General features: G+C 60.8%; 88 protein-coding genes (1 of these 88 running past the window's edge). 32 read left to right on the top strand and 56 right to left on the bottom strand.

The window, feature by feature from the left end:
- The 4 genes in view from PQQ52_RS11390 to PQQ52_RS11375 are tightly spaced (at most 43 nt apart) and all read right to left on the bottom strand, a layout consistent with a single transcriptional unit that may run on beyond the window.
- Positions 1-543, bottom strand: the 5' portion of a protein-coding gene (locus PQQ52_RS11390; protein ID WP_408210577.1) for an oxidoreductase. Its footprint begins 1,521 nt before the window's first position; the window shows 543 of its 2,064 coding nt (coding positions 1-543); it begins with the start codon at positions 541-543; its stop codon lies off the left edge, out of view.
- A gap of 37 nt (positions 544-580) precedes the next feature.
- The gene (locus tag PQQ52_RS11385; protein WP_408210574.1) at positions 581-1,117 is read right to left on the bottom strand and encodes a DUF5943 domain-containing protein; all 537 of its coding nucleotides are present in this window, start codon (positions 1,115-1,117) and stop codon (positions 581-583) included.
- A gap of 43 nt (positions 1,118-1,160) precedes the next feature.
- Positions 1,161-2,132 (bottom strand): dipeptidase, encoded by a 972-nt coding sequence (locus PQQ52_RS11380; RefSeq protein WP_408210571.1) that lies wholly within the window; start codon positions 2,130-2,132, stop codon positions 1,161-1,163.
- 18 nt (positions 2,133-2,150) lie between these two features.
- A complete protein-coding gene (locus PQQ52_RS11375) occupies positions 2,151-3,425 on the bottom strand; it encodes a serine hydroxymethyltransferase (protein ID WP_408210568.1) in 1,275 nt (424 codons plus the stop codon).
- Positions 3,426-3,870: 445 nt separating this feature from the next.
- On the opposite strand from PQQ52_RS11375, the gene PQQ52_RS11370 reads away from it, so the two are divergent.
- Complete coding sequence (locus PQQ52_RS11370; RefSeq protein ID WP_408210565.1) at positions 3,871-4,866, top strand: GlxA family transcriptional regulator; 996 nt, start codon at positions 3,871-3,873, stop codon at positions 4,864-4,866.
- 167 nt (positions 4,867-5,033) lie between these two features.
- Here the strand turns inward: PQQ52_RS11370 and fdhA are convergent, their stop codons facing one another.
- From fdhA to PQQ52_RS11355, 3 genes are all read right to left on the bottom strand, one after another.
- On the bottom strand, positions 5,034-6,233 hold the full coding sequence (gene fdhA / locus PQQ52_RS11365; protein ID WP_408210562.1) for a formaldehyde dehydrogenase, glutathione-independent: 1,200 nt from the start codon (positions 6,231-6,233) through the stop codon (positions 5,034-5,036).
- Positions 6,234-6,423: 190 nt separating this feature from the next.
- Complete coding sequence (locus PQQ52_RS11360) at positions 6,424-7,392, bottom strand: oxidoreductase (RefSeq protein ID WP_408210560.1); 969 nt, start codon at positions 7,390-7,392, stop codon at positions 6,424-6,426.
- A 73-nt stretch (positions 7,393-7,465) separates the two neighbouring features.
- Positions 7,466-8,542: a zinc-binding dehydrogenase gene (locus PQQ52_RS11355; protein WP_408210558.1), complete on the bottom strand. Its 1,077-nt coding sequence runs from the start codon at positions 8,540-8,542 to the stop codon at positions 7,466-7,468.
- Between the two features lie 117 nt (positions 8,543-8,659).
- On the opposite strand from PQQ52_RS11355, the gene PQQ52_RS11350 reads away from it, so the two are divergent.
- From PQQ52_RS11350 to betA, 4 genes are all read left to right on the top strand, one after another.
- Positions 8,660-9,595, top strand: coding sequence for an AraC family transcriptional regulator (locus PQQ52_RS11350; RefSeq protein ID WP_408210555.1), 936 nt, complete (start codon positions 8,660-8,662; stop codon positions 9,593-9,595).
- Positions 9,596-9,756: 161 nt separating this feature from the next.
- Entirely contained in the window at positions 9,757-10,344 is a 588-nt protein-coding gene (gene betI / locus PQQ52_RS11345; RefSeq protein ID WP_408210552.1) for a transcriptional regulator BetI, read from the top strand.
- 31 nt (positions 10,345-10,375) lie between these two features.
- Positions 10,376-11,845 (top strand): betaine-aldehyde dehydrogenase, encoded by a 1,470-nt coding sequence (betB, locus tag PQQ52_RS11340; RefSeq protein ID WP_408210549.1) that lies wholly within the window; start codon positions 10,376-10,378, stop codon positions 11,843-11,845.
- 12 nt (positions 11,846-11,857) lie between these two features.
- A complete protein-coding gene (betA, locus tag PQQ52_RS11335; protein ID WP_408210547.1) occupies positions 11,858-13,543 on the top strand; it encodes a choline dehydrogenase in 1,686 nt (561 codons plus the stop codon).
- Between the two features lie 76 nt (positions 13,544-13,619).
- Here the strand turns inward: betA and PQQ52_RS11330 are convergent, their stop codons facing one another.
- The 7 genes from PQQ52_RS11330 to PQQ52_RS11300 all read right to left on the bottom strand — a co-directional run bounded on the left by PQQ52_RS11330 (position 13,620) and on the right by PQQ52_RS11300 (position 22,236).
- On the bottom strand, positions 13,620-15,038 hold the full coding sequence (locus tag PQQ52_RS11330; RefSeq protein WP_408210544.1) for an MFS transporter: 1,419 nt from the start codon (positions 15,036-15,038) through the stop codon (positions 13,620-13,622).
- A gap of 140 nt (positions 15,039-15,178) precedes the next feature.
- Positions 15,179-15,442 carry a hypothetical protein gene (locus tag PQQ52_RS11325; RefSeq protein ID WP_325043549.1) on the bottom strand — a complete coding sequence of 88 codons (264 nt, stop codon included), beginning with the start codon at positions 15,440-15,442 and terminating at the stop codon, positions 15,179-15,181.
- A gap of 59 nt (positions 15,443-15,501) precedes the next feature.
- Positions 15,502-16,158 (bottom strand): sarcosine oxidase subunit gamma, encoded by a 657-nt coding sequence (locus tag PQQ52_RS11320; protein ID WP_408210541.1) that lies wholly within the window; start codon positions 16,156-16,158, stop codon positions 15,502-15,504.
- Positions 16,148-19,150: a sarcosine oxidase subunit alpha family protein gene (locus PQQ52_RS11315; protein WP_408210538.1), complete on the bottom strand. Its 3,003-nt coding sequence runs from the start codon at positions 19,148-19,150 to the stop codon at positions 16,148-16,150. The genes PQQ52_RS11320 and PQQ52_RS11315 overlap by 11 nt, the downstream gene beginning before the upstream one ends.
- Positions 19,147-19,473: a sarcosine oxidase subunit delta gene (locus PQQ52_RS11310; RefSeq protein ID WP_408210535.1), complete on the bottom strand. Its 327-nt coding sequence runs from the start codon at positions 19,471-19,473 to the stop codon at positions 19,147-19,149. The genes PQQ52_RS11315 and PQQ52_RS11310 overlap by 4 nt, the downstream gene beginning before the upstream one ends.
- Before the next feature lie 77 nt (positions 19,474-19,550).
- Positions 19,551-20,795 (bottom strand): sarcosine oxidase subunit beta family protein, encoded by a 1,245-nt coding sequence (locus PQQ52_RS11305; protein WP_408210533.1) that lies wholly within the window; start codon positions 20,793-20,795, stop codon positions 19,551-19,553.
- A 46-nt stretch (positions 20,796-20,841) separates the two neighbouring features.
- Entirely contained in the window at positions 20,842-22,236 is a 1,395-nt protein-coding gene (locus tag PQQ52_RS11300) for an L-serine ammonia-lyase (RefSeq protein ID WP_408210530.1), read from the bottom strand.
- 330 nt (positions 22,237-22,566) lie between these two features.
- Between PQQ52_RS11300 and PQQ52_RS11295 the strand changes: the two genes are divergently transcribed.
- Positions 22,567-23,649 (top strand): GlxA family transcriptional regulator, encoded by a 1,083-nt coding sequence (locus PQQ52_RS11295; protein WP_408210527.1) that lies wholly within the window; start codon positions 22,567-22,569, stop codon positions 23,647-23,649.
- Between the two features lie 96 nt (positions 23,650-23,745).
- Here PQQ52_RS11295 and PQQ52_RS11290 read toward each other — a convergent pair whose 3' ends face one another.
- From PQQ52_RS11290 to PQQ52_RS11255, 8 genes are all read right to left on the bottom strand, one after another.
- Positions 23,746-25,491 carry a T6SS phospholipase effector Tle1-like catalytic domain-containing protein gene (locus PQQ52_RS11290; protein WP_408210525.1) on the bottom strand — a complete coding sequence of 582 codons (1,746 nt, stop codon included), beginning with the start codon at positions 25,489-25,491 and terminating at the stop codon, positions 23,746-23,748.
- 23 nt (positions 25,492-25,514) lie between these two features.
- The gene (locus tag PQQ52_RS11285) at positions 25,515-26,060 is read right to left on the bottom strand and encodes a DUF3304 domain-containing protein (RefSeq protein WP_408210523.1); all 546 of its coding nucleotides are present in this window, start codon (positions 26,058-26,060) and stop codon (positions 25,515-25,517) included.
- A gap of 159 nt (positions 26,061-26,219) precedes the next feature.
- A complete protein-coding gene (locus PQQ52_RS11280) occupies positions 26,220-26,609 on the bottom strand; it encodes a DUF3304 domain-containing protein (RefSeq protein WP_408210520.1) in 390 nt (129 codons plus the stop codon).
- Between the two features lie 192 nt (positions 26,610-26,801).
- Positions 26,802-27,518 (bottom strand): DUF4123 domain-containing protein, encoded by a 717-nt coding sequence (locus tag PQQ52_RS11275; protein WP_408210517.1) that lies wholly within the window; start codon positions 27,516-27,518, stop codon positions 26,802-26,804.
- A gap of 512 nt (positions 27,519-28,030) precedes the next feature.
- Entirely contained in the window at positions 28,031-28,966 is a 936-nt protein-coding gene (locus PQQ52_RS11270) for a choline ABC transporter substrate-binding protein (protein ID WP_408210515.1), read from the bottom strand.
- Between the two features lie 107 nt (positions 28,967-29,073).
- Positions 29,074-30,072 (bottom strand): GlxA family transcriptional regulator, encoded by a 999-nt coding sequence (locus PQQ52_RS11265; RefSeq protein ID WP_408210512.1) that lies wholly within the window; start codon positions 30,070-30,072, stop codon positions 29,074-29,076.
- Positions 30,073-30,079: 7 nt separating this feature from the next.
- On the bottom strand, positions 30,080-30,982 hold the full coding sequence (choW, locus tag PQQ52_RS11260; protein WP_408210509.1) for a choline ABC transporter permease subunit: 903 nt from the start codon (positions 30,980-30,982) through the stop codon (positions 30,080-30,082).
- Entirely contained in the window at positions 30,975-32,153 is a 1,179-nt protein-coding gene (locus PQQ52_RS11255; RefSeq protein WP_408210506.1) for a quaternary amine ABC transporter ATP-binding protein, read from the bottom strand. The genes choW and PQQ52_RS11255 overlap by 8 nt, the downstream gene beginning before the upstream one ends.
- 878 nt (positions 32,154-33,031) lie before the next feature.
- Here PQQ52_RS11255 and PQQ52_RS11250 point away from each other — a divergent pair.
- Together PQQ52_RS11250 and PQQ52_RS11245 are read left to right on the top strand one after the other, a co-directional pair.
- Positions 33,032-33,352 carry a hypothetical protein gene (locus PQQ52_RS11250; RefSeq protein ID WP_408210504.1) on the top strand — a complete coding sequence of 107 codons (321 nt, stop codon included), beginning with the start codon at positions 33,032-33,034 and terminating at the stop codon, positions 33,350-33,352.
- A gap of 191 nt (positions 33,353-33,543) precedes the next feature.
- Positions 33,544-33,825 carry a hypothetical protein gene (locus PQQ52_RS11245; RefSeq protein WP_408210502.1) on the top strand — a complete coding sequence of 94 codons (282 nt, stop codon included), beginning with the start codon at positions 33,544-33,546 and terminating at the stop codon, positions 33,823-33,825.
- 121 nt (positions 33,826-33,946) lie between these two features.
- Here the strand turns inward: PQQ52_RS11245 and PQQ52_RS11240 are convergent, their stop codons facing one another.
- Positions 33,947-35,242 (bottom strand): MFS transporter, encoded by a 1,296-nt coding sequence (locus PQQ52_RS11240; protein WP_408210499.1) that lies wholly within the window; start codon positions 35,240-35,242, stop codon positions 33,947-33,949.
- Between the two features lie 118 nt (positions 35,243-35,360).
- Complete coding sequence (locus PQQ52_RS11235) at positions 35,361-36,455, bottom strand: tartrate dehydrogenase (RefSeq protein WP_408210496.1); 1,095 nt, start codon at positions 36,453-36,455, stop codon at positions 35,361-35,363.
- Between the two features lie 137 nt (positions 36,456-36,592).
- On the opposite strand from PQQ52_RS11235, the gene PQQ52_RS11230 reads away from it, so the two are divergent.
- Both PQQ52_RS11230 and PQQ52_RS11225 read left to right on the top strand, forming a co-directional pair.
- Positions 36,593-37,504, top strand: a complete 912-nt coding sequence (locus PQQ52_RS11230; RefSeq protein ID WP_408210493.1) for a LysR family transcriptional regulator — start codon at positions 36,593-36,595, stop codon at positions 37,502-37,504.
- A 473-nt stretch (positions 37,505-37,977) separates the two neighbouring features.
- Positions 37,978-39,069 carry a porin gene (locus PQQ52_RS11225; protein ID WP_408210490.1) on the top strand — a complete coding sequence of 364 codons (1,092 nt, stop codon included), beginning with the start codon at positions 37,978-37,980 and terminating at the stop codon, positions 39,067-39,069.
- A 140-nt stretch (positions 39,070-39,209) separates the two neighbouring features.
- Here PQQ52_RS11225 and PQQ52_RS11220 read toward each other — a convergent pair whose 3' ends face one another.
- On the bottom strand, positions 39,210-39,977 hold the full coding sequence (locus PQQ52_RS11220; protein WP_408210488.1) for a class II aldolase/adducin family protein: 768 nt from the start codon (positions 39,975-39,977) through the stop codon (positions 39,210-39,212).
- Positions 39,978-40,538: 561 nt separating this feature from the next.
- On the opposite strand from PQQ52_RS11220, the gene PQQ52_RS11215 reads away from it, so the two are divergent.
- The 5 genes from PQQ52_RS11215 to PQQ52_RS11195 all read left to right on the top strand — a co-directional run bounded on the left by PQQ52_RS11215 (position 40,539) and on the right by PQQ52_RS11195 (position 45,135).
- The gene (locus tag PQQ52_RS11215) at positions 40,539-41,408 is read left to right on the top strand and encodes a branched-chain amino acid ABC transporter permease (RefSeq protein WP_408210485.1); all 870 of its coding nucleotides are present in this window, start codon (positions 40,539-40,541) and stop codon (positions 41,406-41,408) included.
- A gap of 8 nt (positions 41,409-41,416) precedes the next feature.
- Positions 41,417-42,427 carry a branched-chain amino acid ABC transporter permease gene (locus tag PQQ52_RS11210; RefSeq protein WP_408210482.1) on the top strand — a complete coding sequence of 337 codons (1,011 nt, stop codon included), beginning with the start codon at positions 41,417-41,419 and terminating at the stop codon, positions 42,425-42,427.
- The gene (locus tag PQQ52_RS11205; protein ID WP_408210479.1) at positions 42,420-43,184 is read left to right on the top strand and encodes an ABC transporter ATP-binding protein; all 765 of its coding nucleotides are present in this window, start codon (positions 42,420-42,422) and stop codon (positions 43,182-43,184) included. The genes PQQ52_RS11210 and PQQ52_RS11205 overlap by 8 nt, the downstream gene beginning before the upstream one ends.
- Positions 43,171-43,878 (top strand): ABC transporter ATP-binding protein, encoded by a 708-nt coding sequence (locus PQQ52_RS11200; protein WP_408210476.1) that lies wholly within the window; start codon positions 43,171-43,173, stop codon positions 43,876-43,878. Before PQQ52_RS11205 ends, PQQ52_RS11200 begins: the two co-directional genes overlap by 14 nt.
- Before the next feature lie 72 nt (positions 43,879-43,950).
- Positions 43,951-45,135, top strand: coding sequence for an ABC transporter substrate-binding protein (locus PQQ52_RS11195; protein ID WP_408210473.1), 1,185 nt, complete (start codon positions 43,951-43,953; stop codon positions 45,133-45,135).
- 141 nt (positions 45,136-45,276) lie between these two features.
- Here PQQ52_RS11195 and PQQ52_RS11190 read toward each other — a convergent pair whose 3' ends face one another.
- The 5 genes from PQQ52_RS11190 to PQQ52_RS11170 all read right to left on the bottom strand — a co-directional run bounded on the left by PQQ52_RS11190 (position 45,277) and on the right by PQQ52_RS11170 (position 51,796).
- Positions 45,277-46,182: an SDR family oxidoreductase gene (locus PQQ52_RS11190; protein ID WP_408210470.1), complete on the bottom strand. Its 906-nt coding sequence runs from the start codon at positions 46,180-46,182 to the stop codon at positions 45,277-45,279.
- 57 nt (positions 46,183-46,239) lie between these two features.
- On the bottom strand, positions 46,240-47,796 hold the full coding sequence (locus PQQ52_RS11185) for a class I adenylate-forming enzyme family protein (RefSeq protein WP_408210468.1): 1,557 nt from the start codon (positions 47,794-47,796) through the stop codon (positions 46,240-46,242).
- Positions 47,797-47,801: 5 nt separating this feature from the next.
- The gene (locus PQQ52_RS11180) at positions 47,802-49,511 is read right to left on the bottom strand and encodes a long-chain fatty acid--CoA ligase (RefSeq protein ID WP_408210465.1); all 1,710 of its coding nucleotides are present in this window, start codon (positions 49,509-49,511) and stop codon (positions 47,802-47,804) included.
- 119 nt (positions 49,512-49,630) lie between these two features.
- A complete protein-coding gene (locus tag PQQ52_RS11175; RefSeq protein ID WP_408210463.1) occupies positions 49,631-50,854 on the bottom strand; it encodes an acyl-CoA dehydrogenase family protein in 1,224 nt (407 codons plus the stop codon).
- A 168-nt stretch (positions 50,855-51,022) separates the two neighbouring features.
- A complete protein-coding gene (locus PQQ52_RS11170; protein ID WP_408210460.1) occupies positions 51,023-51,796 on the bottom strand; it encodes an SDR family oxidoreductase in 774 nt (257 codons plus the stop codon).
- Between the two features lie 265 nt (positions 51,797-52,061).
- Here PQQ52_RS11170 and PQQ52_RS11165 point away from each other — a divergent pair, with 265 nt between their 5' ends.
- On the top strand, positions 52,062-53,867 hold the full coding sequence (locus PQQ52_RS11165) for an acyl-CoA dehydrogenase (protein WP_408210457.1): 1,806 nt from the start codon (positions 52,062-52,064) through the stop codon (positions 53,865-53,867).
- 60 nt (positions 53,868-53,927) lie between these two features.
- Here PQQ52_RS11165 and PQQ52_RS11160 read toward each other — a convergent pair whose 3' ends face one another.
- Both PQQ52_RS11160 and PQQ52_RS11155 read right to left on the bottom strand, forming a co-directional pair.
- A complete protein-coding gene (locus tag PQQ52_RS11160; RefSeq protein WP_408210455.1) occupies positions 53,928-54,821 on the bottom strand; it encodes an IclR family transcriptional regulator in 894 nt (297 codons plus the stop codon).
- 208 nt (positions 54,822-55,029) lie between these two features.
- Positions 55,030-56,322, bottom strand: coding sequence for an MFS transporter (locus PQQ52_RS11155; protein WP_408210453.1), 1,293 nt, complete (start codon positions 56,320-56,322; stop codon positions 55,030-55,032).
- Between the two features lie 204 nt (positions 56,323-56,526).
- Here PQQ52_RS11155 and PQQ52_RS11150 point away from each other — a divergent pair, with 204 nt between their 5' ends.
- A complete protein-coding gene (locus tag PQQ52_RS11150; RefSeq protein ID WP_408210451.1) occupies positions 56,527-56,892 on the top strand; it encodes a BON domain-containing protein in 366 nt (121 codons plus the stop codon).
- Positions 56,893-57,096: 204 nt separating this feature from the next.
- Here the strand turns inward: PQQ52_RS11150 and PQQ52_RS11145 are convergent, their stop codons facing one another.
- The 6 genes from PQQ52_RS11145 to PQQ52_RS11120 form a co-directional block, all read right to left on the bottom strand.
- Positions 57,097-57,312 carry a YXWGXW repeat-containing protein gene (locus PQQ52_RS11145; protein WP_408210448.1) on the bottom strand — a complete coding sequence of 72 codons (216 nt, stop codon included), beginning with the start codon at positions 57,310-57,312 and terminating at the stop codon, positions 57,097-57,099.
- Positions 57,313-57,336: 24 nt separating this feature from the next.
- Positions 57,337-58,485, bottom strand: coding sequence for a DUF1501 domain-containing protein (locus PQQ52_RS11140; protein WP_408210445.1), 1,149 nt, complete (start codon positions 58,483-58,485; stop codon positions 57,337-57,339).
- 5 nt (positions 58,486-58,490) lie between these two features.
- Positions 58,491-60,059 (bottom strand): DUF1800 domain-containing protein, encoded by a 1,569-nt coding sequence (locus PQQ52_RS11135; protein WP_408210442.1) that lies wholly within the window; start codon positions 60,057-60,059, stop codon positions 58,491-58,493.
- A gap of 74 nt (positions 60,060-60,133) precedes the next feature.
- The gene (locus PQQ52_RS11130; RefSeq protein WP_408210439.1) at positions 60,134-60,667 is read right to left on the bottom strand and encodes a periplasmic heavy metal sensor; all 534 of its coding nucleotides are present in this window, start codon (positions 60,665-60,667) and stop codon (positions 60,134-60,136) included.
- Complete coding sequence (locus tag PQQ52_RS11125) at positions 60,664-61,083, bottom strand: hypothetical protein (RefSeq protein WP_408210438.1); 420 nt, start codon at positions 61,081-61,083, stop codon at positions 60,664-60,666. The genes PQQ52_RS11130 and PQQ52_RS11125 overlap by 4 nt, the downstream gene beginning before the upstream one ends.
- Positions 61,080-61,640, bottom strand: coding sequence for an RNA polymerase sigma factor (locus tag PQQ52_RS11120; RefSeq protein WP_408210435.1), 561 nt, complete (start codon positions 61,638-61,640; stop codon positions 61,080-61,082). The genes PQQ52_RS11125 and PQQ52_RS11120 overlap by 4 nt, the downstream gene beginning before the upstream one ends.
- Positions 61,641-62,029: 389 nt before the next feature.
- Here PQQ52_RS11120 and PQQ52_RS11115 point away from each other — a divergent pair, with 389 nt between their 5' ends.
- From PQQ52_RS11115 to PQQ52_RS11105, 3 genes are all read left to right on the top strand, one after another.
- The gene (locus PQQ52_RS11115; protein ID WP_408210432.1) at positions 62,030-63,826 is read left to right on the top strand and encodes a phospholipase C; all 1,797 of its coding nucleotides are present in this window, start codon (positions 62,030-62,032) and stop codon (positions 63,824-63,826) included.
- Positions 63,827-64,028: 202 nt separating this feature from the next.
- The gene (locus PQQ52_RS11110) at positions 64,029-65,480 is read left to right on the top strand and encodes a cytochrome-c peroxidase (protein WP_408210430.1); all 1,452 of its coding nucleotides are present in this window, start codon (positions 64,029-64,031) and stop codon (positions 65,478-65,480) included.
- Between the two features lie 97 nt (positions 65,481-65,577).
- Entirely contained in the window at positions 65,578-66,270 is a 693-nt protein-coding gene (locus tag PQQ52_RS11105) for an HAD family hydrolase (RefSeq protein ID WP_408210427.1), read from the top strand.
- Positions 66,271-66,282: 12 nt separating this feature from the next.
- Here PQQ52_RS11105 and PQQ52_RS11100 read toward each other — a convergent pair whose 3' ends face one another.
- From PQQ52_RS11100 to PQQ52_RS11055, 10 genes are all read right to left on the bottom strand, one after another.
- A complete protein-coding gene (locus PQQ52_RS11100) occupies positions 66,283-66,675 on the bottom strand; it encodes a carboxymuconolactone decarboxylase family protein (protein WP_408210424.1) in 393 nt (130 codons plus the stop codon).
- Positions 66,676-66,777: 102 nt separating this feature from the next.
- Positions 66,778-68,160, bottom strand: a complete 1,383-nt coding sequence (gene cysS, locus PQQ52_RS11095; RefSeq protein WP_408210421.1) for a cysteine--tRNA ligase — start codon at positions 68,158-68,160, stop codon at positions 66,778-66,780.
- Between the two features lie 307 nt (positions 68,161-68,467).
- Complete coding sequence (locus PQQ52_RS11090; protein WP_408210419.1) at positions 68,468-69,898, bottom strand: mannose-1-phosphate guanylyltransferase/mannose-6-phosphate isomerase; 1,431 nt, start codon at positions 69,896-69,898, stop codon at positions 68,468-68,470.
- Between the two features lie 59 nt (positions 69,899-69,957).
- On the bottom strand, positions 69,958-70,641 hold the full coding sequence (locus tag PQQ52_RS11085; protein WP_408210416.1) for a GNAT family N-acetyltransferase: 684 nt from the start codon (positions 70,639-70,641) through the stop codon (positions 69,958-69,960).
- A 15-nt stretch (positions 70,642-70,656) separates the two neighbouring features.
- Positions 70,657-71,994 (bottom strand): aminotransferase class I/II-fold pyridoxal phosphate-dependent enzyme, encoded by a 1,338-nt coding sequence (locus tag PQQ52_RS11080; protein ID WP_408210413.1) that lies wholly within the window; start codon positions 71,992-71,994, stop codon positions 70,657-70,659.
- Positions 71,995-72,036: 42 nt separating this feature from the next.
- Entirely contained in the window at positions 72,037-72,951 is a 915-nt protein-coding gene (locus tag PQQ52_RS11075) for a UDP-3-O-acyl N-acetylglycosamine deacetylase (protein ID WP_408210410.1), read from the bottom strand.
- Complete coding sequence (locus PQQ52_RS11070) at positions 72,951-80,597, bottom strand: SDR family NAD(P)-dependent oxidoreductase (RefSeq protein ID WP_408210407.1); 7,647 nt, start codon at positions 80,595-80,597, stop codon at positions 72,951-72,953. Before PQQ52_RS11070 ends, PQQ52_RS11075 begins: the two co-directional genes overlap by 1 nt.
- The gene (locus PQQ52_RS11065) at positions 80,594-82,129 is read right to left on the bottom strand and encodes an LTA synthase family protein (RefSeq protein ID WP_408210404.1); all 1,536 of its coding nucleotides are present in this window, start codon (positions 82,127-82,129) and stop codon (positions 80,594-80,596) included. The genes PQQ52_RS11070 and PQQ52_RS11065 overlap by 4 nt, the downstream gene beginning before the upstream one ends.
- On the bottom strand, positions 82,130-82,915 hold the full coding sequence (locus PQQ52_RS11060) for an SDR family NAD(P)-dependent oxidoreductase (protein WP_408210401.1): 786 nt from the start codon (positions 82,913-82,915) through the stop codon (positions 82,130-82,132).
- Positions 82,908-84,116: a capsule polysaccharide biogenesis protein gene (locus PQQ52_RS11055; protein WP_408210398.1), complete on the bottom strand. Its 1,209-nt coding sequence runs from the start codon at positions 84,114-84,116 to the stop codon at positions 82,908-82,910. The genes PQQ52_RS11060 and PQQ52_RS11055 overlap by 8 nt, the downstream gene beginning before the upstream one ends.
- Before the next feature lie 497 nt (positions 84,117-84,613).
- Here PQQ52_RS11055 and PQQ52_RS11050 point away from each other — a divergent pair, with 497 nt between their 5' ends.
- The 7 genes from PQQ52_RS11050 (at position 84,614) to PQQ52_RS11020 (ending at position 96,522) form a co-directional block, all read left to right on the top strand.
- Positions 84,614-85,729: a KpsE/RkpR family capsule polysaccharide export protein gene (locus PQQ52_RS11050; RefSeq protein ID WP_408211030.1), complete on the top strand. Its 1,116-nt coding sequence runs from the start codon at positions 84,614-84,616 to the stop codon at positions 85,727-85,729.
- 11 nt (positions 85,730-85,740) lie between these two features.
- On the top strand, positions 85,741-86,535 hold the full coding sequence (locus PQQ52_RS11045) for an ABC transporter permease (RefSeq protein ID WP_408210395.1): 795 nt from the start codon (positions 85,741-85,743) through the stop codon (positions 86,533-86,535).
- Entirely contained in the window at positions 86,532-87,185 is a 654-nt protein-coding gene (locus tag PQQ52_RS11040; RefSeq protein ID WP_408210392.1) for an ABC transporter ATP-binding protein, read from the top strand. The genes PQQ52_RS11045 and PQQ52_RS11040 overlap by 4 nt, the downstream gene beginning before the upstream one ends.
- A gap of 142 nt (positions 87,186-87,327) precedes the next feature.
- Positions 87,328-88,578 carry a glycosyltransferase family 4 protein gene (locus PQQ52_RS11035; protein WP_408210389.1) on the top strand — a complete coding sequence of 417 codons (1,251 nt, stop codon included), beginning with the start codon at positions 87,328-87,330 and terminating at the stop codon, positions 88,576-88,578.
- A 1-nt stretch (position 88,579) separates the two neighbouring features.
- Positions 88,580-91,387 carry an FkbM family methyltransferase gene (locus PQQ52_RS11030; RefSeq protein WP_408210386.1) on the top strand — a complete coding sequence of 936 codons (2,808 nt, stop codon included), beginning with the start codon at positions 88,580-88,582 and terminating at the stop codon, positions 91,385-91,387.
- 4 nt (positions 91,388-91,391) lie between these two features.
- A complete protein-coding gene (locus PQQ52_RS11025) occupies positions 91,392-94,706 on the top strand; it encodes a glycosyltransferase family 4 protein (RefSeq protein ID WP_408210383.1) in 3,315 nt (1,104 codons plus the stop codon).
- Between the two features lie 214 nt (positions 94,707-94,920).
- Positions 94,921-96,522 carry a Wzt carbohydrate-binding domain-containing protein gene (locus PQQ52_RS11020; protein WP_408210380.1) on the top strand — a complete coding sequence of 534 codons (1,602 nt, stop codon included), beginning with the start codon at positions 94,921-94,923 and terminating at the stop codon, positions 96,520-96,522.
- Positions 96,523-96,691: 169 nt separating this feature from the next.
- On the opposite strand, the gene gmd is transcribed toward PQQ52_RS11020, so the two are convergent.
- The 3 genes from gmd to cysC form a co-directional block, all read right to left on the bottom strand.
- Positions 96,692-97,726 carry a GDP-mannose 4,6-dehydratase gene (gene gmd, locus PQQ52_RS11015; RefSeq protein WP_408210377.1) on the bottom strand — a complete coding sequence of 345 codons (1,035 nt, stop codon included), beginning with the start codon at positions 97,724-97,726 and terminating at the stop codon, positions 96,692-96,694.
- A 358-nt stretch (positions 97,727-98,084) separates the two neighbouring features.
- Positions 98,085-99,251: a polysaccharide biosynthesis/export family protein gene (locus tag PQQ52_RS11010; protein WP_408210374.1), complete on the bottom strand. Its 1,167-nt coding sequence runs from the start codon at positions 99,249-99,251 to the stop codon at positions 98,085-98,087.
- Between the two features lie 562 nt (positions 99,252-99,813).
- The gene (gene cysC / locus PQQ52_RS11005) at positions 99,814-100,452 is read right to left on the bottom strand and encodes an adenylyl-sulfate kinase (RefSeq protein WP_408210371.1); all 639 of its coding nucleotides are present in this window, start codon (positions 100,450-100,452) and stop codon (positions 99,814-99,816) included.
- A 470-nt stretch (positions 100,453-100,922) separates the two neighbouring features.
- Here cysC and PQQ52_RS11000 point away from each other — a divergent pair, with 470 nt between their 5' ends.
- Together PQQ52_RS11000 and PQQ52_RS10995 are read left to right on the top strand one after the other, a co-directional pair.
- Positions 100,923-102,071, top strand: a complete 1,149-nt coding sequence (locus PQQ52_RS11000) for a glycosyltransferase family 4 protein (protein WP_408210368.1) — start codon at positions 100,923-100,925, stop codon at positions 102,069-102,071.
- Complete coding sequence (locus PQQ52_RS10995) at positions 102,072-104,132, top strand: capsule polysaccharide biogenesis protein (protein WP_408210365.1); 2,061 nt, start codon at positions 102,072-102,074, stop codon at positions 104,130-104,132.
- Positions 104,133-104,210: 78 nt separating this feature from the next.
- On the opposite strand, the gene cyoD is transcribed toward PQQ52_RS10995, so the two are convergent.
- From cyoD to PQQ52_RS10970, 5 genes are all read right to left on the bottom strand, one after another.
- A complete protein-coding gene (gene cyoD / locus PQQ52_RS10990) occupies positions 104,211-104,567 on the bottom strand; it encodes a cytochrome o ubiquinol oxidase subunit IV (protein ID WP_408210362.1) in 357 nt (118 codons plus the stop codon).
- Complete coding sequence (cyoC, locus tag PQQ52_RS10985; protein WP_408210359.1) at positions 104,568-105,173, bottom strand: cytochrome o ubiquinol oxidase subunit III; 606 nt, start codon at positions 105,171-105,173, stop codon at positions 104,568-104,570.
- Positions 105,173-107,161 (bottom strand): cytochrome o ubiquinol oxidase subunit I, encoded by a 1,989-nt coding sequence (cyoB, locus tag PQQ52_RS10980; protein ID WP_408210358.1) that lies wholly within the window; start codon positions 107,159-107,161, stop codon positions 105,173-105,175. Before cyoB ends, cyoC begins: the two co-directional genes overlap by 1 nt.
- 3 nt (positions 107,162-107,164) lie before the next feature.
- Positions 107,165-108,064: a ubiquinol oxidase subunit II gene (gene cyoA / locus PQQ52_RS10975; RefSeq protein WP_408210355.1), complete on the bottom strand. Its 900-nt coding sequence runs from the start codon at positions 108,062-108,064 to the stop codon at positions 107,165-107,167.
- A gap of 373 nt (positions 108,065-108,437) precedes the next feature.
- Positions 108,438-109,991, bottom strand: a complete 1,554-nt coding sequence (locus tag PQQ52_RS10970; protein ID WP_408210353.1) for an NADH-quinone oxidoreductase subunit M — start codon at positions 109,989-109,991, stop codon at positions 108,438-108,440.
- Positions 109,992-110,676: 685 nt separating this feature from the next.
- Here PQQ52_RS10970 and PQQ52_RS10965 point away from each other — a divergent pair.
- The 3 genes from PQQ52_RS10965 (at position 110,677) to PQQ52_RS10955 (ending at position 115,341) form a co-directional block, all read left to right on the top strand.
- Positions 110,677-111,426, top strand: a complete 750-nt coding sequence (locus tag PQQ52_RS10965; protein WP_408210350.1) for an ABC transporter ATP-binding protein — start codon at positions 110,677-110,679, stop codon at positions 111,424-111,426.
- A complete protein-coding gene (locus PQQ52_RS10960; RefSeq protein ID WP_408210347.1) occupies positions 111,413-113,986 on the top strand; it encodes an FtsX-like permease family protein in 2,574 nt (857 codons plus the stop codon). The genes PQQ52_RS10965 and PQQ52_RS10960 overlap by 14 nt, the downstream gene beginning before the upstream one ends.
- Positions 113,987-114,264: 278 nt before the next feature.
- Complete coding sequence (locus PQQ52_RS10955; RefSeq protein ID WP_408210345.1) at positions 114,265-115,341, top strand: lipocalin-like domain-containing protein; 1,077 nt, start codon at positions 114,265-114,267, stop codon at positions 115,339-115,341.
- Positions 115,342-115,343 lie beyond the last annotated feature (2 nt).

Raw genomic sequence — 115,343 nt, 5'->3', positions numbered from 1 at the left:
CCAGAATTGATCGATCAGATGCTGGTGCGCCGCTGAGATTTCAACGCCGTCCATACCGGCATCCTTCACACGCTTCGCGGCCGCTGCAAAGTCCGAAATGATCCGGCGAATCTCTTCTACTTCGATGATCTTCGCGTTGCCGCGGTGCACCGGCTCACGCACGCCTGACGGCGACATCAGATGCGGCCAGTGCTCGCCATGAAACGCCGAACGGCGGCCCATGTGCGTCGCCTGAATCATGATCTTCGCGCCGTGCTGATGCATCGCTTCGGCGAGCCGCGCGAGCGGATCGATGATCTTGTCGGTCGACAGATTCACCGACTTCCACCAGCCTTGCGGACTGTCGATCGACACCGGGCTCGAGCCGCCGCACACGGCAAGGCCGACGCCGCCCTTGGCCTTCTCTTCGTAGTAACGGATATAACGGTCGCCGGGCAAACCGCCCGGTTCCGCATACACCTCCGCGTGCGCGGTACTGACAATGCGGTTGCGCAAAGTCAGTTTGTTCAGCGTGAGAGGCTTGAAAAGGTTCGGGTAACGCATCGCGATCGACCTCGGAATGAATAGGCTTTGTGCGTTTTTACGACGCGAGCGGCGAGACTTCGAACACGCAATGATCGTGGCCTTCAGCCGCGCATTGCGCTTCCTTCGAATGGGACGGCGGACCCTTGCGCGTGGAATCCGGGGCGGTGTCGTTGACCCAGTCCATCGCGCCCGCGAACCAGCCGGCGAACATGTAGCAAAGCTTGCCTTCCTTGCCCGGCTGCGCAAGCACGAACGACGAGTGGTGCAATTCAATACGGGCACGCGAGCTGGACGGATCGGCTTCCGTGATCGTGAAGATGCCCCAGCCGCGTTGCGACAGACGGTTCAGGTAATGCTCGAACACCGCCATGCCGGCAATGCCGTGCTGTTTCGCTTCCTTGTCGCACCAGAAATACGCGGACTTGTAGCCGGCCTTATAGAGAATCTCGGCATACGTATCGAGGCCGAGTGCTTCCTCGACGGCGGTGTGATTGTTCGTGAAGAAATGACGCGGCACGTAAAGCATCGGCAGCGCGTCGGTCGTCCAGACGCCGGTATTCGGATCGACGTCGATAGGCAGTTGGGGTTGCATGTGGGGCTCCGTTTTTATAGATTCAGGTTCGGTGAATAGGAAATCAGACCTTCCACACTTCGCCGAATACCCGTACCCAGTTCTCACCCATGATCTTCTTGATACGTGTCTCGCTCCAGCCGGCGCGCTCCATCGCGGCCGTCAGGTTCGGAAACTCGCCGATCGTGCGAATGCCCTCGGGATTCACCACCTTGCCGAAGTTCGTCAGCTGGCGATAACGGCCCTTGTCGTGCGTGATCCAGTCGAAGAACTCGGTGCTATAGCCTTGCGTGAAGTCCGTGCCGATACCGACCTGATCTTCACCGATCAGATTCACCACGTATTCGATGGCTTCGATATAGTCTTCGACGGTCGCGTCCGGGCCACGCTTGAGGAACGGCGCGAACATCGTCACGCCGACGAAACCGCCTGCATCCGCAATCTCTTCCAGTTGTTCATCGCTCTTGTTGCGCGGGTGCTCTTTCAGACCCGACGGGCAGCAATGCGAGTAGCACACCGGCTTGTTCGACGCGGCAATCGCTTCGGACGACGTCTTGCCGCCCACATGCGAGAGGTCCACCATGATGCCGACGCGGTTCATCTCCTGAATCACTTCCCGGCCATAGCCCGACAGACCGCCGTCGCGCTCATAGCAGCCCGTGCCGACCAGGTTCTGCGTGTTGTAGCAAAGCTGGACCACGTTCACGCCGAGATCCTTGAAGGCCTCGATATAACCAAGGTTGTCTTCGAACGCATGCGCGTTCTGGAAGCCGAAAATGATGCCGGTCTTGTTTTCTTTCTTCGCGCGGAAGATGTCGTCGGTGGTGCGCACGAGCGTCAGCATCTCGCCGTACTCGCGGATCTGCTGCTTCATTTCCGCGATGTTGTCGACGGTCTTCTGGAAGCTTTCCCAGACCGACACCGTGCAGTTCACCGCGGTCACGCCGCCCTTGCGCATATCTTCGAACACCGAGCGCTCAAACTTCGAGATGTTCAGGCCGTCGATGATGATGCTGTTGTCGTGCAGAGTGCTCATCGTTTGCTCCAGGCGTGCTTAGTAGATGGGAAAGCGTTCGCACAGCGCGAAAATCTCGCGGCGCACGCGTTGTTCGGTTGCGGCATGACCTTCCGGGGAATCCCGCAGCGCGTCGAGCACTTCGACGATCAACCGCCCGACGTCGCGAAATTCGCTGACGCCGAAGCCGCGTGTCGTGCCCGCCGGCGTGCCGAGGCGAACGCCGGACGTGACCGTCGGCTTCTCGGTGTCGAAAGGAATGCCGTTCTTATTGCAGGTGATGCCGGCGCGTTCCAGCGCCTGCTCGACCTGATTGCCTTTGAGACCCTTAGGCCGCAGATCGACCAGCAGCAGATGGTTGTCGGTGCCGCCCGTGACCAGATCGACGCCACCCGCTTTCAACACGTCGCCCAGCGCCTGCGCATTGGCCAGCACGTTGTCGATGTAGGTCTTGAAGCCCGGCTGCAATGCCTCGCCGAATGCCACCGCCTTGCCGGCGATCACATGCATCAGCGGGCCGCCTTGCAGGCCCGGGAACACGGCCGAGTTGATTTTCTTGGCAATGTCTTCGTCATTCGTCAGAACAAAGCCGCCGCGCGGACCGCGCAAAGTCTTGTGTGTAGTCGACGTGACGACATGCGCATGCTCGACCGGATTCTGGTGACGCCCCGCCGCGATCACGCCGGCAATGTGCGCCATGTCCACCATTAGTTTCGCGCCCACCCCATCGGCGATCTTGCGCAGCCGCGCGAAGTCCAGTGCGCGCGGGTACGCCGAGAAGCCGGCGATCAGCAGCGCCGGCTTGTGCTGCTGCGCGAGTTCCTCGATCTGCTCGTAATCGATCAGCATCGTGTCGCGATTGACGCCGTATTGCACCGCGTTGAACCACTTGCCCGACATTGCCGGCTTGGCGCCGTGGGTCAGGTGACCGCCCGCGTCGAGCGACATGCCGAGTACCGTGTCGCCCGGCTTCACCAGGGCGAGCATCACCGCGCCGTTCGCTTGCGCGCCGGAATGCGGCTGCACGTTGGCAAATTTCGCGTTGAAGAGCTGCTTGATGCGATCGAGCGCCAACGTTTCGATCACGTCGACGTATTCGCAACCGCCGTAATAGCGCTTGCCTGGATACCCTTCCGCATACTTGTTCGTCAGCACCGAGCCTTGAGCCTCGAGCACCGCGCGCGACACGATGTTTTCCGACGCGATCAATTCGACTTGCGATTGCTGACGTTCAAGTTCTTTCAAAACGGCGCCGCGCACCGCCGCATCACGCGTGGCGAGCGATTCTTCGAAGAAAGGATTCGGGTTCGACATGGAAGGTCCGTGGGGTGGTTGGCGGTGGGCCGGAAGCTGCTGTGAAGCGGGCTTTGAAGCGGGCTTTGAACCCCTGCCGCTACCGGTCTGCATTGCGTCTATTCTTGACGTTCGCCCTGCGCGTCAATTTACGAATTCAGACGTGTTCTTTGCCTTTTCCGCCATCCGCGTCCTTTTTCGACAAGTCGGTGAGGGTGAATGTCGAACGGTCGTTCGCGCGTTCGCGTCTTTGCTGCACTGCAGCTGATCGTCGTGCGCAGTTCAGGTGCGTGTACGAACACCGGCGGCGCCGTTCTGGTGCCGTTTGTTTAGCTATCCAACTTTATTAATGCGTAACCGAGGGTTTAGCCTGATGGCACGGTAGTTGCGCTAGTCCTCAAAATTGCAGGAGTCGCCGCTCCCCACGGCGACGCGACATTACAGATTCGAAGGAATCATTCCTCCCATGTCCACCGATCGCACGGCGTCGCTGTCGCATTTCGCATTCATGCCGGTTCCGAACTTCACGATGATTGCTTTCAGCAACGCGATCGAAGTTCTCCGCATGGCGAACTACCTGACAGGACAAACGCTTTACCGCTGGTCGATCGTGAGCCCCGAAGGCGGCCCGGTAACGGCGAGCAACGGTCTCTCGGTCGATACCGGGCCAGTTGAATGCGTCGGTCAGCCGGATATCGTGTTCGTGGTCGGCGGCATCGATGTGCAGCGCGCCACTACCCCCGCCCATCTCGTCGCCTTGCGCCGCTTCGCTCGCATGGGCAGCGTACTCGGCAGCCTATGCACCGGCACCTATGCGCTGGCGCGTGCCGGCTTACTCGCCGGTTACGCGTGCGCAATTCACTGGGAGAACATGTCGGCGCTCAAAGAAGAGTTTCCCGACACGCGGTTTCTGAAAGAACTGTTCGTGATCGATCGCGATCGCGTCACGTGCACGGGCGGCGTCGCGCCGCTCGATATGATGCTCAACCTGATCGCGCCGCGTGTCGGCACGGCACGGGTCACGCAGATCGCGGAGCAGTTCATCGTCGAACATGTGCGCGATACGAGCGCACAACAGAAAATGCCGCTGGTGGCGCGGCTCGGTTCGGCCAACAAGTCGCTCTTCGAAGTGATCTCGCTGATGGAGAACAACATCGAAGAGCCGCTTTCACGCGAAGAACTCGCGCGCCTCGCCGGTATGTCGCAACGGCAGCTGCAGCGTCTGTTCCGCGAGCATCTGGGTATGACGCCGACGCACTACTATCTGACGCTGCGCTTGCGACGCGCGCGTGAATTGCTGCTGCAGACTGACATGTCGATCATGCACATCACGATGGCTTGCGGCTTCCAGTCGGCTTGTCACTTCTCGAAGAGCTATCGCGACGCATTCGGCACCGCGCCGACGCGCGAACGGCGCAAGCAGGCGCCCTCGCTGGCCGCTGTGCCGGTCATGGCGGCTTGATCCGCTCGCCTCGCCGGCACCTTTGCCGCCCGAAAACATAACGCGTTGAACGGGAAACCGTTCAACGCGTTTGTTTTTGGCCACGCTGTTCAGACATACCGGCCAGTCTCGGGCGAGATCGCGAAGCGGTCGCGCCCTTGCCGAGGCGTGCGCTGCTGTGCCGTGTATCAGGCCGCTTTCAACAGCCCGTGCGGATCGATCACAAACTTCTTCGGCGCACCGCCATCGAACTGCCGGTAGCCGTCCGGCGCCTGGTCAAGCGACACGACGGTCACGTTCACGATGTCCGCAATCGGCAACCGGTCCCACAGAATCGCCTGCATCAGATTGTGGTTGTATTTCATCACCGGCGTTTGCCCGGTATGGAACGAATGCGACTTGGCCCAGCCGAGCCCGAAGCGGATGCTCAGGCTGCCTTTGCGTGCGGCGGCATCGGAGGCGCCCGGATCATCCGTCACGTACAGGCCGGGAATGCCGATCGCGCCAGCGGCCCGGGTGATTTCCATCAACGAATTGAGCACCGTGGCCGGCGCTTCCTCATGCGAGCCGCTGCTGCCGTGGCCGTGCGCCTCGAAGCCGACGCAGTCCACCGCGCAATCCACCTCGGGCGAGCCGAGAATCTGTTCGATCTGCTCGCCGAGCGTAGCGTCCTTCGACAGGTCGACGGTCTGGAATCCCATCTTGCGAGCATGCGCAAGACGCTCCTCGTTCATATCGCCGACGATCGTGCAGGCTGCGCCCAGCAAGCGTGCGGAAGCGGCCGCCGCCATTCCCACCGGCCCCGCGCCTGCAATATAGACCGTGGCGCCAGGCTTCACGCCAGCCATCACAGCGCCGTGATAACCGGTCGGCAGAATATCGGACAGGCACGTGAGGTCGCGGATTTTCGACATCGCCTGAGCGCGGTCGGGGAATTTCAGCAGATTGAAGTCGGCGTACGGCACCAGCACGTACTCGGCCTGGCCGCCGATCCAGCCGCCCATATCGACGTAGCCATAAGCGCCGCCGGCGCGCGACGGATTCACGTTCAGGCACACGCCGGTGTGCTGCGCCTTGCAGGTCGGGCAGCGTCCGCAGGCCACGTTGAACGGTACGGACACCAGGTCGCCGATCTTGAGCGTTTCAACGTCACGCCCTATTTCGATCACCTCGCCGGTGATCTCGTGGCCGAGCACAAGGCCGACTTCGGCGGTTGTGCGGCCACGCACCATGTGCTGATCGGAGCCGCAAATATTCGTGCTGATCACCTTCAGGATCACGCCGTGGCCGATCGACCGGCCACGCGGATCGACCATCTTCGGATAGTCGATCGACTGCACTTCCACCTTGCCCTGCCCTAGATACACGACGCCGCGATTGCTGCTCATTTGTCTGTCTCCATGTCTCGTGAGCGGCGCGCCTGTCTCTACGTGACGCGCCGTTCAACGAGCGTAGCGCCCGTTGAAACAAGGACATGTACCGAACACGACACCGGTTTGGCTGGAACCGACACGCGAGGCGCAACCGTATGGACGGTGACTTCTTTCGCCAATTTCGAGCCAAACCGTACTACGGCCGCTACAAACGCGCCCCGCTCAGGTTCTCGCTCAATGCCCACAGGCGCTCCGCGGCATCTGCGTCAACGGCCCACGGCAACACGCCGTTCAACGGCTTGTGATCTGCCGGTACGGCTTCTGCGATATCGACATCCTCGCAATACACGCCGCCCATATGCTCGAGCGCCGGGTTGGTGGCACACCATACTGTCGTTGCCGCGCCCTGTCCGACCGTCTTGTATAACGACCGTTGATCCTCGGGAATCTGCCCCGCCGCGTCGCGAAAACCCATCGCCTGGAGCTCTTCCATCGTGATGGATCGTTGCAGCGCCGTCTCGATCCGGCCTGGATGCACCGCGAATGCGCGAATGCCGTGCGGCGAGCCCCGCCTGTCGAGCGCTATCGTGAACAACACACCAGCCGTTTTGGATTGACCATAGGAGATCCATTTATCGTAGGGACGACGTTCGAAGTGAGGATCGTCGAAATCGAACGCGGCGTACCGGTGCGCACCGGACGACAGCGTGACGACCCGCGCGAAACCGGCGCGCTTCAGTGCGGGCCAGAGCCTGGCCGTGAGCTGGAAATGCCCCAGATGATTTGCGGCGAATTGCGCCTCATACCCACGGGCATCGCGCGTGAAAGGCACAGCCATGATGCCCGCGTTATTGATCAGGAGATGCAACGCGCGACCGCTCGACAGAAATGTATCCGCGAAAGCATCGATCGAGGCGGGATCGAGCAAGTCGAGTATTGCCACTTCGGTGCGCGGAATGCGGTGGAGTGCCTCATAGGCCTTGTCCGGCGTTCTCGCGGGAACGATCACCGTTGCTCCGGCTTCGGCCAGCACGCGTGTCGTCTCGAGGCCGATGCCGGAATAGCCACCGGTAACGATCGCCACTTTGCCGCGCAGATCGACGCCGGCGATCACGTCGGCCGCCGTGCTACGCGAACCGAATCCGGAATGAAGCGGAGTTTGTAGACTTATCATGGATTTTCCTTGAAATGAAGTGCTGCCTGCGCGCGCCTTTGCTGAAGGCCTTTTTGAGTACTTGCATGAGTCCCTATTCCTCGTGATCGATGACAACGCATTCAAAGGCGCTCGCTGTCGCCGCGGCCTCCATGGCTTTCGGTAGTTCAGCGAGCGGATAAACGCGCGCATGCAGCGCGGCGATGTGAAGTTGTTCGCTGCGAACGAGATCGAGCAGACGCCGGTACGCGTCGCGTGGATACATGAACTGGCCAAGAATCTCCCAGCCGTTCAGCATGACTTCGGTATAGGGAATCGGCAGCGGGACAGTCATGCTGCCCATCAGCACAAGCCTGCCGCCCTGAGCAAGGCCGCGTAGCGCGGCAAGCGTCAGATTGGGGTCGCGCGCGTTGCCGACCATATCGAACGCCATGTGCGCGCCACCACCTGCCGCCGCGCGTATCGCTTCGGCGTCGGCAGCTACATCGCCGGTCGCCACAGTCGTGACCACACGCCCGCGTCCGAGCGCCGCAACAGACTCGAGTACTTGCGTATTTCTTCCGACCGCGACGACTCGGCTCGCCCCCATCGCCAATGCGACGAGCACAGCGGCACTGCCATACGCGCCTGTCGCGCCTGACACGATCAGCGTTTCTCCCGCTGCGAGACGTCCGCGCAGCAAGCCACCGAACGGCACGATGCAGCGTGTCGTCAAAGCGAGCTGTACGGCGCTGAGTTGCGACAGATCGTCGACCGGCGTCACCGCGCTCGCAGGAAAGGATGCATATTCAGCGAGCGTGCCGTCCGGCCAGTCGGTCTGCACGCGTCGGGCCACGGATCCGTTCGCTGTCACGCCGATCAGGATCTGCGCCGGCTCCCGCACGTTTTCCTGCGCGACAAAATGCGATTGCAGTACAACACGTTGCCCAGGCTGCAGATGCCACACGTCACGGCCTACCGCATGGACGACACCCACACCGTTTCCGCCGGGAATAAACGGTTGCGGCGGCGCGTGATAGATCGGCAGTTCGCCGCCGACATACGCCTTCATGTACGACATCAACGACGACGCTTCGATGCGAACCACGACACTGCCCGCGCGTGGTTCAGGAACGGGAATATCGGTCAGGCTCAGCGTGCCGCCAAGCCGCTCGAGTTGCCAGGCTTTCATGGATAGGTGCTCCGTCCGTCAAGCGGTGTATTCGATGCAAGGTTGACGCTATGATCCTGCTAACGAACATTCGTGCCTATAATAGAAACGCCCCAATTCCTATTAGATCGTACATTTATGGACGCACTTTCCGACGTGCTTTCGATGCTGCGGGTAAGCAGCGTGTTGTCGTCCCGATTCGAAGGACGTGGCGCGTGGGCCTTCCGATTTCCCGCATACCAGGGCGTCAAGTTCGGCGGCGTGCTATCCGGGCGTTTTCATCTGTGGATCGCCGGCAGCAAAGCGCCTTTGATGCTCGAAAAGGGCGATTTCTATATGCTCACGGACGGCCAGCAGTTCTGTTCGGCGAGCGACCCCGAGCGTGTGCCGCTCGATGGACCGGCGGCTTATCGCAGCATTCGCGGTGCGGACGGCGTGGTTCGCTATCAGGGCGACGATGGCGCTGGCGATCACGAACAGGTGAGCATCGCGAGCGGCCGCTTCACGTTCGAAAACGACGTCACGGAGATTCTGCTCAGGCATCTGCCGCCGCTGATTCATCTTCGTGCTGCGGATCTGGGGTCGCACGCGCTTTCGCGTCTCCTCGACCTGCTTGAATGGGAAACGAGCGGCCTGCAAGCCGGCGCAGATGTCGCGAGCAGCAGTCTCGCCGCGTTAGTTCTCGTTCACGTGCTACGCACTTATCTGGCGTCAACGCCGCAACCCGAGGGCTGGCTGGGCGCCCTGGCCGATCCGAAGATCGGCGGCGCCCTGTCGATGATGCATGCGCAACCCGGCGAACGTTGGACCGTCGATAGCCTCGCGTCCTCGGTGGGCATGTCGCGCACCGCGTTTGCGACGCGCTTTCGTCGGCAAGTGGGCTGCGCGCCGGTCGAATACCTCGCTCAATGGCGCATGACGATTGCGCGCTCCGCGCTCAAACACTCGGAGGAACCGTTGACGGACATCGCGTCGCGAATCGGCTACCTGTCGGACACGGCATTCAGCATCGCGTTCAAGCGCTCAACCGGACAGAGTCCCGGCCGATTCCGTGTGCTCAGTCGCGAGGCGTGAGGCTGAAACGTCTGTGCCTCGACGCGGCGTTGATTCCGGGGTAATGCTTATATGCGCGCTGATGAAACCCGGTTTTTATTGATTGACCGTTCAATATAAAAAAACTAATATAGTCCATCGAACACTTGGGCGGCCTGCCTGTGCCTGCCGCCCCGAGCACCATGCCCAAACTTGGAATGCGCGAAATCCGCCGCGCACAGCTGATCGACGCCACGCTGCTGACCATCGACCAGGCCGGTCTCGCCGGCGCAACGCTCGCGTCGGTCGCGCAGCGCGCGAGCATTTCCACCGGTATCGTCAGTCACTATTTCGGCGACAAGGACGGTTTGCTCGAAGCCACCATGCGCCACGTGCTGCGCGATCTGTGGCAAGCCACGTCACGCAGGCGCCGTGCGGCGAAGGCGGATCCGCGCTCGAAACTTCGCGCCGTCGTCGCGGCGAATTTCGACGCAGCGCAAACCAGCGGCCCAGTGATGAAAACGTGGCTCGCGTTCTGGTCCGAGAGCATGCACAAGCCGCAATTACGGCGGCTTCAGTATGTCAACACGCGCCGGTTGAACTCGAACCTGTGCGCGGATTTCTCGAAAGCGCTGCCACGGTCGGCGGCGCGCCGTGCGGCTGGCGGTCTCGCGGCGCTGATCGACGGTCTATGGTTGCGCGGCGCCTTGTCCGGCGAGCCCTTCGATACGAAGGCCGCCCTGCGCGTGGCGAACGAATACATCGATCTGGTCCTGGAAGCACGCAACTAGCCCGGCGACATCTTTAAGAAAGGAGCAAGTCATGGCGGTATTCGCAACGCAACGTCTCTATATAGGCGGCGCTTACGTCGACGCAACCGGCGGCGAGACTTTCGACACGCTCGACCCCGCCACCGGCGAAACGCTCGCGACGGTGCAACAGGCCTCCGCGGCCGATGTCGATCGCGCAGTGCAATCCGCACGCGAGGGTCAACGCGAGTGGGCCGCGCTCACGGCGATGCAGCGCTCACGCATCCTTCGCCGCGCAGTCGATATCTTGCGAGAACGCAACAACGAACTCGCCGCGCTCGAAACGCGCGACACCGGCAAGCCGATCGCGGAGACCCAGGCGGTCGATATCGTCACCGGCGCGGATGTGATCGAGTACTACGCGGGGCTCGCCACCGCTATCGAGGGGCAGCAGATTCCGTTGCGGCCGTCGTCGTTCGTTTATACGCGGCGTGAACCGCTGGGCGTGTGCGCAGGTATCGGCGCGTGGAATTACCCTATTCAGATCGCGTGCTGGAAGTCGGCTCCCGCGTTGGCGGCCGGCAATGCGATGATCTTCAAGCCGAGCGAAATCACCCCGCTGTCCGCGTTGAAACTCGCAGAGATTTATACCGAAGCCGGTGTACCGGCCGGCGTATTCAATGTCGTGCAAGGCGACGGACGCGTGGGTGCGATGCTTGCCGCTCATCCGGACATCGAGAAAATTTCGTTCACGGGCGGTGTGGAAACCGGCAAGAAGGTGATGTCGCTTGCCGGAGCATCCTCGTTGAAAGAAGTGACGATGGAGTTGGGTGGCAAATCCCCTCTGCTCGTCTTCGACGACGCCAATCTCGAACGTGCCGCCGACATCGCGATGAGCGCCAACTTCTTCAGCTCCGGTCAGGTCTGCACGAACGGCACGCGCGTATTCGTGCAGCGTAGCGTGCTCGAACGGTTCGAATCGCTGGTGCTGGAACGTGTCAAACGAATTCGTGTCGGCGCGCCAACTGACGCCGACACCAACTTCGGCCCGCTGGTTAGCGCAGCGCAATTGCGGAAAGTGCTCGGTTACATCGAAAGCGGCGTGCAGGAAGGCGCGCGCCTAATTGCCGGCGGCAACCGGGTAACGGAAGGCCACTTCGGCAACGGCCAATACGTCGAGCCGACGGTTTTCACCGGTTGCCATGACGACATGCGTATCGTGCGCGAAGAAATCTTCGGCCCGGTAATGAGCATCCTCGTGTTCGACGACGAAGACGAAGCGATCTCGCGTGCAAATAACACCGCCTATGGTCTCGCTGCGGGTGTCGTGACTGAAAATCTGGCGCGTGCGCATCGCGTGATTCATCGTCTCGAAGCGGGTATCTGCTGGATCAATACATGGGGCGAGTCTCCCGCGGAAATGCCGGTGGGCGGCTACAAGCAATCGGGCGTCGGCCGCGAGAACGGCATCACCACGCTCGAACACTACACGCGCATCAAGTCCGTGCAGGTCGAGCTCGGTCCGTATCAACCGGTGTTCTAAGGAGAGGCGGCGATGGCTTCGAACGAATACGATTACATCATCGTCGGCGCGGGTTCAGCAGGCAACGTGCTCGCGTCGCGCCTGACCGAAGACGCGAACGTGACCGTGCTGCTCCTCGAAGCAGGCGGCCCCGACTACCGTTTCGATTTCCGCACGCAGATGCCCGCGGCCCTCGCCTATCCGTTGCAGGGGCGGCGCTACAACTGGGCGTACGAAACCGACCCCGAGCCGCATATGAACAACCGCCGCATGGAGTGCGGGCGGGGCAAGGGACTCGGTGGTTCATCGCTGATCAACGGCATGTGTTACATCCGCGGCAATGCGCTCGATTACGACGGCTGGGCCGGGCGCCCAGGGCTCGAAAACTGGACCTATCTGGATTGCCTGCCGTACTTCCGCAAGGCCGAAACGCGCGATGTCGGTGCGAACGCGTATCACGGTGGCGATGGACCGGTTCACGTGACGACGAGCAAGCCCGGCAACAATCCCCTGTTCGCGGCGATGGTCGAGGCCGGCGTGCAGGCGGGTTTTCCGCGTACCGACGATCTGAACGGCTATCAGCAGGAAGGCTTTGGTCCGATGGATCGCACGGTCACGGCGAACGGCCGACGCGCCAGCACCGCGCGCGGCTATCTGGATCGTGCGAAAGCGCGCCCGAATCTGACCATCGTCACGCATGCCGTGACCGATCGCGTACTGTTCTCGGGCAAGCGCGCGATTGGCGTCGCGTATCTGCACCATGGCAACGCAGTGACCGCGCATGCACGCCGCGAAGTACTGGTGTGCAGCGGCGCGATCGCCTCGCCGCAATTGCTGCAACGCTCAGGCGTCGGCCGCTCAACATGGCTGCGCGAACTCGACGTGCCGCTCGTGCACGATCTGCCAGGCGTCGGCGAAAACCTGCAGGACCATCTGGAGATGTATATCCAGTATGAATGCAAAGAACCGGTCTCGCTGTATCCGGCGTTGCAATGGTGGAATCAACCTGCAATCGGACTTGAATGGATGCTTAACGGCACGGGTATCGGCGCGAGCAATCAGTTCGAAGCGGGCGGCTTCATCCGTACCCGCGACGATGATCTGTGGCCGAACATGCAGTATCACTTCCTGCCCGTCGCGATCAACTACAACGGGTCTAACGCGATCAAAATGCACGGCTTTCAGGCGCATGTCGGTTCGATGCGTTCGCCGAGCCGTGGCCGTGTGAAACTCACGTCGCGCGATCCTGGCGCGCATCCGAGCATTCTGTTCAATTACATGGCCGATCCGCTCGACTGGCGCGAATTCCGTGACGGCATCCGCATCACGCGCGAGATCATGCACCAACCGGCGCTCGATCGTTATCGCGGCCGCGAGTTGAATCCGGGCGCGGAGTTGACCACGGACGAGCAACTCGACACCTTCGTGCGTAACCGTGCAGAAACGGCATTTCATCCATCGTGCTCGTGCAAGATGGGTTATGACGATATGGCTGTCGTCGACAACGAGGGGCGCGTGCATGGCATGGAAGCATTGCGCGTGGTCGACGCTTCGATCATGCCGCTGATCACAACGGGCAATCTGAACGCGCCGACGATCATGATCGCGGAGAAGATCGCGGATCGGATTCGTGGGCGGGAGACGCTGGCGCGGGTGGAAACGCCCTACTTTGTGGCGAACGGCGTGGCGTCGAGGAAGCGTGAGGTGGCGACGGTTTAGTTCGCGTCGAAACAAACTGTCGAGCCGGGATTTAAACAATAAGGCCGCGAAAATATTCGCGGCCTTATTGCTTTGTTCACTCCCGCGCAGGACTCAACACCCCATGCGTGTCCGATTCAACTGCTTCAGACACCAAGGTCTCCAGCGCCAGTCCACGCGTCTCGATCCCCATGATCCACACTGCCGCAGCGGCGATCACAAAACACATCGCACCGAGCGAGAACACGCCACCCTGGCCGAACACCGGCAGCACGACACCCACCACGTAAGGGCCGATCAACGAACCCACACGGCCGATCGCTGAGGCAAACCCCGACCCGGTAGCCCGTGCACCGGTGCCATAAAGCTCGGGCGTATACGTGTAAAGCACCGCCCACATCGCAAACAGAAAGAACTGCATGGCGAGCCCGGCACAGATCAACAGCGTCGGCGCTTGCGCGTGCAACGCGGTTTGTCCGTAGACGTAGGCCATCACCGCGCTGCCGGCCAGCGACGCGATACAGGTCGGCTTACGTCCCCAACGTTCGACGAGCCACGCCGCGCAGATAAAGCCCGGAATCCCGCCGAGCGAAATCAGCACCGTGTACAGCACCGATTTCGTCACTGCAAAGCCCGCTTGTTGCATCAACGCGCCGAGCCACGACGTCAGCCCGTAAAAACCGAGCAAGGCGAAGAACCAAAGCGTCCACACCATGATCGTGCGACGGCGATAGGCCATGCTCCAGATCTCGCGGAACGCACCCGTACCCTTCGCGGCAGGCGGTTCCTGCAGCATCACCGGCGCACGCAACTGGCTCAGGCCGGCCGCTTTCATCACCTTCACTTCGACTTCGGCGAGAATCTTGTCCGCTTCGGCGAGGCGTCCACGATGCTCCAGCCAGCGCGGCGACTCCGGTACGACGCGGCGCACAATCAGCACGAACACGGCAGGAATGGCCAGCAGCGCGAACTCCGTGCGCCACCCGAACGTCGGCAACACGAAATACGACACCACGCCCGCCGTGATGAAACCAAGCGGCCAGAAACCATCCATCAGGGCAATCAACCGTCCGCGTGACGCTGCGGGCACGAATTCGGACAGGAGGGTCTGTGCAATGGGGAACTCCATGCCCATTCCGAAGCCAAGCAGTATGCGATAGAAAATCAGCGCTTCGACGCTCTGCGCGGTCGAGCACAGATACGATGCCAGCCCCCACAGCACCATGCTCCACTGAAACACGGGGCGCCGTCCGAAGCGATCAGCCAGCAATCCGGCGACCGCCGCGCCAATCACCATGCCGAAGAAGCTCGCGCTCGCGACCAGCCCCGCCGTCGCGGTCGACAAATGGAATTCGGTCTTGATCGAGCCGAGCACGAAGGTCATCGTGCCGAGATCGACCGAGTCGAAAAAGAATGCGATCGCGATGATGAGGAAGATGGTCCGGTGATATCCGGAGAACGGCAGTCGCTCGAGTCTGGCGGCTGCGCTCGCGCGAGGCTGAAAAGCGGTAGACATGTCACTCCCTCGTTGATGCGGCGGCTGCCGCGTGGACGTTCCGATCAGTGCGATTCAGTAGACGCCGACATAAATCGGCCACATAGAAGAAATGCGTCATCGGAATGGAACGGGAGCGCCGTTCCGGCCGTTCAGGACCCTTACGGTCGAAGCCGTGCACGCGCAGCGCCGGCAATGCGCGCAAGCGCATCCGCGCTCAAACGGGCCGCAATCTTCTCAACGTATTCGTGATGCCGCGGTTGAAGCGGTGCGCCGAGTTGCTGCGCAAGGAGATAGCGGATCAGCGCGATGCGACGGTGCCGCAATACGATGCTCTGATCAAGCAGCGCAAGCGCGGCGTGAGCATCGCCCTGATGGCACGCGCGTTCAGTGAGGCGCGAGGTAGCTAGACGTGTCGACGTCATGTCAGTCGGCGGCGCGAGAGCCGCGAGCGGTGCCTCAGCAAGACGCCGCTCGCCGCGCTTCACGACATCAGCGGCTCGGCCGCATCGAGCATCATCTTGACGAAGTAGTCCGCAAAACTGCGGCGCACGACGATATCGAAACACGCCGCGCCGGTGGGCAACAGCGTCATCGACGCCTTGAAGTAGTGACTCTGTGCGCACTGCCCCTCACCGAACAATTTCGGGTGCAGATCGAGCGGGCAACCGCGCGCCAGCACTTCACGCGTGCGCGTGCCGCTGATTTCGAGCACCGTGTACCCGCTGCCGATATCCACCGCCGACGCGAACACGCCCGCAAATGCCGCGCCGAACTTCGCCTGCAACGGCGCGGTACGCGTTGCGTCGTGCGCCATTGCCGAGCGCACCAGCCACTCGTCCGGACCGAGCCACAGCATGTCGTAGCCGTTGCCTCGGGCGATGGTGTTCGCTTTCTCGGGCGGCCGGCAGCCGATCACACTCTCCACGGCCTTCATGAACACTGCATCGCGCGTATCGCCGCGCACGTTCACGAGTTCCAGAAACGGCCGCTCGCTCAACCGGAACGCCGCCGAAGCCGTCGCCTGATGCTTCTTCAGCAGCGCATCCGTCCCCACCAGCGGCGACTCCTGCCACACGCCCGTTTGCTGGCCGACAGCGCGATCCACCGCCGACACCGTTCCTCTAGTTTCATTCCACATGTTGACGTGCTCCTTCGCTGTCGTAGAACACCGAGCTGGTGACCTTGGCCGCAATCTGCTTGCCGCTCGCGAGCGGAATCGTGACCTTTTCGCCGATCTTGTCGAGACCGCCCTTCACCACCGCCATTGCAATCGAGCGTTTCAGGATCGGGCTGTAATAGCTCGACGTGACGTGTCCGAGCATCGGCGCGGTATCGCCCTGGAAAGGACCCGCAACGATCTGCGAGCCTTCGGGAATCACGAACGACGGGTCGTCCGAGAGCAGCCCGACCAGTTGCTTGCGCCCCGTCTTCGCCGTGTCCGTTCGCGTCAATGAACGTTTGCCGAGAAAGTCTTTCGACTTCGCGACCAGCCCGCCCATGCCGAGGTCGTACGGTGTCATCGAGCCGTCCGTATCCTGACCGACGATGATGTAGCCCTTCTCCGCACGCAGTACGTGCATGGTTTCCGTGCCATACGGCGTGATGTCGAATTCCGCGCCAGCGGCCATCAGCGCCTCCCACACCGCGCGTCCTACGTTTGCGGGCACGTTCACTTCATAGGCGAGTTCGCCCGAGAAGCTGATCCGCATTACGCGCGACGCCGCGCCTGCCACCGTGCCTTCGCGATAGCTCATGAACGGGAACGCCGCGTTTGCAAAGTCGATGTCGTGGCACACCTTCTGCAAAACCTTGCGGCTGTTCGGACCGACCACGGCGAAGGTTGCCCAGTGATCCGTCACGGAGGCGAGCCGCACGCGCATGTCCGGCCACTCGGTTTGTAGCCAGCGTTCGAGCCACGTGAGCACGCGTGCCGCACCGCCCGTCGTGGTGGTCATCATGTAGTGCTGCTCGGCGAGACGCACGGTCACGCCGTCGTCGAAGATCATGCCGTTTTCGTCGAGCATCAGGCCATAGCGGCATTTGCCGATTTCCAGCTTGCTCCACGGATTGGTGTAGACCCAGTTCAGCAGCTTCGCCGAATCAGGGCCCTGAATGTCGATCTTGCCGAGCGTCGAGGCATCGAGGATGCCGACGCTCGTGCGCACCGCCAGCGATTCGCGCGCGACAGCGGCGTGCATGTCCTCGCCCGCCTTCGCGAAGTACCACGGACGCTTCCAGTTGCCGACGTCCTCGAACGCCGCACCGTTTTCCACATGCCATTCGTGCACTGCTGTTTTGCGCACCGGATCGAGAAACTCACCGAGTTCGCGGCCGGCAAACGTGCCGAATGTCACCGGCGTGTAGTTCGGACGGAACGTCGTCGTGCCGGTTTCGGGAATCGTCTTGCCGAGTGCCTGCGCGAGAATCGCCATACCGTTGATGTTGCCGAGCTTGCCCTGATCAGTGCCGAAGCCCATCGCCGTATAGCGCTTCACGTGTTCAACGGATTCGAAGCCTTCGCGCGCCGCGAGGAAAATATCGGCCGCCGAGACGTCGTTCTGGAAGTCGACGAACTGCTTCGGCCCACGCGTTGAGAGTTCGCGGCCGCCGACCAACCACAGCGGTTGCATCTTCGTTTCGCTAATCTCAGTCACCTGCACCGGGTTCGGCCGTGCAACGATGTGACCCGCCGCACGCGCCGCCTCGACGCCGGCATCGACCGCGAAACGAATGCCCTGTCCCAGCGTGAAGTCGCCGGCACACGCGCCAATGCTCGTCTCCGCCTGCATTGCTTTGCCCGGCACGAAGCAGGCCTTGTCGTCATGCCAATGGGCCTTGCCGCCCGATTGCGCGAACAGGTGCAGCACCGGGCTCCAGCCGCCGGACATCGCGAGCAGATCGCAGGGCAACGCGCCCTGCTTCGCACCGACCTGTCCGTTCGAATACGACGCTATATCGACAGACGACACGCGAAGCTTGCCGTGCGCGGCCGTAATGGCCACACCGTTCATCACCTTGACGCCATACCGCCGGGCGAGCGCGGGCAGCGTGCCCTTCGATTCACCCGCGCGCGGATCGACGACCGTCACCTGGGCGCCTGCCGCCTTCAGATCGAGCGCGCATTGATAACCGTCGTCGTTGTTCGTGAACACCACGGCATTGCGTCCCGGCAGCACCGCATAACGATGCAGATACGTCGACACCGCCGACGCCAGCATCACGCCCGGCAAGTCGTTGTTGCCGAACACGATTGGCCGCTCATGCGCACCCGTTGCGAGAATCACGCGTTTGGCGCGGATCTTCCACATCAGCTCGCGCGTGCCCTTTCTCTGCGACACCGGCAGATGCTCAGTGAGCCGCTGCGCGACGGTAATGAGGTTATGGTCCTGGTAACCGAATGCCGTGCTGCGGCACAGGATCTTCACATCGGGCATCTGCCGAAGTTCGTCCTCGATCTTGTGGACCCATTGCAGCGCGGGTTTGCCGTCGATCTCCGCGCGGCACGACAGCAAGGAGCCGCCGAGTTCCGGCTGGTCGTCGATCAGCGTCACGCGTGCGCCTGACAAGGCCGCCGCATGCGCCGCCGCCAGCCCCGTCGGGCCACCGCCGACCACCAGCACGTCGCAGTGCGCAAAGCACTTGTCGTAGCGGTCCGCATCGGTTTGCTCGGGCGCCTTGCCGAGGCCGGCCGCATCGCGGATCACTTCCTCATACTTCGGCCAGAACTTGCGCGGCCACATGAAGGTCTTGTAGTAGAAGCCCGCCGGAATGAAGCGCGCGAACTTCTGGTTGATTGCCATCCGATCTTTCTCGATGCTCGGCTTCGCGTTCACGCTGGTCGCGACGAGGCCCTGATACAACTCCACTTCAGTCGCACGCGCGTTCGGCACCGTATATGCGCCGGTTTCGAGTTGCACGATCGCATTCGGCTCTTCCACACCCGCCGTCACGATGCCGCGCGGCCGGTGGTACTTCCAGCTGCGCGCCACAAAGTGCTCACCGTTCGCGAGCAGCGCGGACGCGAGCGTGTCGCCCTGAAAGCCCTGATACTTGCGGCCATTGAACGTGAAATTCAGTACGATTGCGCGGTTGATGCGCCCGCCGCTGGGGAGTCGGTCTTTCTGGCTCATGGTGCCTTTCCCTCGTGTGCCTTGTCTTGTGCCTTAGCCTCGTTGCTATCCATCGCGAGCAGCGGACGTTCGAACGTCTCGTAGCCCTGAATCTCGTAGCTCACGGTGTCGCGTTGCGCCTTGAACCAGCGGCGGCATCCCTGGGTGTGCATCCATTGCTCGCGATGCACGCCGCGCGGATTCTTGCGCATGAACAGGTAGTCGCCCCATTCCTTGTCGGTGAGTTTGTCGGTGTCGAGCGGACGTGCAATGTCCGCTTCGCCGCCGCAGGAAAATTCGGTTTCGGCGCGTGGCCCGCACCATGGGCATTCGATCAGCAGCATCTGTTTTTTCTCCTGTCGACCAGCGTTCGCGCTTGGCGCGTTACGCCGGTCCCATGCAACTCGTTGCAATGCAAGCGTTAGTGGGCAACAGCGGCAGCGCCGTGCTCGTCGATCAGTTGGCCGGTGTAAAAACGGTCCAGCGAAAACGGCGCGTTCAGCGGATGCGGTTCATCCTTCGCGATCGTGTGCGCATAAGCCCAACCCGAACCGGGCGTCGCCTTGAAGCCGCCCGTGCCCCAGCCGCAGTTGAAATAAAGCCCTTTTACGTCGGTCTTGCTGATAATCGGGCACGCATCCGGCGACACGTCGACGATGCCGCCCCACTGGCGATTCATCCGCACGCGTGAGAACACCGGGAACATTTCCACAATCGCTTCAAGCGTGCCTTCAATAATCTGGAAACTGCCGCGCTGACCAAAGCCCGTGTATTGATCGACGCCCGCACCGATCACCAGATCGCCCTTGTCGGACTGGCTGATGTACGCGTGCACCGCGTTCGACATCACCACCGTATTGACGACTGGTTTGATCGGCTCGGAGACCAACGCCTGCAACGGATGGCTCTCCAAAGGCAGCCGGATGCCCGCCATGTCCGCGAGCGTGGATGTGTTGCCCGCCGCGACCACCGCGACCTTCTTCGCCTTGATGAAACCCTTGGTGGTATCCACGCCGATCACCTGGCTGCCGTCACGACGAATCCCCGTGACCTGGCAGTTCTGCACGATATCCACGCCGGCCTGATCCGCGCCACGCGCAAAACCCCACGCCACCGCATCGTGCCGAGCCACGCCGCCACGGCGCTGGATCGACGCACCGAGCACCGGGTAGCGGCTATTCAGATTGATGGTCGGCTCGATTTCCTTGATCTGCTCCGGCGTGAGGAATTCCGCATCCACACCGTTCAGCCGGTTCGCATTCACACGACGTTCGGTGTCACGCACGTCCTGCAGCGTGTGCGCGAGATTCATCACGCCGCGCTGACTGAACATCACGTTGTAGTTGAGGTCTTGCGACAGACCTTCCCACAACTTCATCGCTTTCTCATAGAGCGCGGCCGATTCGTCCCACAGATAATTCGAGCGCACGATGGTCGTATTGCGCGCGGTATTGCCGCCGCCGATCCAGCCTTTCTCCAGCACGGCGATATTGCGCACGCCATGCTCTTTCGCGAGGTAATAGGCAGTGGCGAGCCCATGGCCGCCGCCGCCGACGATCACGACGTCGTACTCACGCTTGGGCTCCGGGCTTTTCCACTGACGCTCCCAGTTCTCGTGATACGACATCCCGTTGCGCAACAGGCTGAATATCGAATAGCGGCTCATTATTGGTCCTTTGGGTCCTGTTGTTACTCTTTGGTGCTTAACGGGTTCAACACTCGATAACGTTCACGGCAAGGCCACCGCGCGACGTCTCCTTGTATTTCGTCTTCATGTCCGCGCCGGTTTCGCGCATTGTCTTGATCACGTTATCGAGCGACACGTAGTGCTGGCCGTCGCCCTTCATCGCCATGCGCGCGGCATTCAGCGCCTTGATTGCGCCCATCGCATTGCGTTCGATGCAGGGAATCTGCACGAGACCGCCGACCGGGTCGCAAGTCATACCGAGGTTGTGTTCCATGCCGATTTCGGCGGCGTTTTCGACCTGGGCCGGCGTGCCGCCCATCACGGCGGCGAGTGCCGCGGCGGCCATCGAGCACGCAACGCCGACCTCGCCCTGGCAGCCCACTTCGGCGCCCGAGATCGAGGCGGTTTCCTTGTAGATGATGCCGATCGCAGCCGCTGTCAGCAGGAACGTGACGATGCCCGCGTCGTTCGACGCATGCATGAACTTGACGTAGTAATGCAGCACTGCCGGAATCACGCCGGCCGCACCGTTGGTCGGCGCCGTGACGACGCGCCCACCGGCTGCGTTTTCTTCGTTCACGGCCATGGCGTAGAGATTGACCCAGTCGAGCATGGACAGCGGATCGCGCAGCGACTCTTCCGAACGCGAACGCAATTGCGCGCACAGGTCGGCCGCGCGGCGCTTCACGTGCATCGGACCGGGCAACTCGCCACGCCCCTTGCAGCCACGTTCGACGCAGGCCGACATGGCGCGCCAGATCGCCAGCAACCCTTCGCGCACGTCCTGTTCGGTACGCGACGCGCATTCGTTGCGCAGCGTCACCTCTGCAATCGACAAACCGGTTTCACGGCACACGCGCATCAGATCGTCGCCGGTGCGAAACGGAAACGGCACGTCCGCGCCGGCGCGCAGGCCGTTGACGCGGTCGCCTTCGCGATTGATCACAAAGCCGCCGCCGATCGAGTAATACTCTTTCTCCACCAGCAACTGCCCGTTTTCGTCGAAAGCCTGAAAACGCATGCCGTTCGGATGCACGATGCTCGAACCTGGCGCACCCGGCATCAGCTTGCGAAAAAAGCCCAGGTGTTCGCGCTCGTCGAATTTGACCGGATGCTTGCCGAGCAGCACCAGTTGCCTGGTTTCACGGATCGCCTGCAGACGCGGTTCGATGATGTCCGGGTCGATCAGATCGGGCAGATTGCCTTCGAGGCCGAGCAACACCGCCTTGTCCGTGCCGTGCCCTTTGCCGGTCGCGCCGAGCGAGCCAAACAGTTCGACCTTGACGCGGCGCACGAAGCTCAGCAGATTGGCGTCTTCGATATGCGAGGCGAAGCGGCGCGCAGCGATCATCGGCCCGACGGTGTGCGAGCTGGAGGGACCGATGCCGACCTTGAACAGATCGAAGACGCTGACGTTCATGACGTGCCTTATACGTTGCTGCGATACCAAGATTAGCTGGGGTGCCGGGTTTGGCTTGAACTAGCCCCTATTGCACCGCACGTCAAATTGGACCGATAGAATAAAAACGGCATGACAGTGGGATAGTGGCGTCAAGCGGGCCGCCGGCAAAGCGCGGCGGCGGATTTGCGATGACTTCTGACGCATTTGCGACAGGCGCGCAGGTTGCGGCTGGCGATGCTGGTGGTGCTGAAACGGCCCGAATGAGTGGCCCGATCATTGGCCCGTTAAAGCGGACGCCATTCCCGGTGCTATGCTTGTTTCAACCCTTTTCCCTTGCTGGCCGCGTGCATGAATTCCGCTGAACCGCTTCCCCTTCAATCGATCGACGGCACCACAAAGCAGCGCATCCGCTTCGGCATCATCCTGCTGCCGAACTTCACGCTGACGGCGTTCTCGGGTTTCGTCGACCTGCTGCGCCTGTCCGCGGATGAAGGCGACTTCAGCAAGCCCGTGCGCTGTTCGTGGAGCGTGATAGGGGAAACCCTCGCTCCGGTGCGCGCGAGCTGCGGCATCCAGATCACGCCGTGGGAGACGTTCGACAACGCCGAGCCGTTCGATTACGTCGTCGTGGTGGGCGGCCTGCTGCATTCCGGGCCGGCCGCGAACGATGCGACGCTGGCCTTCATCCGTCGCGCCGCCGCTACCGATGCGACGCTCGTCGGCATGTGCACCGGCGTGTTCTCGCTGATGCGCGCGGGCGTGCTGGAAGGCCACCGGATCTGCGTGAGCTGGTTTCACTACTGGGATTTCATCGAGCGCTTTCCGTCGGTCAATGAGGAAGCGCTGGTGGCAGACCGCTTGTTTGTGATCGACCGTCGGCGTATTACGTGTTCGGGTGGGCGCGCGTCGATCGACGTGGCGGCCGCGATTCTGCTGCGCCACTTTGAAACGGCCACGGTGCAAAAGGCGCTGCGGATCCTGCTGGTCGACGATATGCAGAAGGGCAATGCGCCGCAGCCGCATCCACCGGGATTGGCGCCCGCCGCGCATCCGAAGGTGAAGCGCGCGATTCTGCTGATGGAGCAGCATGTGGGGCGTTCGTTGTCGCTTGATGAACTGGCGCGCAAGCTTGATCTGTCGCCGCGTCAACTCGAACGGCTCTTCAAGGCGCAAACCGGCAAGGCACCGCAGGCGTATGCGAAGCAGGTGCGTTTGCGCACTGCGGCCTGGCTGCTGACGAGTTCGGATAAAACGGTGGCGGATATCGCGTCGAGTTGCGGCTTTTCCGATGCCTCGCATTTGGGACGCGAATTCCGCAAGCAGTTTGGCCTGCCGCCGATGATGTACCGTGAGCAACGGGGGACGGCGGCCGAAGTTGATGAAGGCTCAGGCTATGACGAAACTTTTCCGGGGCGGGCTCAGGCGATTTGAGTGCGGCGTGGGTTGTCGGGCACGGGTTGCGCCCGGTTCAACTACGCGGCGCGCGTCAAACGTGACGCTCGCGCACTGATGTCGGCCCCGTGCCGCTCATACCTCGGCGGAAAACTCTGAAATGGATTCCAGCAGCGCGAGCCGCAGACTTTCGCCCGCGTAACGGGTGCGAAACTTCAGGTAACCGCCGCTTTCCCACGGCGCATTGCGCGAAAGAGCGCGGCCAGGCCAGTTATCGAATGGTTTGAAGCCTGCGAAAGAGTCGTGACAGTATTCGCTGAAGAAGTCGAGTTCGTCCGGGCTGAGCTTGCGGGTCCTGACCAGTTCATAAATATGCCGTCTATCACGCGGGATGTTGGCTTGCGCTTCATACGCCTGGGTCAGATGATTTTCAGCAGCCGATTGCCGGAAGATTTGTCCGCTCAGGGAGAGTTTCGAGGTGGCGACGCCTTCGCGTGCGTAATAGAGCCGGTGCTCGGCATCGTCGATCTCGCGGATGTCCTTCAGGAAGACATTGTGTGCGCCCAGCAGGTCGCTTTGCTCGGTTTGGGTCGCTTGCTGAATGAACGGCAATTTCCCGTAGCTGTCGCGGAAGCGGAGGCGCCACGCGAGGATGTCGATAAGGCAGTCGGCGATTTGGCGGGTGGCGGTGCCGTTGGTTTTGATGAAAGAGTAATAGTCGGAAAGCAACTTTTCGCTGACCGCGAAGGGGCTCCATCGTTCGGTTGTCTCCGTGGCGAACTCAATATCCACAGGTACGCGAGTTGCACGAGCGGCTTCAGGCGAGTAAGCGCCGCCCAGATCAGAGTGCATACCCGGAAAGCGAAACTGTCTGCAATTTGACGGCATCGCATCGCCAGGCGTCTGAACGTCCTCAAGAGGGAACGAATCGCGCTGTTCGTGCATGGCCACATAGTGCTCACAGTGACGAACCCGCTGTGCTATCCGTAGATTTTCGGGCTCGCCCCAGCCATTGTGGCCGTTGGCCCATCTACCCGCAGCGGGCCCCAGTCCAACGGCGGCCACTGTGTCAAAGATGCCTAGGAAGCGGATATGGGCCGTCATTCCCGCCAGTGTGTTGCCCTCGAAATATTCGTCCAACCAATTGCAGAACACACGTGCTTGCGCGGCGCCCCGACTAAATCCGAACACATCGATAAAGACCTCGACCGGTTTCGGGTGCGACGTCTCACTTATCTTCTGTGCGAGTTGGGAAAACTGGGTTTTGAGGAACTGCGTGCGATACGTAAAACCATTCATCATCAACAGTCCGCCTCGATCTTTCATGCCGACCTCGTCGAGCGCGAACTGGTCGAAGAGCGATAGGGGGTTATCGTTTTCCCCCGTGCCGGTTTGCAGCGGCAGCCAGCTATTACTACAGAGCGCCTTGACGGCCCCCGGCTGGACCATAGGGATATCGCCGTTGTCGAGCGAACTCCGCATTGAGTTCAGAACATGTAACAGGCCAAATACAATACGCGCCTCTCCGCCTGCGCCGAAACCCATGCCAAGCATGTCTCGAGCAATGTCCTCACCAATGTCGGCGAACGGCGTACCGACCCCGGGAATGTAGCGTGGGTAGTAGCCCTTCAGTCGCGAATTCGGATAGGCTCTGAAGAGCCGTGCAACGTTACTGTCCTTCATGCGTTGCAGTTGGGTTCCGCCAGCGTAATCCGGTCCCGCCCAGTCTTGGTTATTACCGGTACCATCGAAAAACAATCCGATATGCAATGGAAATTCGCACTTCTCGGCGCGGTACTGCATAGTCGGGGCGGTAGCAGTTACGCCGTCGGTGTTCATCGGGTGCGCTGCTGCGCGCAGCAGACTTACATTATCTGTCATCAATACGGTTTCCTTACTAGAATTCACTTACCTTCAGTGTCGGCGGGAATTTGCGGTTGCGGTTGCATATCCATATTTTTGAGGCGTTCGGATACCGATCGACGGTCCACCCAAGATTGCGGAAAGTCATTCCACGGTTGTTTCTGCGGAATCGGATCGTGCGGACCAGGGTACTTCGGACTCCAGGGGTAATAGTTCGACACCACGACGCGCACATTGCCATCGGCCAGAAAATGCACGTACACGTTCCCAGGTTCGGCGTATGGATCGACGGGTACGTCAGCTTCATAGTCACCGCCACCACCGTGCTTCCAGTCGCTGACTGTCCATCTCACATGCACAGTCAGACCTGGGTGCCACTTGCGAGGCATCGATGGGCTGGGAACGCTAGCGTTCCCGTCAGCCGCCCGGAACCCCGCCGTACCATTAACCGAAAAATTCGACACGCTCAGGTAGTCCGCCAGATGGTCGATGCCACCCATCGACGCAGAAACCGAGGAGGCCATAAGCGCGATTGCGAAAACGATTCCGAATTTCGCGATCCACCGCCGCCATGTGCTTTTTTTCATCCTTATCTCCGAGTTCAATCTTTCTGAACAGCACGCCACGTCGTGGTGGGCAACTCAGTACAGCCACATTCTCGGTACGGTCTCACCACGCCATCGGTATTCATCGGATGTGCTGCGGCGCATGGCAGGCCTGCGTTGTCAGTCATGGTCAAAGTCCTGCTAGCGCAGGTTGTACTTTTCGAGTTCGTCTTCCGAAAATGTCGGTCCTTTACGGGTAGGTGGCGGATACTGCTTCCACGGATATTTCTGCGGAATCAGATCGTGCGGCCCACGATAATCAGGCGCATACGGACCGATATCGGTCACCACGATCCGCAACGATCCATCGGCGAGGAAATGCACCCACATATGGCCCAGCCTTGAGTACTGGTCGACTGGCACGTCGGCCTCATGGAAATCACCGCCGCCGTGCTTCCAGTCGCTTACGCTCCACTTAACGTGCGCCGTCAATCCCGGATGCCATTTCTCAGGAATAACCGCGCAGCAAATCGTACTGCCCCCCTTCCCAGCTTGAAAGCCTCCAGTACCGTTCACCGAAAAATCAGACACGCTGAGGTAATCAGCCAGATGATCGATACCCGTCTAATCCGCCCCAAAAGTCGGCTCCTTGCCCAACGACTGGCAACCAAAGAGCGCACTCATCAAGGCCAGCCCGAACGCGGCGACCACGCTTCGGCAAAAACGTTTATTCATCCTCAACTCCAAGTCCAGTCTTTCTAAACACCGCACCACTTCATCAATTCATGCCAACCCCCAAGAAGCATGCGCCGACCTGACCTCCTCCAAAAATCGCGCATCCGTCAGCAGCGCGCCATCGGTCTTCACAGTGACAGCAGCAACATGGCGCTGCACTTCGAACGGTTCGATGCCCTGCTCCAGGACGAACAACGCGGCCGCCTCAATCAACCGGTATTGCGCGGCAATGAGATGCGGATGAAGTTCACCGCCGCTAGTCGCGTGCACATCGTCAGCCAGCGCCTGGGCGAACTGTAGTTCGAGCAGACGCTCGCTCTGCGCTTCCGACAACACGATCATGTTTTGACGACGCGGCTCGCTCGACACCGATTCGCCGAACTCCCGCTCCGCATCAAAGCGGTCCAAGTACCGCCAATGGGCAACCGGTCCTTTCAACTGTCGTTTCTGCCCGGGTGTAAGGACCCGTTCCAACGTGGCAAGCGCGCGCGTGTCGGCAAATCTCAAGTAGTAACGGTCACCGGCAGCCATCGCGATAGTGCGTTGCGATTCGAAGTGCGCGACGAGCTCACTCAGGTCTGCGCCAGTGGTTAATCGACTGATGCCGTACCGCCATGGCACCACTACCGATGTATTCGCTGGCACGATCGCATCAAAAGTGCCGGCCTCGACCAGCCACGGACCGAACCGGTGCGCATCGTATGAAGACAAATCACCGTACAGGGAAACCGCCAAGGTACGGGGCTGGATAAGAATGGACATCATCTTGAGCCGTGTGTCGTCGCGCCAAGGTCGGCGTGGCGGATGGTTAATGCGTTACGAGCAGGGAAAGGACCGCCTGTTCACCCCGTGGATAACCCGAGCCGGGTCAGGGGCGTGACGATAGATGGGAGAGGGTGTGGCAGCCGAGCATCGGCCGTATGACGATAAGTCGTTCGGTCTCTGACATCACGAGCAGTCCTTTTTGTTGTCTCGTGATGAAATTAACCGAAGGCTAAGGGAACTGCTATGAGAGTAGTCTGCTTTTGTCCTATTTTTACAAAACTTCACAGCCTTCATGGTTTTCACGAAAGCTCGGGACGTAACCTTGCGTTACGTTCCCTTTGGGTCATGCGGCGTACTGACATGTCGTGTCAGCGTGTGCGTCCGGCGGAGCCAAACCGAGTGGTTTATTGGCCGGAGCACACGCTGGCGTCAAACGCTGGTGTCGCAAACGCTATTGCCGCTCGTGCTGAGCTTGAGTTTCAGGCAAGTGCGTCCGGCGTTCAGCCAACGCCTCACTTACCCGCTACATAAGCCTTCACAGCCGGCAACCCATCTTTGCCATCAAACGTCTTCACACCCGCAAGCCACTTGTCGAGTACACCCGGATTCGCCTTCAGCCAATCCTTCGCGGCCTTGTTCGGATCTGTCTTGTTCATGATCGGCAGCATCACGTGGTTCTCGATATCCGTCGTGAAGTGCAGGTTCGACACGAGCTTCGCGACATTCGGGCAGCGCGTCGAGTAATCGTTCGGCACAACCGTCAGCACTCTGGCTTCGCCATAGTTGGGTCCGAACACGTCGTCGCCACCGGACAGATAATCGATCTTCATCTGCACGTTCATCGGATGCGGTTCCCAGCCGAGGAACACGATCGGCTTCTTGTCGCGAACCGCGCGATTCACTTCGACCAGCATGCCCGCCTCGCTCGACTCCACCAGCTTGAACTTGCCCAGGCCGTACTGGTTGCTGTCGATCATTTTCTTGATCAGCGCATTGCCGTCGTTACCCGGTTCGATGCCGTAGATTTTGCCGTCGAGCTTGTCGTAATTCTTCGCGATGTCGGTGAAAGTTTTAATGCCTGCCTGATATGCGTAGTCAGGCACTGCCAGCGTGTATTTCGCACCGGTCAGATTCGGCGCAGGCAGCACGGTAAGCTGGCCGGCCTTTTTGAACGGATCGATCATCGGATCCATGGTCGGCGACCAGTAGCCGAGGAACACGTCGATCTGCTTGCTCTTCACACCCGCAAAGGTGATCGGCACCGAGGCAATGGTCTTGGTCGGCTTGTAGCCGAGTCCTTCGAGCACCGTCGAGGCGAGACCGGTAGTCGCGGCGATATCGGTCCAGCCGACATCGGCAAACCGGACGTCACGGCAGGTGGCCGGTTCCACGGCAAAGACAGACGACACTGACAGCGCGCACAACGACGCAGCCAACAAACGTTTCATGGCGTTCCCTCAGGGTGATTGATGCTTGACTGGTTGTATTCAGCGGATTTTCAGGTGCGGTTTTTTACGCGAACTTCATTAACACCAACTCATTAACGCCAACGCAATTACGCCGACAGCCGCCGCTCGACGCTCGGCGCATGACCGAACTGCGCGCGATAGGCCTTGCTGAAATGACACGGCGAATGAAAACCGCACACAGCCGTTACCCGCGCGATCGACGCATCCGTATTGCGCAGCAGTTCACGCGCACGACGCAAACGCAGGGTGAGGTAATAATGCGTTGGCGACACGCTCAGAAACATCTTGAACATGCGCTGCAAATGACGTTGCGACAGATGCACGAGCCGCGCGAGTTCATCGAGCGACAAGGGTTCTTCGATATTCGCTTCCATCAGCCGCACGACTTCGATCAATTCCGCACGCGAGAAGCCAACCCGCGCGTCGACGGGAATATGCTGGTAATCGGTCGAACCGCGAATCCGTTCGACGATGAACTGCTCGGACACTTGCGCCGCGACTGCATGACCGAGGCGCATGCCGACCAGTTTCAGCATCAGATCGAGCGGCGCGGTGCCGCCGGTGCAGGTCATCCGGTCACGGTCGATCACGAACAGCTCATCGGCGAAACGCACATGCGGATAACTCTTGTGCAGCGGCGACATGTCTTCCCAATGCACGGTACAGCGATAGCCGTCGAGCAGGTTTGCAGCCAGCAGCGCGTACGGTCCCGTGCAAATGCCGCCAAGCGGAATGCCTCTCGACGCAACGTCCTGCAGCAATGCGATGACTGTGTCGTCCACATAATCGCGCACATGCCAGCCGGCGCAGACGATCAGCACATCCGGCATGCCCGCTTCGGCCAGCGTCGTAGTCGGCTTCACGGTGATGCCGTTGCTCGCTCGCGCCGGTTCGCCGTCCGGCGTAATCACCGACCACGTGTAGTGCTGCGCGCGACCCACATAGTTGGCCATGCGCAGCACTTCGACCGCGCTTGTGAACGCGATCATCGAAAAGTTCGGCAGCGTCAGAAAGCCGAAGTGCGCGAGTCTGGAGAGCGGCGACTCGGATGGAACCTCGACAGGAGAGATCGCGTCGCGCTTCATAAGCGGCTCAGCCGTGCTGCGCCGCCGGCGCCCGGCGCACCTTCATGAGACTGCGCAGGCCCGACAGCAACGGCGCCCGCGCCGTGCCCGGCGTACGGCCAAAGCTTTCCGTGATGCGGTCTAGAATGATCGCGAGCATCACCACTGAAAGTCCGCTTTCGAAGCCGAGCCCGATATCGAGCCGCTGAATACTTGCCAGCACGTCGTTACCGAGACCACCCGCGCCCACCATCGAGGCGATGATCACCATCGAGAGCGCCATCATGATCGTCTGATTCACGCCGGTCATGATCGACGGCAACGCGTTCGGAAACTGCACCTTGTAGAGCAACTGCAAGGGCGTGCAGCCAAATGCCTGCCCTGCTTCGACGATTTCGCGATTCACATGCTTGATGCCGAGCGACGTGAGACGCACAGCCGGCGGCATGGCGAAGATCACCGTGGAAAGGATCCCCGGCACGCGGCCGAGACCGAACAACATCGCCGCCGGAATCAGGTAGACGAACGCCGGCATGGTCTGCATCAGGTCGAGCACGGGCCGCACGATCATTTCGACGGTGCGGCTCTTCGCGGTCCAGATGCCGAGCGGCACGCCGAGCAGCAGGCTGATCAAGGTCGACGAAAGCGTGAGGCCGAGCGTGATCACCATCTGATCCCAGAAGCCGGTGCCATAGATCAGCAGCATTGCCAGCAGCGTGAACAGCGCGAAACGCCAGCCCACCCGCCACAAACCGATACCGACGAAGAACGCCATCAGCGCCCACATCGGCACGGCTTGCAGGCCATGCTCGATCAGCGCGGCAAAACTCTCAATGACTTTGCCGATGGAATCGAAGGTTGCTGCGTCGTGGTCGAGCAGGTAGTGAACGCCGTGATCGACCCAGGCGCCAAGTGGAATGACTTCAGACATGGGAACCTCGATGGCGCGTGAGAACGTTCAGCACGTTCGTCTTGTTGACCGAACCGCAGTAGGAGCCGTCCGCTTCGACGACCGGCAGCGGCGCGCGGCTCGCCACCACGCGTTCCACGACGTCGTCCAGAGGCGTAGTACGGCGGATGCATTCGACGTGATTGAGCTGCGGCGACGCGCTGCCCATCGCATCGCGGCACACGAAGCCGCGGATTTTGCGCTCGCCGTCGAGCACGAACGCGTATTCGGCGCTGCCGTTGAGCGTCGCGGCCACGCTGGAGGCGTCGATCTGCGGTGAATGCTGCATGAGCGGCACGGCGTCAGTCTGCATCAGGTCGCCGGCCGTCAGATAGCGGCTGGTGTCGATGCCTTCGAAGAACGCGCGCACATAGTCGTCGGCGGGATTCGTGATGATCTGCTGCGGCGTGCCGATCTGCACCACCTTGCCGCCTTCCATGATCGCGATCCGGGTGCCGATGCGCATCGCCTCTTCCAGATCGTGCGAGACGAACAGGATGGTGCGCTGCTGCTCGCGCTGCAGTTCGAGCAGCACGTTCTGCATTTCCTTGCGCTTGAGCGGATCGAGCGCTGAGAACGCCTCGTCCATGATCATCAGCGACGGGTTGACCGCCAGCGCGCGCGCAAGCCCCACGCGTTGCTGCATGCCGCCCGATAGCTGGGCCGGCAGCTTTTCCGCGAACGGCGCGAGGCCGACCTGCTCAAGCACGGTCATGGCGCGCTTCTCGCGCTCCTTCTTGCCGATGCCCGCCACTTCCAGCCCGAACGCCGCGTTGGACAGCACCGTGCGTTGTGGCATCAACGCGAAGGACTGGAACACCATGCTCATGTCCTTGCGGCGCAGCGCCGTCAATTCCGAGCGCGGCACGCTGGCCACGTCGCGGCCGTCGATCAGCACTTTGCCGGCGGTCGGCTCGACGAGACGATTGATCAGGCGAATCAGAGTCGACTTGCCGGAGCCCGAGAGGCCCATCAGCACGAAGATCTCGCCTTCCTTGACCTCGAACGATACGTTATGGACGCCGACTATCTGACCGGTGCGCGCGAATACTTCCTCTTTCGTCGCGCCGCCTGCCAGCATGCCGATCGCCTGTTTCGGGTTGGTGCCGAACACTTTGCACAGCCCTTCGACCACGACCTTCGGGGAATTCATTGAATGCTCTCCTATGTCGACCGGTGTTGGCGCTTTAGCTGTCGACCAGAGTAAGCGCTTCAGCGCTTACTCTGGTCCCATGCAAAGCACTTGCTCCGGTCCCATGCAAGATAGTTGCTGCAGTGGCGGACGTCCGTCCGCGCTGTGCATACATAGTTGCCAGAAAAAAGTATGCCTAGCCGACTATTTGCGACAACCACATGTGGAAATGCGACACCGCCACGGCGCGGGCGCCGCCAGACGGCGGCCAAACCCTTGCTGGGTAAGGTGTTTCGGGGTACTGGAGGGGTCAGGCGGGCATGTCGCGCCAGAGCAAGTGAATGCGGTTTGGCGGAGAAAACAGCTGTGTCGGGGAAGTGGAAGGCGCACTTGCCGCAGTGCAGCAGGCGTGCGGTTGCTCAGCGGGCGCCGTTGCACACTCGTGGCGGCGCCCGATGATCAATGAATTGATGCTCAATTGCGTGCGCGAACAGCCTGCAGCAGACGGTCCGCCCGCGAAAAATACCAGATCGCAATGCCACCCAGCACAGGGTACATGCACCACAGGCGCGCGAGCGCCCAAGCTTCAGCAGAAAAACCCATTGCATTCCCCGATCAAACGTGGATATCAGTCAGCAAAATTCAAAACGGCACGACCGGGCTATTAATTGCCGGTTCGTGACGAAAACAGCGTCGCTGGTTTTGTGAGCAGCGGGAAGAAACCGGAGGTCTAGCCGGTTTATGGTGCACGGGAATCATTACGACAACCTTAAGGCTGCTCGGCGTTACTCCGTGTTACCAATCTCGCATCCCTCTTGCACCTGCAAACTGCGGCCCTGCCTACACTGCGCAGCATCTTCACTATCATCGCCTGCAAGCGTCAGGCGATACGAAAAAACATGCGCAAGAACCTATTATCAGCGATTCTCGGCGGCGCGCTATTAGTGGCTTCCACGGTCGCTTCCGCCCACGTCGACGTGGGCATCGGCATTGGCATTCCCGGGCCGGTTTTCGTGCCCGCGCAACCGGCCTATATCGCCCCTCCGCCGGTCGTCTACGCGCCCCCACCCGTCGTGGGATATGGCTATGGCTACGGCGACGATTGGCGTGCCCGTGAATGGCACGAGCGACAGGAATGGCGCGAACGGCAGTGGCGCCACCATGAGCACGAGGAGCACGAGCGCGAATGGCACGAGCGGCACGGCTGGGATGGGGATTGAGACAAATGACGTAGTGGCTGCGCGAGGCAAGCCTTGGTGCCGGCATTGGCCGCGCCACGGCTTGTGCTTCAAAACGTGGAAGAACGTTGTTTGAGCGCCCCTAAGGAGGAGTTAAGCAAAGCTGCTTATTCTGTGGACACGCATCGACCGGAATGGCCGGCGCGGCACCATCACCCTATTGGAGAACCACCATGAAAGCGCTCAAACACATCATGCTCATTGCTTCGATCCTTGCGATCCCGACCTTGTCGTTTGCCCAGCAGATGAGCCCGCCAATGAACGATACAACGGCAGCACCCGCCGTCTCGATGCACGACACGCAGAACAATCAGTCGGGTGCGCAATATCAGCAGCCTTCGCACAAGACATCCGGATACCGTGACAGCTCGGGTTACGGCGGACCGGCCACAAGCTTTTCGCAATCCTCAACGATGCATTTCGCGGGCAAGAATTCGCGATTGTTCAATCATTGAATACGCGCGATGATGCCCTGCACTTCCGCGCTGTCCGGGACTCGCGGCAAGTCTACGGACAAAAATCAGCGCGGGAGCAAGGCACATTTTCAATCCAGAAATCGACCGGAAACCAGCGAGATCATTGCGGCGCGGGAGCCGCCCGATATCCTCGCCGGCCAATAGCCAAGGCGAGCATGGCCGATACTGCGAGACTCGCCGCCACGACATAAAGTCCGGCAGCATATCCCCCCGTCACGCTCTTCAGCCAGCCAATAGCAAACGGGCCGACGAAACCGCCAAGGTTGCCGATCGAGTTGATCATGGCGATACCGGCCGCCGCGCCGGCACCCGAAAGAAAGGTACTCGGCATGGCCCACAGCGGCGCCTTGGCCGCACTAATGCCCACGTTCACGAGGATCAGCGCCAGCACCACCGCAATGATCGTATCCGCAAAACCCGCCCATGCGAGCCCAACGCCCGCCACAACGCACGGAATCACCACATGCCACGTGCGTTCGCCAGTGCGGTCCGAATGGCGAGCCCACAGCACCATGCCGATCACGGCCAGCACGCTGGGAATCGCATTCAACGCGCCCGTACCAAGCGCGCTAAAGCCGAATTGACGAATGATCAGCGGCGCCCATAGCCCGAGCGTATAAAGACCCGCCGATGTGCCGAAGTAAATCATCGACATGATCCACACACGCGGGTCGCGCAGTGCCGCGAGCGCGCCTGCCGCATGTCCTGCCTGCGATTCACGTCCCGCGCGTTCTTCGCGCAAGGTCGTGACAAGCCAGGTTTTTTCATCCGCGGCTAGCCAAGTCGCCTTCTCTGGCGAATCGGTGAGTGCTTTCAACACCACGAACCCGAGAACGACAGCAGGAATCGCTTCGATGATGAACAGCCATTGCCAGTCCTTCAAACCGAACAGTGCCGGCATCTGCATGATGGCGCCGGAAATGGGCGAGCCGATTGCGGTCGACAGAGGCGCGGCCGCCATGAATGCAGCCGCCGCGACCGCACGCTGCCGTGCGGGAAACCACTGACTGAGATAAAGAATGATGCCGGGAAAGAAACCGGCTTCGGCCACACCGAGCAAAAAGCGCAGCGTATAGAACGAATTCGGTCCGACAACAAACGCGGAAGCCGCCGACACCAGTCCCCACGTCACCATCACGCGCGCAATCCAGATGCGCGCGCCGACCTTGTTCAGAATGAGGTTCGACGGCACTTCGAATAGAAAGTACCCAAGGAAAAAAATGCCGCCGCCCAACCCGAACATGGTCGGCGAGAGTCCGAGGTCCTTGTTCATCGTCAGCGCGGCGAAACCGACATTCACGCGATCGAGAAAACTGACAAAGTAAAGCAGCATGACGAAGGGCAAAATGCGCCACGTCAGCTTGCGAACCACACGGGCTTGCAATTCATTGGTCATGCCAGTCTCCGCTTTCTGAGTCGCCCGTGACGTGGTCGTCCAGGCGTTATGTTTTTGTGTCATGCGTGCGTGCATTGCGCGTTGCTCGCTGCCTATCGCGCGCTGTGTCTATTGCGTGTTAAGCCGCTTTGAACTCTGCCGCCGGTTCCGCTGCGAGGATTGCGCAGACCGCATCGGTCACCTGCACGGTCGTCGCCGTGCCGCCGAGGTCGCCCGTGTGCAGCGCCGGGTTCGCCGTGATGCGTTCGATCGCATTCATCAACCGTTGTGCAGCGGCCATCTCACCAAGATGCTCGAGCATCATCACAACCGACCAGAACGTGCCGACCGGATTCGCGAGACCCTTGCCCATGATGTCGAATGCGGAGCCATGAATCGGCTCGAACATCGACGGATAGCGGCGCTCGGGGTCGAGATTCGCGGTCGGTGCGATGCCAAGGCTCCCGGCCAGCGCTGCGGCCAGATCGCTCAGAATGTCCGCGTGAAGATTCGTGGCGACGATCGTATCGAGCGTTGCGGGACGATTAACCATGCGCGCGGTGGCGGCGTCGACGAGTTCCTTGTCCCATGTGACGTCGGGAAATTCCTTCGAAACTTCCAGGGCAATCTCGTCCCACATGACCATGGCGTGCCGCTGCGCATTGCTTTTGGTAATCACCGTCAGCAACTTACGCGGCCGCGACTGTGCGAGGCGGAACGCGAAACGGAGAATGCGCTCGACACCCGCGCGGGTCATCATCGAGACGTCCGTGGCCACTTCGATCGGGTGGCCCTGGTGTGCGCGTCCGCCAACGCCGGAGTACTCACCCTCGGAGTTCTCGCGCACGATCACCCAGTCGAGATCCTTCGGCCCGCAGCGCTTTAACGGTGCATCGATGCCGGGAAGGATGCGGGTGGGACGCACGTTCGCATACTGATCGAAGCCCTGACAGATTTTCAGGCGCAGACCCCAGAGCGTCACGTGATCGGGAATGTGTGGATCGCCCGCGGAGCCGAACAGAATCGCATCCTTGTTGCGGATGGCATCCAGCCCGTCGGCCGGCATCATCGCGCCGTGCTCGCGGTAAAAATCGCCACCCCAATCGAAATTCTCGAAGTCGAATCTGAAGACGTCGCTTCGCGCAGCGATGGCTTCGAGAACGCGTTGGCCCGCAGGCACGACTTCCTTGCCGATACCGTCGCCGGGAATGGTTGCGATGCGATAGGTCTTCACTGGCGTCTCCATGATGTTGAACGTATGGCTGCATCCTAGAACGACGACCGCTCGCGAAAACGCTGCTAGACTCAAAGCATCTTTAACCTGAAGTTAACAATGAGCCGCTCATCGGGCTGCTCATTGACCCACTCCCCATGACCTCGTCGATACAACCGGACGACCTCGCCTTCTTCTCCACGCTCGCCGCCAGCGGCAGCCTGACGGCGGCTGCGCGCGAACTCGGCTTGAGTACAGCGGCCGTGAGCAAACATCTGTCGCAGATGGAATCGCGTGCGGGCGTGTCGCTCGTTAACCGCACGACACGACGCATGAGCCTCACGCCGGAGGGTGAGCTCTATCTGACGCGCGCACGGCGCATTCTGAGCGAAATGGACGACCTCGCGCAGTTGCTCGGCCGCTCGCAAGGCGTGCCGAAAGGCCTGCTGCGCGTGAACGCAACGCTGGGTTTCGGCCGTAGTCACGTGGCGCCGCTGATTTCCCGGTTTGTGCGGCGCTTTCCCGAAGTGGACGTGCAGTTGCAACTCTCCGTCGACCCACCGCCGATCAGCGACGACGCCTTCGACGTGTGCGTGCGCTTCGGCGAACCGCCGGATGCTCGTGTGATAGCGCGCCGGGTCGCGTCCAATCGGCGGCTGCTTTGCGCGTCGCCTGCGTATTTCGCCAAACGGCGCGCACCACGCAGTCCGGCAGAGCTATCGCAACACAACTGCATCGGCATTCGTCAGGGCGACGATGGCTACGGGCTATGGCGTCTGACCAGCGGACGGGGCGCCACCGAAAAGACCGAGACAGTGCGCGTGCGCGGCAATCTCACCACCAATGACGGCGAGATCGCGGTGAAGTGGGCACTGGACGGTCACGGCATTCTGATGCGGGCGGAATGGGATATCGCGGAGTATCTCGCCGATGGCCACCTGATCCACGTACTGCCGGAATACCGAACACCGGGTGCCGATATTTACGCGGTGTACCCGCAACAGCTGCAAATGACGGCGCGGGTCAAGGCATTCGTCGACATGCTGATCGAGGCGCTCGGGTCACGTTGAGCAGCGCCCACAGTTCTGCAATGCAGAACTACGGCAACAAACACATGGCCGGCAATTCAAACCGGACAATTCCGCTAACTTCCTTGTATTACAAAGCCTTACGGCACAAATAAAGTACACCGATAACGCCAGGTGTTTTCCCTATTTTGTCCTGCATTGCAGTCCAAACGAGCGATTTCCCCCGTTGACATAGAACGAACGGTCGTGCCAAATTGCGCCTGCATCCTGTGCGCAAGCACGCGATCAATGAGTTCATGGCAGCGCCGAGCCGCCCCAGCGATCAGGAGACAACCCAGCAGGCAACCGGACCCCAGGCGCACACTCGCAGACCCACTATTTCGCATCCCTTATCAGATCGCGAAGGCTTGTTATCGCCCATTGAAATCGTATCGCGCAACAGATCGCCAGAATCTTGCAGCACACGCATTACTTCGCCAGTTCAATTGATTTCAATAAACAAGGAGACACGAAGCATGCCGGCAAGTCATCGCAATCGGGTTGGAGCCATTCTCGGATTAGCAGGCGCGTGTGCATTAGGCGCCGCCCAGTGCGCTCATGCGCAAAGCAGCGTCACGCTGTACGGTATTGTCGACGCCTCCCTCCTCTACACCAGCAAAACACTTAACGCGACGACCGGCCAGAGCGCGGGTCACCAATACTCGTTCACCGACAGCGGCCTCTCCGGTTCGCGCTTCGGCATGCGTGGCGCCGAAGATCTCGGCGGCAGCACACGCGCGATCTTCGAACTCGAAAGCGGTATCAGCATTGCCAATGGCGCGCTCAGCAATTCGAACGGCAACGAATTCGGGCGGCAGGCGTGGGTCGGTATCGACAGCCGCTACGGTACGGTCAAGGCCGGCTTGCAGTTCTCGCCCTTCTTCCTCGCGGTGTACGACTTCGATCCGCGCGAGATGTCGTACTTCGGCAGCGGCCTCGTCACCTACCTCAATAACGTCTATGTGACCGGCCTGTTCAACCCGAACGGCATTTCGTACACGTCGCCGGAAATCGCCGGCTTGCAAGCCAGCGCGATGATGGCATTGGGCGGCACAGCGGGAGATTTTCAGGCGGGCCGCCAGTACTCGGCGAGCCTGCGCTACCACCTCGGCTCACTGACCGTCGATGCCGCGCTCTACAGCGGCAATGCCGGCGGCAGCGCGGCCTCGATCGCGATTCCGAGCGTGGTTGAATTCGACGGCCGGGCAATCGGCGCCAGCTACGTGTTCAACAACCTGACCGTGAAGGCCTCGTACGTACAGTACAAGGTGGCAGGTTCGTTCAATGATCGCGTCTATTCGGGCGGCGCGAGTTATCGCATCACACCGGCGCTGAACGTCGACGCGGGCGTGTGGGTGACGCGCGACGGGAACAACTCGTCGAACAATTCGATACTGGCGTCCGCCGGACTTGAGTATTCGCTATCGAAAGCCACCGTGGTGTATGGGCAAGGCGGTTTCGTCACGAACCACGGCGCGATGCACACGGGACTGTCCGTCAACAACGCGTTGAACGAAGCCACGGGCACCACGGCCGGCGTAAACGTCGGCATCCGACACATGTTCTAGCCGGTGCGGAACGCGGGATGCCGGCGCGCCGCGTGGGCGGTGCGCCGGATCATGCGAGCGAGAGGTTGATCGATTGGCACGGCGTAGTGTGGCGCGCATTGGGCTCCATTGCCGCCCAAATTGCAGAGTCAAATTGCGTCCTACTGATCGTAGCCAGGATTACGCCGCGTCAAACGCCGCAGCAAGCCTGGCCACACCAGATCGGCGCCCTTGCCTTTGCTCACCTGACGCGCCTGCTCGCCCATCGTCTCGATGATCGACTGCGGTACGTCGATCAGCTTGCCGCCTGCTTGCGCGAGGATCTGGATACGACATGACGTTTCGAACAGATACATGGCCTGAAACGCTTCGGCGATGGTACGTCCGCAGGTCAGCAGACCGTGATTGCGCAGCATCATGTAATTGGCGTTACCGAGATCGCTGACCAGCCTCGCCTTTTCCGCGTCGCGCAGCGCGACGCCTTCATAGTCGTGATAGGCAAGGTTCGTCAGCACGAAACCCGACTGCTGCGACAACGGCAGCAAACCCTCTTCTTGCGCCGCGACTGCGACGCCATAGGCCGTATGCGTATGCAACACGCAATTCACGTTGGGCCGTGCTTCATGCACGGCGCTATGAATCACGAAGCCGGCAGGATTCACGTCGAAAGGCGTCGGCATGACGGGGTGGCCCTCATGGTCCACCTTGACCAGACTCGACGCGGTGATTTCCTCGAAGAACAGGCCGTACGGGTTGATCAGAAACTGGTGCTCGTGTCCCGGCACGCGCGCCGAAATGTGCGTGAACACCAGGTCGTCCCAACCGAACAACGCCACCAGCCGGTACGCGGCGGCAAGGTCGACGCGGGCCTGCCACTCCTCAAGAGACACCATCTGACGAACGCTGGGGATATCGAGTGCGGAGTTCATGGGCGGGGCACCTTGAGAAAGCGAAGAACATCATGTTGACGGCCGCGTGGCGAAGCACTCACGCCGGGATGCGCCGAGCGCGTGAGCGGCGGGTTAATTTCTGCATTGCAGAATACTGGGGCGTGCAAAGTGAAGTCAAGCCGACTTTCCATTTTCACCGACACTGCTCGCGCGCGTGATCGACAGCGCGTCGATCCATGCTGAATGCAAGCAACAGCGTGGTTCTTTTGCGATTGACGCATGGCGCGTCAAACGTGTCAGCGCTGCAGCGCGAACGATCTAAGTGACTTCCCTAATAATCTGCAATGCAGAACAAGCAAATGGAAAAACCTGTTGACGCAAAGCGAACGCCCGTGCCAAATTTCTCTCGCGCCACCGCACATCGCGTGCTTGCAGTTTGCTGCGGATGCGTGCGCGTTTCAAACCGTCGACAACCGCCGATAACATTCGCCAGATTCAAGTAGCGGCCGTTGTCCCGTCCGTAGTCAGGCGCGCGGCGAAGCGTCCCCAGAAGCACGGGTGACAATTGCACAGCGCGCTGCCGTTGGAGGGTGTAGAAGCGTGGATATGTTTTTGCAGCAGTTTCTCAACGGCTTGACGCTGGGCGGCATCTACAGCCTCGTCGCACTCGGACTCACGCTGGTCTACGGCATTCTCGCGGTGCCGAATTTCGCTCACGGCGCGTTCTACATGGTCGGCGCGTTCGTCTCGTTCTACCTGATGAGCCGGCTCGGCTGGAACTACTGGCTCGCCATGATCGGCTCCGGCGCCGCGGTCGCGGTGCTCGCGATTCTCGCCGAGCGGCTGGTGTTTCATCCGTTGCGCAAATCCTCCGAATTGCATCCGATGATCGCCGCGATCGGCCTTCTGCTATTTCTCGAAGCCGGCGCGCAAGCGATCTGGGGCGCGGATTTTCACCGCATGGCCACGCCCTACGCCGGGATCATCGAACTGGGCGGCGTGACCGCACCGCTGCAGCGCTTGCTGATCATCGGCGCCGCCTTCGCGCTGGTGGTGGTGCTGCAACTCTTCCTCAAATACACGGTGATCGGCTCGAGCATCATCGCGATGGCGCAGGATCGCGAAGGCGCCTCGCTGATGGGCATCGACGCCAACAAGGTGACGATGCTGACCTTCGGCATCTCAGGACTTCTCGCCGCCGTGGCGGCCACGCTGTATGCACCGATCAACCTCGTCTATCCGGCGATGGGCCAACTGGTGATCCTGAAGGCCTTCGTGATCATCATTCTCGGCGGCATGGGCAGCGTGCCGGGGGCGATCGTGGGCGGACTGATCATCGGCATGGCGGAGAGTTTCGGCGCCTTCTACATCTCGACCGACTACAAGGACATCATCGCCTTCGTGCTGCTGGTGGTGATTCTGTCGGTTCGTCCTCAAGGACTGTTCACCAGGGAACTGCGCGCATCGTGAGATCAGTCATGAAATTATTCGAGGGCAAGCTGGGGTGGACGTTGCTGTTCGTACTCGGTCTCGTGTTTCCGTTTCTGGCCAGCAACGACTACATGCTCACCGTGATGTCCACCGCATACATCTTCGCGTTGGCCACCGTCGGGCTGAACCTGATCACCGGCTACACGGGGCAGTTCAATCTCGCGCACGGCAGCTTCATGGCGGTGGGCGCATACACGGTGGGCATTCTCACCGTCGATCATCAGGTGCCGTTCTGGCTCGCGTTTATTGCCTCGGGCGTCGTCGTCGCGATACTGGGGGTGCTGGTCGGCCTCGTGTCGCTGCGTCTGCGTGGCCATTACTTTTCGATTTTCACGCTATGCGTCGGCTACATCATGTTTCTCGTGATCGAGAAATGGGACAGCCTGACGCACGGCGTCACGGATATTGTCGGCATTCCCGCGCCTTCGGGCTTCGGCATCGTCTCGTTTGAAAATCCGCGGCCACTCTACTACCTGGTGTTCGCGTTTCTGGTGCTCGGCGTGTGGCTGATGCATCGCATCGTCAATTCGCTGCTCGGCCGGACCTTCATGGCGATCCGCAATAGCGACGGACTCGCGCAGTCGCTCGGCATCAACCTGATGCGCAACAAGGTGCTGGCCTTTGTTCTGTCGGTCGTCTATGCGGGGCTCGCGGGCGGTCTCTACGCGGGCTCCGTGCGCTTTCTCGCACCGGATCTGGCCGGCGTCGACCATACCTTCGACATGACGATGTACATGCTGGTGGGCGGCATCGGCACGCTCGCCGGTCCGCTGCTCGGCGCGCTCGCTATTCCATGGCTCACGCAATATCTGCAGTTTCTGCAGGAGTACCGTTTCGTCGTGTTCGGTCCGATCCTGATTCTGCTGGTGATCTTTCTGCCGAACGGTATCGTCGGTTTGTATATGGCGAGACAGAGCCGGCGCGCGAAACTAGCACCGCCAAAAAACGGCATAGCCGCGCGTCAATCGCAGCCCACGCGCGGAGACCGTCATGCTTGAAATCGATTCGCTCAGCAAGCGCTTCGGCGGCCTCATCGCGGTGGACGACGTCAGCACGCATATTGAAGCCGGCAAGATCAACGCGATCATCGGGCCAAACGGCGCGGGCAAAACCACCTTTTTCAATCTGATCAGCGGCACCCATCTGCCGAGCTCAGGGCGCATCGTCTTCAAAGGTCAGGAGGTGACAAAGCTGGGCGCCGATCAGATGGCGCGCCTTGGTGTGGCGCGCACATTTCAATCCACCGCGCTGTTCGACCGGGCCAGCGTACTCGATAACCTGATCGTCGGCCACCGGCTGCGCACACGGTCAGGGCTGTGGGACGTGCTGACGCATTCTGCCCGGCTCAAGCAGGAAGAACGCATTTGCCGCGAGAAGGCGCGCGAGGCGTTGGACTTCGTCGGTTTGTCGGCGATTGCGGAACGAATGGCCGGCGATATTTCGCAGGAAGAGCGCAAGCGCGCCGCTGTGGCGCTCGCCCTTGCCACCGAACCGAGCCTGATGCTGCTCGACGAACCGGCGGGCGGCGTGAATCCCGAAGAGACCGAAGGCCTCGCAGAACTGATCCGCAAGCTGGTCAAACACGGCGTAACGGTGTGCCTTGTCGAACACAAGATGAACATGATCATGAAGCTCGCCGATCGCATCATGGTACTGAACTACGGCAAGAAAATTGCGGAAGGCACGCCCGCTGAAATTCGCGCGAACCCGGCCGTAATCGACGCTTACCTTGGGAGCGAACATGCTGAAGTTTGAGAACGTCGCGCTCGATTACGGCAGCTTTCGCGCACTGGACGGCATCAATCTGCACGCGGACGACGGCGAACTGGTGGTGCTGCTCGGTGCCAACGGCGCGGGCAAGAGTTCGATCTTTCTCGCGACGAGCGGGCTGCGCCGCGCCGCGAGCGGCAGCCTGCGCCTGGGAACGCGCGAGCTGCTCGGCATGACGCCGGCGCAAATCGTGCGCAGCGGCGTGATTCAATGCCCCGAGGGCCGCAAGCTGTTTCCGGGCATGTCAGTGCTGAAGAACCTTACGCTCGGCGCCTACGTGCATCGCGGCGACAAGACCGGCAATCAGCGCAATCTCGACCAGGTGTTCTCGCTATTCCCGCTTCTCGCCGAACGCAAGGACCATCCGGCCGGCTCGCTGTCCGGCGGGCAGCAGCAGATGGTGGCGATCGGCCGCGCGATGATGGCCCGGCCCAAGGTGCTGCTGCTCGACGAACCGTCGCTCGGACTCGCACCGTTGGTCGTCAAGCAGGTGTTCGAGGTGATCCAGCAGATCAATCGCGCCGGCACGACCGTACTGCTCGCCGAACAGAACGCGTTCGCGGCGTTGAAGATCGCGCACCGTGCCTATGTCATCGAGAACGGGCGCATCGTGCTCGAAGGCGATCACGCGAGCCTGATGAATAACGAAGCGATCCGGCGCGCCTACGTCGGCGGCTGAACGAATGTGATGCACGACCCGCGCAACGAGACCGAGAGCGCGGGCACATTTTATAAATCAAAGGAGACACGTATGACGATCAAACGCTTGTGCGGACGGGCCGGCCTGTGCGCGGCAGTCGCCACGACTGCGCTCTTGGGCTCGGGCGCCGCGATGGCGCAGCAGGTGGTGCATATCGGCTACTCCGGTCCGTTGAGCGGCGGCGCGGCGAAGTACGGCCAGGAAGTGCTCGAAGGCATGCAGATGGCCGCGGCCGACGTCAATCAGGCCGGCATCGAAGTGGCCGGCAAGAAGATCAAGTTCGAGATCGTGCCGCTCGACGACAAGTACAACCCCGCCGAAACCGCGATCAACGCTCGCCGTCTCGCACAGGAACAACAGGCAGCCGTGGTGCTCGTGCCGCATTCGGGCGGCGGCTTTGCCGTGCAGACCAGCAACGAGCAGCAGAAATTGCTGCTGCTCTCGTACACCAGCGTGCCGCAGATCAGCGAACGTGGTAACAAGCTCACCGTGCGTATTCCGCCCGCGTTCACGTCGTATCTGAATGCCTTCATCAAGTATGAAATGGCGACGTACGGCAAGAAGGTGGCACTCGCCGCCACCGATACCGACTACGGCAAGGTCTGGGTCGCCGCGTTCAAACCCGCATGGGAAGCAGCGGGCGGCACGGTCGTCGCGGACAATGCGATGTCGTATAACCGCGCCACCGATTTCTACAGCGGCGTGAGTCGCGTGCTGGCGGCCAAGCCCGATGTGATGTTTATCGGCGGTCCGTCCGAGCCAACCGGTCTGATTGCGCAGCAGGCGCGCGAGCTGGGCTTCAAGGGTGGCTTTATCGTGATGGACCAGGCCAAGCTCGACGAAGTGGCCAAGGTCACCGGCGGCTATGCGGCACTGAACGGTGCGATCGGTGTATTGCCGTTGGCCAACGACGACACGCCGAACGCTAAAATGTTTGTGGAACGCTTTCGCAAGAGCCACGGCGGGCGGGACCCGAGCCAGGAGGTATCGCTGAACTACACCGCGGTCTACGCGACGGCACTCGCAATGAAGTTGGCCGGCAGCGTCAGCGACGCGACCGCGATCCGCAATCAGTTCGATAAGGCGGTCAAGGCCTTGCCGCCGCAGGCGAATCCACAGAGCGTGACGGGCGTCGACGATCACGGCGGCTTCGTGATCGGCAATCCGGTTGCGGCGGTGGTTCAGGGTGGTCAGTTGAAGTCGGCGGTGCTGAGCTCGCTGACAGCGGCAAAGTGACGGCGTGATAGAGAAATAGAAAGGCAAAAAAAAGGCGCCGTGAGTTTCACGGCGCCTTGTGCTTTTGAGACCTTATGCTTTTGAGACCTTGCGTATTTGAAGCCTCGTATTTTTGAAGTCGGCGGCTCTCGCCGCCCCCGATTACCCCTTCAATGCCTCGATAATCTGTGCCCGTACTTCAGGCCGCTCGGCAAACGGATCGGTCGGATTGCGCGGCGTGACGATATCCTCAGCACGCGTTTTCACGGCAGCTAGTGCATGCGGATGTGAAAAGATATAGAACTGCTCTTCACGGATCGCATCGAACACCATTCCCGCAACCTGCTCCGCGCTCACCTTCCCCGAGCTCACTGCCTTCTCGCTCATCGCACGCGATACACGTTGCGACAAGGTCGGCGGCGTGTCGTTGTCCAGTTCGGACGGACGGTTGCGATGCGCCTTCGCAATACCCGTCGGCACGAAATACGGACACAGCACCGAGCATGCCACCTGCTGCGTGACGAGCGAAAGATCCTGATACAGCGATTCGGTCAGTGACACCACCGCGTGTTTCGATACGTTGTATGGACCCATCATCGGCGGATTGAGCATGCCCGCCATCGAAGCCGTATTGACTATGTGGCCTCGATAGGCCGGATCGCGTTTGGCAGCTTCGAGCATGAGCGGCGTGAAAGCCCGCACGCCATGGATCACGCCCCACACGTTGACGCCGAGCAACCATTGCCAGTCGCGTTCGGTGTTCTCCCATATGAGGCCGCCGCTGCCGCCTACGCCGGCGTTGTTGAAGACCAGATGCACGCCGCCGTAAGTGTCGAGCGTGGCGCGGGCCAACGCGTCGATTTCCTCGCCCTTCGCGACATCGACACGGCGCGCGATGACCTGCGCACCGGCTGCGCTCGCCTCCGCGAACGTTTCGTCGAGCGCGTCCTGTTGCACGTCGGCGAGTACGAGGCGCATACCCAGCTTCGTGCCGAGCCGTGCGAATTCACGGCCGAATCCGGAGCCGGCGCCGGTGATCACCGCGACCTTGCCTTCAAAATTGTCCATGCCTTGTCCCATTGCCAGTTAGTGTAGTCAAGCGTTTTGAGGCGTCTTTACACCGCATCAACGCCCAGCGGGATAAAACTGCTCGCGCAGTTCGCGCTTCAGTACCTTGCCGATCGGGCTGCGCGGCAAGGCGTCCATGAAGGTCAGCGCGGAAAGTCGCTGCATCTTGCCGAGCCGGGCGTTGACCCAGCCAAGTAACGTGTCGGCGTCGATCTGGGCAAGCGGGCGGCGCACCACGAACGCAACCGGCGTCTCGCCCCACTGCTCCGACTGCGCGCCCACCACAGCCACATCCGCGACGTCCGGATGCGAGCACAGTTCCGCTTCCAGATCGCTCGGATAGACATTGAAGCCACCCGAAATAATCATGTCCTTCTTGCGATCGAGCAGCGTCAAAAAACCGTCTGCATCGAAGCGGCCCATATCGCCCGTGCGGATGAAGCGCTTGCCGCCCGGGTCGTACCACTCCGCCTCGGCCGTCTTATCCGGTTGACGGTAGTAGCCGGACATCATCGCGGGCGAATGGCCGACGATTTCGCCGACCTCGCCTGCTGCCACCTCGTTGCCGAGCTCGTCGATCAGGCGGATATCGTGACCTTCCATCGGTTTGCCGACCGTATGCAGCTTGGTGGGGAATTCGTCGGCCTCCAGCTGGCACGAGCCGCCGCCTTCGGTCATGCCGTAGTACTCGGTGAGCTTGCCCGGCCAGCGGCGCACCACGTCCGCCTTCACGCTCGCGGCAAACGGTGCGCTCGTGCAGAACTTGGCCTGGAAACTGGACAGGTCGTAACGGTCGAAGTCCGGATGCGCCATCAGGCGCTGATACTGGACCGGCACCAGCATCGTGTGCGTGGCGCGGTACTGTTGTGCAAGTTCGAGATAACGCGAAACGTCGAATTTCGGCATCAACACGACCGTGCCGCCGAAGGTCAATGTCGGCATGAAACTCACTAGCGTTGTGTTCGAATATAGCGGTGTGGAAATCAACGTCGTGGCGTCGGGGCCATAGCCACGCAGAATGCTGCGCACCGCGTAGGCCCAGCGCATGCCATGCGATTGCACGATGCCTTTTGGCGTACCCGTGGTGCCTGACGAATAGATGATGTTGAACGGCCACGCGGGATCGATCGCGACAGCTTCAGGCGTAGCACCGTTCGGTGCGAGCCACGCTTCGAGCGCGGTGCTGCCTGCGTGCGCATCTAACGCCACGGGGATTGCGCTGATTTCTGCTGCCACCGGTTCGAGCAGACGTTTCACGTCCGCGTCGAGGAACAGGAGCCGCGCGCCCGAGTTGCCGATCATGCTGACAAGACTCGCCGCACTCGACGACGGCGCGAGCGGCGCAACCGCCGCCCCTGCCCGCAGGCCACCGAGAAACGCCACGGCGTATTCCACCGAGGCGGCCGCGCACAACGCAATCGCATCGCAAGGCTTGATGCCGTCGCGCTGCAATGCTGCGGCAAAGCGGTCGACTCGCGCGTCCAGCGCGGCGTAAGTCACCACCTCGCCGTCGCAGATCAACGCCGCGTGTTCACCGCGTTCCCTGGCGAAACGGCGGAGCATGTCGGTGATACAGACGAACGGTTCGTCCAATAACGCTTCGAGCCAGCCCATTGCTGTCAGCCTCCCCGGGTACCGTTGCTCTCATCGGCCGCCGCCGTACGCGCCGCATCCTCTTCCTGCAACTTGCGCCACAGAATCTTGCCGCTCCCCGACTTCGGCAGCGACGCCACGAACTCGACGATACGCGGCGCCTTGTAAGCCGCCATCTGCTCATGCGACCAGTCGATAATGTCCTGCTCGCTGATCGTGCCGGCGTGTGGCGCAGCAGGCACCACCAGCGCCTTCACGGTTTCGCCGCGCTTCGCGTCCTTCACGCCGATCACGCATACCTCCTGAATCGCCGGATGCCGGTACATCAGCGCCTCAACTTCCGCGGGCCAGACCTTGTAGCCCGACGCATTGATCATGCGCTTGAGGCGATCGGTCATGAAGAAATACCCCTCCTCGTCGACATGGCCGAGGTCGCCGGTACGCAGAAAACGCTTGCCGTCGAGTTGGATAAACGCTTCTTCTGTACCCTTCGGATTGCGCCAGTAGCCTTGCATGACCTGCGGCGCGTTCACGACGATCTCGCCCGTTTCCCCTTGCGGGAGTTCCTGCAGCGTGGCTGGGTCGATCACGCGCGAGTCCACATCGAACACCGGAATGCCCAGGCATTGCGGTTTCGGCCGATGCGGTGGGTTGATGTGTGTGCCGGCAATCGTTTCGGACATGCCGTAGCCTTCGACATAGTCGAGCCCTGTCAGCGATTTGAGCTTTCTGGCAATGGCATCCGGCATCGCCGCGCCGCCGCCGCGCGCACCCGTCAGGCTCGACAGATCGTATTCGCCGAGCTTCGGGTTCGAGAGAAAGTCGACCATCATCGCCGTGATCGATTGCCACGCAGTCACGCGATATTTCTGCATGCATTGCGCCGCCGCTTCCCGATCCCAGCGCGGCAATACGACGATCGTTGCACCGGAGAAAACCGCGCTATTCATGCCGCCTTGCATGCCGGTCACGTGAAAGAACGGCAATATCGACAAATAGACACCGTCCGATGGCGCCGAAAACCACACGCAGCCGCCGAGCAGCGTGCTCATCACGCTGCGGTGCGTGTGCATACAGCCCTTCGGCTTGCCGGTCGTACCGGACGTATACGGCATCACGCACAGGTCGTCTGGCCCGGTGGTGAGCGGACCCGGTGCGATACGCCGTTCGAGCACCTCGCGCCAGGGCGTGACGCCGGGAATATCGAAGGTCTTGCGCGGCGCCGCCACGAATTCCGGCACGGGAATCGGCGACGGCCGCTTCACGTAGTCGCTATACGTCGCAACGATTGCGTGCTCGATACCCTGACCAGGCCCGGTGCCGATCAACGGCTCGACGTTCGCGAACAGACATTGCGGCGCGATGATCGTCGTCGCCCCGCTGTCTTCGACGTAATGAACCAACTCGCCACTCATGTTCATCGGATTGACCGGCACCACTACCGCGTTCGCGCGCAGGATCCCGTAGTAAGCGATGATCCATTGCGGGCTGTTCTGCATGTAGAGCAGTACGCGGTCGCCCGCCTTGACGTGGCATTCCTGCCGAAGGAATCCCGCGATGCGCTCGGCTTCGTCCTTGAATTCGCCGAACGTGACGGGCGTGTCGTAGAAGACGATGAACGGCTTGTCGGGAAAGCGCGCCGCCGACACCTCGGCGTTGTAGAAAATATTGGTCTCGGGCAACGTCAGATGCAGTGGCACTTGCGGCGGCCAATGCGGGTGATGGCGTTCGTTCATGGGCGTCTCCTGCTTACTGTCTGTGCGCGTTTCACACCGAGGGTACGCGCTTCATTCGCATCCGCCGTCTAGCGGATGCGCCGGCTAATGAGTCAACGGCGTCAACTGCAGGCGCTTCATCAACGCCCGAGGTGGCGCCCAAGCTCCATCTTGGCGATGGCGTTGCGGTGCACCTCGTCGGGGCCATCCGCAAAACGCAGCGTGCGCGAACTCGCATACGCGCGCGCGAGGCCGAAGTCGTCGCTGACCGCGCCGCCGCCATGCACCTGCATCGCCCAGTCGATCACCTGGCACGCCATGCTGGGCGCCGCCACCTTGATCATGGCGATTTCCTGACGCGCGTCCTTGTTGCCGACCGTATCCATCTTGTACGCCGCGTTCAGCACCAGAAAACGCGTCTGGTCGATCATGATGCGGGCATTCGCGATCCTTTCACGTGTGACGCCCTGATCGGCGATCGGCCGACCGAACGCCACGCGCTCCAGCGAACGGCGACACATTGCTTCCAATGCGCGCTCGGCGCGCCCGATCAGGCGCATGCAATGATGGATGCGGCCCGGTCCGAGCCGCCCTTGCGCGATCTCGAAGCCGCGGCCTTCGCCGAGCAGCATATTGCTGGCCGGCACGCGCACGTTTTCAAACGAGATTTCGGCATGACCGTGCGGGGCGTCGTCGTAACCGAATACGGGCAGATGACGCAGCACTTTCACGCCGGGCGTGTCTTTGGGCACCAGAATCATCGACTGCTGCTGATGCCGGTTCGTATGATCCGGGTTGGACTTGCCCATGAAGATCAGCACCTTGCAGCGCGGATCGTTTGCGCCGGAGGTCCACCATTTGCGGCCGTTGAGAATGTATTCGTCGCCGTCGCGTTCAATGCGTGCTTCGATATTGGTCGCATCCGACGACGCCACCTCCGGTTCTGTCATCGCGAATGCTGAGCGGATCGTGCCGTCGAGCAATGGCAACAGCCATTGTTGTTGCTGCTCGGGCGTGGCATAACGCACCAGCGTTTCCATGTTGCCCGTGTCCGGTGCGGAACAGTTGAACGGTTCCGCACCGATATGCGAGCGCCCCATGATTTCGCACAGCGGCGCGTATTCCAGGTTGGTGAGGCCCGCGCCGTATTTCGACTCGGGCAGGAACAGGTTCCACAAGCCGACGGCCTTCGCCTTCTCTTTCAGTTCCTCGATCACCGGCGCGGGCTGCCACCGGTTACCGGATTCACGTGCGGCATCCATCTGCGCTTCGAAGATCGCCTCGGCTGGATAGACGTATTCGTCCATGAAAGCGTTCAGGCGCTGCTGCAAACTCTTGACCTTGTCCGAGTGCTGAAAATCCATACGGCGTCTCCTGTCGACCGGAGTTAGCGCTTTAGCGGTTACTCCGGTCCCATGCAAAGCGGTCGACCGGAGTTAGCGCTTTAGCGGTTACTCCGGTCCCATGCAAAGCTGTTTTGTACGCGAGCGAAGCGCGGCAATTCGCTCGCGCCGTGCCTCGAAACCGATCAGTCAAACAATGATCGAGCCGCCATCCACCGCAAAATACTGCCCGGTGATATGACGCGACGCCTCACTCGCGAGGAACACGACGGGGCCTTTGAGATCCTCATCGCCGCCTAGACGCTGCAAAGGCGTGCGCGAGATGATGGTGTCTTCGAGTTTGTCGAGCAAACCCGCCGACATCTTCGACGGGAAAAAGCCCGGGCAGATCGCGTTGACGTTGATGTTGTACTTGCCCCACTCCGCCGCGAGCGCCCGCGTGAAGTTGATCGCCGCGGCCTTGGACGTGTTGTACGCAATCGTGTTCATGCCGGGCGGCGAACCCTTCAGGCCCGCTACCGAGGCGATATTGATGATCTTGCCGGCACGGCGCGGAATCATGCTGCGCTTACCGACTTCGCGAGCGACAAAAAACGGCGCGTGGACATTCAGGTTCATCACCTTGTGCCACGCTTCGTCGGGATAGTCCTCGGCGGGCGCGCCCCATGTCGCGCCGGCGTTGTTCACGAGAATGTCGATACCACCATGCAGGCCGAGCACTTCATCCACCAGACCAGGGATACCTTCAAAGCGCTGCAGATCGTTGACCACTGTCTGCACCTCGATACCCCGGCTTTGCAGATGCGATTTCGCCTCGGCGAGTTCGTCTGCCTTGCGCGCAGTGATGGCCACGCGGCAGCCCATTTCTCCCAGCGCCTCGGCCATTTGCAGGCCTAGCCCGCGAGAGCCACCGGTGATCAGTGCAACCTTGCCGTCCAGTTGAAACAGGTCTTTCACAGACATTACGACGCTCCTCCAAGTTGTTCTGCAATGCAGACTTATATTCCAGATTATGTGACCATCATACGTGCCGAAATTCGGCGTGTAAATAAAAGCACGCTCATTCACTTTTGATTTAAACTGACTCGCATCGGCGATGGACGGCTCATCGGGACTTACCCGAATGCCGTGCTTTTCAATCGGGCCGCATCAGTGCGAACTCATGTGTTTTTGCGCTTGTCGCGTAGCTGTTCTGCATAGCGGCTCACCTTTAGACGGGTCCTCTCCCATGCAAGATGCGCTGATCATCAACTCGCGTGATCTGGAATTCCAGCTGTTCGAAGTGCTCGAGGCCGAGACGCTCACACAGCGCGCGCGCCACGCCGACCACAGCCGCGAGACCTTCAACGCGGCCCTCGAAACGGCTCATGCGGTTGCAGCCGAAAAGTTCGCGCCACACAACCGCCTCTCGGACGAACACGAGCCGCAGTTCGACGGCCAACGTGTCACCATGCGCGCAGAGGTCAAGGAAGCACTCGACGCGTTCCGCTCCGCGGGTTTCCTCGCGGCGGGTAAAGATTACGAATGGGGCGGCATGCAGTTGCCCTCGGTAATTTCCTTTGCATGCCTGTCGCTCTTCAAGAGCGCCAACATCGCCACCTCGTCTTACGCGATGCTGACCACGGCGAATGCGAACGTGATCGAACGTTTCGGCAGCGCCGCGCAGAAACGCAAGTATCTGCAAGCCTTATTCGAAGGCCGCGCGTTCGGCACGATGGCGCTGACCGAACCGCAAGCGGGCTCGAGCCTCTCGGATCTCGTCACCAGTGCGACGCCCAACGAAGACGGCACCTATTCGATCCGCGGCAACAAGATCTTTATTTCGGGTGGTGATCACGAGTTGAGCGAGAACATCGTGCACCTCGTGCTGGCGCGTATTCCCGGCGGCCCGCCGGGCGTCAAGGGCATTTCGCTCTTCACGGTGCCGAAGTTCCACGTCAACGACGACGGCAGCCTCGGCGGTCGCAACGACGTCGCGCTCGCGGGGCTGATTCACAAGATGGGTTGGCGCGGCACGACATCGACGATGCTGTCGTTTGGTGAACGCGGCGAATGCATCGGCGAACTGGTGGGCGAACCGCATCGCGGTCTCGCTTATATGTTCCACATGATGAACGAGGCACGCATCGGCGTAGGGCTCGGCGCAGTCATGCTCGGCTATCGCGGCTATCTGGCGTCGCTCGACTACGCACGCGAACGGCCGCAAGGACGCCGCCCCGATAACAAGAACCCGCTCGATCCGCAATTGCCGTTGATCGAACATGCCGACGTGCGCCGCATGCTGCTCGCACAAAAGGCCTACGTGGAAGGCGCATACGCGCTATGCCTATACGCGGCGCGCCTCGTCGATGAACAGAATACCGGCGATAGCGAGACGGCGCGCGCCGAAGCGAGCCTGCTGCTCGATCTGCTGACGCCCGTGGTGAAATCGTGGCCCTCGCAGTGGTGCCTCGAAGCGAATAGTCTGGCGATCCAGATTCACGGCGGTTACGGCTATACGCGTGAATATCCGGTGGAACAGTTCTATCGCGACAATCGCCTGAACATGATTCACGAAGGCACGCATGGCATCCAGGCGCTCGATCTGCTGGGCCGCAAAGTGGTCATGAAACAAGGCGCTGCGCTCAAACAGTTGGAACGCGAAATACAGCGTAGCGTTGAATCGTCACGAGCTTATCCGGCGCTGCAGGCGCACGCCGATTCACTCAGCGCGGCATGGAGCGAGTTGACGGGCACGGTCGAAGCATTGTTGCCTACGCTGGCCCGCGAAAGCGACCGCGCGCTCGCCAACGCGAATGCCTTTCTCGAAGCATTCGGCCATATCGTGATTGCGTGGACATGGTTGCGGCAGGCACTCGTCGCAAGCGCTGCGCTACCCGATGCGAAAAGCGGCGCCGATAGTGACTTCTATCGGGGCAAGCTGCATGCTTGCCAGTGGTTCTTCCGTTGGGAATTGCCGCGCGTTTCGCTCATGCTTGCCACGCTGCGCGGCCTCGACGATACGACGCTCAGCATGGCGCCCCAGTGGTTCTGAGTGTTGCGACGCTATTCGGCTGGACGCGGCTCCGTGTGGCGGGACGCCGCTTAATACCGCTCAATGCGACAGCGCGCGTTCCAGCTGCGTCACTACATCGATCAACCGGGGCCGCACTTCTTCGAGCAGGAATTCTTTCGAGAGCTTGAACGAAGGGCCGCCGACATTGATCGCCATGATCGGCAGTTCGCCACCCGGCTGGAAAGCGCGTGCGATGCCGTTCACCTCTTTCTGCCAGTCCCCGAACGAAGTCGTCACGCCGAGCGTGCGGTAGTCTTCGAGCGCATGCTCGATGCCGCGACGGGTTTTCGGCCACGCGACGTGATCGAGCTCACGTACCTGTTCCATGAAGCTGAGACGATCGTGTTCAGGGATCGCCGCGAGCCATGCACGGCCAATCGCCGATGTGGCGACCGGAATACGCGAACCGACTTCCAGCGTCAGCGTGAGCGCAACCGAGGCCCGGCAATTTTCCACGTAGATCATCGAGAGCCGGTCGCGCGTACCCAACGACACCGTTGCCCCGGAGATGTCGGCCAGTTCCTGCATCACCGGCCGGGCAATCTTGCGCACATCGAGCCGTGCCAGCATCGCGCTGCCCAGCGCAAGCGAAGCCGTACCAAGCCGGTATTTGCCGCTCTCTTTCAGGTGAATCAGATAGCCGAGCAGCGTAAGCGTATGCGTCAGGCGCGATACCGTCGATTTCGGCAGCTTGCAACGCAATGCGAGTTCCTGATTGCTCAACGATTTGTCGCCCGAGCGAAAACACGCCAGCACCTCGAGTCCCCGCGCGAGCGCCGTGACGAAATGCCGGTCGTCTTTGTGTGCCTCGTGTGCGGTCCGGCTCGCGAGGACCGGATTGGTTCTCGTGGACGCAGCGGGTTTTTGCGCAGCGTCGCCGGTGTTCGGGACGTCGACCGGATTATCTATCGGGCTGTTATGGGTTTTGTTCAAAATGAAACGCGCTCCCGCGAAACGGCACCATCTGAAGGACACATCGTGGTCCGGATCGAGGGTGAACCGGGCTGCGAAATTATAGTCCGGAGTGACGGTGCGCACGAAATCGGTGCAGACACCTTGTGACGACGTGTCTGAACTGAAGTTCGACGCTGGCTTAACGACCGTACACGACCGTACACGACAGTACAACGCACATCGTTGCTCAGATTTCTTCTTTCGGCGCAGCGACCACCGGGCTGAAAAAATAAACCACCGCGCCGACCGCAAGCGGCACGACAGTCACGGCGAACAGTGCCGAGTAGATCCCCGCGTTCGATAGATGCGCCTGTTTTGCGGCACCCGCGATCCAGCCGAAGCAACTGCTGGTCAGGGCCACACCGAGAAAGACGAGGCTGTTGAGCAGGCCCAAACCGAGCCCGAGCCGGCGTGGCGCAATGATGGCGCGCGCTTGCGACATGACGAGCGGATGGATCGAGCCGACCGAGAACAACACGCATATCAATGCCACGCTGAGCAGCCAGTTACCGTCCGGACTGACAGCGAGCACCAGGGCCGCGAGCACGCCGGCGATCAACCACAGCAGCGAAATAAGCTTGGGCGCGCAGAACCGCACGGCCACAGGAATACAGAACGATGCGGCGATGCCGATCACGCTGGTGACGGTCATCGCATTGCCGCGCGCGATAACGTCGAAACCGTATACGTCAGCAAGATACGGCCCACCCCACGAGGTTCGGAACGTGCTGCCGACCGAGAGCGCGAGGCAAGCCGGCATCAAGGTCCAGAAACCGGTGCGCCGTTTCACTCCATTTGCCGCGTGCTGCGATGCAGCGAGATTGTGCTCATGCGCGGCGGCATCGCGCCGGCGCACGAAGCATACGACGCCAAACGTCGCGCATAGCATGGCGAGTGCCGCCGTGACCATGACCGGACGCCAGCCGAAGCTGGCGGTTGCCCGGCTCAGCGGAAACGCGGCCAGCAGCGCCCCCGCCATGCCGATCGCGCTCGCCGTCGTGACGGCGCGCACATTGCGCGTGCCGTGGCCGGAATGCAGTACGTAATTGAGCAGCCCCATGAAGATGGGCGCGCAACCCAGTCCGATGCCGGCTTGTGCGACGAGCGCAACGGTGGCGCTCGTGGTCATCGAAAGAATGCCGGCACACGCGGCGCCGATGCCCATCAACATTGCGGTCGGTCCGCGCACGCCGTAGCGGTCGAACATGATGCCGACCGGCAGTTGCGCGATAGCGAAGACGAGAAAAAACGAGCCCGCGAACCAGCCGAACATTTGCGGCGAGAAATGGAAATCGCCGATCAGCTGAGTGGAGATCACGGCGATATAGCTGCGGAAAAACTGACTGAGCACGTAGCTGAAGGTCAATGCCCACAGGCCGTAATCGATCGACGATGCAGGGGCATCCGTGCGTGGTTCGTGGAGTTGTTGCTGTACGCCGTCAGCCATCTGCGAAGCGCCTTTGATGATCGAAGCCGCCATGATAGGCGAATCGTGCACTGGGCGGATGGGACAGTTTTTTCAACGCTGGCGCGTTTGCTGGAGTATTGTTTAAGCGCGCTGGGAGCTTCACAACGTCACTCTTCTACAAGACAGTGAACTCCATGCAGGCGGAAAAGTGCTTGCAAGCGCGTGGTTTTTTGCATGCAACGATGCGAAATCAACTTTTCGAGGAATGGAGAAAACGTGAAAACAGTCAATCTATTGAAGGCACTCGGTATCGCATTGTGTGTGGCGACTGCATCCAGTGCCTATGCCCAGGCGAGCGACGCGATGGCGTCGGATGCCATGGCGGCACCGGCGCCGAGTGCGAAGTCGGTAAAGAGCGCGGACCGCAAGTTGGGTCTGACCGTACGCAAGGCTTTGGCGAAAACGCAGGGTTTTGATGTGTCGAACGTGTTCGTCCGGGCCCGCGGCGGCGCGGTAACGTTGACTGGATCGGTGCCTGACGGTGCGCAGATTCCGCAAGCGGAGGAAGTGGCGAAGGGTGTTGCCGGCGTCAAATCGGTGAACAACAAGCTGACCCTCGGCACGCAAGGCGGCGGAGGTTAATCGCGCCAGGCGATGGATGAACGACGACGGGTTGCGATGGGCAGCACCGCAAGAACCAATCTGCGGCGGTGCCCATCGTCCTGATTTTGTCCCGCTATTTGAAACGCTCACCCAGGCGCGATTGCGCGCAATCGACGTATTAGACGCATTAGACGTATCACGTGCCCCATTCGTCATCAGCCGACAACACGCCCGGTGCCGCGATCAGCCCGCCCAGTGTCCCGGTATCCACGCCCAATGATTGCCTTCCCAGCGATAGTGGCCCTTCACCCAGTGATAGCCCGGCGCTGGTGCGACCGGCACCACCTCGACGAGCGGCGCGGGTTGCGGTGGCCGTGCCGGTTCGACGACACAGGCTGACAACAACGCGGCGCACAAACCTGCAAGCGACATGGCGCGAATATTCGATCTGATTTTCATTTGCTCTCCCTGGTGATAATTAAGTTATGCACGCACGAGCCCGGTCACCGGCCGCATTCCCGCGGTCTGGCCAAACAGCGTGCTGGCCGTGCGTTGCGGATCGAGTCCCAGGCTTTCGCTCGCGACGCCGGCGATCAACGCATCCAGCGACATGGTCGGTTTGAGGTCGCGCGCTTCGTAAAGGTCGCCCGGTTTGAGGCCGGGCCAATCGGCGAGCACGCGTCCGCCCGCCACCGATCCACCCAACACCATCGCAACCGAACCGGTGCCATGGTCGGTGCCTCCCGTGCCGTTGGCGGCGGCGGTTCTGCCGAACTCGGTGGCCACCACCACGGTGGTCCTGTTCCACAACGGACCCATGCCGTCGCGCAAGGCCGCGAGCATCGTATCGAGCGCTTTCAACTGATTGGCGAGGCGCGCGTTCTGCGCGGTATGCGTGTCCCAACCGCCGGTTTCGATCATCGCGATACGCGGACCGTCGTCGCGTGACAGAAAGCCAGCGGCGAGCTTGCCGAGGCTCGCCGGGTCCTGACGCGCACCGGCGTCGCCGGCAAGCCCGCGCGCGGTCATTGCCGACTCCCAGAGTGGCCGCAATTGCGCATCCTGGTCGTACAGTTGCGCGACCCGGGTGAGCAGATCGTCAGGCGCCTGCGGCAAGCCCGAGGGCGCGTATGACGTCACCGCCGCCTTGCCGCGCAGCGCCATCGGCACGGTCGGCGCGAAGGCGATCGCGTTCTCGCGCGAGGTGGGCATCGATGCGGCGAGCCGGTTAAGCCAACCGTCCTTCATCTGATACGGCGACGTGCCGCCGGTTTCCAGCACGTTCTGCCCGTCGAAGTGCGAGCGGTCACGATATGGTGACGCCACCGCATGGACGAACAGCGCCTGACGATCCGCGTACATGGCGGCGATCTGCGTGAGCGAGGGATGCAGCGCGAAGGTGCCGTCGAGCCTGGTCGCTTTGGATGGGTCGATTGCGAGCGCACCGCGCAGTGTCGCGTAGGCCGGTTCGGCATACGGCACGACGATGTTCAGCCCATCGGCCGCGCCGCGCTGGATCACGAACACGAAACGGCGATCGGTTGCGACGCTGGCAAAAACGATCTGCGGCGACACGAGAATCGCGCCCGCGCCTGCAGCGGCGACGCTCAGAAATTTGCGGCGTGAAAGCATGGCGTTCATCTCCGTTGAAAATCCGGCGAGACCAGCAGCAGCGCAATCGCCGTCGACGCGCTTTCGGCACGCGACACAGCCGTAGCCGTCGGCGCACTAAGCGAGCCGGCCAGCAAAGTCTGGCCGAGCGAGCGCGCATCGAGCCGGTCGCCGACGCGCGACGCAAAGCGCTGCGCCACTTCGACCCGGCGCACGAGCGCATCGGGCGCCGCCCAGCTCGCGGCGATGTCGTCGTAGCCGGCGGGCGAACCCGGTCGCCATACCGGCTGACCGAGCTGCGTCAGAATGGGCGCGGTCTGCATGTTGCCGATGTCCTGCCAGCCGAGCCCGCGCATCGAAGAAATGGTCCACTCCCACGGCGTCTTGAACTTCACGGCGACCGGTGACCACGCTTGCGGCATGTCGAGCAACGTCCGGTACACGGTCGGCAGATCGCCACCGCTGCTCGCGAACGCGTTCGCGAGCCGCTCACTCACGTCCGGCGGCGGATTGTCCGCGACGAAATGACGGGCGAGCTTGCCGCCGATGTGCTGGGCCGTCGCGGGCGCGCTCGCGAGGTCGTGCAGGATCGCCAGCGCCTGCTCTTCTCCCGGCTGGTCATAGCGGCGACCCATGATGGTTCTCGAGCCCGGCTCGTGCAGCGCAGTGCGAAACACGAACGTGCCGGGGGCGGCGTTCGGCGGCATACGCTGCCGAAGCGGGTTGCCGGGATTGTTCGGATTGCCAGGGTTGCCAGGGTTGCCAGGGTTGGCGGCCAGACTCCAGCCGGTCAGCGCGCGGGCGAATTCGGTGACGTCATCCTGGTTATAGCCACTGCGCACACCGAGCGTGTGCAGCTCCATGATTTCGCGCGCCAGATTCTCGTTCAGACCACGTTTGACGTCAGGATTGCGCTGCGCGGCGCGCATCGCCGCCATGCTGTCCGGTCCGACCGAGCGCGTCTGATCGAGAAACAACTGCATGGCTGGATGACGTTCCACCGCGACCAGCATGTCTTCGAAACGGCCGAGCACGTGCGGACGGATCGCTTCCGCTTCGAATGAGCCGGCCAGTGCGGCGACGCCCGGTTTTTCCGTGGACACCGCGAAGTGGTTTGACCAGAAATGAACCAGCCGTTCGATGAAAGGCGTCTGCGTGGTCAGTGCGCTCGCGACCCGCGCGTTCACCGAGGAACGGTACATGTCGAGAACTTCGCCGCGCAGCGCTTTTCGTTCGGCTTGCTTAGCAGTTTGGGCAGGGGTTTCCGTTGTGCTTTGGCCAGCGGCTTGCGCATTGGTTTGTGCATTGGTCTGCACATTCGCCTGATTGGCGCTCGCGCCTTCGCTGGCGTTCTGCGGATTCTGTGGATTCTGCCGGTTTAGCTGATTCAGCTGCATGCGCTGCTGTGCCAGCTCCGTGGACAGCGCCACCGAATCCGGCTGGCTCGCCCATGCGGCAGGCCGCGGCTGATACTGCTCGAACTGGGCGAGCAGCCACCCTTTCGGGTCGGCGGGCGGCGTGTCGTCGGCACGGGCACCAAGGCCGAAGCGGTTCAGCGCAATCGCCGCGGCATTCATGTTCGGTGAGGTAGCCATACCGTCCTCTTCGGCGTTGGATATTTCTTTAAACGACCGCCACGCTGAAATCCGTCGCGCCCGCCGAGAATTTTTTATCCGCCAGAAGCTTCACTCGAGGTACCGCTTGCAGCCGGCTTTTGTGCCTTCTTCGCATTGGCCGCCGGCTGCGGCTCACGCCACTGGCCGCGCAGCTTCAGGCTGTCGGCGAACTCGACGCGCTCCTCGGGCGACAACGTCGCCGCAAAATCAGCCACACTGCCTTCCACTTGCGCACGCAAGCTGCTGTCGGCCTCACGCGTGCGGGCCAGTGCTGCGTCCAGCGCCGCGCGATCGAACTGCGGCGCGGCGAGCAGACGCAATACGTCGTGCCGCCCTTCGCGCCCCTCGCGGGCGAAGTCCTTGCCCTCGCGGCGTGCATTCTTCAAACCGTCGATAAAGGCCTTCTGACGCTCGGCTGGCAGCGTTTCGGCGGCGAAGCGCAGCGCCGTGCGCTGCTGTGCCAGCACCGGCGTCATCGCACCACGCGCCGCGAACCACTGATAAGCACCGCCGACAATCGCACCCAGCAGAAACACGTTGAGCACCAGCGAAGCCACCAGCACGATTTTCCATGACCGGCCGTTCATTCGCCGCTCCAATCGGCGGACGACCCGCCGAAACTCGAAGTTAAATAAGAAGACTCGTGCACTTGCGGAACCGCCCCTGCCAACACGAAGAACGACACCGCAAACGCACCGGCCACGCCACCGAGCAGTCCGACGCCTGCCACCGCCGCGCCCGACCACCACAAGCGCCGGCGCGGCGCGGCCGGCTGCCGTACCGGTGCGCTGCCGATGATGCGCTGCTGCAACGCCGCGCCCGGCGGATCGACCTTGTCGGCCGCCAGCAACGCGTCGATGCCGGCCGCGTCCGCCAGCAGCGCATCGGCCTCGGCACGATGCGCCGCGGCCCAGGCCTCTCCCGCTGCGCGTTCCTGTTGCGGCCAGCGGCGCGGATCAGCACCGTAGGCTTCGACGATCTGATGGAATCTTTCGGGCGTCATGACTTGTCCTTGCTAAGGCCGCTGCCGGCCAGTTGGGCGCGCAGATTGCGGCGCGCGCGTGCCAGCAGACTTTCCAACGCATCGACCGTGATGCCCATCAGGGCGGCAGCGTCGATGTTCGACATCTCCTGGTAATAGTTGAGCACCAGCGCCTCGCGCTGGCGTGCCGGTAATGCGGCGAGCGCCTCGCGAACGCGCTCGTCCTGGGCGCGCGCTTCGAGGGTGGTGTCGGGCAGCGCGGCAGGGTCGATCTCGTCGGGCATGTCGTCGTACGGGACTTCGCGGCGGCCGCGCAAACGGTCATAGCAAAGATTGAGCGCGACGCGATGTACCCACGTATCGACCTTCGCCTCGCCTTCCCGCCAGCGCGAAGCCTGTTTCCATATCCGCACGAAGACCTCCTGCGCCACGTCTTCCGCTTCCATGCGATCTCCCAGCATGCGCGTGGCGAGCGCGAGCAGACGCGGCAACTTGCGCGCGACGAGCGAGCGCACGGCGGCCGGGTCTTGTCGCGCAACCCCTGCCAGCAGTTCCGCATCGGGATCGCGTTCGCTCAAGGCACGCGGCTCCACATCATGTTGCTCTCTCCCATAAGAGTTGAATTCCTAAGCGGCTCCGTTTCTTGTTGAACGCAGCAGCCGGAGAAATCTGTCGCTTTGATTGGCATGGGCAAGAAACGCGCCGATGCGTGCCCGTCGTAGCCAACCAAACGGTCTTCACATCGCAGGCAATCGAAAGCGTAACGACAGCAAACGTTATTCAATTGAATGGCGCCCGATAGGTAGCGTAATGTTCGCGCCCTCAAATCTTAATCAGCGAGTGTTTCAATGCGCGCTGTTTCTTGCGGTAAGACCACTAGCTGTATTTCTAACAATATCCCCAGCGAACCTCCACACGTGCATCACTGGAAACGCTGAACGGCGAAGTCGAATCTGGAGCCAGTCACATGTTCCGTAGAACCCTCTTACCCATCCCGTTGGCGGCGATGCTTGCGCTCGCAGCTTGCGGCAACAATAGTGTCAGCTCGACGGCGTCGACGCCTGCGGCTGCATCGACACCGGTAGTCACGGTGTCGGCGCAGGACGCCGTCACGACGACCACGCCGATTAAACACGTGGTGGTGATCTTTGGCGAGAACGTCTCGTTCGACCACTACTTCGCGACGTATCCGCAAGCCAGCAACCCGGTTGGCGAGCCGCAATTCACGGCAGCCGCAGGCACACCCGCGGTCAACAACCTCAGCAGCAGCAACCTGATCACCGCGAACCCGAACGCGCTCGCGACCTCGCCGAACACGGCAGGCCGCACGGTCGGTACCGTGGCGATCGCGGGCCTCGGCCTGCCGGCAACCGATCTGCTGCCGTTCCGTCTCGATCGTTCGCAAGCCAATACGTCGAGCCAGAACCACGCGTATGCCGCGGAACAGCTCGCGTATAACAACGGCGCGATGGACTCGTTCCCGCTGTTCACGGCCGCAGGTTCGACGATTGCCGGCAGCACCGGTGCGTTCGGCACGAAGGGCCAGGTGCTCGGCTACTTCGACGGCAATACGGTCACCGCGATGTGGAACTACGCGCAGAACTTCGCGCTGAACCAGAACGCGTACACGGACACGTACGGTCCGTCGACGCCTGGTGCGCTTGAAGTGGTCTCGGGCCAGAACAACGGCGTCGTGGTGACGGGCGGAACCTCGGCCAACGCGATTCCGGATTCGACCGGCGGCTTCACGATGACCGGCGACCTGGACCCGACCGGCGACGTCTGCACGATCGCGGCGAAGAGTTCGCCGACGGGCGCCATGTCGTCGAACAACAAGAACATCGGCGACCTGCTCAACGCGAAGGGTCTGACGTGGGGCGGCTTCATGGGCGGCTTCAATCTGACGACCACTAATGCCAACGGCACGACCGGTTGCGCACGCTCGACATTCTCGCAAGTGCTGAACGCGACCAAGTCCGACTACGTGCAGCATCACGCGTGGTTCCAGTACTACGCGACCACGGCCAACCTCGCGCATACGCGTCCTTCGTCGACGGCAGTGATCGGCGCGACCGATCCGCTCGACAACACCGCAACGCCGGTTCACCACCAGTATGACACCGACGACTTCTTCGCTGCGGTGAAGGCGGGCAATTATCCGTCCGTGAGCTTCCTGAAGGCACCGGCGATCAGCGACGGCCACCCCGGCAACTCGGACCCGATCGACGAGCAGGCATTCGTCACGAAGGTGATCAACTTCCTGCAGCAACAGCCTGACTGGAAGAACACCGCCGTGATCATCGCCTACGATGATTCGGACGGTTGGTACGATCACCGCTATAAGGCGCCGACGAGCTCGTCGTTCGATTCGACCACGGCGCAGTCCGCGGGCGGCGCGACGGTGGCCGGCACTGACAACCTGAGCGGCACGGGTGCGTGTACGGCAGCGGGTGCGGTTCAACCGCAGGGCGTGAATGGTGGCGCAGTGAACGGCCGTTGCGGCCCGGGTACGCGCACGCCGTTTATCGTGGTGTCGCCGTGGGCGAAGGTCAACTTCGTCGACGATACGCCGATCACCCAGGCGTCCGTGGTCAAGTTCATCGAGGACAACTGGCTTGGCGGTCAACGCCTTGGCAATGGTTCGTTCGATGCAACGGCGGGCAGCATCATGAACATGTTCAACTTCTCGGGCTCCGGCAACAATCCGACGGTGTATCTGGATCAGAACCTGGGTACGAAGCTGTCGGCGCCGCCGGCCAGCTGATTCCGGCACGCGTGCGGACTGCCCTTCCGGTGCGCTTTACTTCACGTCATGCACGCGCGCTGTTCGTGCATGACGACACGAAGCGCAGCGCGGGGAAGAACAGGAAACACACCAAGCTGTAGTTAGGCGTCGAGCCAGTGCAAACGTGCTGGCTCGATTTGCTTTTTGATCGCACCAGATCGAATTACTAGTCACCATCGCCATGAATCATCCTTCAGACGCCGTCCTGCCCTCGCATCTGCCTGCTGGCGGTGAGCCGGGTCCCGTCATTACCCGTCGCGCGTGGCTCAGGCTGCTCGCGTGGAGCGCCGCCGGCATCGTGCTCGCGCTCGTCGTGGTTTGCGCGTACGCGCTTGTCTACCCGGAACGGATGCCGCCCGCAGTCGGCGTGATCGTCGAAGAAATCACCGGCGCGAATCCTGCTCCAGTGCATTTGATGCGTCCGCAAGACGCTCCGCTGAGCGCGGTTGCGCTGCTTGGCAAACAGATTTTCTTCGACCAGACGTTGTCGGCGTCGGGTACACAGTCGTGTGCATCGTGTCATTCGGCACAGCATTCGTACGCGCCGGATAACGCATTCCCGGTTCAGCTCGGCGGCGCGCACATGAATCAGGCGGGTTATCGGCCGCCGCCGTCGCTGGCGTATCTGTACCGCCAGGCGCCGTTCAGCATCGGGCCGGATCAGGGCGATACCGATGTGCCTGTCGATATGACGCAACTGGCGTCACAGGCGGCCGGCGTGCAGCGTGCACAGAAGACGGCGCTTGCCGCGCCCGCCGCTCCGGCGATGGTGCCGCAAGGCGGATTGTTCTGGGACGGCCGCGCCGATACGCTGCAAATCCAGGCGATCGGTCCGCTGATGAATCCGGTGGAGATGGCCAATGCGACGGAAGCCGATGTCGCGCACAAGCTGCTGCAAACGAAGTATGTTGACCAGTTTAAACAGATCTTCGGGCCGGGCATCCTCAACAATCCGAGTTTGTTGATCTCGGAAGCCATGTTCGCAGTGGGACGGTATCAGACCGAGGATCAGTCGTTTCATGCCTTTACCAGCAAGTACGATTATTGGCTCGAAGGTAAAGCACGGCTGACGCATGCTGAATTGCATGGCTTGCAGTTGTTCAACGACAAGGACAAGGCTAACTGCGCGGGTTGCCATTTGAGTCAGCCTAGCAAGGATGGCTTGCCGCCAGTGTTTACCGACACGCAGTACGAGGCGCTTGGCGTGCCGCGTAATCCGGCCATTCCGGCCAACAAGGATCCGAAGTTCTTCGATATGGGCGTGTGCGGGCCGTTCCGCGACGACATGACGAAGGAAACGCAGTACTGCGGCATGTTCCTGACACCGACCCTGCGCAACGTTGCCGAGCGTAAGGTGTACTTCCATAACGGCGTGTATCACGACCTCAAGCAGGTCATGGACTTCTACAACCTGCGCAATACGGCGCCTGAGAAGATCTATCCGCGCGATGCTTCCGGGAAGGTACAGAAGTACAACGATCTACCGGCGCAGTATCACGCCAATGTGGATATCGCCGACGCGCCGTTCGATCGCAAGTTCGGTGATCAACCGGCCATGACGGATCAGGATATTCAGGACATCATCGCGTTTATGAAAACGCTGAGTGACGGGTATAAGGCTTCAGGGTCCTGATCTTCCGCAGGGGCCGGTCACATGGCCTTTGTGCAGCGTCGTGCGAGCCGGTGAGGTATCCTTGCCGGTTCCGCGACCTCTATCCGTACCCTGCCCGATGGCTGATTTCCCTTTCGACGCCGTACTTTTCGACTGCGACGGCGTGCTCGTCGACTCCGAACCCATCACCAACCGCGTGCTGACCGAGATGCTCGGCGAGTTGGGTTGGCAACTGACCGTTGAAGAGGCAATGCGCATTTTTGTCGGCAAGGCCGTCAAAGATGAAGCCGCACTCATCGAAGCGCGCACCGGCTTCGCGATTACGACGGATTGGCTCATGCAGTTTCGCGCGCGCCGTAACGAAGCGCTCGATCGCGAGTTGATGGCGATTGACGGCGCGGCGTCAGCCGTGCGTGCGCTTTACGCGACGCTTGACGGACGCATTGCTGTCGCGTCGGGCGCCGATCGCATCAAAGTGGAATTGCAACTGGTGAAGGCCGGTATTCTCGACTGCTTCGAAGGACGCATCTTCAGCGGCCACGAAACACCGCGCAACAAGCCGTATCCCGATGTCTACCTCGCCGCAGCCGCGGGGGTCGGCATAGAACCGCAACGTTGCGCCGTGGTGGACGATACCGTCACGGGCGTGACGGCAGGCGTGGCCGCCGGTGCCACAGTGTTCGGCTATTGTCCGAAAGAACTGAGCCACAGCAGCGCCACTGCCTTGCATGGCGCGGGCGCGATTCACGTCTTCCGGGACATGGCCGAATTGCCCGCCTTGCTCGCCGGATGGCATGGCGTGCAAGGCTGAGGGCACGCGCCGTTACTCGAACGCAGGATCGATCGGTACGCGATATCCCACCGCGAGGCGGTTAGTCTCATTCGCCATGCCGACCACGGCCAGCAGCTCGCCGAACATCTCGTCGCTCATGCCGGCGCGGCGGGCCGCAGCCGTATGACTCGCGACACAGTAACCGCAGTTGTTCGTCACGCTCACGGCAACGTAGAGCAATTCCTTGATCAGCGGATCGAGCGCACCCGGCGCCATCACGTCTTTCAGACTGTCCCACGTGCGAGCCAGCGTAGGTGGATGCTGGGCGATGTACTTCCAGAAGTTATTGACGTCGTCGACCTGGCGGGTCTGCTTGATGTCGTCGTAGACGGCTTTGACTTCGGGCGACGCGGCGGAATATTCCACGGCTTTAAGCTGGCTCATACGTCCTCCTTTCCTTGCTAACCGGAATCGGCGATTCGCGCGCGAGTGGCGCGGGCTTGCCTATTGTGCCTGGATTTTCGACGGCTCGAGCGAACGCATTGCTTACGCCTTATCGAGGCGACGCAGTACCTGCCCACTCGCGCTGTCTTCAACATGCCAGCCTTCCGCTCTTAGGTGGTCGCGCAGACGGTCGGCCTCGTTCCAGTCTTTAGTCGCGCGGGCCTTCTCACGCTCATCGGCGAGAAGCGCGATATCCGCAGGAACGTGCACGGCGTCCTCCTTCCATTCGGCGAGCCGTAGCCCGAGTACCGCGTCGAAATAATCGACGGTTGCTCGTCGCGTCGCTGCCGGCAGATCGCTTCTGACCACTTCCCACAACACGGCAAGCGCACGTGGCAGGTTCAGATCCTGATCGACCTCCGCCTTGAAACGATCGACACAATTCGCATCGGGCATGCCCCCTTCCGGCCACCGCACGTAGGCTCTACGCAAACGGTCCAACGCGGATTGCGCGGCGTCCAGCGCATCCGCATTGAAACGCAAACTGCTCCGGTAATGCGCGCTCAGGCATAAGTACCGATACGCGAGCGGATCGATACCACGCTCGATCAACGTCTGCAGACGCACGAAATCGCCGCCCGACTTCGACATCTTGCCCGCGTCCAGTGTGAGGAAGTGTCCGTGCAGCCAGAAGTTCGCGAGGCGGGTTCCATGGCGGGCCTGGGTCTGCGCAATTTCATTGCTGTGATGCACGGCGATGTGATCCTCTCCACCGCAATGAATGTCGAACCACGGGCTTAGATATTTCGCCGACATCGCTGAGCATTCGATGTGCCAACCGGGAAAGCCTCTTCCCCATGGACTATCCCACTCCATCTGCCGCGTGGAGTCCGGTGGACTGAATTTCCACAGCGCGAAATCCGTCGCGCGCCGCTTTTCTCCCAGTGCAATGCGCTTTCCGGCCTGCAGGCCCGCTATATCGAGCCGCGCGAGAAAGCCGTAGTCGTCCTGTTTGCTTGTGTCGAAGTAGACGCCGTCGGCCGTGCGGTAGGTATAGCCGTTGCGCTCGAGCTCGGCAATGAAGTCGATCTGTTCTACGATGTGATCGGTCGCGCGGCACCACACGGTGGGTTCCAGCAGGTTCAGCGCGCGCCAGTCGTTCATGAAATCTGCCGTATAACGTTCCGCGATCGTCCACGCCGACTCGCCGGTGCGCCGGCTGCCCTTCTCCATTTTGTCTTCGCCTTCATCCGCATCGGAGACCAGATGACCCACGTCGGTGATATTGACGACGTGCCGCACGGTATAGCCGTTCAACACCATCACGCGTCGCAGCACGTCTTCGAACACATAGGTTCGAAGGTTACCGATATGCGCGTGGTCGTACACGGTAGGGCCGCAGCAATACAGGCCCACATGGCCTGCTTGAATCGGCGCAAAAGCACGCAAGGTGCGCGACCAGGTGTCGTACAGGGCGAGCGGCATGTGAATTCCTGTGGTGTCGAACGCGTTAGTGAACGTAAAGCGGAACGTAAAAAATGAAAACAGACACACCAAAACAAAAAGGCCACCGGTCGTGTGACGGGTGGCCTCAGGGATATGGACGTGTACAGATCGACTCGCTAGACGCAAGCTCCCCTTGGCAGGCTGCAACAGCATGCGCGCAAAGAATGCGAACGGGAATGGATAGAAGCGGTCATGGAAACGATGTTAACGCGTGTTTCGACGTGGGTCAATCGGCACACGGCAACGCTCTCGCCGCCGTGTGCACCGCGAGCCGTCGTGATGGCGCTTAAGCCTTCGCGACACGCCCATAAGTATCTTCGAAGCGCACGATGTCGTCCTCGCCGAGATAGGCGCCGGACTGCACTTCGATCAACTCGAGCGGAATCTTGCCCGGATTCAGCAACCGATGCGTCACGCCGAGCGGAATGTACGTCGATTGATTTTCGGTCAGGATGATCTCTCTATCGCCGTTGGTCACGAGCGCGGTGCCCTTGACGACAATCCAATGCTCCGCACGATGATGGTGCATCTGCAAGCTCAGTTGCGCGCCAGGGCTGACGACAATGCGCTTGACCTGGAACCGGTCGCCGCTGTCGATACCTTCGTACGATCCCCACGGCCGCACCACGCGACGGTGCGTAACCGACTCGTGACGTCCCATCGCATTCAACTGCGCAACGATTTTCTTGACGTCCTGCGCCTGGTCGCGATGCGCCACGAGCACAGCATCGGCAGTTTCGACGATAACGACGTTATCCAGCCCGATCGCGGCAACCAGCCGGTGCTCCGCGCGGATGTACGAATTGGTCACGGCGTCGGTCAGCACGTCGCCGAGCAGCGCATTGCCTTGCGCATCGCGCTCCGCAATGTCGGCAAGCGCGGTCCACGAGCCGATGTCGTTCCAGCCGAGATCCGCTACCGCCACCACGGCGGCGCGCTTCGTTTTCTCCATCACGGCATGGTCGACCGAGATGTTGGGACAGGCCGAAAAGGTTTGTGCGTCGAGACGGACGAAATCGTTGTCGCGCTGCGCACCTTCCAGCGACAGTTCTGCCTGCTTCGCGATTTCAGGTTCGTAGCGGCGCAGTTCCTCCATGTAGGTGGACGCTTTCAGCATGAACATGCCGCTATTCCAGTAGTAGCTGCCGTCCTCAAGAAAACGCTGCGCTGTCGCCGCATCCGGCTTCTCGACAAACGAGTCGACCGCAAAAGTCGGCTCGCCTTCGACCAGGCTCGCACCCGCACGAATGTAGCCGTAACCGGTGTGCGGCTCGGTCGGCGTGATGCCGAACGTGACCAGGTAGCCATCTTTGGCGATCTGGGCCGCGGCTTCGGCCGCTTTGACGAAGACCGCTTCGCCTTTAATCACGTGATCGGACGGCAAAACGAGCAGCAAGGCGTCCGGGCTTTCGCGCAGTGCCAACAAGGCCGCGACCGCGATAGCCGGCGCCGTGTTGCGGCTGGCGGGCTCGAGCACGATCGCTGACGACACGACATCGACCTGGCGCAACTGTTCGGCAACCAGAAAACGCTGTTCATTGTTCGTCACGACGATCGGCGACGCGACGTCGGCGATACCGGCGAGGCGCAGTGCGGTTTGCTGGACAAGTGTGTTTTCGCCCGTCAGCTTGAGATATTGCTTCGGATATCCGCCGCGCGACATCGGCCACAGCCGGGTGCCGCTCCCACCGCAAAGAATCACTGGATGAATATGCATGGTCTTTTTCCTCTCTAGGTATTTTTGAATTTGCGCGAGCCGAGTCCCTCTGCCCCCATTCAAGCCCGGCGCATAAGCTGCATTCGCACCGATTCTAGTTCATGTGGCAAACGGCGCGAAATTGGCGCGCGGCGCGGCAGTTCGACAAAACCGAGGCGTTGATACAGGTCGTACGCGCGCCGATTGCTGACCAGTACATCTAATACGATCTGCCGATCCGGTTCGTCGTGCATCAAACCCGCGCGCAGCACGCTGGTAAATAGCGTGCTGAACACACCGGTACTCCGCATCTGCTCACCCGTCGCGCAATGCGCAATCAGGGTCTGCGACGACTTCGGCGCGGGCAGCTCACTCTCCAGCACCAGGCCGCGCAACAGCATGGCAACCGTACGGCGCACGCCGAAAAACATGAGCAGCATGAGCGCGACATGCGGATCATCAAACCAGATGTTCCGGCCGTCATGCATGGCAAGCACCGCCACCACCTTGCCGTCGCCTGTCACGGCGACGTGGTGACGCCGATAGGAGAATCGGCCGTGTTTCGACGTGAAGGCGAATTCCAGAAACTCGACGCAGCGCTTGTCAGATTCACCGAGAAAGAACCCGAACTCACGCACGCCGGAGGCGAAGATCAGCGGTGCGCACGCCTCGGCGTCTTCCGCTCGCGCGGGGCGGGACTGCAACGCGCCCGATTCGCGGTCCTGCTGCGGCGCGCGAACGCGCTCTGATTGAACGGCGTACATGACGGGTGTCCTTCTCTAACGAGGCAGGCGCCTGAGCGCCGCAATGGTTCGACTGATCTGTTCCGGCTCATGCGTCGAACAGATGAAAAACCGCAAACGCGCCGCCTTTTCTTCAACAGCGGGGTAGAAAATCGGCTGCACGTTGATGCCGTCCGCAAACATCGCGTTGGCCCACTGCGCCGCCTTCAGGGTGCTGCCGGTAATGATCGGTACGACCGCATAGCCCGCGCTTTTGCCGGTGTCGAGACCGGCGGCCCGCGCTTCGTCGAGAAACTGTTTGCCACGCGCGCGCAGAAGCGCCACCCGCTCCGGTTCGGCAATCAGTCTTTCCAACGCGGCAAGCGACGCGGCCGCCAGTGCGGGCGCGAGGCCCACGCTATACAGAAAGCCGGGCGCGAGATGCCGCAAGATATCGATCAGCGCCTGCGAGCCCGCGATAAACCCGCCGCATCCCGCCAATGTTTTGCTGAGCGTGCCCATCCAGATATCGACATCGCCGCTCGCCACGCTGCAATGCTCGCGAACGCCCTTGCCCCGTTCGCCGAGCACGCCGAGCGAGTGTGCTTCATCCACCATCAGAAACGCGGCATGCCGGCGCTTGATGTCGACGAACTGCGCCAGATCGGGAATGTCCCCGTCCATGCTGTACAGGCCTTCGATCGCAATCAGCACACGCCGGTAATCGTGCCGTACCCGTGCAAGCAACGCATCGAGCGCCTGCCAGTCGTTGTGCGGAAAGCTCAGCCGTTTTGCGCCGCTCAATTGCGCGCCTTGCACGATGCTGTTGTGCGCGAGCGAATCGTGCACGACCAGATCGCCGGGACCGAACAGCGAACCGATCACCGTGACGTTGGTGGCATGGCCGCTCACGAACACGACGCAATCGTCCACCTCGTACAACGCAGCGAGCGCCGCTTCGAGTTCGCGCTGCACGGGCCGTTCACCCGCCACCATCCGGCTCGCCGATGCCGATGTGCCATAGCGGTCGATCGCGGCCTTCGCACGCGCGGAAACGAGCGGATCGCCGGCGAGACCGAGATAGTTGTAGTTCGCGTAGTTCAGATACTCCGCGCCGCCGATCTGCGTGGTCGCGCCCGCAATACCTTCGTGCACGCGAAAAAACGGCGACTGCACCTGCAGCTTCTCGCCCATCTGCCGCATTATTTCGACCTGCTGATAACCCGGCATGGTCTCGAAGCGGCAGAGTGCGGCGCGCGCAGCGTCCTGCGCCGCGCGCGTGCCACCAGTCGGCAACGGCACGCCCGGCGTCTGCGCCTCTTCGGAGACGCGTTCCAGTTGCCGCATCAACGCCTTCGCGGCGAGTTGCTGGCGGATGTGATCACCCAATCCCATGCTGTTCAGATAACCCTGTGAGGTGCTGGCCTGATGTCGATATCAAGCCGGAAATTCGGCCCATTCCCACGCGTCGCGCGTGGCGAGCAGTTCGGCAACCAGCCGGTAATTCATTTCATGACTTGGCCGCAACGCGGTGACGCGACCGAGCAAGGGCGCGCCGGCCATCGCCATGTCGCCGACCAAATCCAGTACGCGGTGCCGCACAAATTCATCGGGTACGCGCATACCGCCCAGCACACGGTTACCGATGATCGCGGCCGTACACGACAGGCGCGCGCCACGCAGAATCGGCATGCCGCGCACATAGCCGGCGAGAATCGCGGGGATCGCCCATTTGACGCGTCCATATGAACGCGACGGTGCGATCTCCTCGGCAAAACTCGCCGGTGTTACCGCGCCGTCCCAGCGCAATGCGCCGAAGCCTTTCAGATCGTTGCGCACGGCCATTTCATAGGCGGCCGACGGCTCGATCGAGATACTGCGCTCGTCGCGCGTGCCCTCGCCGTCGGCAATTTTCACCGGACGCAGCACACGAATGAAGCGCTTGGCATGCGGCAACTCGGTCCGCCCGCACGCATGGATCGCGTCGATCCACGGTTGCGCGCTGCCATCCAGAATCGGTACTTCTTCGGCATCCAGTTCGACGGTCGCGCGATCGATTTCGCAGGTCAGCAGCGACGCCAGCAAATGCTCGACGGTGCGCACACGAACGCCATCGGCGCTTTCGAGCATCGTGCAAAGCGGCTGACCGCGCCGCAATGCCGGACTCACCGTGAGTTCGGCCAGCACGCCGCCGCCCCGCATCCGCCGGAATACGATGCCGCGCGGGCCATTGGGTTCGGCCGGAAGGATTCGCACGTTCACGCGCCGCCCGGTATGCAGGCCGTGACCGCTTAACGTCAGCGGTCGCGCGAGCGTTCCTTCGCTGCGGCTCCAACCTGCGGGCGCGTTCATCAAACGAGCTCCGTCGCAGTTTGCGTCGAGACAGGCGTTGTCGCGTCCGGTTGCCCCGACAACGCACCGGCAACATCGGCCAGCACATGCGTGCCGACATCGAGCGCATGTTGCGCGGCGAACGTCGCCACCTGAGCCGCCGCACTGTTCGGCTCCGCCGTCTCGTTCTGCGTCTGGATCGATTCGACAATCCGCTGCGCCAGCGAATGCACCGTTGCGCCTTCGGCCATTGTCATGATCGACAGCTTGACCTGGAAGCTCTCTTCAACAGCCATGCCGAGCTCCATGCCCATCAGCGAATCCATGCCCATGTCGAGAATCGAGCGGCCGGTTTCGATTTTTTCCGGCGACATGTGCAGGATGCGTGCAATCTGTGCCTGCAAGGTTTCCGAAACCAGTGGCAACGCATCCGCGAATGCCAGTCCGAGAATCTGGTCACGCATCTGCGCGCCGCCCTGACGTGCCGGTTCGTGACTGCCGCGCGCATGCATGTCCGTGTAGCGACGCGCGCGCGCGGCCGGCATGCCAGGCGAAAGCGCCTGCCAGTCGAGCCGCACCACCGCTTCGCCCACGGTCATGTCGACGATCGCGCGCTCCAATGCAGCGAGCGCTTCGGCCGACGTGATCGACAGGCCACCGATGCGTGCCTGCAGCGCTTCACGGGTCTCCGCATTGCGGGCGAGGAAGCCGACGTCGTCCAGTGGGCCCCATGCCATGTACGTGCCCGGCAAGCCGGCCGCGCGGCGTTGGGCAATCAACGCCTCGAGGAAGGTATTGGCCGCCACATAGCTCGACTGCCCCGGATTGCCGAGGAAAGTCGTCGCCGATGAATAGACCACGAAGAAGTCGAGCTTCATGCCACGCGTGGCGCGGTGCAGATTCCATGCGCCGGCCAGCTTCGGCGCGAGCACCGCGGCGAAACGCGCGTCGTCGAGATTACGCACGAGGCCGTCGTCGATCACCATGGCCGAGTGCAGCACACCTTTGAGCGGTGTACCGCGCGCGGCGATATCGGCGAGCGCTGCGTCGAGCGTGGCCGCGTCGGTGACGTCGCAGGCTGCCGTGTGCACCTGTGTGCCATTTTCTTCACGCCAACGCGCGGCCTCTGCGGCGAGTTCCGGTGCGAGCGTGCCTGAACGGCTCGCGAGCGTCAGGTGGCGCGCGCCGCACGACATCATCCAGCGCGCGGTGGCGAATCCAAGCCCGCCCGTGCCGCCGACGATCAGATAGGCCGCTTTCGGATCGAGTTGCAGCGCTTCAGCGCCGCCCGTTGTACGCGACGGACTCGGTGTGCCCGCCGGATACGTCACGAGGACCTTGCCGATCTGACGCGCCTGCTGCATATGACGGAATGCTTCCTCGACCCGTTCGGCCGGGAACGCACGATACGGCAACGGATGCAGCACGCCGTCCGCAAACAGCTGCATGACCTCTTCGAACAGACGAGCGGTCAGATCCGGCAATGCGCTCATCAACTGGTCGGCATCGATGCCGAAATAGCTGATGTTGTTGCGGAACGGCCGCAGACCAATGCGGCTGTTCTCGTAGAAGTCGCGCTTGCCGAGTTCGAGGAAACGGCCGAACGGACGCAGCGTGTCGATGCTGCGCACCATCGCCTCCCCGGCCAGCGAATTGAGCACGATGTCGACGCCCGCACCTTGCGTGCGCTCGCGGATTTCATCGGCAAATGCAAGGCTGCGCGAATCGAACACGTGGTCGGCGCCGAGCAGGCGCACGAATTCGCGCTTCTCGCGGCTACCGGCGGTCGCGAAAACTTCCGCGCCCAGGTGGCGCGCCAGCTGGATCGCCGCGATCCCCACACCGCCTGCCGCGCCATGCACCAGCACGCGCTCGCCGCGGCGCAGCCGCGCCAGCTCGCACAGTGCGTAATACGCCGTGAAAAAGGTGGTCGGCACCGTGGCCGCTTCTTCGAATGTCAGACGTTCGGGCTTGTGAGCGATGGCCTCGGCCTTCGTGCGCACATGGGTCGCGAAGGACGCCGGCGCGAAACCGAGCACCGCATCGCCCGGTGAGAAACGCCGCACGTTACGGCCGACGCGCGCGACGCGCCCCGACAGTTCCATGCCGATCGTCGCGCCAGCAAAACCGTTTTCGACGGCCTCGTCGGACAGCAAACCCATCGCGTACATCACGTCGCGGAAATTGAGCCCGGTCGCAACCGGCTCGATTTCGACTTCATCGGCGGCAAGTTCGTGTTGCGCGAGCGCGAACCATTCGAGATTGCGCAACGAACCGGGCGATGCGAAACCGAGCACCGCGGCTTCATTCTGTGGGCGTACCGCGGCAGATTCGCTGCGCAGTGCAGCGCTCGCCGCCGGCAACATGCGCGGCACGTAGCGGCCATGTGGCGTGAGCAGCACTTCTTCTTCGCCGTCGGACGAGAGCAGTTCGCGCGCCAGCTCGGCACCTGCACCGCAGCACGCCGGAGACAGGTCGATCAGACGGCACGACAGTTCCGGATGCTCGTTAGCCAGCACACGGCCGAGCCCCCACATCGCAGCTTGCTCAGGACGCAGCGTTGCGGCATCGGCAAACGGTGTGGCGACCGGCGCACCGCCGCGCGTCACGATCCACAATTGCGGCTGCATCACGCCGGCAACGGCGGCGAGATCACGCACCAGTTGCGCCAGCGCGAGCGTGGTTTGCTGCTGGACGTGCATCACTTCCGCGCCGTCCGCATCGGCGGACAGGGGGTGATCCGGCGCGATGAATACGACGTGATGCGGACGCCCTGCCGGCGCCTCCAGCTTGCTCATGTCGTGACGCAGCGCCGCGAGCGTGCTGCTCGACGTCGTATGGCCGGCTGCCTGCAAGGCAGCGGTGAGGGTTTCGTCGGCCCCGGTTTCCGCTGCGTACAGCAAGGACCAATGCGCTGACGGCGTCTGCGCTTCGCCCACGTTGCCGGCAGAAACGCCAGTACGCGGCTCGCGTGCGACGATCAGCGTCGGTGCGCCTTCGAGATCCAGGCCCTGTTCCGTATGCCGTGCGACCTGTTCAAAGCCGGCCTCTTCGAGGTGTTTCGTCAACGCCGCCGGCGACAGCCATGCCGCGCGGCGCGCGTTGGCGTGCGCGGCGTCCACGTCGAGATCGAACACGATATCGGCGAAGCGGCTATTGCGCGGCTCCGCGATCATCACCAGCGCGCCTGGCGCAAGCCAGCCGCGCAGCGCGGCGAGCAGCGCGCGCGGCTCGGTCTGTGCGGCAAGCACGTGGCTCGCCACGACGATGTCGTAACGCTCGCCGGCTTCGATTCCAGACAGACGCGGCGTCTCGCCGAACTCGATGTTCGCGATCCGGATGGACGGATGCTCGCTCGCATCGAAGCCGCTCAACTGCTCATGCGTGCCTGCAATCGTGTAGTCGCAGCGTGATACCGGTACGTGAATCGCGAGCGGTTGAAGCACGTCGCTCAACGGCGAATCGAGTTCAAGCACGCGCAGGCGGCGCGGTTCGCTCCACCCTTCGATCGCGCGATGCAGGCAGGCGCCGGTCAACGCATTGACATGCGCCCACGTCGGCGAAGCTTCGAAGAAGTGCTCGACCAGGCTGCTGCGCGACGGCGGCAGGATCTGCGCGCCGTTCACTTCGCCGCGCAACACGGCAGGCAGCGCCGCGCCACAATGCGCGAGCAGCGTCAGTTCGGCCACATGCGCGGGTGACTGCGCAAGCAGGTCGCGCCACAGTTCGTCGATGCCCGGCAGCGTCGCGCAGGCCGCCGCGTCTCGCACGAGACGCGTACCGTCGCGCTGCGCCAGACCGTCTTCGACGACGATCTGGACGAGACGCGCCAACAGTGCCGGGTGAGCACAGTCCGGCAGCGTCGCTTGGGCGAAAACATGCATCGCGTCGAGCGCGTTCAATGCGTACGCGCTGGCGAGCACGTCCAGCAGCGGCAGCATTTCAGTCAGATGGGCCTGTCGGCGCGGCTGATCTTCTTGCGTCGCCAATGCTGCGACGCCGTCTTCGAGCAATGCGGCCGGCTCGGGCAACATGTGTGCGTCGAGGTCGGCGGCAAGCGGCCTCGCTTCGGCGATATATGCGTAGCGTGCCGGCGCATGCTGGCGACGCCCCACCAGATCGACGCGGCGGAAACGGCACGCGCCGAGCCGTGCGACGATCGCACCATGCGCGTCGGAGAATTCGAACGATGCCACCACCGAATGCGGACTGCGCCGCTCAATCCGGGCGACCACGTAGCGAATTGCGTCGCCGCGCAGATAGTCGATGCGTCCGATTTGCACCGGCACATAGGCAGCGTGTTCGATCTCAGCCTGACCCGCCGACGCAAGCAACGCGAACAGCGGATGGAAACCACTGTCCATCAATGCCGGATGAAGCGCGTAGGCGTTCAGTGCGGCTTCGGTTTGCGCGAGTACCGCGGGGACTTCCACCTCCGCAAGCGCAATGTCGGCGTCCGCGTCGACATGCACCGCGCGCACCCATTGGAATGCGGGGCCGTAGCTCAAGCCTATCGCGGTGGTGTTTGCATACAGCGTATTACCGGACATGGCCGGCTGCGCGAACAGGTCGGTGAGCGTGGTGGCCGGCAATGTGCTCACGCCGCCTTCTGTGCCCAGCGCGCAACCGCTCGCCAGCAAGCGGCCGGTGACGTTGAGCGACCACGCTTCGTCGGACATCCGGTCGCGTGTTTCGATCGTGAAGCTCGCGGTGCGCACGTCGACCGTGAAGCGGAACAGCTTCGAATGCTGCGGCTGGAATACGACCGGCAGACGGATTTCGAGGTTCTCGACCGCGCAGCTTTGCGTGCCAAAATGCACGCGCGCGGCCGCCAGCGCCATTTCGACGTAACCCGCGCCCGGGAACGCCACGCCGCCATCGACCACGTGATCGGCCAGCAGGGGCAGACCGGCCGGATCGAGCTGATTTTCCCAGGCGAGCGCGTGCTCGCGCAGACGGTAGCCGAGCAACGGGTGTTCGCGACGCCGATTGACCAGGTTGTAAGCCTCGGCTGTCGGGCCGAGCCAATAGCGTTCGTGCTGCCACGGATAGGACGGTAGTGCCACACGCGCAGTCATCGGTGCGAAACGTTCGGCGTCGACCCGCGCGCCGTTTGCGAGCACGGCGTAGATCGCATGGTGCAGCATCTGCGCGCTGTCGTGATTGCGCTTGAGCGTGGACAACGAGCGGCCGCTGACGCGGGCCTCGTCGAGCGTCTGCGCCACATAGCTGCGCAGAATCGAATGTGGGCCGACTTCGAGGAACAGGCGCACGCCCGTCTGGGCGATCTGCGCAATGGCATCGCCGAAACGCACCGGTTCGCGGATATTGCGCCACCAGTAGTGCGCATCGAGTTCGGTGCCGGCGAGCTCTGCGCCTGTGACGGTCGAAACGAAGCTACGTGTTGCGGCATTCGGCGCGAGATCCGCGAGGCCCTGCAGCACGCTCGCCTCGATCGGGTCCATCTGACGGCTGTGGAATGCGTAGTCCAGTTCCAGCATCTGGAAGAAGCGGCCGCTTTCCTTCACGGCGGCTTCGAGCACCTGCAACGCGCCAAGCGGGCCGGCCAGCGTGACCGCCTGCGGACTGTTGACACCCGCGACTTCCACCGCGGCGTCCACGCCGAGTTGCGCCATCAGCGCGCGCACGGCGGCTTCGCCGAGCCCGGCGGCGGCCATGCGCCCCGTGCCGCGCGTGCTTGCCTGAGCGCGGCTGCGGACCTTGATCACATGAACGGCCTGCGCCAGCGTCAGCGCACCGGAGGCCCACGCTGCGGCGACTTCGCCGACGCTGTGGCCGAGGCACACGTCATAGCCGACGCCACGTGCTTCGATCACGCGCACGACGCCCACCTGGATCGCAAACAGCAGCGGCTGCGCATGCTCCGTGGCTTCCAGCGTGGCGGCGGTAACGCCTTCACGCAGCACCTCGACCAGCGAGGCACTGCCGTCGGCGCGCCACAGCGTGTCGAGTTCGTCGAGCGCGGCACGGAACACCGGCTCCTGTTCGAGCAATTGCTTGCCCATGCCGGCCCACTGCGAACCGTTGCCGGAGAACACCAGTGCGAGGCGGCTATCGTCGCCCGGGGTTTCACCCTGCACGAATGCCGGTTCTGTGTGATCCGACGTCGGTTCGGCTAACGCGGCAAGCGCGGCGCGCGCCTCGGCCTGGGTCGCCGGCGCGATGATCGCGCGATGCTTGAGCCACTGGCGGCGATGCGCCGCGTTCGATGCCAGGATGCTCCACGGCGTGCCGTTGTCGAGCATCGACAGATAACGTGCGGCCAGTGCGGGTAGCGCGGCTGCGGTGCGAGTCGAGAGGATCAGCGGCGACAGTGCCTGTGAATCGTCTTCGGTTCGCGCGATGGCGCCCGCTGCCGGTGCTTCCCGCAACACGACGTGCGCATTGGTGCCGCCAAAACCGAACGAATTGACGCCGATCACCAGCGGCTCCGCGCCACCGTCGAGCGGAGTCAGCCGGTCCACGACACGCAAGCGGCCGCCGATGAAATCGATCGCCGGATTCGGCGTTTCGAAATGCAAGGTCTTCGGCACAGCACGGTGCTTCAGGCACAGAATCGCCTTCATCAGCCCCGCCATACCCGAAGCCGTTTCGAGGTGGCCGACGTTGGTCTTCACGGAACCGATCAATAACGGCTGATCGACCGCACGCCCCGCTGACGCAACTTCCATCAAGGCGCGCGCTTCGATCGGATCGCCAACTGCCGTGCCCGTGCCGTGTGCCTCGACATAGGCGAGCGAGCGCGGATCGACGCCCGCGCGTTCGTAGACCGTGCGCAGCAATGCCGCTTGTGTCGCCGCGCCCGGCACGCTGATTCCGCCCTGCGAGTAGCCGTCCGAATTGACGCCCGAACCTGCGATCACCGCGTGAATCGTGTCGCCGTCCGCCAGGGCGCGCTCGAGCGTCTTGAGCATCACCAGCCCGCCGCCTTCCGAGCGCACGTAACCGTCGCCGGTTGCGTCGAACGCGCGGCAGCGTCCGCGAGGCGACAACATCGACGCTTTCGAGAACGTCACGAAACCGAATGGATGCAGCAGCAGATTGACGCCACCCGCGAGCGCCATCTCGGCGTCGCCCGATTGCAGCGCCTGACACGCCTGATGCAAGGCGACCAGCGACGACGAACACGCCGTATCGACCGACACGCTCGGCCCGCGCAAGTCGAACAGATAGGACAGACGGTTGGACGCGATGCTGAGCGTGTTGCCCGTGGCCGAATACGGATCGACCGCGTTCAGGTCGTCGACGAAACGATTGCCGTAGTCTGGGCTCGCGACACCGATGTAGACCGCGCAATTGCTGCCTTCCATGTCGCGCGGACGCACGCCCGCATCTTCGAAGGTTTCCCATGCGAGTTCGAGCAACAGACGTTGCTGCGGATCCATCTGCTGCGCTTCGCGCGGCGAAATGCCAAAAAAAGCTGCGTCAAAACCAGCGACATCGTCGAGCACGCCCGCTGAGAACGTGTAACTCTTGCCCGCTTCGCGTTTGGACGGGTGCTGATAGAACTCCGTGCCGAAACGGTCTTCCGGTACTTGCGTGACCGCGTCTTTTTCGTCGCGCAGCAGCGCCCAGAAATCTTCAGGGCTCTCGACATGGCCGGGGAAACGGCAGGCCATCCCCACAATTGCAATCGGTTTGGTCATTGTTCTGTTGTTGGGTGCAACGCGCGCGCCGGTTCACCGCTCGGCAAACCTGGTTCGAGTGCTCGAATCAGGGCGAGGCCGAGTTGCTCGGCACGCAAAGCTTCATTCGTGGCGGGCGCGTCGCCGTAATTGCGCCAGATAAAGTAGTCGCTGCGAGCCGGCTCACAGCCGAGTTCGCTGAATATGTGTGGGAGTGCCGGCACGTGATCGCCGTAAAAACACAGCACCGTGTCGCGGCGCCGTGCGCGCAGTGCGGCGAGCAGCCGGCCGAGCATCGCGTCGGCGTTGGCAAGATGGCGCAGATAGGCGGTCAGATCGCGCCAGCGCGCGTCGTCGCCCAGCGTGTGGAAGGCGGCGCCCTCGCCTGCCTGCACGGGTTCAAGGTGTAGCGGACCGTGGTTTTCCATCGTCATCGCGAAGATGAAGGCGGGCTTGTCGCGCGGTTCGTCGAGTGCCTGGATGATCGATTCGGCCACCGCCATGTCGGCGACGTAGGGGCCGGCGCGCGGGGCATCGGCGAACGATTTGATATCGAGGAAACGGTCGATCTGCAGATGGCTGAAGGCGCGCTCACGGCCGAAGAAATCCGCGTAGTACGGGTGAATCGCCTGGGTCTGATAGCCACCTTGTTTGAACCACGAAGCGAGCGATGCGCAGGCACGGCGCACGAATGCGTACGGGTAGAAGCGTGCATAGCCGAGTTGCGCGCCTTCGACACCGGTCAGGACCGCGAACTCCGTGCGCATGGTATTGGCGCCCCAGGCTGGGACGGCCAGTTCGCCATGCTGGACCGACTCGCGGCGCGCGGTGTCGAAGTGATGCAGGATGGCCGGCGCAATCGATTCAGTGAGGCCACGGGCGTCGAAGAACGATTCGCTCTGGATCAGGATCACGTCGGGCGTCGAGCGCGGCGCGCCTGTGGCAAACGGACCGGCGGCCAGCGCGTCGCGCAATTGGCGCGGTGTGCCCGGTTTCATGCCGTTGAGTAGATAAGCGACGAATACCGCGAAGAAACCATGACGCTTCTGGTCGTCAGAGGGATTCAGTGTGAGCGGCAAGCGTGCGGCGAGCAGATAGACAGTGGCGAGGCAGGCGGCCGCAGCGATCGCGATCGCCCCGAACGGCCTGCTGGCCATGGGGGTGTCCGCAACGAAACCGCCGATCACCACCGCGATACCAACGACGATCGCCACCACCGTGCCTACGCTGAGAAACGGCAAGTACAAACGCGGATGCGCGAACAGCTGACTGAACAGGCTCAGATCGGTGAAGACAAACGGCTCGCGTAGCGACGCGTATTTGGCGTTACTCACGCCGGCAAGCAGCGCAACCAGCGCGATTGCGACAAATGCGGAAAATCTTGCGCGCCCGGTGACCAGCAACAGGCACAGGCAGATGAAAACAATTGCGGCGACGTGCAAAGCAAAAGCAATCGGCGAGCGGCGCAACGACGCGCGCGGCACCGCGATCGCTTCCGGCAGAAGCGCGAGGCCGGCGGCGACCGTGAAGCTGAGCGCGAGCGTCGTATCCAATCAGCGCTCCTCGCGGGGCAAATAGGACAGCCCGCCCAGAATCGCATCGGCCATGACCACCGGCAGCAACGGCAGAAGACGCATGCCGAAAGCAAGCAAACCGGGGAACGCGATTTCGGCGCGGCCTGCATTCAATTTGCGCTGGATGTGCTGCGCGGCTTTGTCGGCCGACCAGAGGAACGGTTTGTCGCCGGGGAAAACGTCGCTCATTGCCGTCTTCACGAAGCCCGGCAAGACGATCGACATGCGGACGCCATCACGCGACAGGATCGGACGGACTGAATCGCCATAGGCTTTGATGGCCGCTTTGCTGGCGCAGTAGGCCGGCGAAATGGCCATGCCGCGCAAGGCGGCGAGCGAGCTGATCAGCGCGACCTGGCCACTGCGCCGCGGGCGCATGCGGGCGATAACTGGAAGGGCTGCGTGCATCGCGCCGTAGAAATTGGTGTCGACGATCGTGGCTGTGCGCTCCAGCTCTTCCCAGTCCAGGGCGGACGCGAGCGTGCTGGCCGCGCCGGCGTTGGCGATCAGAAGGTCGATTGGGTGGGCGTCGTCGAATTGGTGAAGCCAGGATTGCATCGTCTGGGCATCGCGGACGTCGATCAGCGCGGTTTCCACTCTCGCGCCTTTTGCGCGGCAGGCGCTGGCCGATTCTTCGAGTCTTTTCTCGTCACGGCCGATGAGACCGAGAACAACACCGGGCGCCGCATACGCCTGCGCGAGCGCGCGGCCGAGCCCCGCACTCGCGCCGGTGATCACGATATGGCGCGGGGTGGCGTTAGGCATGTGCCGCCGCCTCGAGACGTCGCACTGCGCCGGCTGTTGCCATGGCAATGCCGCTGCGGGTGTAGAAGTCGCCGTTGATCTGGGTGTGGTGGACGACGTAGTCCAGGAAAGCCTGGTACAGATGCATGTCCGGCTGCTCGCCATGCAGCCAGAAATCGTCCAGCGAGCCTTGCCAGGTCAGGCCCGGCATGCTGTAGATCGCCGTGCCGAGCGCGATCAGCGGACGGCGGTGGTGCAGCGCCGACAAGCCGACCGTGCTATTCACCACCACGGCGCCGCGTGCGTGATCGAGAAGCGTCGGGAGATGGCCAGCGTCGATGAAACGCAGACGATCGGCGATGCCGAGCTCGCGTGCGAGTTGCTCGGAATGACGGCGGTAGTCGATCAGGCCTGTGTCGAGGGGGTGATTTTTGATCACGAGCCAACTATCGGCCGGGGCCTGCTGCGCGAATGACCTGATTACTTTTGCTATTGCTTCACGCACGCCGTCAAACGGCGAGTGAACGACGATCTGCGCGTCCGAGTTCAATTGCAGCGGGAAGATGTAATACGCTTGACCGGCTTCGAGCAGATCCCGCGTGACATTATCGGAATCGCGATGATGCTGGCGTTGACGCAACGCACGCGTGGCGAGTCCTGAGTATTCAAAAAAACCGTTTCTCGGACGATGACTGCGGTAATGCGGGAAGCGCGTGGCGAACAGCGTGTTCGCGGTGCGATAACGGATGTCGTGGAAGGCGCGTTCGTAGAGGTTGTAGCCGGTGGGCTGCCCTGCGGGGCTCGGCGGTATGGAGCGGCGTTGATCCCGATACCACGCGGGGTCGCGGGGTAATGGCGAACGGCCATTTACACCGTGTTTTTCCAGTGTCAGCCAGTGCGGGCGCACGTAGCCTTCTTCGAAGACGTGAACATGCATCCCATTAGCTTGCGCAACAGGATGCATATGGCGATGAATTTCACGGCAGTCGCCGAACATTATGACATCGGTAAAACCGCCTGCTTTCACTCGATTGACATACCAATCTGTTAATTCGCTCGCTTGGCCACGGAAATTCCAGGCGTCGCCATTACCGGCGTAAGCCAAATCACCACCGCAGAAATTAACTCGGCGTACCGCGTGACCACGCTCGCGCAGTGCAGCGGCAAGTCGGCTAAAGAACGGGGAAGCCGTGCCTTGCAGGGCGAGAAAGGAGCGGTGCATGTTGGAACGTCGAAAAGCGGCTCGGGCTCTACCGATAGAACGCCGAACCCATGCGCCCTTCCCCCGGAGACCTTGGAATCGTTTGAATAGTTGCTGCTGGTCTTAAGCAAGCAGCGAAGAATACAACATCGCGAGATAAAAAATAAGTAACGGTAAGAAAAATAAGGAAATTTGTTGGAATGACACGAAGGTGGATGGCGCCTGAATTATCGGGTGGCTATAATCGGCCGCCCTGGTGCATTGACTGGGTATGCGCCACCGTTTTTCCCGTAAGGATTGCAACGCTCATCTTGCATTTGTAAACCCGGAAAAAACGCCGCGTAAGGATTTGTATTGGCTCACGCAAAACGTTTGCGCCCTTCGTGGCTGCACACTTTTGCGGGTGCTTTCCCTTTTCCTTGGATTCGCCCAATGGGCGCCAACGGAATTGAAAGAACTATTCAAAGTTGGATAAGACGTTGGAAACTGCATCTAGCAACAACGCGGCACTGCCGCCCATGGGGAAGAAAAAAGGTCTGGTTGAGCGCATTAAGGGGGTCAACCGGCTCTTTGCGTTGACTGTGGTTGTGCCGACAACGATCGCCGTGGTGTACTTCGGGCTGATCGCATCAGATATCTATGTCTCGGAGTCGCGCTTTGTGGTGCGGAGTGCGCAAAGGCAGAGCCAGACCAGCGTGGTGGGCGCGCTGCTGCAAGGTACGGGTTTCTCGCGGGCACAAGACGACACGTATCCCGTGATCGACTACATTCAGTCTCGCGATGCGCTCAAAGAGTTAAATCAGAGCGACTATATTGCCGACGCCTACGGTAATCATGGTGACTTGCTGAGCCACTTCTCGCGACACCTCGACGGCAGTTTTGAAGCGTTGTGGAAGTATTACGGCAAACATATCGTTTCGGTCGATCTGGACTCCACCTCGGCAATTACGACTCTCCAGGTCCGCGGCTATACCGCCGACGACGCAGAAAAGATCAACGAAAAGCTGCTCGAGATGAGCGAGCGGCTGGTCAACCGCATGAACTCGCGAGCTGCGGCCGACACGGTTCAGTTCGCCCAGGCTCAGGTGGACATCGCCGCGGCCAAAGCCAAGGACGCTGCGGCAGCATTGGCAACCTATCGTGATTCGTACACGGTTTTCGATCCTGACCGGCAATCCGCGCTTCAATTGCAGCAGGTCACTGCGCTGCAAACGCAACTGTTTGCGGCTCAAACGCAATTGATCCAGTTGCAGTCGATCGCTCCGCAAAACCCGCAGATTCCTGTACTCAAGACCAGCATTACGACGCTTGAGAAGCAGATCGAGGGGGCGAATGGCGGGGTGACCGGCGGCAAAAATTCGTTGTCGAATAAGGCGGCGATGTACGCTCGCCTGCAATTGGACTCGCAGTTTTCGGACAAACAATTGGCCTCGGCCATGGCTGCGCTTGAGAGCGCCCGGGCTGAGGCGCAGCGGAAACAACTGTATCTGGAAAGGCTGGTTCAGCCGAACACGCCGGACGTGGCGATTGAGCCTAAGCGGATCAGGTCCATCTTTGAGGTCTTCGCGTTAGGAATGATTGCATGGGGAATCTTGACATTGCTCCTTGCCGGTGTACGCGAACATCATGATTAAGCGAGGTCGGCGTGGATCGGCACAATACTCCTCTATTTAGGTCGCTCGCGATTCAGCGGCGCGTCGTCGGTGCATTGTTGATGCGTGAAATCATCACGCGGTATGGCCGTCACAACCTCGGCTTTCTGTGGATCTTTTTCGAGCCGATGATGTTCACCCTCGGCGTCATGAGTCTCTGGAGCATTCTGAAAGTAACACACGGCGGATCGGTTTCGATCGCGGCATTCGCCATAACAGGCTATTCGTCAGTTCTGATGTGGCGCAATTGCACAGCTCGTTGCGCACTCGCGATTCAGCCGAATCAAGCGCTGCTGTACCACCGCAATGTTCGCGTTCTGGACCTGTTCCTCGCGCGCCTGCTACTGGAGATTGCGGGCGCCACGATGTCGTTTGCGTTTTTGACGATTCTTTTTGTCATCCTTGGCGTCATGAATCCGCCCCAAAATATCTCCATGGTGCTCTTTGGGTGGATCCATCTGGCAGTGTTCGGGATCGGGCTCGGTCTGATCATTGGTGGACTAACCGAGCGCAGCGAAACAGTCGAGCGTGTGTGGCACACCATTGCCTACCTCCTGTTCCCACTGTCAGGTGCGGTGTTCATGGTGGACTGGCTTCCGGAAAAGTATCAGAAAGTGGTCTTGCTACTGCCCATGGTCAACGGAACCGAAATGCTTCGCGGAGGATATTTCGGAGCACTCGTCAAGCCGCACTATAACGTCCCCTACATGATCGTGGCCGACATGGTGCTGATTTTCGCAGGACTGTCGATTGTCCGGGACACTAGCATGCGCGTGGAGCCGGAATGATCGACATCAGAGAAGTCTGCAAGGATTACAGGACGCGTCAAGGACGCCGTCGCGTACTTGACAAGGTCAATCTCGAGATCGGACGTGCAGATAAGGTCGGGATCCTCGGCCGCAACGGCGCGGGCAAGTCCACGATGATTCGGATGATCAGTGGCGCCGAGCTACCCACGACAGGATCCATACATCGGACCATGAGTGTTTCCTGGCCGCTGGCGTTCGGGGGAGCCTTTCAAGGCAGTCTGACCGGGATGGACAATCTACGCTTTATCTGCCGCGTATACGGTGCCGATGCACGCGTCGCCGAACCGTTCGTCCAGGAATTCTCCGAACTCGGAAATTACCTGCGAGAACCGGTAAAGAGTTATTCGGCCGGTATGCGCGCGCGACTGGCTTTCGCGATTTCCATGGCGGTCGAGTTCGATTGCTTTCTGATCGACGAGATTATCGCCGTTGGCGACAGTCGTTTTCACGAAAAATGTCATCGTGAACTGTTCGACCGACGACGCGATAGATCACTCGTTATCGTGAGCCATGACGCTGGATACATACGCGAACACTGTACCCGAGCGGCAGTTCTGGTTTCCGGAGAGCTGCATAGATTCGACGAGGTCGAGGAGGCGTTGGACTTCTATCGCGCAAGCACCACCTGAGCATTGCGCGTGCGGCGGAGTCATCGCCTCGCCGTCATTGCTGATTTCTGCCCCACATAGTTGAGGGCTTTCGGGTCCACGAATTAGGGGGCCCTCAAAACAAGTCGAGATACGACAGTATGACTCTGCAAGAGATCGTTGCATGAACTGGGCAGCCTTCGAGCGGCGCGTTCAGACTTATCTTTACCCAGGCTGGATCGAAGCTTGGCAGATTAGGCGCGTCCGGCGCAGTCTGTTTCGGCGCCCTGCATACTCCCGAAGCAGTCAGCGTCGATTATTCGTCGACATATCGGTCATCCGTTCGCACGACGCTGGCACCGGCATCCAGCGTGTCGTACGTGCAGTCGCGACACAATTGCTCGAATCCCCACCGCCTGGCTGGACAGTTCAAGCGGTCAGCGCAACACGGAAGTTGCCCTACCACGCGGTCACCTGGCCTGCGAGCGACACCGCCTCGGACAACACGCCGCTCGCGTTTCAACAGGGCGACCTGTTCCTCGGGCTCGATTTTGCCCTTGACACGGTACGGATTCATCGTCGGCAGCTTGCCGATCTCAAGCGCCGCGGGGGTTCATTATGGTTCGTCATGTATGACCTACTCCCTCTGCAAAAGCCCGAGTGGTTTTCCGACAAGAACGTCATACGCTTTGGCAAATGGCTGCGTGTCATCGCCTCGCTTGCGGACGGATTCTATTGCATCTCGACACCGGTTGAGGAAGAGCTTCGCAAGGAACTCGCACAGCGCTTTCAGATCGCGGACGACTACCGTACACGTACTTTGCCGATGGGTTGGGATCTCGCTACGCGTCGCCCGAGTACCGGCATACCCGACGGCTTCGAGGCGCTCCTCATGCAACTCGAGCAGCGTCCCACTGCACTCATGGTCGGCACGCTGGAGCCTCGCAAGGGACATGGCGACGCCCTTGCGGCCTTCAACTGCCTCTGGCAGGAAAGCGGTAACTACAATCTCGTCGTTGTTGGCCGGCCGGGCTGGAAGACAGAGACGCTCCAGACCGCAATACGCCGCCACCCGCTAAACGGCAAACAGCTGTTCTGGCTCGACAATGCCAGCGACGAGGCACTAAGTCGGCTTTATGCTGCCTGCGACGGTGTACTGATGGCCTCTCACGCAGAGGGATTCGGCCTACCGCTCGTTGAAGCGCTTGGATATGGCAAGCCAGTTCTCGCGCGAGATCTACCTATCTTTCGCCAGCACGAAGAGAAAGGCGTCGATTACTTCAAGTCCGACATGCCAGCGGCGCTGCTGGGGCAACTTATCGCGAGATGGCTCGACACAGCTGAGACTCACATAATCCGGCAACCGGTCGCCGTTCCGTCCTGGTCCGACACGACCCAAGCCATCCTTTCTTCGTTGATCGACGAACGCGCATAAAATGGGCATCACTTCATACGCTCAAAATTTTGAGGACATCCTGCTATGGCGCAGCTTGGGACACATCGTTCCCGCGGGCTGTTACATAGACGTCGGCGCGCATCACCCGGTCCAGGATTCGGTCAGCCAGCTTTTTTACGAACACGGGTGGCGCGGTATACACGTCGAGCCAACTGCGGATTGTGCGAATCTTTTACGGATAGCTCGCCCCGACGAGACGATCATCCAGGCGCTCGTTGCTGAACGCACGGGCCACTCCGCTTTTCACGAAATACCCGGTACCGGTCTGTCAACCGCACGCCGTGACATCGCGGACGAGCACAACAAGAAACACGGCTATCCCGTGCGCACTGAACTTGTGCCTGCTGTCACACTCGACACGCTTCTTGATCTCGCGCCTCAGGAAAACATCCATTGGTTAAAGATCGATGTCGAGGGATTCGAGCTTGAAGTGCTGTCCGGCTGGCAAAAATCGCGCCGCCGTCCATGGGTGATCGTCGTCGAGGCAACGTACCCTAACACGCAGATCGACATGTCCGACGCCTGGCAAACGCTTGTTTTGGAAAAAGGTTACAAGCTGGTCTACAAAGATGGACTCAATCGCTTCTACCTGAGTCAGGAACACCCGGAACTAGAGGACCATTTCGCGTTTCCGCCGAATATCTTTGACGACTTTCAGCTTAGCGACAACCCACATTGGCTCACCCGCTCCGTTAAGCAAACTCACAATGAGCAGCTTACGAGAAATACGGAGGAAAAGGCTGCCGTAGAGGGACAGCTCCGGGAGGCGAGCGCGGCCATCGAGCAACTTCGGGCAAAAGCACAGGTGCTGGAGCGAGATTTCGATATTCAAACCGCGGAGCGTAGTGCGACGGCCCAACAACAGGCTGAAGCACACCGTCACGCGGTACTCGAACTCGAAGGCCATCACCACATCAGGCTGGTCGAAGCACGCGAACAGACGCGCGAAGCCGAACAGCGACTGGTAGCAATGCAGTTGGACGTCGAGCGCAGGCTGGGCATGGCGCAGAGTCGCGAGCGCGTCCTCTCCTCGCTTGTCGAGAGCAAAACTTCAGAGCTCCGTCGCAAAGAGACGGAACTGCTCCAGGCCGCGCTCGAACGCGAGCATCGGCATGCCGAGGCGTCGCGTGCAGTCCTAGCGCACCAGTCGACACTTGAACAGGAGCTTGCCGACGCGACCAACTTGGTTAGTTCTCTGCAGTCCGACATCAGGCACGAGCAACATCTGCGCCACGAACAGACCACATTGCTCGAAGTGCAGATCGGCACCGCAACAAATCTTATCGACTCGCTGCAGAGCGACCTAAAGTATCAGCAGGATCAGCTGACCGTACTGGCTCGCCGTAGTCTGCGAGAAGCCCGGCTTGCCGCGCACTCTCACACAACGCAACTGCGCGAGCTAGAAAGCGCGCAGACCGAGCGACTTCTGGTCATGCGCCGAGAGTTTGACATGCGGGAGACTCGCCTAAGCGAACGCCAGTTAGCCGGGATCGAGCGACTGCACGACGAGCAGCGTGCGCGAGAAGATGCGCTTCGGGAACAGCATCTGTCGCGTGAAGGTGAACTCCAGCAGAAGCTGCATGGAGAGATAACGAGTCTCAAGGAAAGATTCGATCAGGAGAAGTCCAATTTCGAGCAACGGATCACGACGCTGCAAAGTCACAATGCGACAATCCAGGCAGCAGGACAAAATCTGAACGCGGAGCTAGAGCATTATCGGCAATGCACACGTAATCTTGCGGCCGAAGTTAGTATCCTGAAACACAGCTGGTACGGGCGCTTCATCTGGCGCCTGCGGCCGCTTGCCCGTGTCCTCTCCGCGGCGCAATCCATTCCTCCGCTCGATGCGACGCACCCCGTGCCGTCGTACAGCCCAATCGTTTCCCTTGCAATCGCAAATGCGCCGCAGGTCGCTCCAGGCGAAATCGATGCATCACGCGAAGCCCTCGCCCATGTACCTGAACAGACTGCCTCGTCCGGGTCTCCACCAAAACGAACCAAAATGAAGCTCGGCGAACTCCTTTCCCTTTCTGATGAAGCCTTCATACGCGCCACTTTCCGCACCGTTCTCGGTCGCGAGGCCGACCAGACGGGAATTGACTACTACCTGAACCGTCTTAGCGCCGGTTACAGCAAGACTCATGTTCTCAAAGACATTGTCCGTTCTGACGAGGCAAAGGCACGTGCCGGCTACGCTGAGTTGATCACATTGCCGGATGAGATCTTTGTCGATGCCGTTTATCAGCGCATTCTGGGGCGTCCGGCTGACCCGGAAGGTAAGCGGCATTACGTCGAATTGCTGAGTCGCTCAGGCAACCGAGTGCGTGTAGTCGAGGACATCCAGAAATCCGCCGAGGCATCGAAGTCCGACACCTCTGTCCTCCCATTCGAACAGGAACTGGCGGCATACCTGCAAGACGCGAAGCGCGACCAGCGATGGTGGAAGCGTGGTGCACGGCTCGAAAGGAAACTCGACGGGTTGGAGCGTCAAATCCAGGCTATTTCCACTGATAGCCTTGCCAGTGTCGAGCATCAAATCCGGGCGCTCGCGGGCCATATCAATCAATTGTCGACCGGCCTGGCCGTCATGCAGCAGAGTATTCAGTCAATGGGGGCGACAAGCGAGACGCCCATCGAGGCTCGTGCAATCCCCAACGTAGAGGAAATCGAGGAAGGACAGCTAAACCCTCGTCGTCCTGCGGTTCGCGAACTGGATGCCGAGATTGAGCAAAAGTTGCCTTCGCGTGCTCGCGCGATCTTTCTAAAATTAAGAAACCAAGGGGCTTGATTCGATGCGAATCGTCATTGACATGCAGGGGTTGCAAACCCGATCATCCGGACAGCGCGGCGTAGGCCGGTATACGGAAAATCTTGTCAAGCACATGATCATGGAAGCCGCGCCTGAGCATGAAATTTATCTGGCACTCAACGGCTCTTTCGCGGAGTCCATTGATTCGATCCGTGCGAAATTCCTCGACATCCTGCCCCGAGAAAATATCGTCGTCTGGCAAAATTTCTTCAATGCTGCAGCAAGGTCAGGCCAGCACGAGGCGTTGAGCCATGCCGGGTGCGTGATTCGCGAAGTGTTCTTAAACTCGTTTAAACCAGACATTATCTTTTCGACAAACCTTCAGGAAGGTCTCGACGAGTCGGCATCGACGAGTGTCCACAAGCTGTCTTTCCCAACACTCTATTGCAGCACGCTGCACGACCTCGTCCCTTTCTATTACGAAGACCGCTATCTCTCCGATCCAGAAATCCGTAAGTGGTACACGGAAAAGATCGAATATGCGAAGGCAAGCGATCTGATCATTGCGGATTCTCACGCGACGAAGACGGACGTTCTCGAAAAACTGGGCATTCCCGCCTCAAAGGTCTTCACGATTGAGCTTGGCTACGACTCGGCCGTGTTCAATACCATCCCGCTGACCGACGAAGAAAAGGCTTCCATAACCGACAAGTATGCGCTGAAACGCCCATTTATCTTTTACGTTGGTGGAAATGATTCCCACAAGAACGTAGAACGTTTCATTACAGCCTATTCGCAATTGCCCGCAGGCTTGCGCAACTCGGTGGACATCGTCATTGGGGGTAGCGCGTTTCCGAAGAATCAGCGATTCATCAATCTGCTTGAGCAACTCGGCGTCGCGGATCAAACGCGCCTAACGGGATTCATTGCCGACGAAGATTTGCCGAAGCTCTACAAGCTCTGCAAGATGTTTGTTTTTCCGTCAACCCATGAGGGTTTCGGATTACCCGCACTCGAGGCAATGGCATGTGGCACGGCTGTAATTGGATCCGGCACGTCCAGCATTCGAGAAGTCATCAACTTCGAGCCGGCAATGTTCGATCCATATAATATCGACAACATCCGGAGCAAGCTCGAAGAAGTCTTGAGCGACACCGATCTTCTTAGCGAAATCCTGGCGAACGGTCCTGTACAGGCGAGTCGTTACTCTTGGGCACGGTCGGCGCGCGAACTGTGGCATGTATTCGAAAACGTGAGCGGAGCGGTCAGGACCAAAGGATACCGGTTCGACGATCCCGTGCAGCACGTAGTTGATGCTCTCGCCGAGCATACAGGATTGATAGGTGACTATGCCCTTGCTGACATTGCGCGCTCGATATCAGAGACTTTCCCTGTTCCCCGCCGCCACAGAATCTATCTGGACATAAGCTCGATCTCTGCGCACGACTATAAGTCGGGTATTCAGCGAGTCGTCCGAGCCATTGCTGCGGAATTGCTGAAAAATCAGCCAGAACAGTTCACCGTCGAACTGGTCTACACCTCGACCAGCGATACTCGTTTCTACGCTGCTAATGACTACGCCCGTCGTGTATTCAACGCGAAGGTGTCACCATATGATGAAGAAGTAGAGTTCATCGCCGGGGATATCCTGATTTATCTGGACCTGCATCCTAGCGTCGCAATCGCACATCGTGAACGCAACGCGTATCTGCGGAATAAAGGAGTCTCGGTTTATCACGTCGTCTACGACATCCTGCCAATCCTGGAACCAGAATCTTTCTGGCCGGAGTTGTGCCGCGAGTTTCGTTTGTGGGCAGATGCAGTGAGCGTCGCGAGCGGTGCACTATGCATCTCCCGATCGGTGGCCAATGAACTGAAGGAGTATCTGTCCATTTTTGGACAGAAACGCCCCACTCCGTTCAAAATCGGCTATTTCCATCTAGGTGCGGACATCGAGAATTCGGCGCCGACCCACGGTCTCGATGAGGACGCTGAGTCGGTACTTCACTCGCTCGACGCGCGGCCGACTTTTCTCATGGTTGGGACCATCGAGCCACGCAAAGGTGGACGGCAGACGCTCGCGGCCTTCGAGTTGCTCTGGAAGCAGAGAAAGGATGTCAACCTGGTCTTCGTCGGCCGGGAAGGCTGGGGCATGCGTGATTTCGCAGACCGACTCAGGTCTCACCCCGAAGACGGCAAGCGCTTGTTCTGGTTACAGGGAATTAGCGACGAGTATCTCAGCAAGATTTACGAATCCAGCGATTGCCTGATTGCCGCATCCGAGGGAGAAGGATTCGGCCTGCCACTGATCGAAGCAGCGCAGCACAAACTGCCAATCATCGCCCGCGATATTCCTGTATTCGAAGAAGTCGCGAGCGAATACGCCTTCTACTTCGAAAACAATAAGGATCCGAAGACGCTAGCCGATGCGGTCAACAGATGGCTCGCGCTCCAAGCGTCTGGGCAGCACCCGCGTGCCGAGCAGATGCATTGGCTCACATGGCGCGAAAGCGCGGACCGACTCGTCCACATCATCCAGAACAACGATTGGGAACACTCAATCGACTGCCACGGATATCTTTACGAGGGATTAAAGCAGACCCACCGAAGCGAGCGACTTGAATGGTTCGGTTTCTCCGAGGCCGAGGCCAACTTCCGCTGGAGTAGCACCTCGTCGCCGCGCATCCGCTTCCTATGGGGCGGCAATAGCGAAGGCACGCTCAACGTTAAATGCACGCCGCTCGGTAAGCAACGCGTTACGATCTACCTGAACGGAAAGAAGGTCTGGTCCGGCGTCCTTTCTGGTTCAAAGACCGATATCTTCTGCTCGATGAGTGGCCTCACGTCCGGCACAAATGAAATCCGTTTTGAATTGCCCGACGCACAAAGGCCCGGAGGTGCCGATGAGCGCTTGCTGGCGATCGCCGTTCACGCATTCGAAATCGACCAGATGCTACCGCAATTAAGTGGCAACTCTGTCTACGATCATTCCAGCAAGGCGATTATCTGGGACGGCTTTTCGGGCGCGGAAACGGAATTCCGCTGGACCGAGCAGCCACTCGCCCGTCTTGTCTTTAATTGGGCACGAAAGGACCGTAAGAAGCAGCTCAAGATCTGGTGCAAAACCCTCGGGACACAGCGGATCACAGCTGTGTTGAACGAGCGCGAGATATTCTCCCAAGAACTGTCCGGCGACGACCTTGAGATTTCTGCCGAGGCTGGTGAAATCAAGGACGGGTTTAATACATTGAGCCTGTTGCTGCCCGACGCCAAACGGCCCAGTGAGACAGACCCAAGAACGCTCGCGATAGCTGTCAAGAACATTGCGTTCGTCGACGGATCCCGGAAGCTTCACTGAAACGCGACGATGCGGCTACCCGCGTGGGTGCCGCACGCCATTCGAAACGAAGAACCTTGTCGGGGAGTCAAGGCAATCTCGTACGGCGACGCAAGTCATGTGCGCTGATTTTCACATGCCTGCTGCAAGCAGACACCTCGAAGAAGGCATCACGTAGTACCGGTATCAAGAAGTGCGCCGGATTATTCCAAGCATGCAGGAAAGACCAATAATCATGAACAGACCGCGAGGGTTTCCCGGCCGTGTCATTTTCGACCATTTGCCCAAGACGGCGGGTCAGGCGATCAATGCATGGCTCGTGTCGGCACTTGGCTCGGGTTGTGCCGCGACGAGCCTCAACGCCGGTCATCGTGAGCTAATTAGCCGCCTTGGCGGTGAGTACTCGCTGATTTCTGCGCACGTGACATTCCAAGGCGAGGGGCTCGATCCTCGCTATCAGTACGCCACCTTCATGCGCGAACCTATCGATCGGGCGATCAGTTGGCTTTTCTTCGTGCAACAGAATCACAGCGCAAATGACCTGGCGGAACTCTGGCACGATGTAGTGGAATTTATCGAATCTGACGGCCAATCAAGCGCAGAGAGACTCGGACAGATTGTGAATCCGTACATGTTCCACTTCGGCTCGATCTATCCGACACCTGCCTCCAGCGGCGCAGAGGAACTTTCCAAAGCACTTGCTGCCCTGGAAAGCTTCGATGTTTGGGGCATCTACGAAGCCATGCCAGATTTTCTCGGTGACTTTGCGGCACTGCTTGGAGTGCCGGCACCCGAAAAAATTGCTAAGGTCAATGTTACTCGAGAGCGCCCCAGTGCGGGCCGCGCGTCAACAAGGCTCAGGCAGCGTCTCGAGGAACTCAACTCGCTCGACCTCGAGTTCTATGAGATCGTCCGCAGTCGCTATGCGCAAGACCGTAAACGCTGGCAACGACCGGCTGTTCAGGTTCCTGGTTGGACGCCAATCGACCGCCCGGTGGCTCAGTCCTTCAACGAGCCAGCGTTCGCGCTCATCTCGGCTACGCTAGAGGGCGAGCAAAATTGCAAATCCGGCAGCACACTTTCGTTCCTCGTTGAATTTTCACTCTCGGTGGATGTACCCGAACTCGAGATAGGCATTCATATATTCGATAGTGCACGACGCTGGGCGTTTGGCACCAATACGACGATGCTCGAGCGCAAGGTAATTTCTGTTGCCCCAGGTACCTACCAGGTAAGATACGCGTGCGTTGCCGACCTGCCCGATGGCGAGTACACGGCAGGTTTTGCGTTTGCCGAAAAGCTTGCTGCTGGGGTACGCGAATTGGCATGGTATGACGAGCTTGTCCGTTTTCATGTTAATCGCGAACGCGTAATACCCTCAATTGGTTACGCCGAGCTCTCCACAGCAATGGACTGTTACCGCGTTTCGGACCGACCAGCCGGGCCAGTCACGGATGCAAAAGGCACACTGCAGGCGCCAGCCGCGCCACACAATTTGACCGTCGGCGCGACGTATCAGTTGGCCGTAATTCTGAGCAACAAGTCGCGCCAGGACTGGGTCAGCCTTCACGCCAATCCGATTAACCTGTCCTATCGCTGGCTGGACGAAGAAGGGAAAAGCCCGGTCGATGACGGTCTACGCACCGCGCTACCAAGCGGTAGGTTGCCCTACGATCAGAGTGTCACGACATCGATGGCAATTCGGGCGCCGGAACAGCCCGGGCGTTATGAGCTTTACGCACTGCCCGTGCAGGAAATGGTGTGCTGGTTTGACAATTGCGGCTTTGGTCCGCTGCGGCTTTCCATTAATGTCCAGGCGGCTACGGGACAACCGTAGACTCGTACGTCGAGCGGGGCCGTTGCTTTTCTTTTCTGCGGCCGCGCTCAATAGCCTATCCTGAACAACTCGCTTTGCTCTATGTCATTCCCGCGCGCCATCAGACCCAGAAGGGAGATGACGCGCTGTGAAGCCGTCAATACCAGTAATTAGGATTACCGGTATTGGGTCAAAACGAGAAACCAATTTCGTTTCGACGAATGTCTGCTTCAACCATCATCTGGCAAAGCTGCTCGAGCGTAGTGCGCGGCTCCCAACCAAGTTCCGTTCGCGCCTTGTGCGGATCGCCGATTAGCAGTTCGACTTCTGCAGGCCGGTAGAACTTAGGGTTGATCTTCACGATCGTCTTGCCAGACGCGACGTCGATACCGATTTCTTTCTCGTCCTTGCCTTCCCACTGGATTTCGAATCCTGCCGCTCTTCCTGCCATCGTGACGAAATCGCGGACTGTTTCTGTGCGGTTGGTGGCGAGCACGTAGGTATCCGCCTTATGCGACTGGAGCATTCGCCACATTCCCTCGACGTACTCTTTCGCATAACCCCAGTCGCGCTTGGCATCAAGGTTGCCGAGTTCGAGCGTGTCGAGGTTGCCAATGCGAATCTTCGCGATGCTGTCAGTGATCTTGCGCGTGACAAACTCTCGCCCGCGTAGCGGTGACTCGTGGTTGAAGAGAATCCCGCTGCTGGCAAAGATGTTATAGCTCTCGCGGTAGTTCACTGTCATCCAGTGTGCGTAGAGCTTCGCCACACCATACGGACTACGGGGATAGAAAGGCGTGCTTTCAATCTGCGGGACCGCTTGAACCTTGCCGAACATCTCCGAAGTGCTCGCCTGATAGAAGCGGATCTCGGGGTTGACGATACGAATCGCTTCAAGGAGATTCAATGCCCCAATTCCCGTGATTTGCGCAGTCGTGCCCGGCTGGTCGAACGACACGCCGACAAAGCTCTGCGCAGCGAGGTTATATACCTCAGTAGCCTTAGTACTTTGCAGAAGGCGTACGCTCGACCCCATGTCCGTAAGATCGTATTCAACAAGGTGCAGGTTCGGGTGCTTCGCTACGCCAACCTCTTCCATGCGCCAAAAGTTGACAGAGCTTGTTCGACGATAGGTTCCATATACCGTATACCCTTTACCGAGCAAAAGCTCGGCAAGATACGCTCCGTCCTGCCCCGTAATACCCGTAATTATTGCAACGCTCATTATTTGTGCCTCAATTCAAACAAGATAGAACTGACCGTGCATTAGTAGCTACGATCTTGGAACATGCAACTTTCCGTTGCTTAACCCGCTGTTTGTATAGCTTAATGATTGCAAAGGCCGCCGCCCCCTGTCGAGACAGCGTAATTGCGGCCGGGAGATGTACATACCCGGCCGAATTTTCGCTCCGCACCTGCGAACCAAGAACTCGCAGAGACCGTTATGCCCTCACGGTGCTGCCGCGTCTTCTATCGGATAGTGATCCGATCATTAGCAAACTCCGGATCTCAGCCCTAAAGCGAAAGACTGGGAATAGGATTTGCGTTATTAAATCTGGACTTTTATCGCTGAACCGAGACAATTACTTAAACGTCTGAACCCCAGTAATCACCGGATACGCCACCGAGAACACCACATTCAAGAACTTCTGCACTTCGGCGATCGGCGCATTCGACACATACAGCAGATCCTTGTTATCCATCATGAAGCTCTGCGCGACGAAGAACGAGTTCGGGTCACGCAGGTTCACGCGATAAACAACCGGCACCTTACCGTCGGCGGTCGTACGCACAGGCGTATTCGGCCAAGGCAATGCCTTCGCATCTTCAAGACGGAAAATGAACACGCCCTGCGCATCCGAGCGGGAATCTTCCAGACCACCTGAACGAGCCAAAGCCTGTGCAAGCGTGATCCCCTGCGCTTCGAAATTGATTTCCTGATTCTTGCCGGTCGCGCCAAGCGACGTAAAGCTGAACGGCTGGAACAGCGCTGTCACAACATCACCAGCATGCAGCGGCACGTTCTGATGCGGATCGCGAATGACCGTTTCGAGCGGCAGCGAAGCCACCGTGTCACCACGCGTCACCTGAATCGTGATCTTGTCGACGGGCTGCTTTACACCGCCAGCTACAGCCAGTGCATCAAGAAGCCGCTCGCCGCGCGCGGTCAACGGCATCCGGTTGCTACTGGCCACATCACCAACAATCGTGACATACGAGGTCGCGTTACGCGAGAGCTTCACCAGAACCTGCGGATCGTGGGCAATATTCTTAAGACGGGCAGCAATCTCACGCTGCAATTCAGTCGGCGTGCGCCCCACCGCTTTTAATTCACCCGCAAAAGGCACGTTGATTTTGCCGCTGCCGTCGATCGTCTGATCGGGCAGCACAGTCACGCGCGCATTGCTGGTGCCGGCCTTCGAGTCCAATTGCGCGGCGCCAAACAGCGTGGCAGGTGGCGCCTCCCAAATCGACACTTCGATTGTGTCGCCCACGCCAAGCTGCTGCTGGAACGTAGTGCTATTGCCCAAAGTCGCGGAAAAGTCGCCAACGGTACGCTCGGCGAACAGCTTGCGCGCGACATCATCCGTTACGTCGACGATCTGGATGCCCGCCGGATTGGCAGGGGCTGCAGCGCGGCTTATCTGTGAGCTGCTAGGCCCAGACGTGGGGATACTTGAGCAACCGCTAAACGAAAGCGCGCCAAAGACAACCGCGGTAAAAATAACACCAGGAGACAGACGCGACATTTATTGCAGGATTTAGTAAGGAATTTAAGTTCGCGCGAATTGTCTCATGCTGTTGGGTGAAATAGCACGGTGTGAAAAAAAATCCACACTTCAGGCGCTAAAAATCTCATCGCAAGCGCACTGATCTGCGCCTCACTTCAGCCGCAAGCTACGTGATTGCACATCAAACAGGGACTGGGGAAGCTCAAGCCCCAACCAGGCAAGCAACTTGACATGCGAGCATCGCGGAAAAATCAGGATTTAAAGAAATATCCTTGCTAACGGCAAACGTTTGCATAGCCAGCATTGCGATGAAGACCATCTAATCAGCTTGTGTGCATGTCAATTTATTACCGACCATTTAACGAGCCAATACCATTCCTTACATAAAGTTCTGGTACGTGCTCACATCGCAGCCTCAGTGAAAGCCACGTTACGCGGCTGCCTGGAGGCGCGCCCGATAAGCAATGGCTTCCCGCATTCCGCGCGTCCGCACTGCATTAAGCGACGCGACGCCGCCTCGTTTTCGATGGACTGCGCACCGCAACTGACACGTCAGGCAAAAAAGCGGCGGGGGTGTGAGTTATGCGTCGAGTCGCTGCACGGGCGCCCCGCCGGCATCAGCGTCGAACGAACCCGCCACGAGGAGAATCCGCTGCAGCGCCTCTTGCAGACTAAGCTCAGCCGTATTCAACCGTATTTCCGGATTAATCGGCGCCTCATAAGGCGAATCAATTCCGGTGAATTTCGGCAGCAAACCTTCTCGCGCCTTTTTATAGAGGCCCTTGACGTCCCGCGCCTCGACAACCTCAAACGGCGCATCCACATGCACCTCGAGGAACTGCCCGGCGCCGAACAATGCTCTGGCCGCGTCCCGATCCGCCCGGAACGGGGAAATGAACGAAGCAATAACGATGATGCCCGCATCGACCATCAGTCGAGCCACTTCAGCGGCTCGCCGGATACTTTCGTGGCGACTGGCATCGGAGAAGTCGAGGTCATTATTCAAACCCAGCCGCAGATTGTCGCCATCGAGAATGTACGTGCGAAGACCACGGGCCTGCAATTCTTTATCTAGCGCGCCTGCCAACGTTGACTTGCCGGCGCCAGACATGCCGGTAAACCAGACGACCAGCGGTCGCTGCTGCTTGATCGACGCGCAACTGCTCCCTGCAATCGGGGCCGCCGACGGAACCACGGGGTCGATGTAACTTGTTTCCATCACTCTCAGATATTTATGTATTAACCGCTATCCGGCGCGCATATCGCAGACGCAAACTCCATCCAATCGTCGCGCCGAATCAAACCGCCCATGCATCGGCGAGCTCACACTTAAGTGCAGAGCACAGCCGGCGCAAGACACGCCAAACTGCTTACACTCGAGCCGCCTGTTCTCTTTACCATCTAGTTAGCACACCGCCGCCCAAGATCTACTTCTCGCGAAGGTGTCGTTGCATGTCGGGAAAAATCGTCCCTGCCCGCCGCTGGACGCGGCACTGAAAGCCGGAGTTGTTTGTTGGTACCGGGAAGCAACCCACAACACAACGTAGCCGACTAACGGCTTACCACGGTGTTACAAAACGTCGACGCAAATTCTCTCACGCACTCGGGTAAAATGGCTCGTTGTAAAAAAAAAGCCACACTCGAAGGACCAAAAAAGTCCGAACGACAGCCCAAAAAGCACGCACCCTAGTGTCAACCCTATTCCTGGACGTCACGCGTCTCCTCACGCGCCTTTACGACGGGCTTTTGCCCACGGGCGTAGATCGCGTCGGCCTCGCCTATATTCAAAAGTACGGCGCTCAAGCGCGCGCAATCCTGAGCGAACGCGGCTTCTCCACGGTTTTGACCGAGCGGGATTCACAGCGAACGTTTGCAATGCTTCTCTCCTCTACTCGAAATCGGAACGCAATCCGCGCTTTAGTCGTGCGCGCGTGCCTTAATCGCTTGCGAGAAACAAGACTTAATGGTGTGTTGTTGCATACCAGTCACAACGGAATGGAATTCGGCCGTTATTACCGGGCAATGACAAAGCGCGAAATACGCCCCGTATTCATGGTCCACGATTTAATTCCATTGACTCATGCCGAATACTGTCGCCCGGGCGTAGAAGCGACTCACCGGCACCGCATGCATACCGCACTCAGGCACGCGAGCGGCCTGATCGCCAATTCGCAAGCCACGCTCGACTCGCTCGCGGCCGAAGCGCACCAGGCCAATCTGCCGCTCCCGCCGAGCGTAGTTGCGCGTCTGGCCTCTGGCGTCACCCAGCAACCACTCGCCCCACGCCCACTGCCCACACCCTACTTCGTCATGCTCGGCACCATCGAGCCGCGCAAGAACCACTGGTTCATCCTGCACGTGTGGCGGCGCCTCGTGGAACAACTCGGCGCAGCTGCACCAAAGTTGGTCGTGATCGGCCGGCGCGGCTGGGAATGCGAAAACGTCGTCGATATGCTGGAGCGCTGCCAAAGCCTGAAAGACGTCGTGATAGAAGAAGCGCACTGCTCCGACGAGCAGCTTCATGCTTATCTCCAGCACGCTCAGGCACTGCTGTTCCCGTCATTCGTCGAAGGCTACGGCATGCCCCTCGCCGAAGCGCTCGCGCTCAAGGTGCCGGTGCTCGCCAGCGACCTGGACGTCTTTCACGAAATCGCCGACGACATTCCGGACTATCTCGACCCGCTCGACGGTCCCGGCTGGCTCGCCCGGATCCAAGCCTATGCTCAGGCCAACAGTCCGGCGCGCGACGCACAATTGGCTCGCATCGAACGCTTTCGCGAACCGACCTGGGCGGAGCATTTCGAGCATGTCGACAGCTTTCTTGAGACGCTGCGCTAGATGAAGCAACGCGGCACGGGGCAACCGGCTCTGGAAATCCCGGCAATCAATCTGCGCACCGTAACCCGCGGCTTCCGCTCGCTAATTTGGCTTGCCGGACGCTCGGAACATCTGTGGATCGATCGGCTGTTCGGCCGCGTTGCATTGCGCGTCGCCCGCGTAGGCGGCAAGCGCGTCACCGCGGCTTGGCCAGGCCCGGTCTGGTCGCGCGGCGCATCCGGTACACCTTTGTTGTCGTGGTTTAGCGCGCCGGTGGCGAATGCCAGCACCGATGCACTCGTTGCGGCGATCAATTCGGCACTCACCGCCACGCTGGAACACGATCGGGGCGACGATGCCGCGTCCGAGGTCAAGGCCGACGTCGAGCGGCTGATGCAACGGTTCGCCCACAGCCATGCCTCGACACAGCGCCAATCGCAATCCTTCTGCACCGCCGCGTTACTCGAAACCAAACGCACAACCCGCGTCATGCTGATCGACGAGCGCGCACGTTCTTATGGACTCGGCGCTGTTAAGGTCCGCAATTCGTGTGGAACCTTCACGCGAATGGTGCAAGCCGCGCGCTCTGCCCATCCGCACGCCGAATTCTGGATCGCCCGATCGGATGACAAAGGCGCGGGACGCTGGCTTTCCGCGTCAGTCGACGGCATGCCGCCCGGCGCCCGGCGCCTCGCCGATCACGAATCGCTGTGCGCCGCACTGCCTCATATCGACCACGTTTACACATTAGCCGCCTCAGAGGGCATGCACGCGCTGCTGGCCGGCGTGCCGTTGCACGTATTCGGTGCGCCCTATTACGCGGGCTGGGGATTGACCGACGACGACCTGCACTTGCCGAACCGCAGCGCACGTCCCACACTTGCAGCATTATTCGACGTGGTCTTCCTGCGCTTTGCGCGCTATCTGAATCCGTTCACGCACACGTTGGGCTCGCTCGATGATCTGCTCGACAGCATCGAATTGCAGCGTGCAGTCCAGCACCGTTTCGCCGATGTTCAGCACGCCGCAGGAATCCGCTTTCAGTGGTGGAAGCGCCCGTTTGCGACGCCGTACCTAAGCGCCGGCGGCGCAACGCTACGTTGGACGCGCGAGCCGCAAACCGTGCAGACAAACGAATGCGCAGTGCTGTGGGGCGCGCGCAGTGCGGACGGTCTTGCGCCCGAGGTTCGGCGCGTCAGAATCGAAGACGGCTTCTTTCACTCGACGGGGCTCGGCTCCGACATGATCGCGCCACGCAGCCAGGTGATCGACCGCCGCGGCCTCTACTTCGACGCGAGCCAGCCGAGCGATCTCAGCGTACTGCTCAACGAAACCGAGTTCAGCGCAACCGAACTGGCGCGTGCTGCAGCGCTGCGCGAGCGCGTGGTGAAACTCGGCGTTACCAAATACAACCTCGGTCGGCGTCGCCCTGCATGGACTGCGCCGGCAGGCAAGCGGGTCGTCCTGGTTCCAGGGCAAGTCGCCGACGACGCTTCGATCCGGCTCGGCACGCGCGCCATCAGTACCGCCGACGCACTACTGCGCGAAGTACGCAGGCTGCGTCCCGATGCATTCGTGGTGTACAAGCCGCATCCGGACGTTCTGTCGGGCAATCGCAATGGACTGATCGACGCGCAGCAACTCGCGGACATTGTCGACACGGAAGCGGACTTGCTGTCGCTTGTCGACGTGGCGGACGAGGTGCACACCTTGTCGTCGCTCGCAGGCTTCGACGCGTTGTTGCGCGGCAAAGCGGTCTTCACCTACGGGCTGCCTTTCTATGCAGGCTGGGGACTGACGCGCGACGCGCTCGCACCATTGCCGTGGCGCCATCGCACGTTGACGCTGGACATGTTGTGTGCGGGCGTGCTGCTGCGCTACCCCCTCTACTGGGACTGGCGCACACGTCTTTTCACCACGCCGGAAGCGGTAGTCGAACAACTCGCACCACAGGCTGCACGACCGCTCGAACAGGTTCGCGGCAACCGGATGCGGCCATTGCTCAAAGCATTCCGCTGGACCCGCAACGGAATCCGCCATGCGTCATGGCGATTCCGGCAAAGGCTCACCCCCCGCGCGTAGCCCCACCGTCAGAAAACGTAAAAGCCCCGCAAGACTTTCACCTTGCGGGGCTTTTTTTTCAAGCAACTACGTTTTCGCTTATCGCGACATCATGTGCATGCTGACGTTATGCATGATCCACAATGACCCGACAATCAGAATCACAGCCGTGAGCACCGTAAAGCCGAACGCCATGACGTTCCAACGTTGCGCCGACGACGTATTCATGTGCAGGAAGAAAACCAGGTGCACGACGATCTGCACGAGCGCGAGGCCCGCGATCGCGAGCAACGCGTTCTCGCCCGTCAACGTGCCGTTCAGCACGAGGCCAAACGCTGCGGCAGTCAACACGACAGAGAGAATGAAACCAATCGTATAGCTGCCGATGCTGCCGTGACTTTCACCCCCGTGTCCTTCGTCCGGGTGCGCCAGGTGTGAGTGATGGCTATGGTCCATTTAGATCACGCTCGCAAGATAGACAAAGGTGAAGACGCCGATCCACACGACGTCCAGAAAGTGCCAGAAAAGGCTCAGGCACGTCAGGCGAATCATGTCGCGTTCGGTCAGATCGCGATGGCGCATCACCTGAATCGCGAGCACCACCATCCAGATCAGACCGCACGTCACGTGCAAACCGTGCGTGCCGACCAGCGTAAAGAACGACGACAGGAACGCGCTGCGGCTCGGGCCTGCGCCCTCTGCGATCAGGTGCGAAAACTCGCGCATTTCCAGCACGAGGAACGCGAGACCCAGCAGGAAGGTCACGCCGAGCCAGAAGAGCAGCACGCCCTTCTTGTTCTTATGCGCGCCCAGCATGGCGAAGCCGTACGTGATACTGCTCAGCAACAGCATGGACGTTTCAAGCGCGACGCCCGGAATCTCGAACAGATCCTTACCGGTCGGACCACCTGCGAACTGGTGGCCCATCACCGCGAATACGGCGAACAACGCGGCAAAGATGATGCAGTCGGTCATCAGGTATAACCAGAAACCGAATACCGATTGCGACGGCACATGGTCCGGCGCGAGATGCGGTTGAACCGCAATAGTCTTCTGTAACATCAGTCAACCTCCAACGCGACCTGAGCACCCGCACCCGTGCGTTTTTCTTCAATCAGCGCGACGGTGTCTGCCGGGATGTAATAGCCGCCGTTGTCCATGAAGCTGTAGACGATGACCGTGCCAACTGCACCGACCAGGCCGACGATCGCAAGCCACCAGATGTGCCATACACCGGCAAAACCGAGCGCCAGCGAGAACAAGCCCACCAGCAGACCCGCAGGCGTATTCGACGGCATATGAATGTCGCGATAAACCGGCTCGGTTTGCGGCGCTTTACGCGACTTCATGTCGGTGAATGCATCCAGCTTGCGCACCGTCGGGATGAGCGCGAAGTTGTACACCGGCGGCGGCGAGCTCATCGCCCATTCCAGCGTGTGGCCATTCCACGGATCGCCGGTGACGTCGCGGTTTTCCGGCAGATTGCGGTCGCGGATACTGACGTACAGTTGCGCCAGCTGGCAAGCAATGCCGATAGCGATCAACCCTGCGCCGAACGCAGCGAGGATCAGCCACGGATGCCACGCGGGATTGTCGTAATGGTTCAGACGACGCGTCATGCCCATGAAGCCGAGCACGTACAGCGGCATGAACGCGACATAGAATCCGACCAGCCAGAACCAGAACGCAGCCTTGCCGAGCTTTTCATTCAGCTTGAAACCAAATGCCTTCGGGAACCAGTAGTTAAAGCCGGCCAGATAACCGAACAGCACGCCACCAATGATCACGTTGTGGAAGTGAGCGATCAGGAACAGGCTGTTGTGCAGCACGAAGTCCGCGCCCGGAATCGCCATCATCACGCCGGTCATACCACCGATCGTGAACGTGATCATGAAGCCGATCGTCCACAGCACAGGCGTGGTGAATTCCAGGCGGCCCTTGTAGATCGTGAACAGCCAGTTGAACACCTTCACGCCGGTCGGAATGGCAATCACCATCGTCGCGATACCGAAGAACGCGTTGACGTCAGCGCCCGAACCCATCGTGAAGAAGTGGTGCAGCCAGACGAGGAACGACAGCACCATGATCGCGCAGGTCGCCCACACCATCGTCTTGTAGCCGAACAGCGGCTTCTTGGCGAACGTGGCCACGACTTCCGAGAAGATACCGAACGCCGGCAGGATCAGGATGTACACCTCAGGGTGACCCCATGCCCAGATCAGGTTCAGGTACAGCATGGCGTTGCCGCCGCCGTCGTTCGTGAAGAAGTGCATGCCCAGGTAGCGGTCCAGACCGAGCAACGCGAGCGTCACAGTCAGGATCGGGAACGACGCCATGATCAGCACGTTGGTGCAGAGCGCGGTCCACGTGAACACCGGCATCTTCATCCAGGTCATGCCCGGGGCGCGCATCTTCACGATGGTCGCGAAGAAGTTCACGCCGGTAAGCAAGGTACCGATACCGGACAGCTGCAAACTCCACAGGTAATAGTCGACCCCGACACCTGGACTGAACTGCAATTCGGACAAGGGCGGATAAGCCAGCCAGCCCGTTTGCGCGAACTCACCAATCACCAGCGAAACGTTGATCAGAATCGCGCTGACCGCGGTCATCCAGAAGCTCAACGAGTTGATGAACGGGAATGCCACGTCGCGTGCGCCGATCTGCAGCGGCACGATCAGGTTCATCAGGCCGATCATGAACGCCATCGCCATGAAGAAAATCATGATGACGCCGTGCGCCGTGAACACCTGGTCGTAGTGATGCGGCGGCAGATAGCCCGGGCTCATGTAGCCGAGCGCCTGTTGCAAACGCATCATGATCGCGTCCGAGAAGCCGCGCAGCAGCATGATCATCGCCACGATGATGTACATGATGCCGAGCTTCTTGTGATCGACGGAGGTCAGCCATTCCGTCCACAGGTAGCGCCATTTGCCGAGATACGTGACCGTGCCGAGCACGGCCAGCCCGACAAGCGCCATGAAGATGCCCGCGCTCACGATGATTGGTTCGTGATACGGAATCGCATCGAGCGTAAGTTTTCCGAACATGCGTTACCCCTTACCCTTTGGCGCACAGTTAGCGTCTTTCATGTTGTCGAGGACGTTACCGTTGTTGTATCGGGCAATGATGTTGTGAAATAGCTTCGGATCGACCGACGAGAAGTAGCGCACCGGCTCTTTCTCCGTAGGCGCCGACATCGTGTGATAGCGGTCCATGTCGAGACGGTCGGACGAGCCGCGCACCTTGGCGACCCACGCATTGAACTCGTCAGGCGACGTAGCGAGCGCACGGAACTTCATGTCCGAGAAACCCTTGCCGCTGAAATTCGCCGCGGTGCCTGCGTAGTTGCCGGCTTCATCGGCGATCAGATGCAGACGCGTTTGCATGCCCGCCATCGCGTAGATCTGGCCGCCGAGTTGCGGAATGAAGAAGGAGTTCATCACCGTGTCGGACGTGATGACGAAGTTCACCGGCGTGCCGACCGGGAACGCGAGCTGGTTCACCGATGCAATGCCGAGGTCGGGATAGATGAAGAGCCACTTCCAGTCGAGTGCGACGACTTCGACGTTGATCGGCTTCACCTGCGACTCGAGCGGCTTGTACGGATCGAGCTCGTGCGTGCTCTTCCAGGTCAACACGGCGAGGAAAAGAATGATCAGCGTCGGAATCGTCCAGATGGCGATTTCGATGCCCGTGGAATGCACCCAGCCCGGACGGTATTCCGCGCTTTTGTTCGAAGCGCGATAGCGCCATGCGAACAGCAGCGTGAGCGCAATAACCGGAATGACCACGATCAGCATGGCCAAAGTCGACGTGGCAATCAGCTCACGTTCGGCCAGACCCACACTCCCCTTCGGATTCAAAACATCAAGGTTGTTGCAACCCGAGAGCAACAACACGAGGCCGGCGGAAAGGAAACTTATCGACCCTCGCAGAGTCTTTCCTTTCATATCCATTGCCCTTCATTTACGACTTCAACGAACGTCATTCGACCGCTCTCCCTTAGTAAGCGATCGCATAATAGGGGGGCGTCAATGGGATATAAACACCCGATTCAGCAACAATCTATTGCGTCGCAACACCGTGCGACACGTTGCCGCACGGCTGTGCGCACGCGTGCGCCTGCAATGCTCTATTGCAAAGTGTTGGCGGAGTCGCCGGATCACGAAAATCCCTTTAAACAGGCATTAAAACGCGGCGCGACCTGAGTGGTCTCGCTGCGCTCGATGCTCGAAAATGGACGTGTGACGATTCGAAAAACCCGCGTCAACAAGGGCAGCATCCATGCGACGAATGCTGCACCTGCACTGCGCTTCGTTCCAGTCAGCCCGGCGTGCGTGCCGCGACGACAGCGGGCGCCGCTGCCTGCAGGTGCTCGCCACCGTCAGCCGGTGCGGAGTCCGAAGGATGGGCGCTTCGTTCCGATTGGGCCAGCAGCGTACCGACCGACGGGTCGATCGCATCGGTGAAAGGCTTCGGATTGATGCCGATGGCCAGCACCAGCAAAGCCATCGCGCCGAGCAACACGAACTCACGCTTGCCGAGGTCCTGCAGCTTCGCGACGCGTGCATTGGCAATCGCGCCGAAAATCACGCGTTTGTACATCCACAGCGTGTAGGCCGCGCTCAGGACCAACGTGGATGCCGCGATTGCGCCGATCCAGAAATTGAAGCGGATCGCCCCCATCAGCACCATGAACTCGCCGACAAAACCCGAGGTGCCCGGCAGACCGATATTGGCCATTGAGAACAGCATCACGAACGCGGCGAAGCGCGGCATGGTGTTGGCAACGCCGCCGTATTCGGCGATCGAAGCCGTCTTCGTGCGGTCGTAGAGCATGCCCGTGCACAGCAGCATCGCGCCGGAGACCACGCCGTACGACAGCATCTGCACGATCGCGCCGGCCTGGCCGATGCGGTTGAAGACGAACAGGCCGAGCGTCACGAGACCCATGTGCGCGATCGTCGAATACGCGAGCAAGCGGCGCATGTCGGTCTGCACGAGCGCCAGCAGGCTGGAATAGATCACCGCGATCAGCGACAGCGTGATCATCATCGGCGCGAAGAAATGGCTGGCCTGCGGGGCGATCGGCAGCGCGAAGCGCAGCAGACCATAGCCGCCCAGCTTGAGCATGCCGATCATCACAGCGGCGCCGGTCGGACCGTCGAGGTGGACGTCCGGCAGCCACGTATGCAGCGGCCACATCGGCACCTTCACACCGAACGCAGCGAGGAAGCCGAGGAAGATCAAGACCTGCGGCCACGTGCCGAGGTGCGTTTCACGCCACAGCGCGAGATCGAAGCTGTGCGTCTGGCTGTACAGGTACAGCATCGACATCAGCATCATCAGCGAGCCGAGGAACGAGACGAAGAAGAACTTCACCGCGGCATACGAGCGGTTCGAATTTCCCCACGTACCGATCAGCAGATACAGCGGAATCAGCGTCGCTTCGAACGAGATGAAGAACAACATGCCGTCCATCGACGTAAACACGCCCTGCATGAAACCCGACAGCATCAGGAATGCGCCGAAGTACTGCGCGGTGCGCTCGGTGATCGACTCCCACGAAGCGACCACGATGATGATCGTGGTCAGCGCCGTCAGCGCGACGAGCCACAGCGAAATCCCATCCACACCCACATGCCATGCAATATCGAACGTAGGCGACCAGCGGACGTTCTCGACGAACTGCATCGACGTCACGTCGTTGCGGAAATTCGACACGAGCGGAATCACCGGCAGGAAACCCGCCACCGCGCCGATCAGCGCAAGCCATCGCGTGCGACTACGTGCCGCGTCCGATCCGGCACGCAAAACCACCAGGCCGGCGACAATAGGGATCCAGATGAGTAGGCTAAGAAGCGGAGGCAATGGCATGTGTTCTGTTGAAGACTTGAAATACAAAACGCCGCATCAACGCCTTCAAAAACGAAAGCATTGAAATGGATATGTAGGCTGGATTTCGCTGAAATTGACGTCGAAGCAGTGCTGCCTGCCTCACGTTTACCCGCAGTCGAATGACCAAGGGTGGGAGATTACCAAGATAAGAATACTTTTGCAGCGCAACAATGCTGCAGCGCCTTTGGCAATGCATTGTTGACACGTCTGCCCTTGCGAAACGCCGAAAAATGTGCAGATGCACAAATTCGCCGCCAAGGGATTTTTACCATGCTTTTTGCATGGAGAAGAAAGCCGTTGAGCGGGACTTAAGCACTCTTGCACGAACGCTTCCACGCAAGGACTGAACTGGAATAAATCATGCTGGTGCATGACATGCCATCAAGGCCGGTTTCGAGCGGTCGGCGAAAATTTAGCGCGGCCGCGCGCAGAAAATTTTTTTGATCCGGCACTCTAAAGAAACGTCCGCGCGCACCCCAAAGACCCACGCAATCCATTCACCCGTCAGCTTTCAGATGAGTATCGGGCGATGGCCGCATGCGCCTGCGAGCCTTACAAAACCCGAATATACTTCGGCGGTTCAAGGCCCGACGCGCGTGCGCAGCACGGTAGTTTTTTGCACGGTTAGACGCCGCCCTCACCGGCCAGACTTATTGGATTCCGCATGGTGCTTCGTGATGAAGGTGTCGTTCCCGCGCTCGAATGCCGCGAGCTGAGCAAGACCTACGGCGCTGGCCGCATCGTGCTGGCGCACCTCGATTTCACACTCGCACCGGGTGAATTCGTGGCGATCATGGGTGACTCCGGCGTCGGCAAATCGACGCTGCTGAATCTCATTGCGGGCCTCGACAGCGCGGATAGCGGCGATGTGATCATCGACGGCAGCGCGGTCTCGCGTCTGGATGACAACGCGGCAACGCGCTTACGCCGGCAAAAACTGGGCTTCGTGTTCCAGGCGTTTCACGTGCTACCGCATCTGACGCTCGTGCAAAATGTCGCTCTGCCGCTGCTGCTGAACGATCTACCCACGGCCGGTGCGCTGGATATGCTCGCGGCCGTCGGCTTGAGCGGTCGAGGCGATGATTTTCCGCGGCAGTTGTCGGGCGGCGAGTTACAGCGTGTCGCCATTGCGCGGGCACTCGTGCATCGTCCGAAACTGATTCTCGCCGACGAACCCACCGGCAACCTCGATCCCGATACCGCGCACGACGTGTTGAGCTTGTTCCGCACGCAAAGCAAGGCAACCGGCGCGGCCACCATCATGGTCACGCACTCGGAAGCAGCCGCGGCCGTGGCGGACCGTATCCTTATTCTGAGCGAGGGCGGCTTGCACGCGTCATCCGGACGCAACGCCTCTTCCGACTCGCACACCGGCTCCAGATCCATTGCGCGTTCAGCCGATGATGCACGCTGACCCACGCCCACTGCAGCGCATGCGCGGTCATCGCATGCTCGCGCGTTGGCTGTTGGGCGCGGAGTGGCGCAGCCATCGCGGACGCGCACTGGTTGCGATTGCAACGATCGCGCTCGGCGTCGCGCTGGGTTACGCCGTTCAATTGATCAACAGTGCGGCCTTCAATGAATTCTCGGCGGCAGCGCGCAGCCTGTCGGGCCAGGCCGATCTGCAGGTGCGTGGCGCACAACCTTTATTCGACGAGTCCATCTATCCGCGTTTGTCGACTGAGCCCGGTGTGGCGCTGGCGAGCCCCGTACTCGCTCTCGATGTCACCGTGCCGGATCAGAACGCCGCACTGCCCGTGCTCGGTATCGACGTCTTCAAGGCAAGCCGCATTGCGCCTGATCTGATCGGCGTGCCGTCGCCGGAACGGCCGTTCGACACGCTCGCGGCCGATACGGTGTTTCTTTCGCCGGCAGCGCAGCAATGGCTAAAAGTGAAAACCGGCGATGACGTGGCGCTGCGAAGCGGCACGTCAATCGTGCACTTTCGCGTGGCCGGCGGTCTCGTGAGAACGCGGCCGGGTCAGCGGCTCGCGGTCATGGATATCGCCGCCGCGCAGTGGAAGTTCGGCAAGGTGGGCAAGCTGTCACGCATCGACGTGGAGCTCGAACGCGGCATCGATCGCGAACGCTTCAAGCGTGATCTGCAAGCGCGGCTTGGCACGCAATGGGTGATCTCCGAGACGCGCGACGCTGAAAGCCGGACCGATCGTCTGTCGCGCGCCTACCGGATCAATATGAATGTGCTCGCGCTGGTAGCACTTTTCACCGGCGCTTTCCTCGTGTTTTCGACGCAGGCGCTGGGTGTCGTGCGACGCCGTGCGCAGTTCGCCATGCTGCGCGTGCTTGGACTGACGTGTGGCCAGTTGTTGCGGCAGATCCTGATAGAAGGCGCGTTGCTCGGCCTGCTCGGTTCGCTGTCGGGACTCGCGCTCGGCTATGCGATGGCGAGCGGCGCGTTGCGCTTTTTCGGCAGCGATCTGGGCGGCGGCTACTTTCCGGGCGTGCAACCGCACGTCGGTTTCGAACCGCTGGCGACCGCGCTATTTCTGACGCTCGGCGTCGCTGTGTCGGTACTAGGCAGTCTTGCTCCTGCATTGGAGGCGGCGCGCGCGCGGCCTGCAGCGGCGCTCAAAGCTGGCGCCGAAGAAGGCGCGCTGGCACGACTCGCTACGCCGTGGCCCGCTTTGACATGTCTGCTGATTGCCGCCCTGCTCACGCAAGTGCCGCCGTTGTTCGATGCGCCTGTCGGCGGCTACCTGGCCGTTGCGTTGTTGCTGGTCGGCGGGATTGCGTTGATGCCGCGCGTGACCGCGTTGATCTTTGGTGCAGCGAGCCGTGCGCTCGGCGCGCGGCGTCGCGCCGGCGCGGCGAGCACATTGGCCTTGGCACGTCTCGCGAATGCCCCGGGCCATGCCTCGATCGCGATGGGCGGCGTGCTGTCGAGCTTCGCGCTGATCGTCGCGATGGCGATCATGGTGGCCAGCTTCCGCGTTTCCGTTGAAGACTGGTTGGGCCACCTGCTCTCGGCCGACCTGTACGTTCGCGTCGCACCGAACGGTGACACCGGCGGCTTGCGGCCCGACGAACAGGCGCTGCTGCGTGCCATGCCCGGCATCAAGACCGCTGCGTTTGCGCGCACCTCGCATCTCACGCTCGATCCTGCACGGCCGGATGTCGCCGTGCTCGCGCGTGAAATCGATGCCGCCGATCCTGGTGCGAATCTGCAAATGACCGGAGCGGTGCTGCCTCCTTCCTCGTTGCAGGAGGGTGAGACGCCTGTTTGGGTATCCGAAGCAATGGTCGATCTGTATGGATATAAGCTTGGTCAACGCGTGCAGTTGCCGCTCGGCGAGCGCGGGCACGTGTTCGTTGTGGCCGGCATATGGCGTGATTACGTGCGTCAGACAGGTGCGATCCAGATACGGCTCCCGGATTTCCGGCGTTTGACTGACGACACTAGTGCGACGGATGTCGCTATCACCGTTCAGCCTGGTACGAGCGTCGACCGCGTGATTGCCGGACTGCGTACGCTGCCCTACGGAGCGTCGCTAGATCTCTCGTTGCCGGGCGAAATTCGCGCGCATACGCTGGTTATCTTCGATCGGAGTTTTGCCGTCACTTATCTGCTCGAGGGTGTCGCAATCGTAATTGGTCTGTTCGGCGTCGCCGCGACGTTCTCTGCGCAAACACTCGCGCGAGCCCGTGAGTTCGGCATGCTGCGGCACGTGGGCGTGACCCGCTCGCAGGTTCTCACGATTCTCGCTCTCGAGGGCGGGATGCTCACCGCTTGCGGCATCGCGATGGGTTTCGTTCTCGGATTCGCAATCAGTCTGATCCTTGTGTTCGTCGTCAATCCGCAGTCGTTTCATTGGAGCATGTCGCTACACGTTCCATGGACAGTGCTCGGCACGGTGGCGTTGGTGATGCTGGCCTCGTCGTGTTCGACGGCGGTAATTGCGGGACGCGGCGCGGTGTCGGTGGATGCGGTGCACGCGGTGAAGGAGGATTGGTGATGGACGTTCTGCCGCGTGAAATGGCTCAGGCGGTAACGCGCCAGGGCGTTGGCGTTGGCGTTGGCGTTGGCGTTGGCGTTGGCGTTGGCGTTGGCGTTGGCGTTGGCGTTGGCGTTGGGCAAAATTGTCGACCGGAGTGTATTGGTCGAGTCGCTCGGTTTTATCGCACGAATCGCCTCTGGCTAACGGCCGCCTTGTCGTGCACATCACCCACGGCGTTGCCTCGCGTTGTGAGTGCACTGCGGCTAAATGCCAAAGCTCTCGCTGCATTGCTTTGTATGGGCGTTCTAGCCATCGCGCCTGCGTTCGCGACCACACCCGAGTTCGCGGCAGTCACGCCAGATCATCCGATCGTCCTTCCGCAGGACACCGGCGCACACCCGGCTTTTCGCACCGAGTGGTGGTACGCAACGGGCTGGCTCACGACGCCGGACAATCATCCACTCGGTTTCCAGATCACCTTCTTTCGCTCGGCAACGGGTCACGATTCCGCCGATCCGAGCGCATTCGCACCGTCGCAATTGATCATTGCCCATGCCGCGTTAAGCGATCCCGCAATCGGTCATCTCACGCACGATCAGCGCATTGCCCGCCAAGGCTTCGGGCTCGCGTATGCGAAGGCGGCCAATACCGACGTCAAACTCGACGCGTGGAAAATCATCCGTGCGGCCGACGGTCACTATGACGTTATAGTCGACGCGAACGGATTCGCGCTGCATCTCGCGCTGACGCCAACTCAAACACCTTTGGTCCAGGGCGAACACGGCTACTCGCGCAAAGGTCCGCGGCCCGAACAGGCGAGCTATTACTACAGCGAGCCACAGTTGCGCGTGACCGGCAGCGTAGTTCGACCGGTTGCGGCGGGCGGTAAATCGACAGGTGAAACCGCCGTTACCGGCGCGGCGTGGCTCGATCATGAATGGTCAAGCACGCTGCTCGATACCGGCGCGGTCGGATGGGATTGGCTCGGCGCTAACCTGACGGATGGTTCGGCCTTGATGGCCTTCAAGGTCCGCAGTCGCGATGGACACATGGTATGGGCGCACGCGGCACTGAGAAATCGCGATGGTCAGGTGAAGACGTTTGGTCACGATGAGGTTGACTTCACTCCGGTTCGCACATGGCGCTCGCCACGCACGAACACGTCGTATCCTGTGGCGATGACGGTCAAAACCGGTACGCTGATGTGGCGCCTCGATCCGCTGATGGACGACCAGGAACTCGATTCCCGTCAATCGACCGGCGCGGTGTATTGGGAAGGCGCGGTGCGGGTGAGCCGCGACGGTGTGGACGTCGGACGCGCTTATCTGGAGCTGACGGGTTACGCGAACGCGTTGCGGATCGGGAGGGAGTGAGC

The organism is Paraburkholderia sediminicola (assembly GCF_046030555.1).
Classification (GTDB): domain Bacteria; phylum Pseudomonadota; class Gammaproteobacteria; order Burkholderiales; family Burkholderiaceae; genus Paraburkholderia; species Paraburkholderia sediminicola_E.
The sequence above is the reverse complement of the archived record's forward strand: the minus strand, read 5'-3'. Positions and strand labels throughout refer to the sequence as shown.

What these genes read in the sequence shown, in the direction of transcription:
- PQQ52_RS11385 (WP_408210574.1), bottom strand. Translation starts at nt 1,117, where the DNA reads ATGCAACCCCAACTGCCTATCGACGTCGATCCGAATACCGGCGTCTGG.
- PQQ52_RS11380 (WP_408210571.1), bottom strand. Translation starts at nt 2,132, where the DNA reads ATGAGCACTCTGCACGACAACAGCATCATCATCGACGGCCTGAACATC.
- PQQ52_RS11375 (WP_408210568.1), bottom strand. Translation starts at nt 3,425, where the DNA reads ATGTCGAACCCGAATCCTTTCTTCGAAGAATCGCTCGCCACGCGTGAT.
- PQQ52_RS11370 (WP_408210565.1), top strand. Translation starts at nt 3,871, where the DNA reads ATGTCCACCGATCGCACGGCGTCGCTGTCGCATTTCGCATTCATGCCG.
- fdhA (WP_408210562.1), bottom strand. Translation starts at nt 6,233, where the DNA reads ATGAGCAGCAATCGCGGCGTCGTGTATCTAGGGCAGGGCAAGGTGGAA.
- PQQ52_RS11360 (WP_408210560.1), bottom strand. Translation starts at nt 7,392, where the DNA reads ATGATAAGTCTACAAACTCCGCTTCATTCCGGATTCGGTTCGCGTAGC.
- PQQ52_RS11355 (WP_408210558.1), bottom strand. Translation starts at nt 8,542, where the DNA reads ATGAAAGCCTGGCAACTCGAGCGGCTTGGCGGCACGCTGAGCCTGACC.
- PQQ52_RS11350 (WP_408210555.1), top strand. Translation starts at nt 8,660, where the DNA reads ATGGACGCACTTTCCGACGTGCTTTCGATGCTGCGGGTAAGCAGCGTG.
- betI (WP_408210552.1), top strand. Translation starts at nt 9,757, where the DNA reads ATGCCCAAACTTGGAATGCGCGAAATCCGCCGCGCACAGCTGATCGAC.
- betB (WP_408210549.1), top strand. Translation starts at nt 10,376, where the DNA reads ATGGCGGTATTCGCAACGCAACGTCTCTATATAGGCGGCGCTTACGTC.
- betA (WP_408210547.1), top strand. Translation starts at nt 11,858, where the DNA reads ATGGCTTCGAACGAATACGATTACATCATCGTCGGCGCGGGTTCAGCA.
- PQQ52_RS11330 (WP_408210544.1), bottom strand. Translation starts at nt 15,038, where the DNA reads ATGTCTACCGCTTTTCAGCCTCGCGCGAGCGCAGCCGCCAGACTCGAG.
- PQQ52_RS11325 (WP_325043549.1), bottom strand. Translation starts at nt 15,442, where the DNA reads ATGACGTCGACACGTCTAGCTACCTCGCGCCTCACTGAACGCGCGTGC.
- PQQ52_RS11320 (WP_408210541.1), bottom strand. Translation starts at nt 16,158, where the DNA reads ATGTGGAATGAAACTAGAGGAACGGTGTCGGCGGTGGATCGCGCTGTC.
- PQQ52_RS11315 (WP_408210538.1), bottom strand. Translation starts at nt 19,150, where the DNA reads ATGAGCCAGAAAGACCGACTCCCCAGCGGCGGGCGCATCAACCGCGCA.
- PQQ52_RS11310 (WP_408210535.1), bottom strand. Translation starts at nt 19,473, where the DNA reads ATGCTGCTGATCGAATGCCCATGGTGCGGGCCACGCGCCGAAACCGAA.
- PQQ52_RS11305 (WP_408210533.1), bottom strand. Translation starts at nt 20,795, where the DNA reads ATGAGCCGCTATTCGATATTCAGCCTGTTGCGCAACGGGATGTCGTAT.
- PQQ52_RS11300 (WP_408210530.1), bottom strand. Translation starts at nt 22,236, where the DNA reads ATGAACGTCAGCGTCTTCGATCTGTTCAAGGTCGGCATCGGTCCCTCC.
- PQQ52_RS11295 (WP_408210527.1), top strand. Translation starts at nt 22,567, where the DNA reads ATGAATTCCGCTGAACCGCTTCCCCTTCAATCGATCGACGGCACCACA.
- PQQ52_RS11290 (WP_408210525.1), bottom strand. Translation starts at nt 25,491, where the DNA reads ATGACAGATAATGTAAGTCTGCTGCGCGCAGCAGCGCACCCGATGAAC.
- PQQ52_RS11285 (WP_408210523.1), bottom strand. Translation starts at nt 26,060, where the DNA reads ATGAAAAAAAGCACATGGCGGCGGTGGATCGCGAAATTCGGAATCGTT.
- PQQ52_RS11275 (WP_408210517.1), bottom strand. Translation starts at nt 27,518, where the DNA reads ATGATGTCCATTCTTATCCAGCCCCGTACCTTGGCGGTTTCCCTGTAC.
- PQQ52_RS11270 (WP_408210515.1), bottom strand. Translation starts at nt 28,966, where the DNA reads ATGAAACGTTTGTTGGCTGCGTCGTTGTGCGCGCTGTCAGTGTCGTCT.
- PQQ52_RS11265 (WP_408210512.1), bottom strand. Translation starts at nt 30,072, where the DNA reads ATGAAGCGCGACGCGATCTCTCCTGTCGAGGTTCCATCCGAGTCGCCG.
- choW (WP_408210509.1), bottom strand. Translation starts at nt 30,982, where the DNA reads ATGTCTGAAGTCATTCCACTTGGCGCCTGGGTCGATCACGGCGTTCAC.
- PQQ52_RS11255 (WP_408210506.1), bottom strand. Translation starts at nt 32,153, where the DNA reads ATGAATTCCCCGAAGGTCGTGGTCGAAGGGCTGTGCAAAGTGTTCGGC.
- PQQ52_RS11250 (WP_408210504.1), top strand. Translation starts at nt 33,032, where the DNA reads ATGCGCAAGAACCTATTATCAGCGATTCTCGGCGGCGCGCTATTAGTG.
- PQQ52_RS11245 (WP_408210502.1), top strand. Translation starts at nt 33,544, where the DNA reads ATGAAAGCGCTCAAACACATCATGCTCATTGCTTCGATCCTTGCGATC.
- PQQ52_RS11240 (WP_408210499.1), bottom strand. Translation starts at nt 35,242, where the DNA reads ATGACCAATGAATTGCAAGCCCGTGTGGTTCGCAAGCTGACGTGGCGC.
- PQQ52_RS11230 (WP_408210493.1), top strand. Translation starts at nt 36,593, where the DNA reads ATGACCTCGTCGATACAACCGGACGACCTCGCCTTCTTCTCCACGCTC.
- PQQ52_RS11225 (WP_408210490.1), top strand. Translation starts at nt 37,978, where the DNA reads ATGCCGGCAAGTCATCGCAATCGGGTTGGAGCCATTCTCGGATTAGCA.
- PQQ52_RS11220 (WP_408210488.1), bottom strand. Translation starts at nt 39,977, where the DNA reads ATGAACTCCGCACTCGATATCCCCAGCGTTCGTCAGATGGTGTCTCTT.
- PQQ52_RS11210 (WP_408210482.1), top strand. Translation starts at nt 41,417, where the DNA reads ATGAAATTATTCGAGGGCAAGCTGGGGTGGACGTTGCTGTTCGTACTC.
- PQQ52_RS11205 (WP_408210479.1), top strand. Translation starts at nt 42,420, where the DNA reads ATGCTTGAAATCGATTCGCTCAGCAAGCGCTTCGGCGGCCTCATCGCG.
- PQQ52_RS11200 (WP_408210476.1), top strand. Translation starts at nt 43,171, where the DNA reads ATGCTGAAGTTTGAGAACGTCGCGCTCGATTACGGCAGCTTTCGCGCA.
- PQQ52_RS11195 (WP_408210473.1), top strand. Translation starts at nt 43,951, where the DNA reads ATGACGATCAAACGCTTGTGCGGACGGGCCGGCCTGTGCGCGGCAGTC.
- PQQ52_RS11190 (WP_408210470.1), bottom strand. Translation starts at nt 46,182, where the DNA reads ATGGACAATTTTGAAGGCAAGGTCGCGGTGATCACCGGCGCCGGCTCC.
- PQQ52_RS11185 (WP_408210468.1), bottom strand. Translation starts at nt 47,796, where the DNA reads ATGGGCTGGCTCGAAGCGTTATTGGACGAACCGTTCGTCTGTATCACC.
- PQQ52_RS11180 (WP_408210465.1), bottom strand. Translation starts at nt 49,511, where the DNA reads ATGAACGAACGCCATCACCCGCATTGGCCGCCGCAAGTGCCACTGCAT.
- PQQ52_RS11175 (WP_408210463.1), bottom strand. Translation starts at nt 50,854, where the DNA reads ATGGATTTTCAGCACTCGGACAAGGTCAAGAGTTTGCAGCAGCGCCTG.
- PQQ52_RS11170 (WP_408210460.1), bottom strand. Translation starts at nt 51,796, where the DNA reads ATGTCTGTGAAAGACCTGTTTCAACTGGACGGCAAGGTTGCACTGATC.
- PQQ52_RS11165 (WP_408210457.1), top strand. Translation starts at nt 52,062, where the DNA reads ATGCAAGATGCGCTGATCATCAACTCGCGTGATCTGGAATTCCAGCTG.
- PQQ52_RS11155 (WP_408210453.1), bottom strand. Translation starts at nt 56,322, where the DNA reads ATGGCGGCTTCGATCATCAAAGGCGCTTCGCAGATGGCTGACGGCGTA.
- PQQ52_RS11145 (WP_408210448.1), bottom strand. Translation starts at nt 57,312, where the DNA reads ATGAAAATCAGATCGAATATTCGCGCCATGTCGCTTGCAGGTTTGTGC.
- PQQ52_RS11140 (WP_408210445.1), bottom strand. Translation starts at nt 58,485, where the DNA reads ATGCTTTCACGCCGCAAATTTCTGAGCGTCGCCGCTGCAGGCGCGGGC.
- PQQ52_RS11135 (WP_408210442.1), bottom strand. Translation starts at nt 60,059, where the DNA reads ATGGCTACCTCACCGAACATGAATGCCGCGGCGATTGCGCTGAACCGC.
- PQQ52_RS11130 (WP_408210439.1), bottom strand. Translation starts at nt 60,667, where the DNA reads ATGAACGGCCGGTCATGGAAAATCGTGCTGGTGGCTTCGCTGGTGCTC.
- PQQ52_RS11125 (WP_408210438.1), bottom strand. Translation starts at nt 61,083, where the DNA reads ATGACGCCCGAAAGATTCCATCAGATCGTCGAAGCCTACGGTGCTGAT.
- PQQ52_RS11115 (WP_408210432.1), top strand. Translation starts at nt 62,030, where the DNA reads ATGTTCCGTAGAACCCTCTTACCCATCCCGTTGGCGGCGATGCTTGCG.
- PQQ52_RS11110 (WP_408210430.1), top strand. Translation starts at nt 64,029, where the DNA reads ATGAATCATCCTTCAGACGCCGTCCTGCCCTCGCATCTGCCTGCTGGC.
- PQQ52_RS11105 (WP_408210427.1), top strand. Translation starts at nt 65,578, where the DNA reads ATGGCTGATTTCCCTTTCGACGCCGTACTTTTCGACTGCGACGGCGTG.
- PQQ52_RS11100 (WP_408210424.1), bottom strand. Translation starts at nt 66,675, where the DNA reads ATGAGCCAGCTTAAAGCCGTGGAATATTCCGCCGCGTCGCCCGAAGTC.
- cysS (WP_408210421.1), bottom strand. Translation starts at nt 68,160, where the DNA reads ATGCCGCTCGCCCTGTACGACACCTGGTCGCGCACCTTGCGTGCTTTT.
- PQQ52_RS11090 (WP_408210419.1), bottom strand. Translation starts at nt 69,898, where the DNA reads ATGCATATTCATCCAGTGATTCTTTGCGGTGGGAGCGGCACCCGGCTG.
- PQQ52_RS11085 (WP_408210416.1), bottom strand. Translation starts at nt 70,641, where the DNA reads ATGTACGCCGTTCAATCAGAGCGCGTTCGCGCGCCGCAGCAGGACCGC.
- PQQ52_RS11080 (WP_408210413.1), bottom strand. Translation starts at nt 71,994, where the DNA reads ATGGGATTGGGTGATCACATCCGCCAGCAACTCGCCGCGAAGGCGTTG.
- PQQ52_RS11075 (WP_408210410.1), bottom strand. Translation starts at nt 72,951, where the DNA reads ATGAACGCGCCCGCAGGTTGGAGCCGCAGCGAAGGAACGCTCGCGCGA.
- PQQ52_RS11070 (WP_408210407.1), bottom strand. Translation starts at nt 80,597, where the DNA reads ATGACCAAACCGATTGCAATTGTGGGGATGGCCTGCCGTTTCCCCGGC.
- PQQ52_RS11060 (WP_408210401.1), bottom strand. Translation starts at nt 82,915, where the DNA reads ATGCCTAACGCCACCCCGCGCCATATCGTGATCACCGGCGCGAGTGCG.
- PQQ52_RS11055 (WP_408210398.1), bottom strand. Translation starts at nt 84,116, where the DNA reads ATGCACCGCTCCTTTCTCGCCCTGCAAGGCACGGCTTCCCCGTTCTTT.
- PQQ52_RS11050 (WP_408211030.1), top strand. Translation starts at nt 84,614, where the DNA reads ATGGGGAAGAAAAAAGGTCTGGTTGAGCGCATTAAGGGGGTCAACCGG.
- PQQ52_RS11040 (WP_408210392.1), top strand. Translation starts at nt 86,532, where the DNA reads ATGATCGACATCAGAGAAGTCTGCAAGGATTACAGGACGCGTCAAGGA.
- PQQ52_RS11035 (WP_408210389.1), top strand. Translation starts at nt 87,328, where the DNA reads ATGAACTGGGCAGCCTTCGAGCGGCGCGTTCAGACTTATCTTTACCCA.
- PQQ52_RS11030 (WP_408210386.1), top strand. Translation starts at nt 88,580, where the DNA reads ATGGGCATCACTTCATACGCTCAAAATTTTGAGGACATCCTGCTATGG.
- PQQ52_RS11025 (WP_408210383.1), top strand. Translation starts at nt 91,392, where the DNA reads ATGCGAATCGTCATTGACATGCAGGGGTTGCAAACCCGATCATCCGGA.
- PQQ52_RS11020 (WP_408210380.1), top strand. Translation starts at nt 94,921, where the DNA reads ATGAACAGACCGCGAGGGTTTCCCGGCCGTGTCATTTTCGACCATTTG.
- gmd (WP_408210377.1), bottom strand. Translation starts at nt 97,726, where the DNA reads ATGAGCGTTGCAATAATTACGGGTATTACGGGGCAGGACGGAGCGTAT.
- PQQ52_RS11010 (WP_408210374.1), bottom strand. Translation starts at nt 99,251, where the DNA reads ATGTCGCGTCTGTCTCCTGGTGTTATTTTTACCGCGGTTGTCTTTGGC.
- cysC (WP_408210371.1), bottom strand. Translation starts at nt 100,452, where the DNA reads ATGGAAACAAGTTACATCGACCCCGTGGTTCCGTCGGCGGCCCCGATT.
- PQQ52_RS10995 (WP_408210365.1), top strand. Translation starts at nt 102,072, where the DNA reads ATGAAGCAACGCGGCACGGGGCAACCGGCTCTGGAAATCCCGGCAATC.
- cyoD (WP_408210362.1), bottom strand. Translation starts at nt 104,567, where the DNA reads ATGGACCATAGCCATCACTCACACCTGGCGCACCCGGACGAAGGACAC.
- cyoC (WP_408210359.1), bottom strand. Translation starts at nt 105,173, where the DNA reads ATGTTACAGAAGACTATTGCGGTTCAACCGCATCTCGCGCCGGACCAT.
- cyoB (WP_408210358.1), bottom strand. Translation starts at nt 107,161, where the DNA reads ATGTTCGGAAAACTTACGCTCGATGCGATTCCGTATCACGAACCAATC.
- cyoA (WP_408210355.1), bottom strand. Translation starts at nt 108,064, where the DNA reads ATGAAAGGAAAGACTCTGCGAGGGTCGATAAGTTTCCTTTCCGCCGGC.
- PQQ52_RS10970 (WP_408210353.1), bottom strand. Translation starts at nt 109,991, where the DNA reads ATGCCATTGCCTCCGCTTCTTAGCCTACTCATCTGGATCCCTATTGTC.
- PQQ52_RS10965 (WP_408210350.1), top strand. Translation starts at nt 110,677, where the DNA reads ATGGTGCTTCGTGATGAAGGTGTCGTTCCCGCGCTCGAATGCCGCGAG.
- PQQ52_RS10960 (WP_408210347.1), top strand. Translation starts at nt 111,413, where the DNA reads ATGATGCACGCTGACCCACGCCCACTGCAGCGCATGCGCGGTCATCGC.
- PQQ52_RS10955 (WP_408210345.1), top strand. Translation starts at nt 114,265, where the DNA reads ATGGGCGTTCTAGCCATCGCGCCTGCGTTCGCGACCACACCCGAGTTC.